Annotated in this window: 115 protein-coding genes, 3 tRNA genes and 1 pseudogene (2 of these 119 only partly in view); 61 read left to right on the top strand and 58 right to left on the bottom strand. The window is 65.8% G+C overall.

The window, feature by feature from the left end; all coding sequences use genetic code 11:
• The 3 genes in view from BST47_RS10210 to BST47_RS10200 are tightly spaced (each overlapping or abutting the next) and all read left to right on the top strand, a layout consistent with a single transcriptional unit that may run on beyond the window.
• On the top strand, positions 1-347 hold the 3' portion of the coding sequence (locus BST47_RS10210; protein ID WP_083125397.1) for an HAD-IA family hydrolase. It extends 307 nt beyond the left edge of the window; 347 of the gene's 654 nt are visible here — the last part of the coding sequence; its start codon lies beyond the left edge, outside the window; it ends in the stop codon at positions 345-347.
• Entirely contained in the window at positions 340-846 is a 507-nt protein-coding gene (locus BST47_RS10205) for a low molecular weight protein-tyrosine-phosphatase (RefSeq protein WP_083125396.1), read from the top strand. The genes BST47_RS10210 and BST47_RS10205 overlap by 8 nt, the downstream gene beginning before the upstream one ends.
• Entirely contained in the window at positions 846-1,673 is an 828-nt protein-coding gene (locus tag BST47_RS10200; protein WP_083125395.1) for an SURF1 family cytochrome oxidase biogenesis protein, read from the top strand. The genes BST47_RS10205 and BST47_RS10200 overlap by 1 nt, the downstream gene beginning before the upstream one ends.
• Here the strand turns inward: BST47_RS10200 and BST47_RS10195 are convergent.
• Positions 1,627-2,601, bottom strand: a complete 975-nt coding sequence (locus BST47_RS10195; protein ID WP_083125394.1) for a cobalamin biosynthesis protein — start codon at positions 2,599-2,601, stop codon at positions 1,627-1,629. The genes BST47_RS10200 and BST47_RS10195 overlap by 47 nt on opposite strands.
• 87 nt (positions 2,602-2,688) lie before the next feature.
• Here BST47_RS10195 and BST47_RS10190 point away from each other — a divergent pair, with 87 nt between their 5' ends.
• Positions 2,689-3,090: a VOC family protein gene (locus tag BST47_RS10190; RefSeq protein ID WP_083125540.1), complete on the top strand. Its 402-nt coding sequence runs from the start codon at positions 2,689-2,691 to the stop codon at positions 3,088-3,090.
• On the opposite strand, the gene BST47_RS10185 is transcribed toward BST47_RS10190, so the two are convergent.
• Positions 3,077-4,147 carry a DUF2855 family protein gene (locus BST47_RS10185; protein WP_083125393.1) on the bottom strand — a complete coding sequence of 357 codons (1,071 nt, stop codon included), beginning with the start codon at positions 4,145-4,147 and terminating at the stop codon, positions 3,077-3,079. The genes BST47_RS10190 and BST47_RS10185 overlap by 14 nt on opposite strands.
• Before the next feature lie 10 nt (positions 4,148-4,157).
• Positions 4,158-4,811, bottom strand: a complete 654-nt coding sequence (locus BST47_RS10180; RefSeq protein WP_234809644.1) for a nitroreductase family protein — start codon at positions 4,809-4,811, stop codon at positions 4,158-4,160.
• 800 nt (positions 4,812-5,611) lie between these two features.
• Between BST47_RS10180 and BST47_RS10175 the strand changes: the two genes are divergently transcribed.
• From BST47_RS10175 to BST47_RS31050, 3 genes are read left to right on the top strand one after another with little or no spacing between them, the layout of a single operon-like run.
• Positions 5,612-5,854, top strand: coding sequence for a hypothetical protein (locus BST47_RS10175; protein ID WP_083125392.1), 243 nt, complete (start codon positions 5,612-5,614; stop codon positions 5,852-5,854).
• Positions 5,844-6,098 carry a site-specific integrase gene (locus tag BST47_RS31055; protein WP_234809643.1) on the top strand — a complete coding sequence of 85 codons (255 nt, stop codon included), beginning with the start codon at positions 5,844-5,846 and terminating at the stop codon, positions 6,096-6,098. The genes BST47_RS10175 and BST47_RS31055 overlap by 11 nt, the downstream gene beginning before the upstream one ends.
• Positions 6,095-6,520, top strand: coding sequence for a tyrosine-type recombinase/integrase (locus tag BST47_RS31050; protein ID WP_420094026.1), 426 nt, complete (start codon positions 6,095-6,097; stop codon positions 6,518-6,520). The genes BST47_RS31055 and BST47_RS31050 overlap by 4 nt, the downstream gene beginning before the upstream one ends.
• Before the next feature lie 11 nt (positions 6,521-6,531).
• Here the strand turns inward: BST47_RS31050 and BST47_RS10165 are convergent, their stop codons facing one another.
• Positions 6,532-7,134 carry a TetR/AcrR family transcriptional regulator gene (locus BST47_RS10165; protein WP_083125391.1) on the bottom strand — a complete coding sequence of 201 codons (603 nt, stop codon included), beginning with the start codon at positions 7,132-7,134 and terminating at the stop codon, positions 6,532-6,534.
• Between the two features lie 64 nt (positions 7,135-7,198).
• On the opposite strand from BST47_RS10165, the gene BST47_RS10160 reads away from it, so the two are divergent.
• The 5 genes from BST47_RS10160 to BST47_RS10140 all read left to right on the top strand — a co-directional run bounded on the left by BST47_RS10160 (position 7,199) and on the right by BST47_RS10140 (position 13,539).
• Entirely contained in the window at positions 7,199-8,392 is a 1,194-nt protein-coding gene (locus BST47_RS10160) for a cytochrome P450 (protein WP_083125538.1), read from the top strand.
• 325 nt (positions 8,393-8,717) lie between these two features.
• A complete protein-coding gene (locus BST47_RS10155; protein WP_083125390.1) occupies positions 8,718-9,188 on the top strand; it encodes a PaaI family thioesterase in 471 nt (156 codons plus the stop codon).
• Positions 9,185-9,856, top strand: a complete 672-nt coding sequence (locus BST47_RS10150) for a TetR family transcriptional regulator (protein ID WP_234809641.1) — start codon at positions 9,185-9,187, stop codon at positions 9,854-9,856. Before BST47_RS10155 ends, BST47_RS10150 begins: the two co-directional genes overlap by 4 nt.
• 75 nt (positions 9,857-9,931) lie before the next feature.
• Positions 9,932-10,366, top strand: coding sequence for a DUF6188 family protein (locus BST47_RS10145; protein WP_083125388.1), 435 nt, complete (start codon positions 9,932-9,934; stop codon positions 10,364-10,366).
• A gap of 110 nt (positions 10,367-10,476) precedes the next feature.
• The gene (locus BST47_RS10140) at positions 10,477-13,539 is read left to right on the top strand and encodes an MMPL/RND family transporter (RefSeq protein WP_083125537.1); all 3,063 of its coding nucleotides are present in this window, start codon (positions 10,477-10,479) and stop codon (positions 13,537-13,539) included.
• Between the two features lie 91 nt (positions 13,540-13,630).
• Here BST47_RS10140 and BST47_RS10135 read toward each other — a convergent pair whose 3' ends face one another.
• Complete coding sequence (locus tag BST47_RS10135) at positions 13,631-14,314, bottom strand: TetR/AcrR family transcriptional regulator (protein ID WP_083125387.1); 684 nt, start codon at positions 14,312-14,314, stop codon at positions 13,631-13,633.
• 146 nt (positions 14,315-14,460) lie between these two features.
• On the opposite strand from BST47_RS10135, the gene BST47_RS10130 reads away from it, so the two are divergent.
• The gene (locus BST47_RS10130; RefSeq protein ID WP_234809640.1) at positions 14,461-16,017 is read left to right on the top strand and encodes an MFS transporter; all 1,557 of its coding nucleotides are present in this window, start codon (positions 14,461-14,463) and stop codon (positions 16,015-16,017) included.
• A 383-nt stretch (positions 16,018-16,400) separates the two neighbouring features.
• A complete protein-coding gene (locus BST47_RS10125; protein ID WP_107528917.1) occupies positions 16,401-17,069 on the top strand; it encodes a transglutaminase-like domain-containing protein in 669 nt (222 codons plus the stop codon).
• 322 nt (positions 17,070-17,391) lie between these two features.
• On the opposite strand, the gene BST47_RS10120 is transcribed toward BST47_RS10125, so the two are convergent.
• From BST47_RS10120 to BST47_RS10110, 3 genes are read right to left on the bottom strand one after another with little or no spacing between them, the layout of a single operon-like run.
• Complete coding sequence (locus BST47_RS10120; protein ID WP_083125385.1) at positions 17,392-18,291, bottom strand: alpha/beta fold hydrolase; 900 nt, start codon at positions 18,289-18,291, stop codon at positions 17,392-17,394.
• A gap of 52 nt (positions 18,292-18,343) precedes the next feature.
• Entirely contained in the window at positions 18,344-18,784 is a 441-nt protein-coding gene (locus BST47_RS10115) for a PaaI family thioesterase (RefSeq protein ID WP_083125384.1), read from the bottom strand.
• A 48-nt stretch (positions 18,785-18,832) separates the two neighbouring features.
• Positions 18,833-19,426: a TetR/AcrR family transcriptional regulator gene (locus BST47_RS10110; protein ID WP_207568585.1), complete on the bottom strand. Its 594-nt coding sequence runs from the start codon at positions 19,424-19,426 to the stop codon at positions 18,833-18,835.
• 182 nt (positions 19,427-19,608) lie between these two features.
• On the opposite strand from BST47_RS10110, the gene BST47_RS10105 reads away from it, so the two are divergent.
• Genes BST47_RS10105 through BST47_RS10095 form a run of 3 tightly spaced genes read left to right on the top strand, consistent with a single transcriptional unit; the run spans position 19,609 to position 22,795 of the window.
• Complete coding sequence (locus BST47_RS10105; protein ID WP_083125382.1) at positions 19,609-21,102, top strand: acetyl-CoA acetyltransferase; 1,494 nt, start codon at positions 19,609-19,611, stop codon at positions 21,100-21,102.
• Positions 21,099-22,196 carry a zinc-dependent alcohol dehydrogenase gene (locus BST47_RS10100; RefSeq protein WP_083125381.1) on the top strand — a complete coding sequence of 366 codons (1,098 nt, stop codon included), beginning with the start codon at positions 21,099-21,101 and terminating at the stop codon, positions 22,194-22,196. The genes BST47_RS10105 and BST47_RS10100 overlap by 4 nt, the downstream gene beginning before the upstream one ends.
• A gap of 47 nt (positions 22,197-22,243) precedes the next feature.
• A complete protein-coding gene (locus tag BST47_RS10095) occupies positions 22,244-22,795 on the top strand; it encodes a carboxymuconolactone decarboxylase family protein (RefSeq protein ID WP_107528927.1) in 552 nt (183 codons plus the stop codon).
• Between the two features lie 208 nt (positions 22,796-23,003).
• On the opposite strand, the gene BST47_RS10090 is transcribed toward BST47_RS10095, so the two are convergent.
• Together BST47_RS10090 and BST47_RS10085 are read right to left on the bottom strand one after the other, a co-directional pair.
• Positions 23,004-23,423: a hypothetical protein gene (locus BST47_RS10090; RefSeq protein WP_083125379.1), complete on the bottom strand. Its 420-nt coding sequence runs from the start codon at positions 23,421-23,423 to the stop codon at positions 23,004-23,006.
• A gap of 325 nt (positions 23,424-23,748) precedes the next feature.
• Positions 23,749-24,618, bottom strand: coding sequence for a metal-dependent hydrolase (locus BST47_RS10085; RefSeq protein WP_083125378.1), 870 nt, complete (start codon positions 24,616-24,618; stop codon positions 23,749-23,751).
• 101 nt (positions 24,619-24,719) lie between these two features.
• Here BST47_RS10085 and BST47_RS10080 point away from each other — a divergent pair, with 101 nt between their 5' ends.
• A complete protein-coding gene (locus BST47_RS10080; protein WP_083125536.1) occupies positions 24,720-25,355 on the top strand; it encodes a TetR/AcrR family transcriptional regulator in 636 nt (211 codons plus the stop codon).
• A gap of 98 nt (positions 25,356-25,453) precedes the next feature.
• Here BST47_RS10080 and BST47_RS10075 read toward each other — a convergent pair whose 3' ends face one another.
• The gene (locus BST47_RS10075) at positions 25,454-26,095 is read right to left on the bottom strand and encodes a TetR/AcrR family transcriptional regulator (protein WP_107528916.1); all 642 of its coding nucleotides are present in this window, start codon (positions 26,093-26,095) and stop codon (positions 25,454-25,456) included.
• Positions 26,096-26,229: 134 nt separating this feature from the next.
• Here BST47_RS10075 and BST47_RS10070 point away from each other — a divergent pair, with 134 nt between their 5' ends.
• From BST47_RS10070 to BST47_RS10050, 5 genes and pseudogenes are all read left to right on the top strand, one after another.
• Positions 26,230-27,066, top strand: coding sequence for an SDR family NAD(P)-dependent oxidoreductase (locus BST47_RS10070; RefSeq protein WP_083125377.1), 837 nt, complete (start codon positions 26,230-26,232; stop codon positions 27,064-27,066).
• Between the two features lie 44 nt (positions 27,067-27,110).
• On the top strand, positions 27,111-28,034 hold the full coding sequence (locus BST47_RS10065) for a reductase (protein WP_083125376.1): 924 nt from the start codon (positions 27,111-27,113) through the stop codon (positions 28,032-28,034).
• Positions 28,031-29,623 (top strand): flavin-containing monooxygenase, encoded by a 1,593-nt coding sequence (locus BST47_RS10060; RefSeq protein ID WP_083125375.1) that lies wholly within the window; start codon positions 28,031-28,033, stop codon positions 29,621-29,623. Before BST47_RS10065 ends, BST47_RS10060 begins: the two co-directional genes overlap by 4 nt.
• 18 nt (positions 29,624-29,641) lie before the next feature.
• A complete protein-coding gene (locus BST47_RS10055; protein WP_083125374.1) occupies positions 29,642-30,652 on the top strand; it encodes an alpha/beta hydrolase in 1,011 nt (336 codons plus the stop codon).
• Positions 30,653-30,765: 113 nt separating this feature from the next.
• A pseudogene (locus BST47_RS10050) lies at positions 30,766-31,071 on the top strand (acyl-CoA dehydrogenase family protein); the annotation flags it as partial.
• Between the two features lie 60 nt (positions 31,072-31,131).
• Here the strand turns inward: BST47_RS10050 and BST47_RS10045 are convergent.
• The 4 genes from BST47_RS10045 to BST47_RS10030 all read right to left on the bottom strand — a co-directional run bounded on the left by BST47_RS10045 (position 31,132) and on the right by BST47_RS10030 (position 32,815).
• A tRNA-Val gene (locus BST47_RS10045) sits at positions 31,132-31,203 on the bottom strand.
• A 45-nt stretch (positions 31,204-31,248) separates the two neighbouring features.
• Positions 31,249-31,713 carry a peroxiredoxin gene (locus BST47_RS10040; RefSeq protein ID WP_083125373.1) on the bottom strand — a complete coding sequence of 155 codons (465 nt, stop codon included), beginning with the start codon at positions 31,711-31,713 and terminating at the stop codon, positions 31,249-31,251.
• Positions 31,710-32,135, bottom strand: a complete 426-nt coding sequence (locus BST47_RS10035; RefSeq protein ID WP_083125372.1) for a DUF3052 domain-containing protein — start codon at positions 32,133-32,135, stop codon at positions 31,710-31,712. The genes BST47_RS10040 and BST47_RS10035 overlap by 4 nt, the downstream gene beginning before the upstream one ends.
• Positions 32,136-32,239: 104 nt before the next feature.
• The gene (locus BST47_RS10030; RefSeq protein ID WP_207568579.1) at positions 32,240-32,815 is read right to left on the bottom strand and encodes an Rv2240c family protein; all 576 of its coding nucleotides are present in this window, start codon (positions 32,813-32,815) and stop codon (positions 32,240-32,242) included.
• A gap of 199 nt (positions 32,816-33,014) precedes the next feature.
• Between BST47_RS10030 and aceE the strand changes: the two genes are divergently transcribed.
• From aceE to BST47_RS09995, 7 genes are all read left to right on the top strand, one after another.
• Positions 33,015-35,804, top strand: a complete 2,790-nt coding sequence (gene aceE, locus BST47_RS10025; protein ID WP_083125371.1) for a pyruvate dehydrogenase (acetyl-transferring), homodimeric type — start codon at positions 33,015-33,017, stop codon at positions 35,802-35,804.
• Positions 35,805-35,852: 48 nt separating this feature from the next.
• Complete coding sequence (locus BST47_RS10020) at positions 35,853-37,118, top strand: PucR family transcriptional regulator (RefSeq protein WP_083125370.1); 1,266 nt, start codon at positions 35,853-35,855, stop codon at positions 37,116-37,118.
• Positions 37,119-37,266: 148 nt separating this feature from the next.
• Entirely contained in the window at positions 37,267-38,175 is a 909-nt protein-coding gene (locus tag BST47_RS10015; RefSeq protein WP_083125369.1) for an ACP S-malonyltransferase, read from the top strand.
• An 83-nt stretch (positions 38,176-38,258) separates the two neighbouring features.
• Entirely contained in the window at positions 38,259-38,558 is a 300-nt protein-coding gene (acpM, locus tag BST47_RS10010; RefSeq protein WP_083125368.1) for a meromycolate extension acyl carrier protein AcpM, read from the top strand.
• A complete protein-coding gene (gene kasA, locus BST47_RS10005) occupies positions 38,555-39,805 on the top strand; it encodes a 3-oxoacyl-ACP synthase KasA (protein ID WP_083125367.1) in 1,251 nt (416 codons plus the stop codon). Before acpM ends, kasA begins: the two co-directional genes overlap by 4 nt.
• A gap of 27 nt (positions 39,806-39,832) precedes the next feature.
• Complete coding sequence (gene kasB, locus BST47_RS10000) at positions 39,833-41,086, top strand: 3-oxoacyl-ACP synthase KasB (protein ID WP_083125366.1); 1,254 nt, start codon at positions 39,833-39,835, stop codon at positions 41,084-41,086.
• 36 nt (positions 41,087-41,122) lie between these two features.
• Positions 41,123-42,544, top strand: a complete 1,422-nt coding sequence (locus BST47_RS09995; protein WP_083125365.1) for an acyl-CoA carboxylase subunit beta — start codon at positions 41,123-41,125, stop codon at positions 42,542-42,544.
• Positions 42,545-42,582: 38 nt separating this feature from the next.
• On the opposite strand, the gene BST47_RS09990 is transcribed toward BST47_RS09995, so the two are convergent.
• Entirely contained in the window at positions 42,583-44,148 is a 1,566-nt protein-coding gene (locus BST47_RS09990) for a glycerol-3-phosphate dehydrogenase/oxidase (protein ID WP_083125364.1), read from the bottom strand.
• Entirely contained in the window at positions 44,145-44,726 is a 582-nt protein-coding gene (locus BST47_RS09985) for a TetR/AcrR family transcriptional regulator (RefSeq protein ID WP_083125363.1), read from the bottom strand. The genes BST47_RS09990 and BST47_RS09985 overlap by 4 nt, the downstream gene beginning before the upstream one ends.
• 59 nt (positions 44,727-44,785) lie before the next feature.
• Between BST47_RS09985 and BST47_RS09980 the strand changes: the two genes are divergently transcribed.
• Positions 44,786-46,366 carry an FAD-binding oxidoreductase gene (locus BST47_RS09980; RefSeq protein WP_207568584.1) on the top strand — a complete coding sequence of 527 codons (1,581 nt, stop codon included), beginning with the start codon at positions 44,786-44,788 and terminating at the stop codon, positions 46,364-46,366.
• Between the two features lie 20 nt (positions 46,367-46,386).
• Entirely contained in the window at positions 46,387-47,265 is an 879-nt protein-coding gene (locus BST47_RS09975; RefSeq protein ID WP_234809653.1) for a diacylglycerol kinase, read from the top strand.
• 3 nt (positions 47,266-47,268) lie between these two features.
• On the opposite strand, the gene BST47_RS09970 is transcribed toward BST47_RS09975, so the two are convergent.
• The 6 genes from BST47_RS09970 to BST47_RS09945 form a co-directional block, all read right to left on the bottom strand.
• Complete coding sequence (locus BST47_RS09970) at positions 47,269-47,565, bottom strand: DUF732 domain-containing protein (RefSeq protein ID WP_083125360.1); 297 nt, start codon at positions 47,563-47,565, stop codon at positions 47,269-47,271.
• 112 nt (positions 47,566-47,677) lie between these two features.
• Positions 47,678-48,190 (bottom strand): DUF3145 domain-containing protein, encoded by a 513-nt coding sequence (locus BST47_RS09965; protein ID WP_083125533.1) that lies wholly within the window; start codon positions 48,188-48,190, stop codon positions 47,678-47,680.
• A gap of 116 nt (positions 48,191-48,306) precedes the next feature.
• A complete protein-coding gene (locus BST47_RS09960; RefSeq protein ID WP_083125359.1) occupies positions 48,307-49,131 on the bottom strand; it encodes a serine hydrolase domain-containing protein in 825 nt (274 codons plus the stop codon).
• Between the two features lie 9 nt (positions 49,132-49,140).
• Positions 49,141-50,043, bottom strand: a complete 903-nt coding sequence (locus BST47_RS09955) for a homocysteine S-methyltransferase family protein (RefSeq protein WP_234809639.1) — start codon at positions 50,041-50,043, stop codon at positions 49,141-49,143.
• A gap of 35 nt (positions 50,044-50,078) precedes the next feature.
• On the bottom strand, positions 50,079-51,158 hold the full coding sequence (locus BST47_RS09950) for a class I SAM-dependent methyltransferase (RefSeq protein ID WP_083125357.1): 1,080 nt from the start codon (positions 51,156-51,158) through the stop codon (positions 50,079-50,081).
• Between the two features lie 118 nt (positions 51,159-51,276).
• On the bottom strand, positions 51,277-52,890 hold the full coding sequence (locus tag BST47_RS09945; RefSeq protein ID WP_083125356.1) for a LuxR family transcriptional regulator: 1,614 nt from the start codon (positions 52,888-52,890) through the stop codon (positions 51,277-51,279).
• An 86-nt stretch (positions 52,891-52,976) separates the two neighbouring features.
• Here BST47_RS09945 and BST47_RS09940 point away from each other — a divergent pair, with 86 nt between their 5' ends.
• Together BST47_RS09940 and BST47_RS09935 are read left to right on the top strand one after the other, a co-directional pair.
• The gene (locus BST47_RS09940) at positions 52,977-54,062 is read left to right on the top strand and encodes an S-(hydroxymethyl)mycothiol dehydrogenase (protein WP_083125355.1); all 1,086 of its coding nucleotides are present in this window, start codon (positions 52,977-52,979) and stop codon (positions 54,060-54,062) included.
• Positions 54,059-54,685 (top strand): MBL fold metallo-hydrolase, encoded by a 627-nt coding sequence (locus tag BST47_RS09935; RefSeq protein ID WP_083125354.1) that lies wholly within the window; start codon positions 54,059-54,061, stop codon positions 54,683-54,685. The genes BST47_RS09940 and BST47_RS09935 overlap by 4 nt, the downstream gene beginning before the upstream one ends.
• Positions 54,686-54,701: 16 nt before the next feature.
• Here the strand turns inward: BST47_RS09935 and BST47_RS09930 are convergent, their stop codons facing one another.
• The gene (locus BST47_RS09930; protein ID WP_083125353.1) at positions 54,702-55,433 is read right to left on the bottom strand and encodes an SHOCT domain-containing protein; all 732 of its coding nucleotides are present in this window, start codon (positions 55,431-55,433) and stop codon (positions 54,702-54,704) included.
• Between the two features lie 36 nt (positions 55,434-55,469).
• Positions 55,470-56,141 (bottom strand): TetR/AcrR family transcriptional regulator, encoded by a 672-nt coding sequence (locus BST47_RS09925; RefSeq protein ID WP_234809638.1) that lies wholly within the window; start codon positions 56,139-56,141, stop codon positions 55,470-55,472.
• Between the two features lie 92 nt (positions 56,142-56,233).
• Between BST47_RS09925 and BST47_RS09920 the strand changes: the two genes are divergently transcribed.
• Complete coding sequence (locus tag BST47_RS09920) at positions 56,234-57,181, top strand: SDR family oxidoreductase (RefSeq protein WP_083125351.1); 948 nt, start codon at positions 56,234-56,236, stop codon at positions 57,179-57,181.
• A gap of 58 nt (positions 57,182-57,239) precedes the next feature.
• Entirely contained in the window at positions 57,240-58,328 is a 1,089-nt protein-coding gene (locus BST47_RS09915; RefSeq protein WP_083125350.1) for a class I SAM-dependent methyltransferase, read from the top strand.
• Between the two features lie 3 nt (positions 58,329-58,331).
• On the opposite strand, the gene BST47_RS09910 is transcribed toward BST47_RS09915, so the two are convergent.
• On the bottom strand, positions 58,332-59,294 hold the full coding sequence (locus BST47_RS09910; protein ID WP_083125349.1) for a GlxA family transcriptional regulator: 963 nt from the start codon (positions 59,292-59,294) through the stop codon (positions 58,332-58,334).
• Positions 59,295-59,385: 91 nt separating this feature from the next.
• Between BST47_RS09910 and BST47_RS09905 the strand changes: the two genes are divergently transcribed.
• Both BST47_RS09905 and BST47_RS09900 read left to right on the top strand, forming a co-directional pair.
• On the top strand, positions 59,386-60,015 hold the full coding sequence (locus BST47_RS09905) for a DJ-1/PfpI family protein (protein ID WP_083125348.1): 630 nt from the start codon (positions 59,386-59,388) through the stop codon (positions 60,013-60,015).
• Positions 60,012-60,311, top strand: coding sequence for a hypothetical protein (locus tag BST47_RS09900; RefSeq protein ID WP_083125532.1), 300 nt, complete (start codon positions 60,012-60,014; stop codon positions 60,309-60,311). Before BST47_RS09905 ends, BST47_RS09900 begins: the two co-directional genes overlap by 4 nt.
• On the opposite strand, the gene BST47_RS09895 is transcribed toward BST47_RS09900, so the two are convergent.
• The 3 genes from BST47_RS09895 to BST47_RS09885 all read right to left on the bottom strand — a co-directional run bounded on the left by BST47_RS09895 (position 60,308) and on the right by BST47_RS09885 (position 64,992).
• Positions 60,308-62,050, bottom strand: a complete 1,743-nt coding sequence (locus BST47_RS09895) for an acyl-CoA dehydrogenase family protein (RefSeq protein ID WP_083125347.1) — start codon at positions 62,048-62,050, stop codon at positions 60,308-60,310. The genes BST47_RS09900 and BST47_RS09895 overlap by 4 nt on opposite strands.
• 27 nt (positions 62,051-62,077) lie before the next feature.
• Positions 62,078-63,838, bottom strand: a complete 1,761-nt coding sequence (locus BST47_RS09890; RefSeq protein ID WP_083125346.1) for an Hsp70 family protein — start codon at positions 63,836-63,838, stop codon at positions 62,078-62,080.
• 65 nt (positions 63,839-63,903) lie between these two features.
• The gene (locus BST47_RS09885; RefSeq protein WP_083125345.1) at positions 63,904-64,992 is read right to left on the bottom strand and encodes an NAD(P)H-dependent amine dehydrogenase family protein; all 1,089 of its coding nucleotides are present in this window, start codon (positions 64,990-64,992) and stop codon (positions 63,904-63,906) included.
• 111 nt (positions 64,993-65,103) lie between these two features.
• Here BST47_RS09885 and BST47_RS09880 point away from each other — a divergent pair, with 111 nt between their 5' ends.
• Entirely contained in the window at positions 65,104-65,865 is a 762-nt protein-coding gene (locus BST47_RS09880) for a 3-oxoacyl-ACP reductase family protein (RefSeq protein WP_083125344.1), read from the top strand.
• Between the two features lie 2 nt (positions 65,866-65,867).
• Here BST47_RS09880 and BST47_RS09875 read toward each other — a convergent pair whose 3' ends face one another.
• A complete protein-coding gene (locus BST47_RS09875; protein ID WP_420094028.1) occupies positions 65,868-66,929 on the bottom strand; it encodes a glycoside hydrolase family 183 protein in 1,062 nt (353 codons plus the stop codon).
• Between the two features lie 73 nt (positions 66,930-67,002).
• Positions 67,003-67,539: a hypothetical protein gene (locus tag BST47_RS09870; RefSeq protein ID WP_083125343.1), complete on the bottom strand. Its 537-nt coding sequence runs from the start codon at positions 67,537-67,539 to the stop codon at positions 67,003-67,005.
• A gap of 138 nt (positions 67,540-67,677) precedes the next feature.
• On the opposite strand from BST47_RS09870, the gene BST47_RS09865 reads away from it, so the two are divergent.
• The 5 genes from BST47_RS09865 to BST47_RS09845 are packed head-to-tail and all read left to right on the top strand — an operon-like array spanning position 67,678 to position 73,410.
• Entirely contained in the window at positions 67,678-69,204 is a 1,527-nt protein-coding gene (locus tag BST47_RS09865; protein WP_083125530.1) for an ABC transporter substrate-binding protein, read from the top strand.
• Entirely contained in the window at positions 69,201-70,169 is a 969-nt protein-coding gene (locus BST47_RS09860; protein ID WP_083125342.1) for an ABC transporter permease, read from the top strand. Before BST47_RS09865 ends, BST47_RS09860 begins: the two co-directional genes overlap by 4 nt.
• Positions 70,166-71,041 carry an ABC transporter permease gene (locus tag BST47_RS09855; protein ID WP_083125341.1) on the top strand — a complete coding sequence of 292 codons (876 nt, stop codon included), beginning with the start codon at positions 70,166-70,168 and terminating at the stop codon, positions 71,039-71,041. The genes BST47_RS09860 and BST47_RS09855 overlap by 4 nt, the downstream gene beginning before the upstream one ends.
• The gene (locus BST47_RS09850; RefSeq protein WP_083125340.1) at positions 71,038-72,645 is read left to right on the top strand and encodes a dipeptide ABC transporter ATP-binding protein; all 1,608 of its coding nucleotides are present in this window, start codon (positions 71,038-71,040) and stop codon (positions 72,643-72,645) included. The genes BST47_RS09855 and BST47_RS09850 overlap by 4 nt, the downstream gene beginning before the upstream one ends.
• A gap of 24 nt (positions 72,646-72,669) precedes the next feature.
• Positions 72,670-73,410 carry an SDR family NAD(P)-dependent oxidoreductase gene (locus BST47_RS09845; protein ID WP_083125339.1) on the top strand — a complete coding sequence of 247 codons (741 nt, stop codon included), beginning with the start codon at positions 72,670-72,672 and terminating at the stop codon, positions 73,408-73,410.
• 29 nt (positions 73,411-73,439) lie between these two features.
• Here the strand turns inward: BST47_RS09845 and BST47_RS09840 are convergent, their stop codons facing one another.
• From BST47_RS09840 to BST47_RS09830, 3 genes are all read right to left on the bottom strand, one after another.
• The gene (locus tag BST47_RS09840) at positions 73,440-75,074 is read right to left on the bottom strand and encodes a hypothetical protein (protein WP_083125338.1); all 1,635 of its coding nucleotides are present in this window, start codon (positions 75,072-75,074) and stop codon (positions 73,440-73,442) included.
• Positions 75,075-75,260: 186 nt separating this feature from the next.
• On the bottom strand, positions 75,261-75,452 hold the full coding sequence (locus tag BST47_RS09835) for a hypothetical protein (RefSeq protein WP_083125337.1): 192 nt from the start codon (positions 75,450-75,452) through the stop codon (positions 75,261-75,263).
• Between the two features lie 136 nt (positions 75,453-75,588).
• Complete coding sequence (locus BST47_RS09830; protein ID WP_083125336.1) at positions 75,589-76,869, bottom strand: acyl-CoA dehydrogenase family protein; 1,281 nt, start codon at positions 76,867-76,869, stop codon at positions 75,589-75,591.
• Between the two features lie 183 nt (positions 76,870-77,052).
• Between BST47_RS09830 and BST47_RS30220 the strand changes: the two genes are divergently transcribed.
• On the top strand, positions 77,053-77,214 hold the full coding sequence (locus BST47_RS30220; RefSeq protein ID WP_165799764.1) for a hypothetical protein: 162 nt from the start codon (positions 77,053-77,055) through the stop codon (positions 77,212-77,214).
• Between the two features lie 23 nt (positions 77,215-77,237).
• Here the strand turns inward: BST47_RS30220 and BST47_RS09825 are convergent, their stop codons facing one another.
• Positions 77,238-77,411 (bottom strand): hypothetical protein, encoded by a 174-nt coding sequence (locus BST47_RS09825; protein WP_234809637.1) that lies wholly within the window; start codon positions 77,409-77,411, stop codon positions 77,238-77,240.
• Between the two features lie 211 nt (positions 77,412-77,622).
• Between BST47_RS09825 and BST47_RS09820 the strand changes: the two genes are divergently transcribed.
• The gene (locus BST47_RS09820; protein ID WP_083125529.1) at positions 77,623-78,573 is read left to right on the top strand and encodes a lytic transglycosylase domain-containing protein; all 951 of its coding nucleotides are present in this window, start codon (positions 77,623-77,625) and stop codon (positions 78,571-78,573) included.
• Positions 78,574-78,594: 21 nt separating this feature from the next.
• On the opposite strand, the gene BST47_RS09815 is transcribed toward BST47_RS09820, so the two are convergent.
• A complete protein-coding gene (locus BST47_RS09815) occupies positions 78,595-79,206 on the bottom strand; it encodes a TetR/AcrR family transcriptional regulator (RefSeq protein WP_207568578.1) in 612 nt (203 codons plus the stop codon).
• A gap of 180 nt (positions 79,207-79,386) precedes the next feature.
• On the opposite strand from BST47_RS09815, the gene BST47_RS09810 reads away from it, so the two are divergent.
• Complete coding sequence (locus BST47_RS09810) at positions 79,387-80,568, top strand: sulfotransferase family protein (protein ID WP_234809635.1); 1,182 nt, start codon at positions 79,387-79,389, stop codon at positions 80,566-80,568.
• Positions 80,549-81,709, top strand: coding sequence for a hypothetical protein (locus BST47_RS09805; protein WP_083125335.1), 1,161 nt, complete (start codon positions 80,549-80,551; stop codon positions 81,707-81,709). The genes BST47_RS09810 and BST47_RS09805 overlap by 20 nt, the downstream gene beginning before the upstream one ends.
• A 315-nt stretch (positions 81,710-82,024) precedes the next feature.
• On the opposite strand, the gene BST47_RS09800 is transcribed toward BST47_RS09805, so the two are convergent.
• Together BST47_RS09800 and BST47_RS09795 are read right to left on the bottom strand one after the other, a co-directional pair.
• Entirely contained in the window at positions 82,025-82,384 is a 360-nt protein-coding gene (locus BST47_RS09800) for an STAS domain-containing protein (protein ID WP_107528915.1), read from the bottom strand.
• Positions 82,385-82,478: 94 nt separating this feature from the next.
• On the bottom strand, positions 82,479-82,760 hold the full coding sequence (locus BST47_RS09795) for a GlsB/YeaQ/YmgE family stress response membrane protein (RefSeq protein WP_083125334.1): 282 nt from the start codon (positions 82,758-82,760) through the stop codon (positions 82,479-82,481).
• Between the two features lie 133 nt (positions 82,761-82,893).
• Between BST47_RS09795 and BST47_RS09790 the strand changes: the two genes are divergently transcribed.
• Together BST47_RS09790 and BST47_RS09785 are read left to right on the top strand one after the other, a co-directional pair.
• Entirely contained in the window at positions 82,894-83,562 is a 669-nt protein-coding gene (locus BST47_RS09790) for a LuxR C-terminal-related transcriptional regulator (protein ID WP_083125333.1), read from the top strand.
• Positions 83,563-83,731: 169 nt separating this feature from the next.
• Positions 83,732-83,947 (top strand): hypothetical protein, encoded by a 216-nt coding sequence (locus BST47_RS09785; protein WP_083125332.1) that lies wholly within the window; start codon positions 83,732-83,734, stop codon positions 83,945-83,947.
• On the opposite strand, the gene BST47_RS09780 is transcribed toward BST47_RS09785, so the two are convergent.
• Positions 83,895-84,404, bottom strand: a complete 510-nt coding sequence (locus tag BST47_RS09780) for a hypothetical protein (RefSeq protein WP_083125331.1) — start codon at positions 84,402-84,404, stop codon at positions 83,895-83,897. The genes BST47_RS09785 and BST47_RS09780 overlap by 53 nt on opposite strands.
• An 82-nt stretch (positions 84,405-84,486) precedes the next feature.
• The gene (locus BST47_RS09775; protein ID WP_083125330.1) at positions 84,487-85,107 is read right to left on the bottom strand and encodes an ABM domain-containing protein; all 621 of its coding nucleotides are present in this window, start codon (positions 85,105-85,107) and stop codon (positions 84,487-84,489) included.
• 399 nt (positions 85,108-85,506) lie between these two features.
• On the opposite strand from BST47_RS09775, the gene BST47_RS09770 reads away from it, so the two are divergent.
• Entirely contained in the window at positions 85,507-86,409 is a 903-nt protein-coding gene (locus BST47_RS09770) for a hypothetical protein (RefSeq protein WP_165799765.1), read from the top strand.
• A 261-nt stretch (positions 86,410-86,670) separates the two neighbouring features.
• Here BST47_RS09770 and BST47_RS09765 read toward each other — a convergent pair.
• The 6 genes from BST47_RS09765 to BST47_RS09740 form a co-directional block, all read right to left on the bottom strand.
• Positions 86,671-86,747, bottom strand: a tRNA-Ile gene (locus tag BST47_RS09765).
• Positions 86,748-86,777: 30 nt separating this feature from the next.
• On the bottom strand, positions 86,778-87,623 hold the full coding sequence (locus BST47_RS09760) for a carboxymuconolactone decarboxylase family protein (protein WP_083125328.1): 846 nt from the start codon (positions 87,621-87,623) through the stop codon (positions 86,778-86,780).
• Positions 87,624-87,630: 7 nt separating this feature from the next.
• Entirely contained in the window at positions 87,631-89,007 is a 1,377-nt protein-coding gene (locus tag BST47_RS09755) for a TldD/PmbA family protein (RefSeq protein ID WP_083125327.1), read from the bottom strand.
• Positions 89,008-89,010: 3 nt separating this feature from the next.
• Entirely contained in the window at positions 89,011-90,528 is a 1,518-nt protein-coding gene (locus tag BST47_RS09750) for a TldD/PmbA family protein (RefSeq protein WP_083125326.1), read from the bottom strand.
• 25 nt (positions 90,529-90,553) lie between these two features.
• On the bottom strand, positions 90,554-91,402 hold the full coding sequence (locus tag BST47_RS09745; RefSeq protein WP_083125325.1) for a CbiQ family ECF transporter T component: 849 nt from the start codon (positions 91,400-91,402) through the stop codon (positions 90,554-90,556).
• Positions 91,399-93,447 carry an ABC transporter ATP-binding protein gene (locus BST47_RS09740; protein WP_083125324.1) on the bottom strand — a complete coding sequence of 683 codons (2,049 nt, stop codon included), beginning with the start codon at positions 93,445-93,447 and terminating at the stop codon, positions 91,399-91,401. Before BST47_RS09740 ends, BST47_RS09745 begins: the two co-directional genes overlap by 4 nt.
• A 109-nt stretch (positions 93,448-93,556) precedes the next feature.
• Here BST47_RS09740 and BST47_RS09735 point away from each other — a divergent pair, with 109 nt between their 5' ends.
• Both BST47_RS09735 and BST47_RS09730 read left to right on the top strand, forming a co-directional pair.
• The gene (locus BST47_RS09735) at positions 93,557-93,994 is read left to right on the top strand and encodes a MarR family winged helix-turn-helix transcriptional regulator (protein ID WP_083125323.1); all 438 of its coding nucleotides are present in this window, start codon (positions 93,557-93,559) and stop codon (positions 93,992-93,994) included.
• Positions 93,995-94,068: 74 nt separating this feature from the next.
• A complete protein-coding gene (locus BST47_RS09730) occupies positions 94,069-95,274 on the top strand; it encodes an MFS transporter (RefSeq protein WP_083125322.1) in 1,206 nt (401 codons plus the stop codon).
• Positions 95,275-95,278: 4 nt separating this feature from the next.
• On the opposite strand, the gene BST47_RS09725 is transcribed toward BST47_RS09730, so the two are convergent.
• Entirely contained in the window at positions 95,279-96,388 is a 1,110-nt protein-coding gene (locus BST47_RS09725; protein ID WP_083125321.1) for an esterase-like activity of phytase family protein, read from the bottom strand.
• Positions 96,388-97,101, bottom strand: coding sequence for a VIT1/CCC1 transporter family protein (locus BST47_RS09720; RefSeq protein WP_083125320.1), 714 nt, complete (start codon positions 97,099-97,101; stop codon positions 96,388-96,390). Before BST47_RS09720 ends, BST47_RS09725 begins: the two co-directional genes overlap by 1 nt.
• 101 nt (positions 97,102-97,202) lie before the next feature.
• Here BST47_RS09720 and BST47_RS09715 point away from each other — a divergent pair, with 101 nt between their 5' ends.
• Together BST47_RS09715 and BST47_RS09710 are read left to right on the top strand one after the other, a co-directional pair.
• The gene (locus BST47_RS09715) at positions 97,203-99,125 is read left to right on the top strand and encodes an acyl-CoA dehydrogenase family protein (protein ID WP_083125319.1); all 1,923 of its coding nucleotides are present in this window, start codon (positions 97,203-97,205) and stop codon (positions 99,123-99,125) included.
• 131 nt (positions 99,126-99,256) lie between these two features.
• Entirely contained in the window at positions 99,257-100,096 is an 840-nt protein-coding gene (locus BST47_RS09710; RefSeq protein ID WP_083125318.1) for a hypothetical protein, read from the top strand.
• Between the two features lie 59 nt (positions 100,097-100,155).
• Here the strand turns inward: BST47_RS09710 and BST47_RS09705 are convergent, their stop codons facing one another.
• Both BST47_RS09705 and BST47_RS09700 read right to left on the bottom strand, forming a co-directional pair.
• Positions 100,156-100,329: a thiazole synthase gene (locus tag BST47_RS09705; protein ID WP_083125317.1), complete on the bottom strand. Its 174-nt coding sequence runs from the start codon at positions 100,327-100,329 to the stop codon at positions 100,156-100,158.
• 85 nt (positions 100,330-100,414) lie between these two features.
• Positions 100,415-100,487 (bottom strand) — tRNA-Asn (locus BST47_RS09700).
• Positions 100,488-100,638: 151 nt separating this feature from the next.
• Between BST47_RS09700 and BST47_RS09695 the strand changes: the two genes are divergently transcribed.
• The gene (locus BST47_RS09695; RefSeq protein ID WP_083125316.1) at positions 100,639-100,893 is read left to right on the top strand and encodes a hypothetical protein; all 255 of its coding nucleotides are present in this window, start codon (positions 100,639-100,641) and stop codon (positions 100,891-100,893) included.
• On the opposite strand, the gene BST47_RS09690 is transcribed toward BST47_RS09695, so the two are convergent.
• From BST47_RS09690 to BST47_RS09675, 4 genes are all read right to left on the bottom strand, one after another.
• Positions 100,894-101,208: a DUF7155 family protein gene (locus BST47_RS09690; protein WP_083125525.1), complete on the bottom strand. Its 315-nt coding sequence runs from the start codon at positions 101,206-101,208 to the stop codon at positions 100,894-100,896. It abuts the gene before it with no gap.
• A 66-nt stretch (positions 101,209-101,274) separates the two neighbouring features.
• Positions 101,275-103,209, bottom strand: coding sequence for a DNA primase (gene dnaG, locus BST47_RS09685; RefSeq protein ID WP_083125315.1), 1,935 nt, complete (start codon positions 103,207-103,209; stop codon positions 101,275-101,277).
• A 40-nt stretch (positions 103,210-103,249) separates the two neighbouring features.
• Positions 103,250-104,506, bottom strand: a complete 1,257-nt coding sequence (locus BST47_RS09680) for a deoxyguanosinetriphosphate triphosphohydrolase (protein ID WP_083125314.1) — start codon at positions 104,504-104,506, stop codon at positions 103,250-103,252.
• 41 nt (positions 104,507-104,547) lie between these two features.
• Positions 104,548-105,621 carry a carotenoid 1,2-hydratase family protein gene (locus BST47_RS09675; RefSeq protein WP_083125313.1) on the bottom strand — a complete coding sequence of 358 codons (1,074 nt, stop codon included), beginning with the start codon at positions 105,619-105,621 and terminating at the stop codon, positions 104,548-104,550.
• Between the two features lie 88 nt (positions 105,622-105,709).
• Here BST47_RS09675 and BST47_RS09670 point away from each other — a divergent pair, with 88 nt between their 5' ends.
• Positions 105,710-106,687 carry a GlxA family transcriptional regulator gene (locus tag BST47_RS09670; RefSeq protein WP_083125312.1) on the top strand — a complete coding sequence of 326 codons (978 nt, stop codon included), beginning with the start codon at positions 105,710-105,712 and terminating at the stop codon, positions 106,685-106,687.
• Between the two features lie 5 nt (positions 106,688-106,692).
• Positions 106,693-108,696, top strand: a complete 2,004-nt coding sequence (locus BST47_RS09665; RefSeq protein WP_083125311.1) for a TPM domain-containing protein — start codon at positions 106,693-106,695, stop codon at positions 108,694-108,696.
• Here the strand turns inward: BST47_RS09665 and BST47_RS09660 are convergent.
• Positions 108,693-110,147, bottom strand: a complete 1,455-nt coding sequence (locus BST47_RS09660) for a glycine--tRNA ligase (protein ID WP_234809634.1) — start codon at positions 110,145-110,147, stop codon at positions 108,693-108,695. The genes BST47_RS09665 and BST47_RS09660 overlap by 4 nt on opposite strands.
• 17 nt (positions 110,148-110,164) lie before the next feature.
• Here BST47_RS09660 and BST47_RS09655 point away from each other — a divergent pair, with 17 nt between their 5' ends.
• Together BST47_RS09655 and BST47_RS09650 are read left to right on the top strand one after the other, a co-directional pair.
• Complete coding sequence (locus BST47_RS09655; protein WP_083125309.1) at positions 110,165-110,533, top strand: ArsR/SmtB family transcription factor; 369 nt, start codon at positions 110,165-110,167, stop codon at positions 110,531-110,533.
• Positions 110,530-110,952: a Fur family transcriptional regulator gene (locus tag BST47_RS09650; RefSeq protein WP_083125308.1), complete on the top strand. Its 423-nt coding sequence runs from the start codon at positions 110,530-110,532 to the stop codon at positions 110,950-110,952. The genes BST47_RS09655 and BST47_RS09650 overlap by 4 nt, the downstream gene beginning before the upstream one ends.
• Here BST47_RS09650 and BST47_RS09645 read toward each other — a convergent pair.
• The 3 genes from BST47_RS09645 to recO are packed head-to-tail and all read right to left on the bottom strand — an operon-like array spanning position 110,944 to position 113,038.
• Entirely contained in the window at positions 110,944-111,366 is a 423-nt protein-coding gene (locus BST47_RS09645; RefSeq protein WP_083125307.1) for a hypothetical protein, read from the bottom strand. The two genes, BST47_RS09650 and BST47_RS09645, sit on opposite strands and share 9 nt — an antisense overlap.
• Entirely contained in the window at positions 111,367-112,248 is an 882-nt protein-coding gene (locus tag BST47_RS09640) for a decaprenyl diphosphate synthase (protein WP_083125306.1), read from the bottom strand.
• A complete protein-coding gene (recO, locus tag BST47_RS09635) occupies positions 112,196-113,038 on the bottom strand; it encodes a DNA repair protein RecO (protein ID WP_083125305.1) in 843 nt (280 codons plus the stop codon). Before recO ends, BST47_RS09640 begins: the two co-directional genes overlap by 53 nt.
• 63 nt (positions 113,039-113,101) lie before the next feature.
• On the opposite strand from recO, the gene BST47_RS09630 reads away from it, so the two are divergent.
• Positions 113,102-113,804 carry the 5' portion of an amidase gene (locus BST47_RS09630; RefSeq protein WP_083125304.1) on the top strand. The gene runs 788 nt beyond the window's last position, so only the first 703 of its 1,491 coding nucleotides appear in the window; it begins with the start codon at positions 113,102-113,104; its stop codon lies off the right edge, out of view.

Genomic DNA, 113,804 nt, shown 5'->3' with positions numbered 1-113,804 from the left:
GGCTGGCGGTGGCGACGTCCAAAGCCGAGCCGACGGCGGTCCGGATCCTCACCCACTTCGAGCTCGACGGGCATTTCGAGGTCATCGCGGGCGCCAGCGTCGACGGTTTGCGCGCCACCAAGTCCGAGGTCGTCAAACGCGCGTTGGCCCAGCTCGAGCCGCTGCCGGACCGCGTGCTGATGGTCGGCGACCGGTCGCACGACGTCGAGGGCGCCGCCGAGCACGGCATCGACACCGTGGTGGTCGCCTGGGGATACGGTCGCTCGGACTTCGAGGGCCCCGACGCCGTCGTCCCCCACGCACGGGTCACGACCGTGGACGAGCTCCGGACGGTGCTCGGTGTCTGAGTCAGCCGACGCGCCGCTGCACGTCACCTTCATCTGCTCGGGCAACATCTGTCGCTCGCCGATGGCGGAGAAGATGTTCGCCCACCAGCTCAGCGAGCGTGGTCTGGCGGGCGCGGTGCGGGTGACGAGTGCGGGTACCGGCGGCTGGCACGCGGGCGAGCCCGCGGACCGCCGGGCCAGTCACGTGCTTCGCGCGCACGGATACCCCTCGACGCACCGCGCTGCGCAGGTCGACGACGACCATCTGTCCGCCGACCTCGTCATCGCGCTGGGACGCAACCATCTGCGGATACTGACGGATCTGGGCGTCGATGCGGACAGAGTCCGGATGCTGCGCTCGTTCGATCCGAGGTCGGGGGCGCATGCGCTGGACGTCGAGGATCCCTATTACGGCGATCACGACGATTTCGAAGACGTCTTCTCCGTGATCGACGCGTCTCTGCCCGGCCTGCATCAGTGGGTGGACGAGCAGCTTTCCGCCCGTGGAATCGCGAGCTGATGAAGCGCTGGTCCTTCTTGTTCAAGCCGTCCTGGCTGGCGCTGGCGGTGGTGGTGGTCGCGTTCGCGTACCTGTGTTTCACCGTGTTGGCGCCGTGGCAGCTCGGCAAGAACTCCAAGACGTCGCGGGAGAACAACCAGATCTCACACTCCGTGACCGCCGATCCGGTGCCGGTGACAACGCTTTTACCGCAACAGGATTCGTCGGCACCCGACGACCAGTGGCGCCGGGTAACCGCGACCGGAAAGTATCTGCCCGACGCCCAGGTGCTGGCGCGGTTGCGGTCGATCGAGGGCGAGCCCGCCTTCGAGGTGCTGGTGCCCTTCGCGGTCGACGGCGGTCCGACCGTGCTCGTCAACCGCGGTTACGTTCGCCCGGAGGGCGGGTCCAAGGTCCCGCCGATTCCCGCGCCGCCGGCGGGGACGGTGACCGTCACCGCCCGGTTGCGGGACTCCGAAGGGCTCGTGCGGGACAGGGAGCCGTTCCGCCAGGACGGCGCACTGCAGGTGTATTCGATCAATGTCGGGCAGATCTCCACGCTCACCGGCGTGCCGCTGGCGGGGTCGTACCTGCAGCTGGTCGAGGACCAGCCCGGCGGGCTGGGCGTGCTCGGGTTGCCCAACCTCGACGCCGGTCCGTTCCTGTCGTACGGCATCCAATGGATTGCGTTCGGGATCATCGCGCCGATCGGCCTCGGCTACTTCGCGCGCGCCGAGATCCTGCAGCGTCGGCGGGACAAGGCGGCCAAGGAAGCCGCGGACGCCACGCCGGACGCACCGGTCACGACGGAGGCGAAGCTCGCCGACCGCTACGGCCGACGCCGCTGAGAAGCACCGCGAGGAGTGCGGTCGCGATCTGAACCGCGCGCGACAACCGAACGGCGCGGCTGAGGTCGGCGATCCGCGGTGGCGGGCCGTCGCCGAGTGTCGGCCGGATCTCGAGTTCGTGGGCGTACTGGGTCGGACCGCCCAGCCGCACACCAAGCGCACCGGCGAAGGCGGCTTCCACGACACCCGCGTTGGGACTGGGATGACGTGCCGCGTCGCTGCGCCACGCCCGCCACGCTCCGAGCGGTGACCCGCCGACCACGGGCGCGCACACCATGACCATGACGGCCGTGGCGCGGGCGGCGATGAAGTTGGCGGCGTCGTCGAAACGGGCTGCGGCCCAACCGAATCGGTTGTAGCGCGGTGTGCGGTGACCGATCATCGCGTCCAGCGTGTTGGCGCCGCGGTAGACCAGAATGGCGGGAACCCCGCCGATGGCCCCCCACAGGATCGGGGCCACCTGTGCGTCGGAGGTGTTCTCCGCGACCGATTCCAGCGCCGCGCGGGCAAGGCCGTCGGCGTCGAGGACTGACGGATCGCGTCCGCACAGCGACGGCAGGAGCGCCCGAGCGGCGTCGACGTCACCTGCGGCCAGGTGGGCGGCCATCTGATTGCCGGCCCGCGTGAGTGACGTCCCGCCCAGTGCCACGAAAGTCGCCGCGGCCAGTGACACGAAAGTCGCCGGCGCTCCCACACGCCCTGCCACGCGCTCGATCGCTACGCCTGCCGCGCCGAGGGCCCCGAGCAGAGCGGCGGTGTGGACGGCACCGGCGGGGCGGGTATCGGCATAGCTCAGCCGCTCGAAAGCCGCTGCGCCGCGGCCGAACAACGCCACCGGATGACCCCGTCGGGGGTCGCCGAACAGCAGGTCGGCCAGCCACCCCGCCGCGATCCCTGCGGCGCGGCCGCGGCCATGTGGCGCAAACACTCCCGCAGCGTCTCACAGGGTGGTTCGCGCACAATCGGCTGGCCGGAGGTCCATGATCACAACAGACACAACAGCGAGGAGTCCACGATGACGTTCCCGGCCCTTAACCATGTCGCGCTGACGGTGCGTGACCTCGAAGTCAGCGGCCCGTGGTACCGGGCCTTGCTCGAGGCCGAACCCGTCCTTGACGAGCACACCGATGCGGGTTTTCACCACCTGGTGTGGGCGTTCGAGAACGGCACCTTGTTCGGCATCCATCAGCACGATCAGCAAGCACCCGACGAACGATTCACCGAGTTCCGCGCCGGGCTGGACCACGTCGGCTTCGGATGTGCGGACCGCGGCGCGCTGGAACAGTGGGTGCAACGGCTCGACGCCCTGGGTGTCGAGCACAGCGGCATCGTCGACGAGAGCTACGGGTCAGGGCTGAGTTTCCGGGATCCCGACGGCATCGCGTTGGAGTTCTTCGCGCCGCCTAGCCCAGCGTGACGATGATCCCCGTCGCCGGGTCGACCTTTCCGTCGAGCAGGTCGAGGTAGGCCCGCTGGATCTCGTCCTCGGTCGAAATCCGCTCGACCCGGAGCCAGCTTGCGGCCCACTGCGCGAACGGCGCCCACGACTCGGCGACCCTGCGGTCGAGCTCGGCGGTCCCCCAGTCGTTGCCGCGCTTGGTGATCCGGTCCGGCGCGAAGAAGAACACCGGGCTTGGGCCCGCGAGTTCGCCTGCCCCCGATGCCATTTCCGTCCAGTGGGTGGCACCGACCGTCGAGCTGTGGGCCAGCCGATCCCCGTAGTGGGCGTGCACTTCGGTGCGCACCCCACCGTCGCCGGAGATGTCGACATAGACCGCGCGCTCACCGGGCAGCTCGGACACCGCGTCGTACAGACACACCGAGTCGTAGATGTTCAGCCCCTCAACGAACTCCCGGTTGCCCCGCGATGTCAGTCCCAGCACCTTGATGCCGTCGCGCTTGGCGAGCAGGTAGGCCGCGATCAGCGCCGTTTTCGACGACGCGCTGGAGATGACGATCGTGTCGGCGCCGAAGAAGTCCTCGTCGGCGAGGAAATCGTCGATGAGGAAGGACGTGAAGAACAGCGGGAAGAACAGGATGTGTTCGGTCTCGCGGTCGGCCGAGTAGACGGGATCGGTCACGATATTGCGATAACCCTGGTAGGCCGATGGAAGATCCGCCCGATGCGGTGCGGCGTCGAGGAAGCCTTTCTCGTTGACGCGCGACGGGACGACCACCAGGTGGCTGGCGCACGGCAGGTAGCCGTAGACCCGCATGCCCTCCGGCAGGCCGGAATTGCGGGACCTCTCCACGTGGGCGTAACCCCAGACGTTGAGCTTCCCCCACTCGGGATCGGACGCCGGGAAGAAGCCCCAGTAGTTCATGGCGTCACCGAATACGGCGTACGTGATGTTGTTGGCGGTCAGCCCGAACGATTCAATCCGAAGCAGCGCCTCGCCGTCGGCAGGCGACGGCGGGTCGCCGTTGACGATGCGGGTGTCGTGCAGGTCCTTGCGATTCAGCTCCAGGTCCACGCGGCCAGCCTTACATAAAGGCGCGATTCCCATACCGGTCGAGCGAAACCAGTTCTCCGACAGGACGACGCGTCGTGGGGCCGTACTTGCCGATCGGCCAGCCCATCGGGATCACCGCGCACGGGGTGACGTTCCACGGCAGGCCGAGGACGCGGCGGGCCAAGAACTTGCTCCACAGCGGAATGGTGATCAGCGCCGCGCCCAGGCCTGCGGCACGGGCCGCCAGCAGGAGGTTCTGCACGGCTGGATAGATGGAACCGTAGGCACTGGTCACCGCGACCGGCGGCCACGGCGGGACGACACCTTTGAGACACGCCACGATCACCACGGGGATCTCGTCGAAGTGTTCGGCCTGCCACCGCACGGCCTTCTCGTTGCGGAGCATCTTGTCGTCCATCCGGCCGCCGAGCGCGCGCTTGTAGAGAGCGCCGCCGAGCTTGATGGCCGTGCGGTTCAGGCGGCCGAGTTTCGCGACCACGTCACGGTCCTTGACGACGATGAACTCCCAGTTCTGCGCGTTGGAGCCCGTCGGCGCCTTCATGGTCAGTTCGAGGATGTGCAACAGCAGTGCGTCATCGACCGGGTCGGGTTTGATCCGACGGATCGCCCGCTGCGTGCGCATCGCCTCTTCGAGCGACATGGTCAAGGCTTCTTGTTGGGTCATGTCTTCGATCCCAACACGGCGAGCGCCCGGGGCACGAGGCAAGGGTGGGCGCGGACGGTATCGAACCGCCGACCGCTGGTGTGTAAAGCTGCCGCAAAGCGTCCGCATGGTCTCATTGCGTCTCGTAGATGGCGAGATGTCCAGGTCACGCGTCCCAGATGTGTCGCCGCGTTCACCGATTCACGTCTCGTTGTTGCGCGTCTTGGCACACTCTCGGCACACCGGGGGTCGGTTTCTGCGTGCTTCAAAGATCGACTGGTTGAGTTTCGCGATCGAAGCACTCGCCCGATTGCACGCTCTAGTTGCAATCCGGGCGGTGGCTCCTCGGGTAGCAGCCATGACCTGCGATTACACGATCCTCGTTACAGAATATTCGTTACAGGAATCCTGTTACAGGGATCCTGTAATCGCAGGTCAAGGGGTCTAGAGCCCATAAGGAACGTTCAACCGCGGAGCTGCAGGTAATGCGTGACCAGGTAGCACCAGCAGGTTCAGACTCATTCCGATGTCCGGAGAACCAGAACGGTCGACCGCCCGCCGCAAGAATCGAACCCGTGAATCTCTGGGTTTTGAGCCAGCCGGTTGCGTTCTTGCCGTTGCAGCCACGTCGCTAACGTGCTGGTCGGCCGCGATTCAGCGTCTCGCGTGTCGCGCCGTGTCGAGGCGTTCGCCCGTGTTGCGCACGGTTTCGTTCACAAATCCGTTCACATCGGTGACGCTGCCTTTGCGCTGCTTGGTCGGTCGCGGAACCTCGGCGACACCCAGCCGTGAGTGTCGTCCGCGCCGCCTAGGCTGCCGACGTGGCAGGTGAGCGACGACGTTACGACGTACGCGAGATATTGCAGCCGTCGGAGAACCTGGAGCGGACGGTGCTCACGGTGGTCGGCGGTTGGGAGCTGGTGCGGGCGCAGGTCAATTTCAACAGCTTCACCGATGCCGGGCCGGATACCGAGTGGGCCGGGTCGGACAAGCTGGCCAAGACTCTGCGCGAGATGGCCGTCAGCCCTCGACGACGCGATGAGGGAGGGACTGGTGGCCCGTAACGTCGCCCGTTTGGTCAAGCGCCCAGGGGTCGAGCATCACGAGATGGCTAGCTGGACGCCGGAACAGGCCGGCCAGTTCCGCGAGCATCTGCGCGACGAGCGGCTGATCGCCTGCTGGCTACTGACATTGGCAGGGCTGCGCCGGTCGGAAGTTCTCGGACTGCGGTGGTCCGATGTCGACTTCGATGCTGGCACCGTTCGGTCGCCCAGGGCCGCGTCGTGGTCGAGGGGCACGGCACGGTGACCGGCGAACCGAAGTCGAAGCGGTCCCGGCGGGCGTTGCCGATGCCCGCCGACGTTCTCGCCGCGCTTCGGGCCTTCAAGGTCCAGCAAGCGAGCGAGCGCCTGGCCCTCGGCGAGCGATACCCCGAAACCGGCTTCGTCGCCGTCAACGAGGACGGCTCCCCCATCCGGCCGGAGACCTACTCGGACGAATTCGCCCGGCTGGCGAAAGCCGCTGGCGTGCCGGCGATTCGGCTGCACGACGTCCGGCACACCGCTGCCACCATGCTCCTCGACGGCGGCACCACACCGTCGGCTACAGCCAAGTGGTTGGGTCACGACCCGGCGATCACTCTGCGGGTTTATGGGCATGTCTACGACGACGCGCTGGCGGCGGCGGGCGATGCGCTGCTCGGCCGGTCGAGGGCCAACGGAGACCGGTGACCTGGCAGTGGCTATGTCAGCTCTTGTCGCGGTTTCCGTGGTCGCAGGCCGGTAAACGCCACATCGTCGATGGCGCGCGCGACGAGGCCCTCGTCTAGCGCGTCGTCGGTAATGAGGTAGGTCAGGGCGCTGGTCGTAACGGCGCCGAACAGCGCGATGGCTGCAGCCCGGGCGTTGTCGACAGCAACCAGGGAACCGTCGGCGGCTCCCTCCCGAAGCAGGGTCTCGACGGGTTCGAGGTAGGCGATGCTGATCATGTCAGCGATGACGGGTATGCGGGCGGCGCGGCCCAGTTCGCCGATCAGGGCGCGGCAGGCGGCGGGGCGTTGGGCCATCACCCGTAGCTGCGCGCTGATGGCGCGGTGAAGGCGGTCGGCGCCCGTACCGTCACCGGTCGCGATCGTGGTCACCTCGTTGGCCACCTGCTGCAGGGCGTCTTCGAGCAAGAACGCGAGGATGTCCTCTTTGCCTGCGAAGTAGTAGTACAGGGTGGCTTTGGCAATTCCCGTGGCTGCGGCGACGTCTTCGATCTTGGTGTCGTTGAGACCGCGCTCGGCGAACAGTGCGGCTGCCGCGGGCAGCCGTTGGGCAATTTGAGCGGGAACCTCGCGCATTGACTCTCCTGTCAATTAGACTCTGAGTTTAAACCGACGTTCTGCAATGTGGCGGGAGTTCCATATGTCGACGGTGCAAATTCGCTATGACCCTTTCGATGCGGACATTCAGGACGATCCCTACCCCGCATACCGGTTGATGCGTAATGAGGTCCCGGTGTATCGGGCGGAGGCCTCCAACACGTGGGTCCTCAGTCGCCACGACGACGTCAGCGCGGCATTGTTGGATCATCACACCTATTCGTCAGTCAATGGTGTTTTTCCGACGCCGCCGGACGCGCCGTTCCTGGAATCATTCCTGCCGATGATGATCATGATGGATCCACCGCGCCACGATCAGCTAAGAGCCTTGGTCAGCAGGGCGTTCACCCCTCGGCGCGTTGCTGCCCTCGGCGAGGGTATCGAGCAGTTGGCCGAGCAGCTGGTCGAGAAACTCGATTTGTCCTGCGGGACGGTGGATTTCGTCGCTGAGTTCGCGGGCATTCTTCCGGCCATGGTCATTGCTGACCTGTTAGGTGTTCCGCGCGAGGACCGTACCCAGTTCCGGCAATGGTCGAGCACATTGATTCAGTCAAACCCGGCCCGTGGCGAGGTGGGGGAAGGCCTTGCTGCCGCAGCCGCGGTATATGCATACTTCGCCGACTTCCTGGCTGACCGTCGTCGGACGCCGCGTGAGGATTTGATGTCGGCTCTGGTCAGCGCCGAGGTGGACGGTGAGAAGCTCAGCGACGATGAACTTCTCGGGTTCTGCTTGCTCCTGCTGATCGCGGGCCACGAGACCACCACGAACCTGTTGGCCAACGCCACGGTGGTGCTTGCCGAGCATCCGCAGAGTCGTCATCGGCTGGCCGCCGACCCCGCACTGCTCGGTCAGGCGGTCGAGGAATTGTTGCGCTATGACTCACCGGTGCAGGGACTTTCGAGGGTGCTGACCACCGACGTGACGCTGCACGGCATCACTATGTCCGAGGGGGACTCGGTGCTTCTGTTGTTTGGCTCGGCCAACCGCGATGAACGGGTGTTTGCGCACCCGGACGTCTTCGATATCGATCGCAAACCCGAACACCAGGTGGGTTTTGGCCGGGGCGTCCATTTCTGCCTTGGTGCTGCGCTGGCGCGGATGGAGGCTCGAATCGCCTTGCACGCCTTCCTGTCGCGGGTGCCCGATTGGCAGGTCGATCTCGATTCGGCAATACGGCTGCGCTCGGGGCCCATCCGCGGCTATCTCTCGCTGCCGATCACCTCGTCGACGAACTAATCCCGGCGCACGAGCCTCAACCGACGGCGAGCGGAGTACCGCCGTCGCGGACCGAATGATTACGGGACTGGACCTACGTGGTTACGGGTTCGGTGTCCTTTGGCGCGCCATCGTCCGGCTGGCCGCTGCTTACTCACCGCGCCGCTTCCAACTTTCAGGCCAACGGTTCCCCACCCGCCCGCAGATGTGGTACCAACAGTATCGCAGCGAAACTGTTCGTACCGGAGGTTTTGGGGTGTCTGATCACTTGCCATATCGCGATGTTGCATCCGACCGTTCGCTTGCACCACCAGCGGAGCTGCTGCCCCCCCATACGCCGACATGCATGGGCTGCGGCCCGGACAATCCTCACGGCCTGCATCTGGTGGTGTACCGCTGCAGCGACGAGGTGTATGCCGATGTGATCTTCGACGACCGCCACATCGGGGCGCCGGGGTTGGCGCATGGCGGCGCGGTGGCCGCCGCGTGCGATGACCTCTTGGGCTTTACGTTGTGGATCGCCGGCACGCCTGCGGTGACGCGCAGCCTGACCGTCGAGTATCTGCTGCCGGTGCCGCTGCATCAACCTCACCGGATCGCCGCGCACATCACCGCGCGGGAGGGCCGCGCCCTACATGTCAGCGGGACGGGCACGAGCACTAATGGGGTCACCCGGTTCACCGCGAGCGCGGTGTTCGTCGTGGTGACCACCGACCACTTCGCGGCCCACGGTGATCTGGCCGCGTTTGATGGCCTGCTCGAGCAATTCGCGCGCAGCAGCGGACCCCACACAGACCCCCACGACCCGGCATCGTGACCGCACCCGACACCCGCATGCCCCCCAAGGTGCCACTGTCTCAGGTAGATTCACCGCCGGACCCGCCAAAGGCGACTGCAGCGCCACATTCGCGCGCGTCGACCCGTCGCCGGGAGGCGATTTTGGATGCGGCGCTGATCGTGGCCGCGGCGGGCGGCTATGAGGCCGTTCAGATGCGCACGGTGGCCCAGCGCGCCGGCATCGCCGTGGGCACGCTATATCGCTACTTCCCGTCCAAAACCCACCTACTGGTATCGGCACTGACCCGAGAATTCCAGCGCCTCGACGCCAGCTATGACTGGACCGCCAGCGCCGCCGCACCCCAGCAGCGACTGGACCGGCTCACCGCCTATCTGCACGAACGCTGGCAGAGCGACCCACTTCTCACCGAGGCCATGACCCGGGCCTTCGTTGTCGCCAATACCAGCGACGCCGCGGCGGTCAACAAGGCTGCCGCCGTGATCGAACGCCTGCTCGCCCGCACGCTGGGCGGCGGCAAGCCCGACCCATTAGACCAACGGGTCGCCGAAGTCATCGCCGACATCTGGCTGGCGAACCTGACTGCATTCATCGGCCAACGGGCCTCGGCGACTGAGACACGCGACCGTATCGAGCGGGCTACCAGGCGGGTTCTCGACAGCCTGAGCTCCATCAGCGCCGGCAGCTAACGCTACTGGTGGTATCGCAGCGCTACCTGCCGTACCATTTGGGGAACGACCCGATGACGTGTCGAAGGAGGCGCGATGTATAGCCAATGGATCGAAGACTGCGTTGTGCAGCGGATGTCTTTGCACGACGGGCTGGTGTTGGACCTCGATGACTACAACGAGCTGGTTATCTCCTGCCCACTGCGGCTCACGTTGCCCGCCACCGGTGACTTTCCTGCCGAGGAAGTGCTCATCGATCCCTACCGGGTCGCCGAGCATGAACGCCCGCTGCTGGACTTGGCGGGCGCGGTGTGCACGCACGCATGCTACGGCGACGACGGCGCGCTACACCTGGGCTTTTCCCGCGGGCACCGCATCGATGTCGACGCCGACGCACACGCCACCGCCTGGGAGCTCTACGGCAAACACCACGGCTACATGGCGTGCCTGCCGCGTGGCCGGGTCCGGGTGGTCCGCCACGACATCCCCGAAGACGACGACGCCGACGCCGATGTCGCCGCACGTCATTAGCGGTCGGAGACGCGCCCGAATCGCTTGCCCGCCCAGGCAGGGGTTGCGAACCACTATGGCACTGCTAGTAGCGTAGCGATACCGATAGTCTCGCTTCGGATGGAGGTGTGGTGACCGACAGCGATCCAGATGTTTCGGGCACCGCAACGACACTTCGGCCGCGAAACGGCCGTTCGACGGATCCGGCCCGCTCCAGTGAGTACAGCGCACGGCTGGCGGCGCTGGCTGGGTTCACGGTGCGACACAAGATGCTGGTGATCGGGGCGTGGCTCGGTGTTGCGGTGGTGCTGGCGCTGCTGTTTCCCCAGTTGGAGACTGTGGTGCGGCAGCAGTCGGTGGACCTGATCCCGCGTGATGTGGGCTCGTTTCAAACCGTGGACCGGATGAGCGCGGCCTTCGGCGAAGAGGGCTCCAAGACGGTGGTGTTCGTCGCGATGGAAGACCCCGCCGGACTGACGCCGTCGGCACGGGATCGCTACGAGCAGCTGGTGACGGGGCTGCGCGCCGACACCGACCACGTTCTGCTGGTTCAGGACCTGCTTGCCGACCCGGTCACCGAAGCCCAAGCTGTCAGCCAGGACCGAAAGGCCTGGTACCTACCGGTGGGGATCGCGGGAACGCTGGGTGATCCCACCGCCGCAGAGTCTGTCGAAGCCGTGCGTGACATCGCCGCTGAGGCGTTTCGCGACTCCAGCACGACGGTGCGCGTGACCGGTCCGCCGGCGACATTCCGCGACCAGATCGCCTCCGCCGAGCACGATCTGGTGTTCATCTCGATCGCCACCGCGGGTCTGATCGCGCTGATTCTGCTGATCGTGTACCGGTCGGTGGTCACCGCGCTGCTGCCGCTGCTGGTGATCGGGGTGAGCTTGGCAGTCGGGCGCGGTGTGCTGTCGGCTCTCGGCGAGCTGGGCATGCCCGTCTCGCAGTTCACCGTGGCGTTTATGACCGCGATCCTGCTGGGTGCGGGCACCGACTACACGGTGTTTCTGATCAGCCGTTACCACGAGCAGCGCCGCGCGCAGGTGCCGGCCGAGCAGGCCGTCATCCACGCCACCGCCAGCATCGGCCGGGTGATCCTGGCCTCGGCGGCCACAGTCGCATTCGCGTTCCTGGCGATGGTGTTCGCCCGGCTCAGCGTGTTCGCCGCGCTCGGCCCGGCATGCGCTGTCGCGGTTCTTTTCGGGTTCCTGGCCACCGTCACGCTGCTGCCGCCGGTGCTGGCGCTGGCCGCCAAACGCGGCATCGGTGAGCCCAAACCCGACCGCACCCGCCGCTACTGGAACAGCGTCGCTGTGGCCGTGGTCCGTCGGCCGGTTCCGCTACTGGCCATCAGCCTGGTCATCCTCATCGCGCTGTCGGCGGTCGCCGCGACGATCAAGATCAGCTACGACGACCGCAGGGGCCAGCCCGCCAGCACCGAAAGCAACCAGGGCTACCAGCTGCTGGACCGCCACTTCCGTAAAGACATTGTCATCACCGAATTCCTCCTGGTCGAAAACCCCACCGACATGCGCACCGGCAAAGGGCTGGCCGATCTCGACGAGATGGCCTCCCGTGTCTCCCAGATTCCGGGTGTCACCAAGGTGTCCGGTGTCACCCGCCCCACCGGCGAACGGCTCGACCAAGCCGAATTGGCTTGGCAGAACCAACAGATCGGCGACAAGATGGCCGGCGCCGTCGCCGACGGCAACGCCCGCAAAGCCGATCTGGCCAAACTCACCAACGGCGCCGACCAACTCGCCGCCGGGCTGGCCCAACTCGACACCACCCTGCGCACCGCGCTGACCCCGCTGAGCGGCATCTTGAGCCAAGCCCAAACCGCCGGGACGCAAATACAGCGGTTCCGGCCCCTGCTGCAACAACTTTCGGCCACCGCACCAGCGGTCGACCAGGCCATCCAATCCGGGCCGGGGCTGCGGCCCCTGGCCGACCGAGCCGCCAACGCCATCGCCATGCTGGATCCGCTCGTCGGCGCCCTCAACACCTCCCCGTGGTGCGCGACCACACCCCAATGCGCCCAGATCCGCGACCAGGTCCAGATCCTGGTGACTCTACGCAACGGCGGCTTTTTCACCCAGGTCGCCGACCTCGGCGACCGCTACAACCCCGCCACCAACGCCACCGTCGCCGGCACCCTCGCCAACGTCCAAACCGCCGTCGCCTCCATGAACAAGGCATTCGGAGCCCTCGGTGACCCCGCCGATCTGGCCGGCAACATCGGCCGCCTCCGGGACGGCATCAGCCAACTCGCCTCCGGCGCCCAAGCGCTGGCCACCGGGGTTCACACGCTCGCCGACAGCAACATCGAGATGCTGTCGGGCATGAGCCAGATCGCCACGCAACTGCAAAACTCGGCCCGCGCGAGTGCGGGCTCGGACTCCTCCAGCGGCTTCTACCTGCCCGCCAACACCTTCGAAAACCGCCAATTCGCCGATGTCGCTAAGCAATTCCTGTCCCCCGACGGCAAGACTGCCCGTTTCGCCATCGAATCTCACCACGACCCCTACAGCGGCGAGGCCACGAAGCTCACCCACACGATCACCGACGTCGCCAACGCCGCCCGCCCCAACACCTCACTGGCCCAAGCCACCGTGTCGGTTGCGGGATTTCCCGCCGTCAACTCCGACCTCCAACGCCTGCTGTGGACCGACTTCGCCCAACTGGTCATCGCCACTCTGGTCATCGTCGGCTTGATCCTGGTACTGCTGCTGCGCGCCCTGCTGGCACCGCTGTACCTGCTAGGCACGGTCGTGCTGAACTACCTGGCCTCACTGGGCATCGGCGTCCTGGTATTCCAATGGGGACTCGGCTACGAAATCGCCTGGCCCGTACCGCTTCTGGCGTTCATCATCCTCGTCGCCGTCGGCGCCGACTACAACATGCTGCTCGTCTCGCGGCTACGTGAGGAATCCGGCACCAACATCCGCGTCGGCGTGCTACGCACCGTGGCCAACACCGGCTCCGTCATAACCTCAGCCGGGCTCATCTTCGCCGCCAGCATGTTCGGCCTCGTGGTCGGCTCAATTGCCATCATGATCCAAGTTGGCTTCATCGTCGGCTGCGGACTTCTGCTGGACACCTTCCTGGTCCGCACCCTCACCGTCCCCGCCATCGCCACACTCCTGCGCGAAGCCAGCTGGTGGCCACAACGGGCTACCCGCCGCCCATGACACGTGAGTCGGCGTCGGTTGCCAACTGACACACTGCTAGCCCATGGTGATGAAGCGCTTCAGCCGAGTGCCGGTCAGGGTCGGCTAGTGGTCAGGACGTGCCGGCGGATGGATCGCCCATGGGTTGCGCGGCGACCCGCTTGGCCAGTAGAAAGTCATCGACCATTCGGATGCGGTCATCGGCGCTGATCGTTTTCATACCGGTGAGCTTGGCGAAAACGATGGGCCCGACCAGCTGGATGATGGCCATGGTGGTGTCGAGGTGACCGAGTTCGGCGCGGGCCTCGGCGCTTTGCAGCAGGTCGTCGAAGGGTTGGCGGTACTGGTCGATGACTCGGTGGCCCAGCGCAGCCCGCACGTTGCGCCGCTCGTCCTCAGGTTGGTCGGGGCCCATGGCCAGCCACGCCAGGGTGGTGAGTTGCAGTGGGGCCTCGTCGATAAGCGTGGCTTGCCGGTTCACCAGTTCGATGAGCCGCTCGCGCAGTGAACCGCTGGCCAGCGGTGTGGCGACCTGAGGCAGCAGCCGCTCGAACGCCGCGGCCAGCAAGTGGGTGGTACTACCGAAGTGCCGGTACAGCGTCGTCCGGGCAACCTTGGACATGCGGGTCACCGCGTCCACCGTGACCGCCTCCACCCCACCCGAGGTCAACAACGCGGTCGCCGCATCCAGCAGTCGGGCGCGTGACCGAATCCGGCGCGGATCGACGTCATCGACATCCTCACCCGCGTCATCGACAAACGGCGCCGACGGTCGCGGCGGATCAATCGCTGCCATACCGAACTGCATACTCCTGGACTCACGGTTTTGGGAACTACCCCACCGGGCAACCCTATGCTACAGCTAGTAGCACAGTGATACCGATAGTTTCGTTTCATGGGTGGTGGTGTGTCGTGGCCTTAACCGGCAAACAAACAGCCGATGTGAGGCTGCGGTTGTCGCCGGCGCAGTGGTGGACGCTGGTGGTGTCGTGCCTGTCGGTGGCGCTGGTCGTGGGCGCGATGGCGGCGTTGTATGCGTCGTTGCCGGAAATCGCAGCCGCTACCGGAGCCTCCCAGCAGCAGCTGACCTGGATCATCGACGGCTACACCCTGGCGTTGGCGTGCCTGGTGCTTCCCGCCGGGGCGGTGGGCGACCGGTATGGGCGTCGCGCCGTGCTGGTGATCGGGTTGGCGGTGTTTTCGGCGGGCTCGGCGGTGCCGATCGTGGTCGATGATCCGTTGTGGATCATCGCAGCCCGTGCGGTTGCCGGGGTGGGCGCGGCGTTCGTGATGCCGTCGACCTTGTCGCTGTTGACTGCTGGCTTCCCCGACAGCCAGCGTGGCCGGGCTGTCGGCGTGTGGGCCGGGGTGGCCGGATCAGGGGCGGTGCTGGGCATTTTGTGCTCCGGCCTGTTACTCAACTACTGGTCGTGGGTGTCGAGCTTCGCGGGAATGACCGCAGCCGGGGTCGTCTTGCTCGCGCTGGCACTGACAATCGCCGAATCGCAAGACCAGAGCCATACTGCGCTGGATCCATGGGGTTCGGCATGGGTAGCGATCGCGATCGGGTTGGCAGTGGTGGCGCTCATCGAGGGCCCGGCGCGCGGCTGGACGGATCCCGTAGTAGTCGGCGGATTCCTCGGCTCCGCCGTGGCGGCAGTGCTGTTCGTGGTGGTCGAGCTGCGTGTCGATCACCCGTTGCTGGATGTGCGGCTGTTCGGCGACCGCGGATTCGGCAGCGGCACCGTGTCGGTGGCGCTGCAGTTCCTGGTGACCTTCGGGGTCTTCATGCTGCTGGTGCAGTACCTGCAGTTGATTCTGGGATATGCGCCGTTGCCCTCGGCAATCGCACTGGTGCCGATGGGCGTGCCGCTGGTCATCATTTCGCTGTTCGCGCCGTGGCTGTCCGACCGCGTCGGCCTGCGCGTGGTTACCGCCGCCGGGCTGGTGGTGATCGGTGTCGGGCTGATCATTTCCAGTCGCCTCGATGTCAACAGCGACTACTGGCCTCTGTTGTATGCGCTGTTGGTCATGAGCACTGGGCTGGGGTTGTGCACCGCGCCGGCGACCGCGGCCATCGTCAAGGGCACACCGGTCGAAAAGCACGGTGTGGCCGCCGCCGTCAACGACGCCGCCCGCGAGGTGGGCGCCGCGGTCGGTATCGCCATCGCTGGGAGCATCCTGGCCGCCGGCTACGCCGACCGGGTCACGCCGGCGTTGACCGGTCTGCCCGAGCCGCTGCGTGGTCCATTCTCTGAATCCCTGGCCGCGGCGGCCGAAGCCGCCGACCGGGCCGGCCCGCAAGGCGCGCAGCTGGTCGAGGTCGCCCAGTCGGCCTTCGTGCACGGCTCCCAGCAAGCATCAATCGTGTTGGCCTGCATAACGTTTGCCGCGGCCGCCACCCTTGCCGTGTGGGCGCCTGGCCGCACACAACCCCGGGCCACGACGCCCGAAGACGAAGCACAAACCGTCCCATCTGGTAGCCGGAACTTGCGATGACTTCGCGGTTCGAAGTTGCGTGTCTTGGCACACTTTCGGCACAGCTGGGGGCTCTCAGGAGGCATGCCCACCGCTCGCAGCGGCCTCGAGACGCGCCCGACGCTGCGCACAGCACTGTGTGCGGCCACTCCCCGTAGCCGTGCAGCGCGTCTACCCCCGCCGCCCGTTAGCAAACCTCGTCGATGGCAGGTCTTTACGCCACGCCATGCGTTGAAGCCCCGCGACGAATGTCGGAACATCGCTGCGAAGCAGGAGCCTAGCCGCGGCCGATGCCGCCGCGACGATCCCAGAGGCCGAGATGCGTCTCGTCGAAGCCCTCGAAGCGGCCAGTCGATCGGTCAGCACCGCCCAGATCGACATCGAATCCCACTGAAAGGCATTTTGTGAGTGACACTTCGAGCGATTCCAGTTTCCTGGAGACGACGGATTTTCTGGATTGGCAGCACGACGATGTGCAGAGCTTCACCGAGAACGCGGTCGGTCACGTACGTAATCCTATGCAGCAGGCGAGGTTGATCTTCGCCGCGGTGCGAGACAGGATTTGGTATGACCCCTACAGCACAGACGACGACCCCGAGCATTATCGGGCGAGCTATGTAGCGACAGCGTCGAGGGCGTATTGCGTACCGAAGGCGGTGCTGCTGACCGCGGCAGCTCGCGCGGCAGGCATTCCCGCCCGGCTGGGATTCGCAGATGTGCGGAATCATCTGCAAACCCCCACGTTGCGTGCCCGGATGGGGGGCACCGACTTATTCGTTTACCACGGATACAGCGAACTACGACTCAACGACCGTTGGGTGAAGGCGACGCCGGCGTTCAACGCCGAACTCTGCGCGCGATTCGGTGTACCTCCGATCGGCTTCGACGGCCACAACGATGCGCTTCTTCATGCCCACGACGGTGAGGGAAGCAAACACATGGAGTATCTCAATGACCGCGGCTGGTACCACGACCTCCCCTTCACCGACATCGTCACCGAGTTGCATAACCGATACGGCTCGTTCATGCGCGACTGCGAGGCGGAGCCCGACGCCTTCGCCCAGGAGTTGTGAGTCGCTCTACACCGTATGTGCGATTTGGTCGGCGATGAGTTTCACGCGGCCGGGCTGTGGGAATCTGGGGATGTTGCCGCATCGAGTGCCGTGCTCGGCGTCTTGTGCTCTGTTCACTGCTGGAGGTGTGGACGTGGAAGTCGATCTTCGTCGGTCTGGCCGTTGCCGGTCTGGCGTTGTCGGTATCCTTCGATTGGCATCGATGCCTTCGTACCCGCGGATGTGCAACCCGCCCCGTGGAATGCGTTCACGGAAGTGGTTCCCGAGGCCTTGACACCTGATGTAGCCCGGTCCCGGCCATCGCGAATCCCTGAAACGACGCTCAATCCGCCGAATTGTGCAGCGTGCGGTCGAGAAATTCGGCGACTGCCGCGGTGAAGGCGTCGTTGTCGTCGCCCGCAACCATGTGGCCCGTGCCGGAAACGTCGACCGCCTCTGCGTGGGGTACGACTTCGAGGAACTCCTCGACCGACTGCTGCGATGTCACGTCAGAGTGGAGGCCGCGGATCAGAAGCGTTGGTGCTCGCATGCGGCGGGCCCCTTCGATGAGCAATTCGCTTACGGCGCCGAACTGCTCGGCGCCGTTTGCGGCGTCGCCCTGCAGGAACTCGAAGTTGGATGTGATGAAGGCTGGGTCCCATCGCCAGATCCACCGACCGTCATCGCGCTGCTGCAACACTTTGCGGAGTCCGTCCAAGTTCTTGGGCCGAGCGCGATGGCGGTTGTACTCGGCGATGACGTCCGCGGCGGCGTCGAGCGTTTTGAATCCGTCGGGATGGGCAGCCATGAAAGACACGACGCGGCGTGCTCCGTGAAACTCCATTCGCGGAGTGATGTCGACCAGGACGACGGCGCCCCACAGATCGGCGGGCGTCACCAAATGCGTTCCCAACACGGTCATGCCGCCCAAGGATGCGCCGACGACAGCCGGCGGGCGGTCATCGCTGACATGTCTGCGAACGGCTAGCAGGTCGGATGCGAGTCGGTCGAGATCGTATCGACCATCAGGGTCCCAATCGCTGTCGCCGTGACCACGCGCGTCATAGGCGACGACGGTATACCCGCGCGCGTGTAAGCGGCGCGCCGTGGTCGCCCAGGCGTGGCGGTTTTGCCCACCACCGTGCAGCAGTATGACAACTGCGCGGGCGGTTTTGTGTCGGTAGATATCGGCTGCAAGGGCGGTTCCGTCTTCGGTGCGGACTCGCTCGAAGGTAGAGGTCATTTGGTGTGGCCTCGACGGTCACGTCGGACGGCACTCTCGTTTCCCGCGCTGATCACGAGGTGCCTGCCCTCTGGCCGACGACGGTCACTGTTCCCTGCGCGGCGCATACCACGCGCCTGGCGTTGGTGATGTCGATCCTGGCGACACCGCTGCGCTTACCCAGCGCAATGATCTCGGTGACGGCAACGCATACACCGCTGGACACGGGCTGCAGGAAGTTCAGTTTGAATTCGGTTGTGGCGACCCATGATCCAGGAGGGATCACCGGATAGAACACCACGCCCAAGCAGTGGTCGACCATCGCTGACAGGCATCCGCCGTGCAGATTGCCGAAGGGAGTCAACAAGTCGGCCCGGGCATCCATTTCCACAATCAGCCGCCCGGGGGCGAACTCGGTGTGGCGGAAATCCAGGTACTTGGACAGCCCTCCAGAGGTTCCCGCCGCGTTCTGGAACTCCTCGGCAATTTCCTGGTTGAAGTGCGGGAAGTCCATGGTCAGCGCCTCGTTTCGTTCACCGGTACCGATGCCATGGTTGAGACACTACTCCGCAGTTGTCGCATCGACGCAACGCTGGCTGTTGGCCAGCAGAGGTGGAAGCAGGAATCGGCGCAAAAACGCATCGAGGCCTTCGGGGCTGCGGTGCCGGGGGCCGCGAACCGACAGCAAGCTGAGAATGGTGCGCAGGATCCATTCGGCGGCGTCATCGACCGACACACCGGCTTCGAGTTGATCCCAGCGGGCGGCGAACACGGGTCGCAGGAACTCGGCGACGAGTTCGAACAGCGCCACCGATGTTCCCTTGGCCAGTCCTACGCCGGCGAGTTCATCGTCGCTGCCGAACAGTATTCCGATTATGGGTTCGCGGCGGGCCGCGCGCACCGTCACTGCGACGAAATCCAATATTGCAGAGCCCAAGTCGGTGTGCGCCGAGATCCGCCCGCTGATGCGGTGCAGGTAGCGTTCCGCTGCGCGCACGATGACACCGGATAGGACGGATTCGCGACTCGCGAAGTAGCGATAGACCGTGGCGCGGGATACGCCCGCCTGCCTGGCGATGTCCTCCATCGTGGTGCCTGACAGCCCCTTGCTCTGCAGGCACGTTTCGGCGGCATCGAGTAGGCGGTCGCGGGCCATATCGCGGCTTCGTGCAGGAGTCGCGTCGCCCCATCGCAACGATTTTTTCGTCACGGGTGCAAGTATGCCGTGCCAAACCGACTCGCTGTGCCGAACACGGGCGGTTGTCCCATGGAAGCCAGATGTGACAATATCGCAGTCATGTCGCATCGAAGGCGCCGACGATGAGCTCGGCTTGACCGTTGGCCATCCCACCACGTACTCCGGTTGTCGTCGGGGTCGGTGAGTTAACGCACCGTGGCGAAGGCATCGTCGATTCCATCGATTTGGCTTGCGAGGCCGCGCGCCGAGCACTGCAGGATGCGGGGGTCAAGCTTGGGCATCGGATCGATACGGTGGCGACGCCGGGAATCTTGATGATTCCGCGCGACAATCCCGCGTCGAGGATTGCCGAAGCGGCCGGGCTCACGCCGAACCGTCGCATCAGTTGTCCGGTCGGCGGTAATACGCCTCAGTACCTCGTCGAGGTGCTGGGCGGCGGGATTTGGCGCGGTGTCAGCGACGCGGTGCTGATCGTCGGAGCGGAAAGCGGCGCCTCGGCCCGCAAAGTCACATCCGGTGATGCGCTGTTGGAGCCGGATCCCGTTGCAGCACGGGACGAGTCACTTGGTGACACACGCCCCGGACTGAGCGAAGCCGAGATGCGCGCCGGGTTACGGTGGCCGCACCAGGTGTACCCGATCTTCGAATCCGCGATCGCGGCTCGATTCGGCCGCACATTCGACGAGCAGCGCCGCTGGCTGGGAAACCTGATGGCTCCGTTCACGCTGGAAGCGTCCCGACATCCCTCGCAGGCCTGGTTTCCCCGTGCCCGCAGCGCAGACGAGATCAGCACGGTCTCCCCGACTAACCGCATGGTGTGCGAGCCGTATCCGAAGCTACTCAACAGCATCATCGCCGTGGATATGGCTGCCGCGTTCGTCATCATGGCCGCCGAAGTCGCCGCGGACCTCGGCGTCCCCCGGGATCGCTGGGTCTTCCCGTGGTCGTCGGCCACCTGCAACGACGTGTACTTCCCGGTTCAGCGGCCCGATCTGGGTCGTTCCGCCGGAATAAGGGCCGCCGGCAAGGCCGTGTTGGCTGCCAGTGGACTTCACATCGACGACATCAGATGGTTTGATTTCTACTCCTGCTTTCCTTCCGCGGTCGAGGCGGCGATCGACGCCTTGGATCTCGACCCGGCGGATACCCGCGGGTTCACGGTGACCGGCGGATTGCCCTACCACGGCGGGCCGGGAAACAACTATGTCAGCCATTCGATTGTCGAGATGGTGCGACGCTGCAGAAGCGAACCGGACGCCGTGGGGCTCGTGTCCGGACTGGGCTGGTACATCACAAAGCACTCGCTGGGTTTGTGGTCGTCGACCCCACCGCCAACCGGATGGCAGACGCCCGACATGACCCAGGCGCAGTCTGCGATTGACGGCACCTCCCTCGCGGTCGCTTCACCCGCCGACGCATCCGGTAAGGCGACCATAGATGGCTACACCGTCGTGCACGACCGTGAGCAAGGCCCCTCCTGGGTGCCCATTTTCGCGCGCTTGACCGACGGCCGACGCGTCGCGGCGCGCAGCGACGACGCCGAGGTGGCGGTGGCTATGTCACAAGAGATGTGCGCCGGACACCAAGTCGCCGTGCGGCAGGCGGACGGACACGTCGAGTTCGAACTGTCGTGAACGCCGACGCGCTCGTGTTGACCAATCCGCGCACCCTCGAACTGCGCCATCCTCCGCTCCCGCGCGTCGACGACGAGTCGGGTCTCCTCCGGATCGAGGCGTGCGGGCTCTGCGGAACCGACCACGAACAGTTCAGCGGACACCTGCCGGCGAGCTTCGCCTTCATCCCCGGACACGAAATCGTCGGCATCATCGATGAAGTCGGTGACGCCGCACGGGCGCGTTGGGGCGTGTCGGCGGGTCAGCGAGTCGCCGTCGAGGTGTTCCGATCGTGCCGGCAGTGCCAGAATTGCCGCCGCGGTGTGTATCGCAGATGCTCGCGCAACGGACTGGCCACCATGTTCGGCTTCATCGACGTGAACATCGCGCCCAGCCTGTGGGGAGGCTACGCAACGCATCTGCATCTCCCCTTCGATTCCATGCTGTTGCCGGTCCCGGCCGGACTCGACCCAGTCGTGGCGACGTTGTTCAACCCGCTTGGCGCAGGGATCAAATGGGCTGCCCTGCTGCCCGAGACCGGGCCCGAGGACATCGTCGCGGTCCTCGGACCGGGCATCCGCGGGATCTGTGCGGCCGTAGCAGCCAAGGAGGCCGGAGCGGCGTTTGTCGCGATGACCGGTCTCGGCCCTCGCGATCGACCTCGGCTAGCCGCGGCCCGCAAGTTCGGCGTGGACCTGACCATCGACGTTACCCAAGACGACCCGGCACAGGCCCTGCAACAGGCGACCGGCCGGCTCGCAGACGTCGTCGTCGACGTCACCGCGAAGGCGCCAGCCGCGTTCGCGGACGCCGTCGCACTTGCGCAGTCCGGCGGACGCGTGGTGGTCGCCGGCACCCGCGGCGGCGGAGGAGCGCCCGGCTTCGAGCCAGACCTACTCGTCTTCAAGGAATTACGCATTTTCGGCTCGTTAGGTGTCGATTACCCCGCCTACCAGAGCGCCCTCACGTTATTGGTCTCGGGGCGTTGGCCTTTCGGTGAATTGTCGCGCGAGATTACCGGTTTCGCGGGCCTGCCGCAGCTGCTCGACGTCCTGGCCGGCGCTGAGCAGGAGCGGATTCCCGCGCTGCACAACGTCTTTGTACCGATCGCCTGACAGCGCCGCCGGAAGGATACACCGTGAGCAACCGAAACCGGGTTGAGATGCTCGACCTGATAGATGCCCGCGAGCGCGCCGCTCAATGCGGAATCCCGGTCGCCATGGCCGAGCTGTCGGTTTTCAGAATCGCGCTTCATCAGCCCGGTGTGGCCGTCGCATTGCACGGACTGCTGGAGGCATTGCTGTGGAACGGCGCGCTGGATGAGCGTTTGAGGGAGCTGATCATCATGCGGATCGGCTGGGTCACCGGGTCGGTCTATGAATGGACGCAGCACTGGAGGATCGCCCGCTTGCTCGATGTGACCGAACGCGACCTGCTCGCGGTGCGAGACTGGCGAAACACCAGCCACTTCGGCGAAGCCGAGCGAGCGGTACTCGCGGCGACGGACGAGACACTGCAGGACGGCACAATCTCGGATCAAACATGGGCTGCGTGTCACCGTGCGTTGCACGGGGACCCGGCCATCCTCGTCGAGCTCGTCGCCGCGATCGGCAATTGGCGGTTGTTCTCAGCGCTGCTGCGGTCCTTGCAAGTGCCGCTCGAAGACGGCATCGAGGCATGGCCCCCTGACGGAGTTCGACCCTCCGTGGACTGAACCCCGTTTAGTTGAACGGTGGTTGGCTCTCTAAGTCGCCCAAGCAGGTTTCGCTGGTTTCATGACGTCAATGTGCCAGTTGTGAAGGCACCGCAGCTCACCGCGAGCGAGGCCATGCCGAACTTTGTCGAGCGATGGTGAATTGAGGTGTGCCTACCGCGCCGATGCAATCCCGCGAGCCTACATCTCTGCCATCAGCAGCCAGAGGTCAATACGCTGACGATGTCGAACGGTCGGGCCCCGGGGTCTGCAGCCGGCGGTTCCACCATCGAGGATTTCGTCGGGCCTCAATACGGAGCCCGCGGCACTCCATCCGCTGCAGTCGAAGGCCGTTCTCCAGCAATCCGGCCTCAGCACTGAGTGCCGAGATGTACAGGATGCCGTTGTAGGGCAACAGGATTGTAGCCCGCAGTCCCTCGCACTCGGTCGAGTGCGGGACACCAAGTGTCCAGCGCTTCGGCCAGTAGATGAAGTGAGCCAACACGGCCGTCAGGAACAGACCGTTGACAACACCGAAGCCAGCCTCGTGACGCTTATCGGCACGTCGCGCCATGCGAAGAACTACTGCGGTGCTCGTGCCCCAACCCATCGCTGCCGGCACGGGACCGATCACCGACGCGAACGGCATCGCGACTCCCGAAAGGAGTTCTTAGAAGACATGCGCGCCCAGTGACACGGCACCCACTCGTGTCCAGGTTCGCCTGGAAGACCGCCGTGTCAACGGCCGCTGCCGGGAAGGCCCGAGGTGCGCTTCCAACCGCATCGGGAAATGCGTTACCGCGTTGATGTGGCCGAGGCGCATGGCAATTCGTCACGTAGAACCCAGAGTACTCGAACTAATACCGACGCTGGCCATCCCATCTCCTACGAACGGACTTTACCTGCGTCATTGCGAAGTCCGATAACTTGGTAACCGCTTCAGGCCGACTTGACCGCAACAGGCTCTGGTCGAGTTAGACGTTACTTCGGAGTCGTTCGGCACCGTCGGCGTCAAAGAGTTCCCTGGTCCAGCGTTCGAGGATTTCTGCGCTGTCCCAGTCATCGGGATGGAATCCGGCGAGGGTGTAGGAACGGAAGCGCTCAATAGCCGCCGGGCTGAACAGCGGGTTATGACGGAAGGCTCGAAGGCTGCGCAGCAACCGCACCGGGTTGTAGGCGGCACGGTCACCGGCCAGCGAGCGGGTGGTCTGGATGAACAACTCGCTGAACAAGAGAAGGCTGGCGATCCGCATTCCCCAGACCCTGGTGCGTTCGCTTCCACCGACGGTCTGGAAGACATCGAAAGCGACGGCCTTGTGCTCGCATTCTTCCAGTGCGTGCCAGAGCAGAATCGGCCGCACTTCGGTGTCGCCGATCAGTTCTTGAGCTTCGTCGCTGGTGAGAATGATTTCGGCGAACGTCGCCGTGTAGTGCTCCAGGGCGGCCGTCACGGCCAGGCGCATCTTCGGAGAAAATCGCTTCTCAAGCCGGTCAACCAACTTCTTGACGTGCCGATCGATCGCATCGGTCGGATAGCCCATCGCTTGCAGCCGATCGTTGAGCAGCCGATGCTGGTGCCGGTGGGTCGCCTCCTGTGCGATGAATCCCTTGACCGCCTCCTTCAAGTCAGCGTCGCTGATGTGGTCCCGGTACTCGCGGACTGACCGGATAAAGAAGTCTTCGCCTTCGGGGAACGTGGCCGACAAGGTAGAGACGAAGTGACTCATCACCAAGTCGCCATCGACGAAGTGCTGCCTAGTGGTCCCTGCAGGCATGTCGAATCGGACTCGGCGGGGCTTCGGGACGACCCGCGTGGTGGGTCGTGTGGGCGACTCGTCGCTCATGTTGTTCTCCTGTCTCCTGGCAACCCGATAATCTGACTTTACGCCTTGTCAGAATTCGATGGCAAGCTATGCAGGTGGGATCGGCGCGGGTGTATAGCGGGATGTCCGCCGAGGAGCGCCACCGGAACAGGCGCACACGTCTCATCGAGGCCGCGATGGAGTTGATCGGCACGCACGGCGTGGCCGCCGCCACTGTGACTGCCGTCTGCGCCGAGTCAGGTGTCACGTCACGCTACTTCTATCAGCATTTCTCCGGCAGAGACGCGCTCCTGCGTGCTGTCTACCAGCAGCTCTATGCCACCTTCCAGGAGGTGATAGTCGATGCGATTCCCGATGCCGGCGCCCCACCCGAGGTGCTGGCGTACGCTCCGATCCGCGGGCTGGTCGGCATGATCGACAACGATCCTCGGCTGGGTCGGATCTTGTTCGTGGAATCTGCAACCGAGCCGCTGCTCCGGGAGCTACGCAGCGAACTGATGGCCGGTTTCACTGACCTCGTATTGCGTGAGGCCAGACTTCACCTCGACATCGCCGACTCTGCAGTGGGCGTTGCCCATTTGGCTTCAACCTTAGGCGTGGGGGGATTGTTCGAAGTCTTGCGCCGCTGGCTCGACGGAGAACTGGAGTTCACCACCGATGAACTCGTTCAGCACTGCGCGGGTTTCCTGGGCAGCCTCGCCAGTTACGTGCTGCTGCAGAACAGGGACGACTCGGCCACAACCGAAGCCCAATCTTAGAGGCAGCTTTTTGCCGATCGGGGCCCCGCTTCGCGATCTTGAGGTGGTGCGCCCCGTTATCACATCCGGAATCAGCACGGTAACGCCGCTGTACATCATCAGAGGCCAGCGTCGTCGACCAGATATCGTTCGGCCAGGGTTTCGGCAAGCCGGCTGGTGTGTTCGACGATCTCCTCCTGGTTGACGTCAAGTAGACCCGCGTGCCAGGCAGTGATCAACTCAACGAAGCCGCCGACAGCAACCAAGGTGTCCATCCGAAGGGCGGTTTCATCCGCATCCGGTCTCAGGTGAGGTTCACTGGCTGCGATCACCAGGTGTGTCGCCTCCTGCAGTGCGACAGCGCGCCGATCCTGAAGCGGGGAACTGCCCACATGTTGAGCCAGTAAGATCTTCGCCCTACCCGGATCCTCTGCGATCCGGTCGACCACCGCGGCGATGGTCACGCGAATGGTCTCCATCGGCGGCTGCCCGATGCGTTCTGCCAGGGTCGCGGAAACCTCACCGAGCATCTCGTTGCGCACCCCGTCCCATGCGGCAACCAGTAACTCGTCGCGGGTCTTGAAGTCTTCGTAAAAGTAGCGGTCGTTCAGGCCGGTTTTGGCGCACACTCCTCTCATTGTGACTGCGGCCCAACCGCTTTCACTCCAGATTTCGGTCGCGGCACCAATCAGGCGCTGGCGGCGCTCCGCCCGGCGTTCAGCACCGGTACGCCCGCCCCATCTCTTCACCCGCGTCCGCACTTCTCCATCTTGACAAACCAGGGTAGGTCGTATGAATCTGGTGGCATGCGCCCACAATGGTGGCTTATGCCACCAATTGCTTTCGCGGGACTCCAGCGATGGACGATCAGAACGCTCGGACTTCGAGTCCTCCGATGAGGCTCCCGCTGTTCGGCAGTCCCGTCCGCCGCAGCCATCGTGCCGACGCAGTCGTCACCGGCGCAGGCAGTGGTATTGGCCGCGCTTTTGCCGTTGAGCTCGCGCGCCGGGGCGGGCGCGTGGTGTGTGCCGATATCGATGGTGTTCGTGCCAAGGAGACCGCGGATCTGATATCCGAGCTTGGTGGCCTTGCCCGTGGTGTCGTTTGCGACGTCTCGGACGAAAGCCAGGTTCGCGAACTCGCCGAGTCGGCGGAGAACTGGTTCGGCGGCGCTGCGGGACTGGTCATCAACAATGCGGGCATCGGCGTCGGAGGCAACATGATCGGTGCAACGTCCACGAGCGATTGGTGTGCGACGTTGTCGGTCAATCTATGGGGAGCCATCCACGGCTGCGAAGTCTTCGTGCCGCGGCTTCGCGAACGTGGATTTGGAGGGCTCATCAACGTCGCGTCGGCGGCAAGCTTCGGCTCGGCCCCGCGCATGGCGGCCTACAACGTGAGCAAAGCGGGCGTGCTGGCGTTGTCGGAAACGTTGGCAGCCGAGCTGAGCGGAACCGGCGTCACCGTGACGGTCCTGTGCCCCACCTTCGTCAAGACGAACATCGTCGACAATCCGCGCATCGAGGAATCGGCGGCCGCGCTCGCCGCGAACCTGATGACGTGGACCGGCGTGTCGCCGGAGTATGTGGCACGAACCACCCTGGATGCACACGACCGCGGCCAGCTGTACGTCCTGCCGCAAATCGACGCCAAAGTCCTCTGGCGGGTGAAGAGACTCGTGCCGGCGACTTTCACGCGCGCAATGGGACTCGCCCAGCGGGTAGGGCTTTGATACCCACGAACAACCAAGACGAGTGGTCAACGGAAGGTGAGGACATGGCTTTCGAATACAGCGACATGCTGCAGACGATCAAAGACCGCCAGTGGGCGCTGGCCGACATCGACTGGGACGCACCCGGTGCCGAGTTAATCACCGACGAGCAACGGCCCAGCCTGAAACAGTTCATGGCCGACGTGGTGTGGATCGAGCATGTCGGTGCCCGCGCTTTCGCGGCGATGGCCCCCAAAGCGCCCTTCGAGGCGCTGGGAGAGATATACCGGTATTTCCACGCCGAGGAGCAGCGGCACGCCAACGCAGAACTGGCGCTGATGCATCGCTGGGGGATGCTCGAAGAGGGCGAGAAGCCCGTGCCGAACAAGAACATCCGGCTGGTCATCGAATGGCTCGATCGATACGCCGAAGCGCTCCCGCTGACGGTGATCGGAGCCGCCATACCGGCCTTGGAAACCGCTCTGGATGGGGCGCTGCTCAAGTTTCTGCTGGACGAGGTGGCAGACCCCGTATGCGGTCAAGTGTTCGCCAAAGTCAATAGCGACGAATCGCGCCACCTTGCGGTGGGCTTTCAGGTGCTGAACGACTTGGGGGCCAGTCCGATGAGGGTGCACGCGATTCAGACCGCTGCATCTCTCGTGGACCCACGAATTCTCACCGGTGCGTTGCTCTACGTTCCGCTGCTGACGCGAATGCTGATGAACTTGAACGCCTGGGGCCTGTCCGAGGACAAGCTGTACAACGCGGTCATCCGCTACTCGAACGTCGGCGATCGCAGTGAACACACCCGCCGTGTTCCCGGCTATCACATCCTCAAGGCGCACATGTCTGCCACGATCAACCACGCCCAACCGCTGCAGTTCATCTCGCAACGACTCGGCACGGTAATCGACTACTTCCCCACTCAAGTGCTCGGTAAGACGCCGTCATGGACTGATGAGCTGACCTACGAACCGGTGGCCAAGTGAGCGACACGACCACTGTTCTGATCGTCGGAGCCGGATTCGCCGGACTTGGCACGGCGATTCAACTGCTCAAGCGGGGCATCGAGGATTTCGTAATCTTGGAGCGTGCCGCCGAGGTGGGGGGGACTTGGCGCGACAACACCTATCCCGGTGCCGCCTGCGACATTCCCTCACTGCTGTATTCGTATTCCTTCGAACAATATCCGAACTGGTCGCGTTCCTATTCGGGGAGCAGCGAAATTCTGGACTACATCAAAGGCATGGTCGACAAGCACGGCCTGTCGCGGTTCATTCGTTTCCACGTCAACGTGACGGGACTGGCGTTCGACGAAGACAGCGGGACATGGCTGGCTCAGACCGACGGTGGGCCGAGCTACCGGGCGCGCACGGTGGTATTGGCGAGTGGACCACTCGCCAATGCCAATTTCCCCGACATCCGAGGACTGGATAGCTACCTCGGCCATAAGATTCACAGCGCACGTTGGGATCACGACTACGACATGAGCGACAAACGTGTCGCGGTCATCGGTACCGGAGCCAGCGCGGTGCAGATCATTCCGGAATTGGTCAAGACCGCGCGTTCGGTGAAAGTATTCCAGCGCACCCCCGGTTGGGTGCTTCCCCGCCCCGATTTTCCCCACCCGAATGTCGCTAAGGCGGCTTTCGGTCGGCTTGCGATTCTGCAGAGTGCCGCTCGGGAGGCGTGGTTCTGGGCGCACGAAGTCACGGCCGTCGGCATGGTGTGGGATACCCCGGCCACGACCATCATCTCGTGGTTGGCGAAGGCGAATCTACGTCGCCAGGTCAGGGATCCGTGGATGCGGCGACAACTGACGCCAGACTTCCGGCCGGGCTGTAAACGCATGCTGATGACCAGCGACTACTACCCGGCTCTGCAACGCGACAATTGCAAACTCGTCTCGTGGCCGATCGCGACCATCTCGCCCAACGGCATCCGCACCGCGGATGGCATCGAGCACGAGGTCGACTGCATCGTGTTCGCCACCGGTTTCGACGTCTGCAAGGCCGGGACACCCTTTCCGATCTCGGGTCTGAACGGTCGAAAGCTGGCGGACGAATGGTCTGAAGGCGCCTACGCTTACAAGAGCGTCAGCGTCTCGGGGTACCCCAATCTTTTCTTCACCTTTGGGCCGAATTCGGGTCCGGGGCACAATTCTGCGTTGGTGTACATGGAAGCCGAAATCCGTTACATCGTCGATGCCATCGGCGTGATCATCGACCGTGGTTTGCAGACCTTCGACGTCAAAGGGGACCGACAGAACCGCTACCACGGCCAACTCCAGCGCCGGCTTGCAGGCACCACGTGGAACTCCGGCTGTAAGAGCTGGTACCTCACCGGGGACGGCTACAACGGGACCATGTATCCGGGCTTCGCCAGCCAGTTCGTCAGGCAACTGGCGCGCGTGCAGACCGACGACTATGTGATGACACCGAACACCTCCCGACTTGCGAGCCCCGCGAAAAGCAGTGCTGCCCATGACTTTTATGCGCCTGCGGCGACCACGCGCACGGCTAGGCGCCGTGACAAGGCAGCATCGGGTACGGCATCGACAACGCAGATGCCTAGGTAATCCGAAGCACGCGAGTTCATGCTCCCAAGAGAGGGCGGGTACACAGCGTTGAAATCGGACCCCCATGGCAAGCCGAGCTTCGCGAGCATTCTCGTTGCCCTCGCAGCACGCAGTCTGTTTCGTCCACTGACCCAGGTGCTACCACCGAATCAAGCCGGCCTGTCGATCATGGACGCAGTATTGCGGGCCGCCCTCGTCGGATCCGGACCGCGGCGCGGAGTGCAAGTCGCGCGGGTCGATCAGCCGTTCGACGGAAATTGGGTGCGGGGCGACTGGATCCTCGGTCCCGGCGTGGACAAGGATTGTCCGCCCATTCTTTACATCCACGGTGGTGCGTTCGCGATGTGCTCGCCAAGGACCCACCGCGGGCTCCTGGGCGAGCTAAGCGCCGCATCGGGTCGCCCGGTGTTTGCGGTCCAGTACCGGCTGGCGCCGCGACATCCCTATCCGGCCGCTGCCGACGATGCGCTCAACGCCTACAGGTGGTTGACCTGTGATCGCCCCGGCGGGCCGCGAGGCGGCTCGGTGGCGGTGGCGGGCGACTCTGGCGGCGGCCAACTGGCCGTGGCTACCGCACTGGGCGCGCACACACATGGGTTACCTGCGCCCGACGCGATGTTGCTGATGTCGCCGGTGCTGGATTTGACGTGCCAACTCGCTCTCGCACGCGATCTGCGGCGCCGCGACCCGTTCGCGTCGGCCTTGTCGGCCGCGCGCAGCCTCGGGCTCTATGTGGGTTGTGCCGATCCCACGGATCCGCGCATCAGTGTGCTCGACGCGGATCTCCGTGATATGCCGCCGACGCTGATCCAGGTCGGCGGGCGGGAGATGTTGCTCGATGACGCACGACGGTTCGCTGACCGCATGCAATTGTTCGAGTCATCCGTGAAGTTACAGGTATGGCGCGGCCAAATCCACGTATTTCAGGCCATGTTTCGGGTCTTGCCGGAGGCGCGAGCGGCCCTTCGTTCGGCGGGGGTTTTCCTGTCGGGTTCCGGAACAAGGTGCTACCAAATGTCAGAAGAGTGACCTTTATCGAGATCGATCTGAAGGGTCTGCCAACCGCGGCGCACGCGATATGCAGTCGCGCAGCCCGCCAGAAGTGACGAGTCGAGGAATCGTCGCCAGACGAGGAGTTGAACATATTCGGATTTCAGAACACGAAATTCAAGCTCGCCGAAGTCGCTACCGGAGCCCGCATCGCACGAGTGTTCCTCGACCACTGCATCGGCCTACACCTCGAGGGACGATTGGACGTCCAGACCGTCGCAATGGCCAAGTGGTGGACCACCGAACGCGCCATGCACGTTCTTGACGATTGTCTGCAGCTGCACGGAGGTTACGGATACAAGCAGGAGTACCCCATCTCGCGCCTCTGGGTGGACCAGCGAGTGCAGATGATCTACGCCGGTTGCCGCGAGCCCGCCCGGATTCGGTTGGCACATTCTTGGCACAGCGGGGGTCGCCGGTCGGGATGGATAACCCCGTTTGAACTGGGCGAACATCGGTGGGCGCGGACGGTATCGAACCGCCGACCGCTGGTGTGTAAAACCAGAGCTCTACCACTGAGCTACGCGCCCTCGTCAGGGCAAATTACACGCCGACGAGGTCAGACACGAAATCCGTCAATCCGACCGAAGCGCCGCCAAGGCATCCGTCCACGCCGCCTGATCGCGCGGCTCCCCCGGCTGCTTCATCTCCGCGAACCGGACGATGCCGGCGCGATCCACGACGAAGGTCCCCCGATTGGCGAAGCCGGCGTCGTGGTTGAACACGCCATAGGCCTGCGCCACCGCGCCATGCGGCCAGAAGTCCGACAGGACCGGAAACAGGAAGCCGCTTTCGGTCGCCCAGACCTTGTGAGTCGGCGGCGGGCCGACCGAAATGGCCAACGTCGCGGTGTCGTCGTTCTCGTAATTCCCCAGATGGTCACGGATCTCGTCGAGCTCGCCCTGACAGATCCCCGTGAACGCCAACGGGAAGAACACCAGCAATACATCTTTGGCTCCGCGGAAGTCGCTCAGGGTGACCGGCTGGCCGTTCTGGTCCTTGAGCGTGAAGTCCGGCGCCTCGGTTCCGACGTCGATCAATGCCTACCTGCCGCCTTTGACTTCGGCTGCACCAACCGGCTGGCGATCCAGCCACCGAGGTTGGCCGATGAAGTCTGCATCAGCCCGGCCGTCGGCGCCGACTCGGCGATCTCAGCCGGCTGCACGTGTCCGGGCTTACCCGTCTTGGGGGTGACGACCCAGATGACGCCGTCGTCGGCCAGGGGGGTGATGGCGTCCATCAGACGATCGACGAGGTCGCCGTCGTCATCGCGCCACCACAGCAGCACCACGTCGATCACTTCGTCGGCGTCTTCGTCGAGCAGCTCACCACCGCACGCGTCCTCGATGTCGGCCCGGATGTCGTCGTCGACGTCCTCGTCCCAGCCCAACTCCTGCACAACCTGATCTTTTTGGATGCCCAGTCTTTGGGCGTAGTTCGAGGCGTCCTCCGCCGCGACCACCGTCGGTCCTCCTTCAGCCAGCTGGCGCGATGTGCGTCCGGCCCTATCGTCGCACGCCGGGGTCCACTAGCGACTCACCGGAGGCCAGGTTGTGCCGAACTAAATCAATATGCCGCATCACAGCGGTTCAGCGCGGTGGTCTTCGCATCGTTGAGCTTGGTGATCGCGGCATTGAATTCTTCGGGGCCGTAATTGCCCTCAATCGCCACTGCCACGCCCCTTGCGGCGTCGACCCAGGTGTTCATCGAGTCCTTCAGGTCCGGCGGCAGCGGATCGGACACGCTCCGGGCGACCAGGTCGGCGCTGTGATTGAGAGCGTCGATCGCCGGGCGCGCCTTCGCGTCGGCGTCGGCGGTGCTCTGGTTGAAGGCGTCGACGTAGGCGTTCACCGCGGCGATCGCGTCCACACTGCTGGTGCTCAGCGACTCACACGACGTATGCACCGCCTCCTGGGTGAGCGATGCCTGCCGCTCGGACTCGCGGGCACTTGAGCTGGCGGCGGACTCCGCGATCGACGCCGACACCGATGCCCGATACACGGGTGCATCCGCGGTATCGACCGACGCGGTGCCCTGGGTGACACTGCTACAGCCCACGACGATCATCGCCGCGGAAGCGGCACTGCCGACCGCGAGAGCGGCGATCCGCAGGCGTCTCGGAAACAGCCAACCGGTCACCACGGTCTGCAGAGGTTACCGGGTCCGATTCGCGACCGCGGGTTCATTCCAGTCCCGTACCCCCACCGGTGCATCTCGTGCAGGATTGGAGAAGGATGGAGAGACCGAGCACACAAGGGTGCAAAGTGACCACAGGTGAGAGGTGCGGAAAACATCCGCGCCGACCACCGCAGCACGTATACCGCCTAACAAGGAGCGGAAGTTGACCACCGAGTTCGCGCGCCAGGACCTGGCCCAAAACTCCAGCAGTGCAGCCGAACCCGACCGCGTTCGGGTGATCCGTGAAGGTGTCGCGTCGTATCTGCCCGACATCGACACCGAAGAGACCGGCGAGTGGCTGGAGTCGTTCGACAAGCTGCTCGAGCGGTCCGGGCCCGCCCGCGCCCGCTACCTGATGCTGCGGTTGCTGGAGCGCGCGGGCGAACAGCGGGTGGCCATCCCTGCGCTGACGTCCACCGACTACGTCAACACCATCCCGACCGAACTGGAGCCGTGGTTCCCCGGCGACGAGGACGTCGAACGCCGCTACCGGGCCTGGATCCGCTGGAACGCCGCGATCATGGTGCACCGTGCGCAGCGACCGGGAGTCGGTGTCGGAGGGCACATCTCGACATACGCATCCTCCGCGGCGCTCTACGAGGTCGGGTTCAACCACTTCTTCCGCGGCAAGGCACACCCCGGCGGCGGCGACCAGATCTTCATCCAGGGCCACGCCTCGCCGGGTATCTACGCGCGCGCGTTCCTCGAGGGCCGGCTGACCGCCGATGACCTCGACGGCTTCCGACAGGAGCACAGCCACCCCGGCGGCGGGCTGCCGTCGTACCCACATCCGCGCCTGATGCCGGACTTCTGGGAATTCCCGACGGTGTCGATGGGCCTTGGCCCGATGAACGCGATCTACCAGGCCCGCTTCAACCACTACCTGGACGACCGCGGCATCAAGGACACCTCCGACCAGCACGTGTGGGCGTTCCTCGGCGACGGCGAGATGGACGAGCCCGAATCCCGCGGCCTGATCCAGGTCGCGGCCAACGAGGGTCTCGACAACCTGACATTCGTCATCAACTGCAACCTGCAGCGCCTCGACGGCCCGGTGCGCGGCAACGGCAAGATCATCCAGGAGCTGGAGTCGTTCTTCCGCGGCGCCGGCTGGAACGTCATCAAGGTCGTGTGGGGCCGAGAATGGGACACCCTGCTGCACGCCGACCGCGACGGCGCGCTGGTGAACCTGATGAACACGACGCCCGACGGTGACTACCAGACCTATAAGGCCAACGACGGCGCCTACGTTCGCGACCACTTCTTCGGCCGCGACCCGCGCACCAAGCAGCTCGTCGAGAAGATGTCGGACGCCGAGATCTGGAACCTCAAGCGCGGCGGCCACGATTACCGCAAGGTGTACGCCGCCTACCGCGCAGCGATGGATCACAAGGGCCAGCCGACCGTCATCCTGGCCAAGACCATCAAGGGTTACTCGCTGGGCGCGCACTTCCAGGGCCGCAACGCCACGCACCAAATGAAGAAGCTCGCACTGGCCGACCTCAAGTATTTCCGTGATGCACAACGCATTCCGGTCAGCGACGAACAGCTTGAAGAGAATCCCTACCTCCCGCCGTACTACCACCCCGGCCCGGAGGCGCCCGAGATCCGCTACATGCTGGAGCGGCGACGGGCATTGGGCGGCTTCCTGCCCGAGCGACGCACCCACGCCAAGGTGCTGCCCCTTCCTCCGCGCGACACCTACAAGGCGCTGAAGAAGGGCTCGGGTAACCAGGAGGTCGCCACCACCATGGCGACAGTGCGGACGTTCAAGGAACTGTTGCGCGACAAGGAGATCGGGAAGCGCATCGTTCCGATCATCCCCGACGAGGCACGCACGTTCGGCATGGACTCGTGGTTCCCGAGCCTGAAGATCTACAACCGCAACGGCCAGCTGTACACGGCCGTGGACGCCGAATTGATGTTGGCGTACAAGGAAAGTGAGATCGGCCAGATCCTGCACGAGGGCATCAACGAGGCAGGTTCGACGGCGTCGTTCACCGCGGTGGGCACCTCGTATGCCACCCACAACGAGCCGATGATCCCCCTGTACATCTTCTACTCGATGTTCGGCTTCCAGCGCACCGGCGACAGCTTATGGGCTGCGGCCGACCAGATGGCGCGCGGTTTCGTGCTCGGCGCCACCGCGGGGCGCACCACCCTCGTCGGCGAGGGCCTGCAGCACGCCGACGGGCATTCTTTGCTGCTCGCCGCCACCAATCCGGCCGTGGTGGCCTACGACCCGGCGTTCGCCTACGAAATCGCCTACATCGTGGAGAGCGGCCTCGCGCGGATGTACGGCGAGGACCCGGAGAACGTGTACTTCTACATCACGATCTACAACGAGCCGTATGTACAGCCGGCCGAGCCGGAAGGGGTCGACGTCGACGCGCTGCTGCGCGGCATCTACCGCTATCGGCCCGCGCCGGAGAAGAGGTCACACGCCGCTCAGATCCTGGCGTCCGGTGTCGCGATGCCCGAAGCGTTGCGCGCTGCGCAGTTGTTGAGCGACGAATGGGACGTCGCCGCCGATGTGTGGTCGGTGACGAGTTGGAACGAGCTCAATCGCGACGGCGTGGCGATCGAGAAGCAGCGGCTGCGCCACCCCGACCGGGAAGCCGGCACGCCGTTCGTCACGACGGCCCTGGCCGACGCGGTCGGACCGGTCATCGCGGTGTCGGACTGGATGCGCGCGGTTCCCGAGCAGATCCGGCCGTGGGTGCCCGGCACCTACGTCACGCTGGGCACCGACGGCTTCGGCTTCTCCGACACCCGGCCTGCGGCTCGGCGCTACTACAACACCGATGCCGAGTCGATTGCGGTCGCGGTGCTCGAGGGGCTGGCGCGCGACGGCAACATCGATCAGTCGGTCGCCGTCGATGCGGCGAACAAGTACCAGATCGACGATGTCCTGGCCGCGCCCGAACAGACATCGGATCCCGGCGTCGCCTGACCGCCCTTCTTGGAGGATTCCTCCAGAAGCATGGCGTAGTCTTTATAGATGCCCGACAATCGGTACGTTCCGCCGAAGTCCACGGTCGAGGTGCTCGAAACAGTGCCGGACGTGGTGCTGCGGCGGCTGAAGCAGTACTCGGGCCGACTGGCCACCGAGGCAGTGCGCGCCCTCGAGCAACGGCTGCCGTTCTTCGCCGATCTCGAGGCCTCGCAGCGGGCCAGCGTGCAGTTGGTCGTGCAGGCCGCGGTGGTCAACTTCGTCGAGTGGATGCGAAATCCGCAGAGCAATGTCGGCTACACCGCCGAGGCGTTCGAGGTCGTCCCACAGGATCTCCGTCGCAAGATCGCGCTCCGGCAGTCGGTCGAGATGGTTCGCGTCACCATGGAGTACTGCGAGGAGGTGGTGCCGCTCTTGGCCCGCTCCGACGAACAGTTGACCGCGCTGACGGCCGGAATTCTGCGCTACAGCCGGGATCTCGCGTTCGCCGCCGCCACCGTCTACGCCGACCAGGCCGAAGCGCGCGGCGCGTGGGACACCCGGATGGAGGCCAATGTCATCGACGCGGTCGTACGCGGCGACACCGGACCGGAGTTGCAGTCGCAGGCCGCGGCATTGAAATGGGACGCGACCGCCCCGGCCACCGTGATCGTCGGTCTGCCACATCCGGACCGGAACGACTTCGTCGGGGACGACGTGCACGATGTCGCCGGCCGCCACGGCCGCGCCGCGCTGTCCGACGTGCACGGCACCTGGCTGGTCGCGATCGTGTCGGGCGGACTGTCCGCGACCGACCGCTTTCTCACCGACCTGATGAAGGTCTTCGCCGACGGCCCCGTGGTGATCGGCCCGACCGCCACCACATTGGCAGCCGCGCATCGCAGCGCCACCGAGGCGATCGCCGGTATGAACGCCGTCGCCGGCTGGACCGGCGCACCGCGACCGGTCGCGGCCCGCGAGCTACTGCCCGAACGAGCACTGCTGGGCGACATCTCCGCGGTCGCCGCGCTGGAAGCTGAGGTCATGCGGCCCTTGGCAGACGCGGGTCCGGCGCTGGCCGAGACCCTCGACGCTTATCTGGACTCGGGCGGCGCCATCGAGGCGTGCGCGCGCAAATTGTTCGTTCATCCAAATACCGTGCGCTACCGGCTCAAACGGATCGCGGACTTCACGGGTCGCGATCCGACGGTCCCGCGGGACGCCTATGTCCTGCGGGTCGCGTCCAGCCTCGGCCGACTGAGTCGGCAAACGCACGTAGCCAGCACGCGAAACGCCGCCGCTAGCCAGGTGACAGAGGTCACTTCGTCGGCCTAGGTCAAGATCACGGGTGCTAATAAGGTCGCGGACCGGTATCGATAGCGTCGCATCACATGCGCTTTTGTGGAGTACCTACAAAAACCTAAGACGAGGTTCATAATCTCTTACACCGCGCAAATGCGGTTTCACAGTGTTCTCTTAGAGAGTGCTTGCGTTGCTTGCGCCCGGACAGGGCTCTCAAACTCCCGGCATGCTCGCCCCGTGGCTCGAGCTGTCGGGTGCCGCTGACCGCGTCGCAGCGTGGTCGGCGATCGTCGGCTTGGACCTCGCGACGCTGGGAACCACCGCCACCGCTGAGGAAATCACCGATACCGCCGTCACGCAGCCACTGGTCGTGGCGGCCACCCTGCTCGCCCACGAGGAACTGACCCGGCGCGGTCTCCTGGACGGCAAGCAGACCGTGGTCGCAGGCCACTCGGTCGGTGAGATCGCGGCATACGCGATCGCAGGCGTGATCTCCGCGGACGACGCAGTCAAGCTGGCCGCGACCCGCGGCGCCGAAATGGCCAAGGCCTGTGCACTGGAGCCCACCGGGATGGCTGCGGTGCTCGGCGGTGACGAGGCCGAGGTGCTGGCCCGTCTTGAGGCGCTCGATCTGGTGCCCGCCAACCGTAACGCGGCCGGTCAGATCGTGGCCGCGGGCAGCATCGCGGCCCTGGACAAGCTCGCCGAGGATCCGCCGGAGAAGGCGCGGGTGCGCAAGCTCGCGACCGCAGGCGCGTTCCACACGCACTTCATGTCGACCGCCGCCGAGGGGTACGCGGCCGCCGCCGAGGGTGTAACAACGTCCGAGCCGACAACGACGCTCTTGTCGAACGCCGATGGTCAAGCAGTTGCCTCGGCAGCGGACGCGATGGCCAAGTTGGTCGGTCAAATGACCAAGCCGGTGCGTTGGGATCTATGCACCGAGACCATGCGTCAACAGAATGTGACGGCGCTCGTCGAGTTCCCGCCTGCCGGGGCCCTGACGGGGATTGCCAAACGCGAACTTCGGGGGGTACCGACGCACGCCGTCAAGTCCCCCGCTGACCTGGACGGGCTCGCCGAGCTCTGAAAGGGAATGCTTTCCGGTCCGTCGGAAGCAACAACCACATACCAACACCAGTTGGCAGTAACAACCAATTAGAAGGAGCCACCGTGGCAACCACCCAGGACGAAATCATCGCCGGCATCGCCGAGATCATCGAAGAGGTCACCGGTATCGAGCCCTCCGAGGTCACCCCGGAGAAGTCCTTCGTCGACGACCTGGACATCGACTCGCTGTCGATGGTTGAGATCGCCGTTCAGACCGAGGACAAGTACGGCGTGAAGATCCCCGACGAGGACCTCGCGGGCCTGCGCACCGTCGGTGACGTCGTTGCCTACATCCAGAAGCTCGAGGAAGAGAACCCTGAGGCTGCTGCCGCCATCCGCGCACAGATGTCGGACAACAAGTGACCAAACCTTCCACTGCAAACGGCGGTTTCCCCAGTGTTGTGGTCACCGCCGTCACTGCGACGACGTCCATCGCACCGGACATCGAGAGCACGTGGAAGGGCTTGCTGGCCGGAGAAAGCGGCATCCACGTACTCGAGGACGACTTCGTCACCAAGTGGGACCTGCCCGTGCGTATCGGCGGGCACCTCAAGGAGCCCCTCGACCCACTGATGACGCGGTTGGAATTGCGCCGCATGTCGTATGTCCAGCGCATGGCCAAGTACCTGGGCAACCAGCTGTGGGAAACCGCCGGTAGCCCGGAGGTCGACCCCGATCGTTTCTCGGTCGTCATCGGCACAGGGCTCGGTGGCGGCGAGAAGATCGTCGAGACCTATGACGCGATGAACGAGGGCGGCCCCCGCAAGGTGTCGCCGCTCGCCGTTCAGATGATCATGCCCAACGGTGCCGCTGCGGTGGTCGGGCTTGAACTCGGCGCGCGCGCCGGCGTCATCACCCCCGTCTCGGCCTGTTCGTCGGGCTCGGAAGGCATCGCGCACGCATGGCGCCAGATCGTCATGGGCGACGCCGACATCGCCGTCTGCGGCGGTGTCGAGGGTGGCATCGAGGCGCTGCCCATCGCGGCGTTCTCGATGATGCGCGCCATGTCGACGAACAACGACAACCCCGAAGGGGCGTCGCGGCCGTTCGACAAGAACCGCGACGGATTCGTCTTCGGTGAGGCCGGGGCACTCATGGTCATCGAGACCGAGGAGCACGCCAAGGCTCGCGGCGCCAAGCCGCTGGCCCGCTTGCTCGGTGCGGGTATTTCGTCGGACGCGTATCACATGGTGGCACCGGATCCGAACGGTGAGCGAGCCGGACACGCGATGAAGCGTGCGATGCAGCAGGCTGGGTTGTCTCCCAAGGACATCCAGCACGTCAACGCCCACGCCACGGCCACGCCGATCGGCGATACCGCCGAGGCCAACGCGATCCGGGTGGCCGGCGTCGAGCACGCAGCAGTGTATGCGCCGAAGTCAGCGCTCGGGCACTCCATCGGAGCGGTCGGGGCCCTGGAGTCGATCTTGACGGTGCTCACGCTGCGCGATGGCGTGATCCCACCGACACTGAATTACGAGACCCCAGACCCCGAGATCGATCTCGATGTCGTCGCGGGCGAGCCACGATATGGCGACTACCAGTACGCCATCAACAACTCGTTCGGCTTCGGTGGACACAATGTCGCCCTGGCGTTTGGGCGTTACTGAGTTACGGAAGGAACTCCCAGAGCAGTAATGGCAGCGTTGGCTACGGGGAATGGCTTCCCCAACGTAGTCGTCACCGGCTTTGCGATGACGACCGCTTTGGCGACCGATGCGGACACCACCTGGCAACGGCTGCTGGACGGGCAGAGTGGCATTCGGCTGCTCGACGATCCGTTCGTCGAGCAGTACAACCTGCCGGTCCGTATCGGCGGACATCTGCTGGAGGACTTCGAAGAGGAATTGACGCGGGTCGAACTGCGGCGGCTGTCGTACCTGCAGCGGATGTCCACGGTGCTGAGCAGACGGGCGTGGGACCACGCCGGGTCACCGGACGTCGATCCGCGGCGCCTGATGGTGTCGATCGGCACCGGCATGGGCTCGACCGAGGAGTTGCTCTACGCCTACGAAGCGCTGCGCTCGAAGGGCCTTCGGGCGGTGTCACCGCTTGCCGTCCAGATGTACATGCCCAACGCGGCCGCCGCCGCAGTCGGGCTTGAGCGCAAGGCCAAGGCCGGGGTCAGCACGCCGATCTCGGCCTGCGCCTCGGGTTCTGAAGGCATTGCGCAGGCGTGGCGACAGATCGTGCTCGGCGAAGCCGACGTGGCGATCTGTGGTGGCGTCGAAACCAAGATCGAAGCGGTGCCGATTGCCGGCTTCGCACAGATGCGCATCGTGTTGTCCACCACCAATGACGATCCGGCGGGAGCTTGTCGCCCATTTGACAGGGACCGCAACGGTTTCGTCTTCGGCGAAGGTGCCGGGTTGATGGTGATCGAGACCGAGGAACACGCCAGGGCTCGCGGTGCCACCATCCACGCACGGCTGATGGGCGCCAGTATCACGTCTGACGGGTTCCACATTGTCGCGCCCGACCCCAACGGTGAGCAGGCAGGTCACGCGATGACGCGGGCCATCCAGCTTGCGGGCCTGTCCCCCACGGACATCGACCACATCAATGCGCACGCCACCGGCACCTCGGTGGGCGACGTGGCCGAAGGAAAGGCCATCGACAATGCCTTGGGCGCTCACAAGGCTGCGGTCTACGCCCCGAAGGGGGCGCTGGGCCACTCGGTCGGCGCAGTCGGCGCCGTCGAATCCATCCTCACCGTGTTGGCGTTGAAGAACGGGGTCATCCCGCCGACGCTCAACCTGAAGAACCTGGATCCGGAGATCGACCTCGATGTCGTTGCCGGCTCGCCGCGACCCGGCAACTATCAATACGCGATCAACAATTCGTTCGGATTCGGTGGGCACAACGTCGCGCTCGCGTTCGGCAAGTACTGACGTCCCGCCGACAACCTCGGCGCTACAGGAGGATTGATGACCATCATGGCCCCAGAGGCCGTAGGCGAATCGCTCGACCCACGCGATCCGCTGTTGCGCCTGAGTACGTTTTTCGACGACAACACCGTCGAGTTGCTGCACGAGCGGGACCGCTCCGGCGTGCTGGCCGCGGCCGGAACCGTCAACGGCGTGCGCACGATCGCGTTCTGCACCGACGGCACCGTCATGGGCGGCGCCATGGGTGTGGAGGGTTGTGCGCACATCGTCAACGCGTACGACACCGCCATCGAGGAACAGAGCCCGATTGTCGGCATCTGGCACTCGGGCGGCGCACGATTGGCCGAAGGCGTAAAAGCGCTGCACGCAGTCGGTTTGGTCTTTGAGGCCATGATCCGCGCCTCCGGGTACGTGCCGCAGATCTCGGTGGTGGTCGGCTTCGCTGCGGGCGGCGCCGCGTACGGACCGGCACTGACTGACGTCATCGTGATGGCGCCGGACAGCAAGGTTTTCGTCACCGGTCCCGATGTGGTCCGCAGCGTCACCGGTGAGGACGTCGACATGGTGTCGCTCGGCGGCCCCGATGCCCACCACAAGAAGTCCGGCGTGTGCCACATCGTCGCCAACGACGAGGTCGACGCTTACGAGCGTGGCCGTCGTCTGGTCGGATTGTTCTGCCAGCAGGGCCATTTCGACCGCACCAAGGCCGAGGCGGGCGACAGCGACCTGCACGCGCTGCTGCCGGAGTCCGCGCGCCGAGCCTATGACGTGCATCCGCTCGTCGAGGCCCTGCTGGACGAGGGTGTGCCGTTCGAAGAGTTCCAGGGCAAGTGGGCGCCGTCCATTGTCGTGGGCCTGGGCCGGTTGGCCGGGCGCACCGTCGGTGTGATCGCCAACAATCCGCTGCGTCTCGGTGGCTGCCTGAACTCCGAAAGTGCCGAGAAGTCAGCACGTTTCGTGCGCCTATGCGACGCCTTCGGCATCCCGCTCGTCGTGATCGTCGACGTGCCCGGCTACCTGCCCGGTGTGGACCAGGAGTGGGGTGGCGTCGTGCGTCGTGGCGCGAAGCTGCTGCACGCGTTCGGCGAGTCCTCGGTTCCGCGTGTCACGCTGGTCACCCGCAAGATCTACGGCGGTGCCTACATTGCGATGAACTCGCGGTCGCTGAACGCCACCAAGGTGTTCGCGTGGCCTGACGCCGAGGTCGCCGTGATGGGCGCCAAGGCCGCGGTCGGCATCCTGCACAAGAAGAAGCTGGCCGCAGCGTCGGATGACGAGCGCGAGGCATTGCACGAGGAGCTGGCCGCCGAGCATGAGCGGATCGCCGGTGGCGTGGATTCGGCCATCGAGATCGGCGTGGTCGACGAGAAGATCGATCCGTCGCACACTCGCAGCAGGCTGACGCAGGCGCTGGCCGAGGCGCCCGCGCGCCGCGGTCGCCATAAGAACATCCCGCTGTAATTGGTGAATTCGGCGCGCATACGCACCGCGGTGGTTCATCAGCGCGCCGAATTCACGAATTCCTCGGCCACCTCGACGACCCTGACGCGGTCCGCGGCGACCAAACCGATGCGAGTGCGACGGTCCACGATGTCGTCGGCGGTCAGCGCGCCCTCATGCGTCACGGCGTATTCGAATTCCGCGCGAATGACGTCGATCCCGTCGGCGACCGGCTCCGTGGGTCGTTCGCAGCTCGCGGCGGCGATCACATTCGGCGCTTCCGCACCGTAGCGCGCGACCAACGAGCCGGGCAGTTCAGCCGGCGAACGCAGTGTCGCAACGGGATTCGATGGTGCACCCACCAGGGGTAGGTTTCGGGTGCGGCAATCGGAGGCCGTCAGCCTCCGCGCAGCGACCGCCCGATCCAGCACGTCTTCTGCCATGTACCGGTATTCGGTCAGTTTGCCACCGATGACACTGAGCACACCGGACGGCGATTCGACGATCCGGTGCTCGCGCGATACGTCGGCCGTCCGCGCTTGGCCCTTCTTCGTGCTCCTCTCGTCCGCGCCTAGGTCGATCAACGGCCGCAGCCCGGCATACGCGCCGATCACATCGCCGGCGCTGAGCGCGACATCCAATGCGGTGTTGACCGTGTCCAACAGGAACTTCGTCTCCTCGGCCGTGGGCTCCGGCACGTCGGGTATCGGACCGGGCGCATCTTCGTCGGTGAGCCCCAGGTACACGCGACCCAGCTGTTCGGGCATCGCGAATACGAAGCGGTTGATCTCGCCGGGTATCGGGATCGTCAGGGCGGCAACCGGATTCCCGAACGTCTCGGCATCGAACACGAGATGCGTTCCGCGACTGGGACGCACGCGAACCGAGGGGTCCACCTCCCCCGCCCATACACCGGTGGCGTTGATGACCGCGCGGGCCGACACCTGAAACGACTCCCCGGAACGCTGATCGGTCAACGTCACCGAGGTACCTGTCGCATCGGCTGCCGCGACGCGCGTGAGGATCGTGGCGCCGTGCTGGGCGGCCGTGCGGGCCACCGCGGTGACCAGGCGTGCGTCATCGATCAGCTGCCCGTCGTACGCGAGCAGGGCGCCGTCGAGGCCGGCGCGACGCACCGTCGGCGCGAGTTCGACGGCCCGGCTCGGGTCGATCCTCCGCGACCGCGGCAGCGTCGACGACGGTGTGCCCGCGAGCTTGCGCAGCCCGTCGCCGGCCACGAATCCGAACCGCACGAGTGCACGCGACGCAGTGTTCATCGACGGCAGCAGCGGGACCAACTGCGGCATGGCCTTGACGAGGTGAGGGGCGTTGCGCGTCATCAGGATTCCGCGTTCGACCGCACTGCGTCGCGCGATGCCGACATTGCCGGTCGCCAGATACCGCAGACCGCCGTGGACCAGCTTGCTGCTCCACCGGCTGGTGCCGAACGCCAGGTCGTGCTTCTCGACCAGTGCGACGCTCAGCCCGCGCGTCGCGGCGTCCAGCGCGATGCCGACACCGGTGATACCGCCGCCGATCACGACGACGTCGATCGTGCCGCCGTCGGCCAGCGCCGCGAGTTCGGACGTGCGGCGGGCCTCGTTGAGTGCCGTTGAGGTGGTCACGGTTTCAGGTATCCGTTCAGTGAGTGGGCAAGCTCGGTGGCGAGGGCGTCGGCATCGAGGATCGGCGCGACGATCTGGCCGGACTGGATCGCCGACTGGGTGATCAGCAGGCACATCGCTCCGAGTTGACGGGGATCGCCGGGACGCACGCTGCCCTCTTCCTGCGCGAGCTTGATATCGGCGGCGACGGCGTCGAGCAGGACCTGCTGGCTGGTGCCCAAGCGCTCAGCGATGTAGATCATCGCCAGATCGGGGGCGCTGCGCAGCACCGACATGACCACGTCGTCGCGACGCAGCAGTTCGGCAACCGTCACGATGCGCTCGACCAGTGGTCGGCGGCCGACCTGTCGGCTCGGCACGGCGTCGAGCACGCCGATGACCCGCGACGTCAGCAGCGCCGCCAGCACCGACCGCGTGTCGGGCCAGCGCCGATAGACCGTGGGCCTGCTGACACCGGCGCGGCGAGCGATTTCGGCCAGCGTCACTCGGTCCACCCCGAAGGCCAGCACGCACTCGGCCGCCGCAGTGAGGATGCGGTCTCCGATCGTCTGCGGCGAATCGTTACTGATTGACAGCATGTGTAATACTGTAACGCATGATGCGTCCGGATGACCAACAGACCGCACTGCTGCCCCCGATGAAGTGGAACGCCTGGGGTGATCCTGCTGCGGCCAAACCGCTGTCCGACGGGATAAAAACCCTGCTGAAGCAGGCGCTCGGCGTCGACGGTGCCGCTACGCCTGATCTCGAGGCCGAGGACGTCACCCTTCGCCCGTCCGCCCTGTCCGACGCCGACCGTGACGGGCTCACCGCCATCGTGGGCGCCGACTACTGCCGTGTCGACGACCGCGGCCGACTCCTTCGGGCCGGCGGCAAGTCCACCCTGGACCTCTTGCGACGCAAGGACTCCGGTGTGCAGGACGCACCCGACGCCGTGCTACTGCCCCAGCGTGACGACGAGATCGCCGCGATCCTGCGGTACTGCTCCGAGCACGGGATCGCGATCGTCCCGTTCGGCGGTGGAACGAGTGTGGTCGGCGGCCTCGACCCGATCCGCGGCAACTTCAGCGCGGTCATCTCGCTGGATCTGCGCCGCCTGACCGAACTGCATTCGCTCGACGAGGTCTCCGGCGAAGCCGAACTCGGCGCCGGGCTGACCGGGCCCGAGGCCGAACGCCTGCTCGGCGAACGCGGCTTCTCCCTCGGCCACTTTCCGCAGAGTTTCCAGTACGCGACCATCGGCGGATTCGCCGCCACCCGGTCGTCGGGCCAGGACTCGGCGGGTTACGGCCGCTTCAACGATATGGTGCGTGGGCTGCGCACGGTGACCCCGGCGGGCGTGCTCGACCTCGGCCGTGCCCCCGAGTCGGCCGCCGGTCCTGACCTGCGCCAGTTGATGATCGGTTCGGAGGGCGTGTTCGGGATCATCACCCGCGTGCGGGTGAAGGTGCACCCGGTGCCCGCGGCGACGACCTACGAGGCGTGGTCGTTCCCGGACTTCGCGACCGGAGCCGACGCGCTGCGCGCCGTCGTGCAGACCGGTGCCGGGCCGACCGTCATCCGATTGTCCGACGAGGCCGAGACCGGGGTGAACCTGGCCACCACCGAGAGCATCGGCGAACAGCAGATCACCGGCGGCTGCCTGGCGATCACCGCTTTCGAGGGCACCGCAGCCCACGTCGAGAGTCGCCATGCCGAAACACGCGCAGTGTTGCAGGCCGCCGGCGGCACGTCGCTGGGCGAAGGTCCGGCCCGCGCCTGGGAACACGGCCGGTTCAACGCGCCCTACCTTCGCGACTCGTTGCTATCGGCCGGCGCCTTGTGCGAGACGCTGGAGACCGCGACCAATTGGTCGAACGTGCCCGCGCTCAAGGCGGCGGTCACCGAAGCACTGACGAAATCTCTCGGCGAATCGGGTACACCGGCACTGGTGCTGTGCCACATTTCGCATGTGTATCCGACGGGAGCCTCGTTGTACTTCACTGTCGTCGCCGGGCAGCGCGGCAATCCGATCGAGCAGTGGCACAAGGCGAAAACGGCGGCGTCGGAGGCGATGATGCGCACCGGCGCCACCATCACCCACCACCACGCCGTCGGTGCCGATCACCGTCCGTGGATGCGCGACGAGGTCGGCGACCTCGGCGTCACGGTGCTGAAGGCCGTCAAGGCCACGCTGGACCCGGCGGGAATCCTCAACCCCGGCAAGCTGATTCCGTGACAGAGCTCGGCCGCGTCACGATGCTGACGAATCCGGCATCGGGGCACGGCAGTGCCCCGCACGCCGCCGAACGCGCCGTCACGCGGTTGCACAAGCGCGGCATCGACGTCGTCGCCATCGCGGGCACCGACGCCGAGCACGCGAGACGACTCGTCGAGGGTGCACTCGAACGCGGGATGGATGCGCTGGTCGTCGTCGGCGGTGACGGCATCGTGTCGCTTGCGCTGCAGGTGCTTGCGCAGACCGACATCCCGCTGGCCATCATCCCGTCGGGCACCGGCAACGACCATGCCCGTGAATTCGGCATTCCGGCAAAGGATCCCGAGGCCGCGGCCGACGTCATCGTCGACGGTGTCGCCAAGACCGTCGACCTGGGTCGCATCACGAGCATCGACGGCGCCCAGAAGTGGTTCGGCACTGTGATGGCCGCCGGCTTCGACTCGCTGGTGACCGACAGGACCAACCGGATGAAGTGGCCGCACGGCCGCATGCGCTACAACGTCGCGATGGTCGCCGAGTTGTCCAAATTGCGGCTGCTGCCGTTCAGCCTGACGTTCGACGGGCGCGAACTGGACACCGAATTGACGCTGGCCGCCTTCGGCAACACCAAGAGCTACGGCGGAGGCATGCTGATCTGCCCGAAGGCCGACCCCACCGACGGACTGCTGGACGTCACGATGGTGTCATCGGCGTCGCGCACGAAGCTGATCCGCTTGTTCCCCACCGTATTCAAGGGCACGCACATCGACCTCGACGAGGTCCGCACCGAGCGTGCCCGCACCATCACCGTCGACTCGCCGGGCATCAACGCCTACGCCGATGGCGAGTACGCCTGTCCGCTTCCCGTCGAGGTGTCGGCGGTGCCGGGCGCGCTGAAGATCCTGACGCCGGCCCCGTAGCGACTACCGCAGCGGACAGTAGACCGCGAGGCTGATCCCGACGAACTGGTTCGCCTGACCCGGGTCCAGGCCGAACTCGCTGGAGATCCGCGATGCGATCAGATCGCGGGCCAGGCCGCTGGTAGAGGAATCGCAGGCCAGGTTGCCCGCCGTGATGACAGCGGGTCCCGATATCGGCAACCCGAGCCCGTCGAGGGCGCCGAACAGCGCGTCGGTCGCCGGTGATGCCGATGCGGTTGCAGCGGCGAGCAGTGCGCCGGCGGCGAAGGTCGCTGCGGTGAGTACGCGGATCGTGAACATTGTCGCCTCCTGGGGAGATGACGACAGTCTCAGCGATCTCGAAGTCGAAGGTGCAACTACTGCGAAATTTGCCGGTGAATTTTCGCGGCGCGTCAACGCCGCGCACACGCGGTTAGCCGACTCCCCGGGTCAGCCAGCTGACCTCGGCGGCGTCGCCGCCGTCACGATAGGGCTCGAGCGCCTCGTCCCACGCGGTGCCGAGCACCGAATCGAGTTCGGCCGCCAGCATGTCGGCCCCCGATTGCATCAACGTCCGCAGCCGCATCTCGCCGACCATCACGTCGCCGTTGGCGCTCATCGCGCCGCTCCACATGCCCAGTTGCGGGGTGTGGCACCAGCGATGACCGTCGACGCCGGCGCTGGGGTCCTCGGTGACTTCAAAGCGCAACACCGACCAGGACCGCAGCGCGCTCGCCAGGGCCGCCCCGGTGCCCACCGGCCCGATCCAGTTGGTGACGGCGCGCAACTGCCCGGGCATCGCGGGCTGGGGCGTCCACTTCAGGTTTGCTCTCGCCGAGAGAGTCGACGACAGCGCCCACTCGACATGAGGGGCTACCGCCGCGGGAGAAGCATGGATGTACACCACGCCAGTCGCCGCGTCGGCGAATTGGTTCGCTGCACGCATTTGCTGCTCCTTCGGCTCCACGAGGGACGTCTTCCCCAAGCGACCTGGCGGTTCCGAATTATCTGCAAATGTGTGTGTCGTGCGTGTCTATTGTGCCCTGTGAGGCGCCTGTTGCGCTAGTCTGCGCCGAATTCTCTCAGGATGGCATCAGATAGCGCGGGCCAGCGCGGATAGGCCCAGTCGCCGAAATCGCGGTCCGTGAGCACCACGAGCGCCAGGTCAGCCTGCGGGTCCACCCATAAGAACGTCCCTGACTGGCCGAAATGCCCGTAAGTGGCGCCCGAGTTCGCCGAACCTGTCCAGTGCGGCGACTTGTCGTCCCTGATCTCGAAGCCCAGACCCCAGTCGTTGGGACGCTGCGTCCCGAAACCGGGCAGCACCCCCGACACTCCGGGAAACTGCACCTGGGTGGCCTCGGTGTGCATCTGTTCGGACACGGTTGAGGGGCGCAGCAGGTCGCCGGCGAAGGCGACGAGGTCAGCGACGGTCGAGGTGGCTCCGAATCCGGCCGCCTCGGCACCGCCCGCCAGCGTCGTGTCCGACAGGCCGAGCGGCTCGCATACCGCCTCGGTCAGGTACTGCCCGAACTCGATGCCCGCCGCCCGTTGGATCGTCTCGGCGAGCACCCCGAATCCGTAGTTCGAGTACACCCGGCGTTTGCCGGGCTCGGCCATCAGATCCGCCGAGTGCATCGAGAACCCGGACGTGTGGGCCAGCAGGTGGCGCACCGTGGAGCCCGGTGGACCGGCTTCGGTGTCGAGGTCGACGGCGCCCTCCTCGACCGCGATCTGCGCGGCCCGGGCCACCAGCGTCTTGGTCACCGACGCCAACTTGAAGCGCTGCCGGACGTCGCCGTGCTGAGCCAGGATTCCGGATGGTCCGACCACCGCGGCTGCGGCGGTCGGGACCGGCCACTCTTCGATCGCATCAAGCGCTGCCACATCAGCAGCCTATTGGGCGCTCCACGCCTCGCAGATGGCCGCCACATGGCGCGCGTCGGTGCCGCAGCAGCCGCCGAGCACCGTCACCGCGGGTAAGCGATCCCGCAGGGCGGCGTGCCGCGCCCCGAGGTCGTCGGGGTCGCCCTCGTCGAGCTCGGTGGACTCGTCGAGTTCAGCGTGACTCTTCGACGACGCGTTCGAGCGCAGACCGACGAGCCGCGACCGCCACGCCCCGTCGCGGCCAAGCGCATCCGCGAAATGCGTCGGATGCGCACAGTTGACCATGAAATACGCTGCACCGCTGTCTGTTTCGGCATCAACCTGCTCGATCGCCTCGTGCAACGGCTGACCCGTCGGCAGCCGGCCATCGGTCTCGACGGTGAACGAGACCGCCGCGGGAATGCCCGCCGCGGCAGCGGCCCGCACCACACCGATTCCCTCTGCGGCGTTGGTCATCGTGATCGCGGTGACCTGGTCGGCGGTCGTATCGGCGAACGTCGCGATCTGGACCGCGTGATACCGCTCGGCATCCTCGGCCGTCATCGCGTCGCGCGGGTCATAGCCGTCGCCGCGCGGGCCCACGCAGCCGCTCACCACCGCGGTGAGACCCTCGGCCGTCGCGGCCGCACGGACCTCCTCGGCGAGTTCCACCGCCGAACGGTTCACCGCGTCGAGCCGCTCGGGCGAGTACCCGAGCTGTGCAGCCCAGTCGGGATTGGCGCGCCACGTTGGTGTTTCGACGACGAAGCCGGCGCCATGCCTGCGCGCGATCGCCAGGTACCCGTCGTAGTAGCGCCGCAGCCGGTCCCGGGTGTCCGGACTGTCGAGCAAGGGGAACGCCGCGAAGGCAGGCAGGTCGATGCCGTCATGGAAGACGAGTTCGGTCTCGAGTCCACCGTCGGTCACGAACATGCCGCCACCCAGCTGAGGAAGACTCCCGCGCCGGCTCATGATTTGCGCGCGATGTAGTAGTAGTTGAACGCGTCGGACTCGATCTCGCGGACCGTGACGTCGCCGAAGCCGGCATCGGCGAGCATCGACGTCGCCAGTTGCCGGCCCCAACAGGTGCCCAAGCCATCTCCGCCCAGACCCAGCGAAACGCTCATGCAGTGCATCGTCGACACCGTGTAGAGGTACGTCGCCAACGGCACGCCGACATTGTCCTCCAACTGAGTCGACGCCTTGATGTCGACCATCAACAACACGCCGCCCGGCCGCAGTGCGGAATAGATGTTCTGGAGCACCCGCGCGGGGTGGGCCTGGTCGTGAATCGCGTCGAAAACGGTGATGACGTCATAGGTTTCGCTCATATCGAGCGCGGCCACATCCATGGCGGAGAACGTCGCGTTGGGAAGGCTCAGCCGTTGGGCTTCGGCCCGGCCGACAGCGAGGCCTTCGTCGGAGAAGTCGATCCCCGTGAAGCGACTTGCCGGAAACGCCTGTGCCATGACATTGATCGCGTGGCCACTGCCACAGCCGATGTCGGCCACGTCGGCGCCGGCGCGCAGCCGCTCGGGCAGGCCGTCGACCATCGGCAGGATGACCTCGACGAGTGCGGCGTCGAACACCTCACCACTCTCCTCGGCCATCAGCTTGTGGAAGCGGGGGTAGTCGCCGTACGACAAACCACCGCCGTTGTGGAAGCAATCGACGACCTTCTGTTCCACCTCGCCGAGCATGGGTATGAACTGCGCGACGCGGGCCAGATTGTCCGGACCCGCCGCCCGCGTCAGCACCGCCGCGCGGTGCCGCGGGAGGGTGTAGGTCTGCGTGGCCGGGTTGAATTCGACGACGCGGCCGGACACCACCCCACCCAGCCATTCCCGCACATAGCGTTCGTTGAGCCCGGCGGCGTCGGCGATCTGCGCGCTGGTGGCCGGTGGTAGTTCGGCCAGCGTGTCGAACAGTTTGGTCTGGTGCCCGATCGACAGCAGGATCGCCAGGCTGGCGCTGTCGATGGCACCGGCGATACGGCCGGCAAATTCTTCTGTGGTGTCGGTGAATTGCTGTTCTTCGATGGCGGTCATCGTGCTCCTTGAGAGGTAGTCGAGTGGTCACGTGAAGTAAACGCCTGGCGCGCACCGCCCGCATCGGCCAAACCATGCATTTCTTCGGCCACCCGTGTGGTGCATCCGATGCAGTCACTCATTGCAGGATGTCGTTGTCGTATGCCCACGCCACCGCGGCCGTGCGCGAGGAGACGTCGAGTTTGGCGTAGATGTTGGCCAGATGACGGCCGACCGTCTTCTCACTGATGCAGATCTGCTCGGCGACCTGTTTGTTGGTCGCGCCCCCGGCGATTCGTTGCAGGATCTCGATTTCGCGTTTGGTCAGACCCCGGGGTGTGCTGGTGACGCAGATCTGGGCCGACTCGACTCCCAGCTGGGCGTAGATGTTCTCGGCGGTCGCCGAGTCCGCGGCGGCCAGCTGCTCGTCGCCGAGGCCCTTGTGCGCGACGGCCATCCACTCGTAAATCTGCGCGGTTTCGTACCGAGATTGCTGAGTTCGATACTCGCGCAGCGCCGCTTCGAGCAAGCGCAGTGCGCTCGCGTGCTGCCCCTGCTGTGTCAACAGCGCGCCGCGGGCATGTGCCGCCCACGCCCGGAACCCGGGGGTGGCAAACACTTCGGCGCCGGATTCGAGTTCGGCGCAGTATCTTTCGCCTTCGTCGAGGCTGCCACGTGCCAGCGCGACTTCGACCGACGCGCGCAACAGTCGCATGCGGCCCGGCCGGTCGGCTCCGGCAAGCGCCAGCCGCAAATCGGTCCACGCGGTTTCGCGGTCACCCACCCGGCAACGCAGCAACGCCTCACCGGGTTGCGGCTCCACGCCAAGGGCCCGGGCGCGCGCAAAGGCCGCGAACGCACCATCGGCATCGCCGCGCAGCCGCCGCACCTCCCCCAGTTGGAAGTAACCCTCACCGGCGGCCCAGGTGTTGACCTCCTCCAGCGCCCGGCTGGCATCGACAAGCCTGTCCTCGAGCTGCCGGTAGTCCTCGGTGGCAGCCGACAGCTGCAACCGATGCACATCGCAGACCCCGCCGTAGTTCGACGACGCCGCAAAGTCGTTGCACCAGCGCTCCATTGATTGGGTCCATGCCCTCATCCGCGGCAGGTCGGCTAGCCGATGACATTGGTTGAGGACGACGCAGTAGATGTCGCCCGCCCAATCGATGGGCACCTGGTCGGCAAGGATCGGCAGCATTGCCTCGTCGATCAGTCCGTACGCGTCGGCCACTCGGGCCTCGCTGATCGCGGTCAGCGCCTCGGCGACCCGGCACAGTGCGTTGAGCGCGGGCATGTCGAGCCGCTGAGAGACTTCTCGTAGCTTCTGCACCCGCGCGGCGAGCGCGTCGGCGTCGCCCATCACCACGAGCGCCTCGAGATATGCCAGGTAGCCGTCGGTGGGCCCCTCGGGGGCGCCGACGAGCAGTCGGCGTGCCCGGTTCATCCAGCCCTGCGCGATGACGAAGTCCCCGCGGGTGAACCACGCCAGGCCGAGTTCGACGGCTTTCATCGCCGCCGACGGCGGGTCGGTGCGCGACAACTGTCCGAAGACACGTTCGGCGATGCGCAGGGACTCCTTGCCGCGGCCCAGCTGCCAGGCCGCCGTGGCCATCGCGTCGAGGTCGTCGGTAGCCAGTGGCGTGTCCTCGCCTGCCCGCGAGAATGCCGAGTAGGAGGCATGCCAGTCTCGGCGGACGTGCGCGGTGCGCGCCGTCAGCAGCAGGTCGCCGTGAGTGCCTACGCCGTTATCCATGTCAGTGAAGTACAACGGTATATCCGGTAGGAGAAGTTCAAATGCCCCTTCGGGCATGAATTAATTGAGGACGTTATGTTGTCCCCATGACTCAGACGGTGCGGGGCGTGATTTCGCGTGAGAAGGGTGAGCCGGTCGAGGTGGTAGAGGTGGTCATCCCCGATCCGGGTGCCGGTGAGGTGGTGGTCGACATCATCGCTTGCGGGGTGTGCCACACCGATCTGACGTATCGCGAGGGCGGGATCAACGACGAGTTCCCCTTCCTGCTGGGTCATGAGGCGGCAGGCACGGTGGAGTCGGTCGGCGCGGGTGTGACGAATGTCCAGGCCGGCGACTTCGTGATCCTGAACTGGCGTGCGGTGTGTGGACAGTGCCGGGCGTGCAAGCGCGGTCGCCCACATTTGTGCTTTGACACATTCAACGCCGAGCAGCCGATGACACTGACCGACGGCACCCCGTTGACGCCCGCGCTGGGCATCGGCGCCTTCGCCGACAAGACGTTGGTGCACGAGGGCCAGTGCACGAAGGTAGATCCGGCCGCCGATCCCGCGGTCGCAGGCCTGTTGGGGTGCGGGGTGATGGCCGGTATCGGCGCGGCGATCAACACCGGCGCGGTCAACCGTGACGACACCGTGGCCGTTATCGGCTGCGGCGGTGTCGGTGATGCCGCGATCGCCGGGGCCGCCCTGGTCGGGGCGCGGCGGATCATCGCGGTGGACACCGACAACAAGAAGCTGGACTGGGCGCGCGGGTTCGGGGCCACGCACACCATCAACGCCAAGGAGCTCGACCCGGTGGCGACGATTCAGGATTTGACCGACGGCTTCGGCGCGGACGTGGTGATCGACGCGGTCGGTCGGCCCGAAACGTGGAAGCAGGCGTTCTATGCCCGCGATCTGGCCGGAACCGTTGTGCTCGTTGGTGTTCCGACACCGGACATGACGTTGGAGATGCCGCTGATCGACTTCTTCTCCCGCGGCGGTTCACTGAAGTCGTCGTGGTATGGCGACTGCCTGCCCGAGCGTGACTTCCCCACGCTGATAAGCCTCTACCTGCAGGGCAGGCTGCCGTTGGAGAAGTTCGTCTCCGAACGCATCGGCTTAGAAGATATCGAGTCGGCATTCCATCGCATGCACGCCGGCGAGGTTTTGCGCTCGGTGGTGATCCTGTGAGCGACAACATCTCCCGCGTCGTCACCCACGGCACCTTCGAACTCGACGGCGGATCCTGGGAAGTCGACAACAACATCTGGCTCGTCGGCGACGACAACGACGTCATCGTCTTCGACGCCGCCCACGACGCCGGCCCGATCGTGATGGCCGTCGGCGGCCGCAACGTGGTGGCAGTCGTGTGCACCCACGGGCACAACGACCACGTCACCGTCGCCCCTGAGCTGTCGGATGCGCTCGACGCGCCGGTGCTTCTGCATCCGGCCGACGACGTGCTGTGGCGAATGACTCACCCCGAGAGGGATTTCCGCACCGTCAGCGACGGCGAGACGCTCGCTGTCGGCGGCATCGAGCTGCACGCGCTGCACACTCCGGGACACTCGCCGGGCTCGGTCTGTTGGCATGCGCCCGCGTTGAACGCGGTCTTCAGCGGCGACACCCTGTTCCAGGGCGGCCCGGGGGCCACCGGACGGTCGTACTCGGACTTCCCCACGATCCTCTCGTCGATCTCGGGCCGCCTCGGCAAGCTGCCCGACGACACCGTCGTCTACACCGGACACGGCGACACCACCACCATCGGTGACGAGCTGGTGAATTACGACGACTGGGTCAAGCGCGGCAGCTGAGTAATCCCCGCGGCGATCAGTCCCCGTTGAGGATGCGGCGCTTCTCGGCCGCGTACTCGTCTTCGGTCAGCGCCCCGGAATCCCTCAGCGCAGCCAAATGCCGGATCTGTTCCAGCCGCACACCCTGATCGGTGGGCGTACTGGCCGCGGGGGGTGACCCGGCGCTCCACGTGGGCGTATCGGCCGACAGCTCATGGTGTTGCAGAAGTCGCGCCTTCTTGGCCGCACGCGACGACCACAGCAACGAGACGACGAGCACCAGCAGACCGAGGCCGAAGAGACCGCCGAACACGAACAGCAGCCAGCCGCGGGAGTCGTCATGTCCGAATGCCAGCCTCGGCGCGATGTAACCGTCGACGGATCCCTCTGCCTCGACCTCGTAGGTACCTGCTTGCGGAATGTGCACTGTCCAGATTCGCACTCGTACGTCGCTGTTGACCGAGGTTGTCCCGCCGACGTTTTCGGTGACCGTCGGTTCCGGGCGTCCCTCGGTCGGGGTAATACCGAAACTCAGGTCGGGGATCGGAAATCCGCTCGTCGGCCTGCCTGTCGTCACCGTATGGAAACTGACGGTCATCTCGCCCGCGGGGAGCTCCAGGGTGGTCGACCCGGGGATCGGCAATTCCCCGTAGGCGTCGTACTCATCGAGGACGAAGGTGTTCAGTACGAGCGTCGCGACGAAGCCCACAACCGACACGACCAACGTGAGAACAGAAACCACGATCGCGATCCGCGGCGCGCGCTTCATGGCCGAAAGTGTGTCACGACTTCGGCCGTATGTCTGTCACGCCTCCGTCTGTGCCGCCGCGCCGATCAGCCATGTCTGCAGACCCAATCGCAGTCCATCGCTGAATCGCTGACCTGGATCGGGAAGTCCGATCTCTGCGATGGCGGCGCGCACTGGTTCGGTGGGCACCGAGAACGGATACGCCCCCGCCGTCAACATCAGCGATCCCTCGGCGAAGAACGCGGTGAACTCTTCAGGTAGCCAGGGCAGATGGCGGTGGACGAGGGCCGCCAACGCCGCGATCCGCCCCATCGCGCGCGCCTTGAAGTCACGGGCGAAGTGATGCGAGATGTTGCGTTCCAGCACCGAGGCCATCGACCCGAGAAGCTCGCCGAGCAGCGGGCGCGCCATCACCGAGTCCGCGACGACGGTCGCAACCCGGATCTCGTTGGCGTAGCCCGATTTTCTGGTACGTGGTCGCCCCAGCCGATCCTCGATGTCACCGAGCCACATCGTGAATTCCTCGTCGAGCACCTCGAGGAAGATCGCCTCGCGGCTGTCGAAATATCTCAGTACGTTCGACTTGGCCAGTCCGACCCGATCCGAGAGTTCCCGCAAGCTGATGTCGCCGACGGTCTTCTCGGCAAGCATGTCGCGCGCGACGTTCATGATCGCCATCCGCCGGGCCGCCATCTGCTCCGGTCGGCGAGCGCGCTGAAAGGACGTCACAAAACGACAACGTTATCAGACCATCGGGCTCTTGTTATCAGACCGATGGTCCGTTACTGTTCGGTTATTCATCCGACGCAGAGGAGAAACTCATGGTCCGTGTGCGCACAGTGACGGTCCCCGATCAGTCCGGAAAGCTCGCGGTCGTCACCGGCGCCAACTCCGGGCTGGGGCTTGGCATCGCGACCCGGCTGGCCGCCGCGGGCGCCGACGTCGTCATGGCGATCCGCAACCGCGCCAAGGGCGAGGCCGCGATCGAGCAGATCCGCGCGACGGTCCCCGACGCCAAGCTGTCCATCAAGGCGCTCGACCTGTCCTCGCTAGCCAGCGTCAAGGCGCTGGGCGACGAACTGAACGCCGAGGGGCGACCGATCGACCTCCTGATCAACAACGCAGGCATCATGCAGCCACCGCAGCGGGAAACCACCGCCGACGGATTCGAATTGCAGTTCGGCTGTAACCATTTGGGCCACTTCGCGCTCACCGGGCATCTGCTGCCGCTGCTGCGGGCCGCCGAGAACCCGCGGGTGCACTCGTTGAGCAGCTCCGCAGCGCGCTTCGGCGGCATCCGGTTCGACGATCTGCAGTGGGAGAAGCGATACAACGCCACCCAGGCGTACGCGCAGTCCAAGTCCGCGAACCTGATGTTCGCGATCGAGTTGGACCGCAGGAGTCGCCACGGCGGGTGGAACATCATGTCCAACGCGTCGCATCCCGGCTTGTGCAAGACCAACCTCCAGCTGAGCGGCCCCTCCCACGGTCAGGCCAACCCGACGCTGCTGGAACGCTTCTACCGCGTCAGCCGGTCGGCGATGCCGTTCATGTGGCAGGAGATCGACGAGGGAATTCTGCCCAGCTTGTACGGCGCGACCGCCCCCGAGGCGCAGGGTGGCGCGTTCTACGGACCGCGGGGCATCCTCGAACTCGCCGGCGGCGGCGTCACCGACGCCAAGATCCTTCCCCGCGCCAGTGACGAGGCCGACGGACGCAGATTGTGGGAGATCTCGGAGCGACTGACTTCGGTGACCTATCCCGCGTAAGGGGACTACGGTCGTGGGTACGCCAGCTACCCGCTGCCAACACGTCCCGGAGGTCGCGATGCCTGAGTCAAGCATCGTCGTGCGGCCTGAACCGATGGAAAGCGGTACCTACACGGCCAGTTCCCGACTGCAGGCCGCCGGGCTGCCTGCGGCGATGGCGATATTCGAGAAGGCGGCCGACGCGGTACCGCTGCCCAAGCAACCAGGGCCGATCGTCGTCGCCGACTACGGCGCAGCCAACGGCCACAACTCTCTTCTGCCCATGTGTGCGGCTATCGCTGTGCTGCGCAAGCGAACCCGACACGACCATTCGATCCTGGTCGTCCACACCGACCTGCCGGACAACGACTTCACGGCATTGTTCAAGACGCTCAGCGACGACCCGGACAGTTACCTGCGAAAAGATGCGGCGACATTCGCCTCAGCCGTGGGTCGCTCCTTTTACGCGCAGATCCTCCCGTCCAACAGCGTCAACCTGGGCTGGAGTTCGTGGGCGATCCAATGGCTCAGCCGCGTGCCCGCGCCGGTCCCCGACCACATCCACGTCGCCTACAGCAGCGACGAGCGCGTCAAAGCCGAGTATGCGCGTCAGGCCGCGCACGACTGGCACGAGTTCGTCGCGTTCCGTGGCCGAGAGTTGGCGCCTGGTGGACGGATAGTGGTGATGACGCCGGGTATCGATGAGTCCGGTGACTTCGGGTACCACCCCCTCCTCGACAGCATGTACGACGCGGTGGCCGAACTCACCGCGGCCGGAATGATCACCGAGGACGAGAAACAGCGGATGGTCCTGCCGATCGCCGGACGCAGCGCTGCCGACTTCCGCGCGTGCTTTGCGCCTTCCGGACGGTTCGAGAATCTCGAGATCGAGCAACTCGACCTTTTCGACGCCGAAGACCGTTTCTTCAAGCAGTACCAAATCGACAAGGACGCCAAGGCTTTCGGTGCTCAGTGGGGGGCGTTCTGCCGTGCCGCGGCGTTCCCGACGTTCGCGACCGCGCTCGAAGGAGGCCACGCCGACCCACGCAAGACGGAGTTCTTCGATCGGCTCGAGGCCGGGGTGGTCAGTCGGCTGGCGGCGTCGCCGGAGCAGACGCAGATTCCGATGGCGCATGTGGTGCTGGTCAAGCGGCAATCCAAGACGTAGCCGTCAGCTTGCCATCCGCTCACGAAAGGTGTTGCGGTAGTTCACGGGTGCTACTCCAGTCAGCCGCCGGAACTGCTCGCGAAAATTGGCCGGGGAGGTGAAGCCGACCTCACGGCCGATCCTTTCGACACCGTATGCGGTGCTCTCGAGCAGCTGTTGAGCATGGCGGACCCGCACTCCCGTCAGCCATTGCATCGGCGTCTGACCCGTCTCGGACTGGAATCGCCGGTTCAAGGTTCGCACGCTCACCGCGGCGCGGGCCGCGATATCGTGCAACGTCACGTCGCGGTGTGCTTCCTGTTCGATCCACGCGAGCACGTCGTCGAGTTCGGTGCGCTCGGCAATGTGCTTGACAGCGGCTTGATTTCGGACGATGAACTGCGCCTGTCCCCCGCTGCGATGCAGGGGTGCCACGGCGAGTCGGGCCGCGTCGGCCGCCACCGTGGCTCCGTAGTCGCGAGCGATCATGTGCAGGCACAGGTCCAAACCGGCCGATGCGCCCGCCGATGTCAGCACCTGGCCCTCGTCGACGTAGAGGACATCGGGATCGAGGTCGACGGCGGGAAAGCGCGCGCGAAAGTACTCGGTGGCGATCCAATGGGTCGTCGCGCGCTTACCGTCCAGCAATCCGGTGGTGGCCAGCGTGATGGCACCTGAGCAGATCGACGCGATCCGCACGCCGCGGGCATGGGCGGCGGTCAGAGCCGACAAGACCTCCTGGGAAGTATCGACGGTGGGATCGTTACGTCCGGGGACGACGATCGTGTCGGCATCGGCCAGCGCTTCGAGGCCGTGGTCGGTGGCGATGCGGAGCGGCCCGGCGGTGACCTCCGGTTGCGATCCGCACACCACGACGCGGTATCCCGGTGCGCCAGAGGGCAACTGGACCCGACCGAAAGCTTCGACCGCGGTTGCCAGATCGAACGCGATGGTGTCTGGCAGCGCCAGCACAGCGACGACGTGCATACCGGGACCATAACAGGACATGGCAATATCTTGGCGATATGTGGCGATCTGGCCACTGGTGACCCGGCCGTGATGGGCCGACGATCAGGGTGTGTACGCACAGATCGTGTTGTTCGACGGGTTCGATCCGCTCGACGCCACCGCACCTTTCGAAGTGCTCGCCGCCGGCAGTGAGTTCGCCGGAGGCGAACTCCAGGTCGAGCTCGTGTCGGCCGAGGGGCCCAGGGAGGTGCTCAGCGGGACCCTGGGAATGGTCCTGCACGCCACCGCGCAGCTCGACCCGTCGAAGCCCGGTTTCATCGTCGTGCCCGGCGCGTCCGGGCCGATCGACGGCGATCCCGACGACGTCGACACCATCCCCGTCCTGCTCGCACGGTTCGCGGAATCGGCAGCCATTCCACTGCTGCGCAAGGCGATGGAGAGTCCAGACGTCACTGTGGCCACGGTGTGCGGAGGCTCGCTCGCGCTGGCGATGGGTGGGCTGCTGGAGGGCCGCAACGCGGTCACCCACCACCTCGGCATGGACCTGCTCGAGGCTACCGGCGTGACCACGGTGAACGCCCGGGTCGTCGACGATGGCGACCTGGTGACGTCCGGAGCCGTCACCTCCGGTTTGGACCTCGCACTCCATCTGCTCGACCGCACCTACGGACCGACGGTCGCCCTCGCGGTCGAGGACTTGTTCGCCTACGAACGACGAGGGACGGTGTGGACAGCATGAGCATTGCCGGCGACTGGGACGTCACGATCAAGACACCGATCGGCTCGCTCGCCGTGCGCTACACCTTCACCGAACAGGACGGCGCCCTCACCGGTTCCGCGACCGGCAAGGACGAGACGGTTGCGCTGCAGGGCATCGTGGTTGACGGACAACGGGTCACGTGGAGTCAGTCGGTGCGCAAGCCGATGCGGCTGAACCTCGACTTCGACGTCACCGTCGACGGCGACCGACTCGTCGGCCATTCTCGCGCGGGTCGCCTACCGCGGTCCGCGGTGACGGGTGAGCGCCGCCGTTAGGGCGCCATCTCGTAGGCGCCGTCGTAGGCCTTGACCCGTTCCCAGACCCGATGGAACCGCTCCGCATCGGGAACGGGCTTGCGGATCGCGCTCAGCGCCCAGTCCTGCTGGGCCGTCGTCGCGGTCGGCTTACCGTGCAGCGCAACGGCATACATATTGAAGTCGCGGACCTGGAAGTCGAAGATCTGGTCGAGCATGTCGGCATCCAGACCGGTCAGCGCGGCCTGCTCCAGGATCAGCTGCCCGTACACGATCAACGAAAACAGATGCCCGACGTTGAGCAGGAAGTCGAGATCCTGCTGCTGGTCGGCGTCGGGCGCGGCGGTCAGGAGGAACTCCCGGAATGCCTTGGCCTGGTCGTAGAACACCGCGACGTTCGCAATGCCGGCATGTTCCTCGTACACCGGAGTCCAATCGGCGAACTGCACCTTGCCGGCGCCCCGCGTCGGCCCCTGGTTCCAGAAGAATGTGTCGTCCGCAGCGTCGTTGCGCATCGGGATCGCCGGATATTCCTTGGGATTCAGCATGTAGTTCGGCATGAACTTGAGCACCAGGCCGACGTTCACGTGCACGGTGCCCTCCAGCCGCGGCAGGGTGCCGATGAACTGCGCGACCTCGCGGAACATCGTGTTCTTCTCGTATCCCTTCGCGGCGATCACGTCGTGCAATGCCCGCAGCACGGTTTCGCCCTCCATGGTGACCTTCGCCTTGGTCATGGGGTTGAACAGCAGATAGCGCCGGTCGTCGAGGCTCGCGGACCGGAAGTAGTCGACGGAGCGCTGGCTGAACAGCTTCATCGCGATCAGGCGGGAGTACGCGTCGACGAAGTTGGTTCGCACGTGGGTGAATTCGGTGACGGGGTTGCCGTACAGGATGCGGTTCTGCGCGTGGGTGATCGCCTCGTAGAAGGCATGCTCGGTCATGCCGATCGAGCACGAGCACAGGTTGAACTTGCCGATGTTGACCGTATTCAGTGCCGCGGCAAAGGCTTCCACGCCGGTGTGCAGAATGTCCTCTTCTCGCACCGGATAGTTGTCCAACCGGAAGGTGCTGACGTAGATCTGCATGTGCACGACGTTGTCGATCAGGTGGTAGTCGTCGTGCTGACTGTCGGCGACGAACCACATGTACGCGTCCTGGCCCCCGACGTCGCCGCGCCGTCCGAAGACCGACACCATGCTGGCGACGTTGCCGTTGCCGATGTAGTACTTCTCCCCTGTCGCCCGGTACAGGATGCCGTTGGCGCGGTCCTCCTCGCTTGCCGGCGTCAGCACCATGTCGGTGTTGTAGACGTCGGCGCCGCGGGAGCGTTCGGACAACCCGAAGGCCATCACCTCGCCGGCGTCGAGGTCGTCGGCTGCCCTCAGCTTGGCGTCCTTGTTCTCGCTCTGCCAGATGGGTCCCAGGCCGAGGATGGTGACCTGTTCGGTGTACCAGTACGTCAAGCCGTAGAACCCGAGGATCTCCGAGAGGGCGGCGTTGCGCGCGGCATCCCAGCGCTTGTCCGAGTTGCCGGCGGCGAATTCCGATGGGGTCAGGAACGTCGCGAACAGCTTCTCGCGCTTGACGAAGTCGACGAAGTCGGCAGGCCATTGCGCGGCCAGATCGTCATCGAGGAGGCGCTTCTTGCCCTGACCTTCGAACCAGTCGATGGTTGCACGCAACAGCCTGCGTGTTTCGGCATCGAACTGCGGTGGGTCGTAGGTATTGGGGTCGAAAAGCAGGCCATCGGTCGTCATGGCGTCAGCCTAGGACCGCCGCCGACGCTAAGGCGCCGGTTGCGGCGGTTGGATCGGGTTCGGGACGAACGGTAGACCGGGAATCGTCTCGTAGGGCAGCGTCGGGACGGTCGGCGGCGGCGGTGGTGTGCTTGCCGGCGGCTGAGTCGTCGTGGGCGGCGGCGCTTCGCTGGTGGGCGGAGGAGGCGGCGGCGGCGTCTCCGGGGGCGGCGGAGTGGTCGGGGACGGTTCGGTCGGGGACGCGGTCACGGTCTCGGTCACCGGCGGCGGTGGCGCCTCCTGCGTGGCGGTCTCGGGCGGCGGGGCCTGCGTCTCCGGAGGTGGAGGCGCCTCCGCGCTCGTGGCCGGAGGCTGCGAGGGGGCCGTGGTCGACGCCGTCTCCGGCGGGGTTTCGCCGCCGCGCATCACGAAGATGAGGGCCGTGGCCAATGCGACCAGCACCACGAGCACGCCTGCCCCCAGCGCCACCTCGGGCCGGCGGTACCAGGGCAGCGCCTTCGCGGAGCGCTCGTCGTCATGCGGGTCGGGCTGGAACTGGATCTGCGGTCGGACGTCGTCGGGGTCGGCAGGCGAGTCGTACTCGTAGTGACCGGTCGGCGCCACGTCGGGAACGTCGTTGGCGTCGGACCATGCCAGTGCCCCGAACGTGCCCGACGGAGCCATCTCGTCGGCCGCCGGAACCACTTCGGGCGCCATTTGCGTGGCGGGCGCCGCCGCAGCGGCGGCCGCGGCCATGGCTGTCTGGTCGTCGTCGACGGTTCCGCGCGCGGCCGTCAGGCCGCCGCCGATGGCCGCGGTCAGCTCGGGTTGACCGTTGGTGATTATCGGTACCCGGAAGCGGTCGGACAACGTGGTTGTGATGATCGGGATTCGCGCTCCTCCGCCGACGGTGGCAACCGCGGCCAGCTCGCGAACGCCGTTGCGCTCCAACGCTTCCTGCAGCACACCCGCGAAGTCGGTGACCGGATGACGGATCGCGTCGTCGAGTTCGTTGCGCGTCAGCCGCACCTCGCCACGGTGTCCGGGGACGTCAGCCATCAGCGAGGTGACGCTGGCGGTGGACAGCCGCTCCTTGGCGTTGCGGCACTCGGCCCGCAGGCGCGTGAGCGAACCGATCGCCGACGTACCCGACAGGTCGATGTTTCCCGCCGCCGACAGATCGTTGATCACGTGGGTGAGCAAGGCCTGGTCGACGAGATCGCCGGAGAGATCGGTGTGGCGAACGGTGGGAGCCAGCGGCGCGTAGCCCGCGTCGGCGTCGAGGAGCGTGACGCTCGTCCCGGTGCCGCCGAAGTCGCACAGCGCGATGACGCCGCGCGTCGGCACGCCCGGGTCGTCCTGCAGCGCTCGCACTGCGGCGGCGGCGTCGGACACCAGCGGTGCGGGGTTGGGCTGGCCGAGTTCCGGCACGGCGGCCAGCGCGTTGCGCAGGCTTTCGACGGCCGCCGGACGCCAGTGTGCGGGATAGGTGACCGCGACCGGGTCGACCGGTGGCCGGCCGCCCGTCAAGGTGAGCAGCAGAGCGCGCAGCGCGTCGGCGAGGACGCCGTCGGCGAGGTGGGTGGAACCGTCTGCCGCGACGATGCCTACCGGGTCACCGACACGGTCGACGAAGTCGGTGAGGATCAACCCGCGTTCGTTGAGGTTCGGGTTCTCGCTGGGCACCCCGACCTCGGGCGGCCGGTGCTCAAAGCGCGTCAGGACCGAGGTGCGCGACAGCGCCGCCCGGCCCACCACCACGGCGGCCAAGCGGGTGGCCCCTACCGAGAGCCCTAGCCCGTCAGACATGTCTTCCCGTCTCGATCAGATTGTTGTCCGGAGATGTCCATCTGATCAGACGGCGAAAACGTTACTCAGCGGATGGTCCCGAACCCTGGAATCAATGGGAGATCGAGCGCGGTGACCCAGCCGGGGGACAGGTCGTTGACCGCGGGCACCGCGTTGAGCGCGCGCATACCGGTGGCGAGGCAGCCGGCGGCCGCGGCGTCGCGCCCGGAGCCGTCGGTGAACCTGAATGCGGTCTCCTGGAAGATGCTCGGCGTGCCCTCGATATCGACGCGGTAGACGTTGTTCTGGTTGCCGGTCGGCCAGTCGGGTGCGGCGTCATCGCCGATCCGGTTGACGTGTTCGAGCTGTATGCGGGTCTCGCCCTGGTAGAGGCCGTTTATCGTGAACCGCACCGCCGCGACGTTCCCCGCGGGGATGACGCCCTTGGCGGACTTGCGTTCGTTGGGGGTCACCCACTTGTCGTAGGTCGTGGTGATCTCGTCGAGCATGATGCCCGCCGCGTGCGCGATCATGGGAACTGTTCCACCCCAGGCGAAGACGAGGATGTCCGGGGTTTCGAGCATGGCCTTCTTCTCCGGGGGCCTGCCGATTCCCATCTCACGCTCGTAGTCGCCGGTGTAGTTGGTGTAGTCGAGCAGTTCGGAAGCACGGACCGAACGGACCTCCGAGCACAGCCCCATCAGCGTCATGGGGAACAGGTCGTTGGCGAAGCCGGGATCGATGCCGGTGGTGAAACAGGACGCCTCGCCGAGTTCACAGGCCTCGGTGATGGGTTCGATCCAGTTGGGCGGGTTGAGGTGCATGGTCGGCCACACCCACGGGGTCATCGCTGTCGAGCAGACGTCGATCCCTGCCCGTAGGAACCGGGTGATGAGATTGATGTTCTCCTCGGCGTGCGCGGCGGTGGGGCCGTAGTGCACCAGGGCGTCGGGGTTGAGCGCGATCAGCGCGTCGATGTCGTCGGTGGCGGTGATTCCCAGCGTCGTGCCGAGACCGCAGACCTCTCCGACGTCGCGGCCGACTTTGTCGGGGTTGCTCACGCCGACGCCGACCAACTCGAACAACGGGTGCTTGACGATCTCGGCGATCACCATCTGGCCGACGAAGCCAGTGCCGTAGATGACGATCCGCTTCTTCTGAGAGTCCACAGTCACGCGTCAACCGCACCTTTCAATCGGCCCCCGTCATTACCCTAGCCGTGGGTTGATCGGCGTCGCGAGAATGAGGCCGGGAATGTTTACCGCTTCTGCGGCATTATCCACGCCATGACAACAGCAAGCGGAAACGTCAAGCCACTCGTGGGACGCCGGGCACTGGTCACCGGCGCGTCACGGGGAATCGGGGCCGAGATCGTGCGTCGGCTCACTGCCGACGGCGCCGCGGTCGCATTCACCTACGGCGCTTCGGCGGCCGAAGCCGAGAAGCTCGCCGCCGACGTCGCTGCCGACGGTGCGACGGTCGTGGCCATCCAGGCCGACGCCGCCGACCCCGAACAGGTGACCCGTTCGGTCGAGGAAACCGTCGCCGCACTCGGTGGCCTCGACATCCTGGTCAACAACGCGGGCATCGCGTTCCTCGGCGACGCGGCGACATTCCCGCTCGAGCAGTTCGACAAGCTGGTTGCGGTCAACATTCGCGGCGTGTTCGTCGCGATCCAGGCCGCACTCACGCATCTCGGCGAGGGCGGTCGCATCATCAACATCGGCAGCATCAACGCCGACAGAGTTCCCGGCCCCGGTCTTTCTGTGTACGCGATGACGAAGGCAGCCGTCGCGGGCCTGACCCGCGGCCTGGCACGTGACCTGGGCCCGCGCGGGATCACCGTCAACAACGTCCAGCCCGGTCCCATCGACACCGACATGAACCCCGCCGAAGGCGAATTCGCCGAAATGGCAAAGAAAGTCATGGCCGGTGGGCGCTACGGTCAGCCCAGTGACATCGCCGGCGTCGTCGCCTATCTGGCGGGTCCCGACACCGGATACATCACCGGCGCGCACTGGAACGTCGACGGCGGGTTCACCGTCTAGGGCTACATGTTGACGGGGTCCGAAGGATCCGGCGTCTTCGTCGTATCCCGCAGCCCTGCCTTGAACTGCATCGCGCGGTACGGCCACCCGTCGGCGGTGTTCCACTGCGAGACCACCAGTCCCACACCGCCTTCGATGTCAAGTCGAGATCCGGGCAGCACGTAACCGCCATACAGCTGCGCGACCTGATTCTTCACATGGTCCTCGCCATGCCAAGCCGAGCCGAGCACCGGCGTCTGCAACGGGGTCGTATGCAGCTTGGCCACCGGCGATTCCACGACCCGGTAGCCGAGTGCATACTTCGATGCGAGAAACCCGCCGACAATCCACTTGCCCCGTGCCACCCGGCGGAACGTCAGCTCTCCCCACTTCTCACCGACCGGGGTGATCGGCGTGGCCACCTCACCCCACCTCCAATGTCCCCCTGCCAAACCCCAACTCGCGTAGCGCGTTCGGTCACCGATGTTCGAGGGCCGCACGCGCATCAGGATGATGCCCTTGTCACGCTGAAAACCCGTGGCCACCACGTAAACCCAGCCGGCGTCGGGGTCGAAGTCCCACGACCAGCACTGCGCATGGCCGCCGTGGCGCGCGGCCGGGAACTTCGCCCGGCGCCCCATGTGCGCCCACGAGACACCGCTGTCGTCGGAACGCCAGATCTCCGTCCATGCGACGTTGCCGAAGCCGCGGTTGACGATGGCGTGCAGATAGATCGAGTTGTCGACACGAAGCAGATCGGAGGGGATCACGGTGCTGACGCCCCCGCGGGTCCACCCGGTGGACGCGTCGTCGTGGAGGTAGGGCCACAGCTGTCGGGCGTAGTCGGGGTCGGCTCCGCCGGCCCGCTCGTACACGATTTCGTGGTCGGCGTCGCCAGTGCCGATCAGCACGACGGGTGAGCGCCAGTCCCCCTCACCGACCTTGCGACCCGAGAAGGTGTCGCCGAACACGGACACCAGCTTTCCGTTCGGCGCGACGACCGATGCCCCGAGATCGGTGCATGTGACGCCCCAGCGCTCGGTCAGGCCGGGACCGGTCAGGTCGACGACCTTCCCGTTGAGCAGCGGAACTGCTGCGCGCGTGCGTGGGCCGAGACCGCGACCCGCCTGCCGGCCGATCGAGGAGTCGCCAGGCAACTCAGAAACAGCGGCGCAAGCCGCCCGGCTCACACTGCAGCGGGTACTGGGTGACGGGGATCGACAGCGGCCGGTTGAACTTCAGAGTCAACGGCGCAACGACCATCGCGGGAGAGTCGCCGCACTCATCGCCGTGCAGCACCTTCATCTCGCCGGTCAACGAATACCCGTCGAATCGGAAGATCACCTGTTGCGGTGCTGTGCTGCCGTCGGGGCAGGTGCGCTCGGCGTCGTTGTAGACGAATTGCCACATTCCGTCGACCATGCGCGCATCACGGCCGGCCAGGTTGGACGGCCCCACCTTCAACGAGCACGCGACCGGCAACAGCAGCGGATCACGCAGGTCACCCACCGTCGGCACGCAGATCGGCCAGATCTCCCAAGTGCTTTGCGCCTGCCCGTCGATGTTGACGTCATAAACGCCTTCCGGAGTGCCCGGCGCCCTGGCGGCCGGGCCCTGCGCCTGAGCCGGTGCAACGACCCCGAGGGCGGTGGCAATCCCGAGGAGGGCCATGACAAGCCCCTTGACGAACCTCACGATGGCACCCCTTCACGCGGCAACAGACCTTGAATCCCGTGCAGTATTCCAGTGCGCAGGCTGGTCCGTCACCCCTTTCACCACGCCCGGCGTTTCAAGCCCCGCGCCGAGCGGGTAGATGCGTTCGGGGTGATGGCGATGAGACGAGTGGCGGTGTTGGTCGCTGTCGTCACCCTTTTGTTCGGCCTGACCGCGTGCTCGACCGGCCAGCGGGTGGACCTCGGGGGTGCGTCGTCAGGAAATCTCATCGCCGCTATCGCGGGCGAACCCGATCAGCTCGACCCCCACAAGACCAGCGCATACTTCTCGTTCGAGGTGCTCGAAAACGTCTTCGACACGCTGGTCGAACCGGACGCCAACCTCGAGATGCGACCGGCACTGGCCGAGTCGTGGATCGTCAGCCCCGACCAGCTCGTCTGGACGTTCCGCCTGCGGCCGGGTGTCACCTTTCACGACGGGAGCCCGTTCACCGCGGACGACGTCGTGTACTCGTACCGCCGCATCATCGACGAGCAGCTGACCAACGTCGACAAGTTCAGCGCCGTCACCGATGTCAGCGCCCCCGACGCCGAGACCGTTGTGATCCGTCTCAAGCAACCGACCCCCAACCTGTTGACGAACATCGGCGGCTTCAAGGGCATGGCGATCGTGCAACGTGCCAATGTCGAGAGCGGCCAGATCGCCACACATCCGATCGGCACGGGCCCGTTCTCGTTCAGCGGTCAGAAGAGCGGCGATTCCATCACCCTCAATGCCAACCCGTCGTTCTGGGGTGGCCCGCCGAGCGTTTCTGGGGTGACGTACCGCTTCATCTCCGAGCCGACGACGGCGCTGTCGGCGCTGCAGGCCGGCGAGGTCGACTGGACCGACTCGATCCCGCCCCAGCGGGTGACGCAGCTGCGCGACGATGACTCGGTGAACCTGGCAGTCACGCCAAGCAACGACTACTGGTATCTCGCGCTCAACGAGGCGCGCAAGCCCTGGAACGACGTGCGGGTCCGTCAGGCCGTCGCCTATGGCATCGACCGGGACGCGATCGTGACCGCCACCAGCTACGGCACCGCTGCGGCGAACCAGCTCGCGATCCCCGAGGGCAATCCCTGGTACACCGAATACCACCGCTACGGCTACGACATCGAGAAGGCCAAGGGTCTGTTGCAGGAAGCCGGGGTGACCGACACAGACCTCGACATGCTGGTCACCAGCGAATACCCGGAGACGGTGACGGCCGCGCAGGTCATCGCGGACAACCTTGCGCCACTTGGCATCACGGTGAGCATCCGCACCGTCGACTTCGCCACCTGGCTGGACGAGCAGAACAACGGCAACTTCGACATGCTCATGATGGGCTGGCTCGGCAATATCGATCCCGACGACTTCTACTACGCACAGCACCACACCGGCGGCACCAGCAATGCGCAGAAGTTCTCCGATCCGGAGGTCGACCGACTGCTCGACGCCGGACGGGTCGAGACGAATCGCGAAGCGCGCGGCGATGTTTACGCCCGCGCGGCGAGGAAGATCGCCGACGAGGTCAGCTACATCTACCTCTACAACCCGTCCGTGATTCAGGCGTGGAGCACCGACGTCTTCGGCTTCGAGTCACGGCGCGACGGCGCAGTCCGGTTCCGCCACGTCGAACTCGATCGAGGCCAGACACAGTGAACCGCTTCGTGACTCATCCGATCGTGCGTTTCCTGGTGCGCCGACTCGCCTACTCGGCGGTCGTCCTGCTCGGCGTGCTGATCATCGTCTTCGCGTTGGTGCACCTCGTGCCGGGAGACCCGGTACGCATCGCGTTGGGCACGCGCTACAGCCCGCAGGCGTACGAGGCCTTACGGTCGGCGAGCGGTCTCGACAAGCCCATCGTCGAACAATTCTTCAGCTACGTCGGTTCGGCGCTGACCGGAGACCTCGGCGTGAGCTTCCGCAACGGTGATCCGGTGACAGTGATCCTGTTGGAGCGATTACCCGCGACGGTATCGCTGGCCGTGGTCGGCATCGTCATCGCGCTGCTGATCGCACTGCCGGCGGGCATCTGGTCGGCGCTGCACGAGGGTCGCGTCAGCGACGCGATCATCCGGGTCGCCAGCCAGTTCGGGGTGTCGGTGCCGGACTTCTGGATGGGCATCCTGCTGATCGCGCTGTTCGCGACGACGCTCGGCTGGCTCCCGACGTCGGGATACCAACCGCTGCTGGACAATCCGGGTGGCTGGCTGCGCCACATCGTGCTGCCCGCGCTGACGGTGGGGCTCGTCGCGGGCGCGATCATGACCCGGTATGTGCGCTCGGCGGTGCTGGAGGTCGCGTCGATGGGATACGTCCGCACCGCGCGGTCGAAGGGTCTGTCGCCGCGGGTCGTGACGTTTCGGCACACCGTGCGCAACGCGCTCATCCCGGTGCTGACGATCACCGGCATCCAGCTCGCGACCATCCTCGGCGGCGTCATCGTCGTCGAGGTGGTGTTTGCGTGGCCCGGCCTCGGCCGCCTCGTGTACAACTCGGTGGCGACTCGCGACTATCCCGTGATTCAAGGCGCGGTGCTGCTCATCGCCGCGCTGTTCCTGCTCATCAACCTGATCGTCGACGCGCTGTACGCCGTCGTCGACCCGAGGATCCGGCTGTCATGACCGCCGACACCGATACGCGGGTGTCCTCGTGGCGCCTGCTGCTGGGCAACCCCGTCACCGTCGTCAGCGGAGCGATCCTCATCGTCATCGCCGTCGTGGCTCTCACCGCGGATTGGATTGCGCCCTTTGGCGTCAACGACGTCAACGTGCCAGACGCGCTCCAGGGTCCCAGCGGCGCGCACTGGTTCGGCACCGACGAACTGGGCCGCGACATGTTCTCCCGCGTGCTCGTCGCGACGCAGGCATCGCTACGGGTTGCGGTGATCAGCGTGGCTTTCGCTGTCGTCGTCGGCGTGACGATCGGCGTCGTGTCCGGGTACCGCGGCGGCTGGCTGGACACGATCTTCATGCGCGTCGTCGACGTCATGTTCGCGTTCCCCGTTTTGCTGCTGGCGCTCGCGGTGGTCGCGATTCTGGGCCCCGGTATGACGACCACGATCCTCGCGATCGGCATCGTCTACACGCCGATCTTCGCCCGGGTCTCGCGCGCCAGCACGCTGAGTGTTCGTGTCGAACCGTATGTTTCGGTGTCCCGCAGCATCGGCACCGGCCACCTCTACATTCTCGGCAGGCACATCGTGCCCAACATCGCCGGCCCGCTGGTGGTGCAGACGTCGCTGTCGCTGGCCTTCGCGATCCTGTCGGAGGCGGCACTCTCGTTCTTGGGTCTCGGAATTCAGCCGCCGCAGCCGTCGCTGGGTCGGATGATCTTCGACTCGCAGGGGTTCGTCACCATGGCGTGGTGGATGGCGGTGTTTCCCGGCGCCGCGATCTTCGTGACGGTGCTCGCGTTCAACCTGATGGGCGATGGTCTGCGTGACGTCCTCGATCCCAAGCAGCGCACCATGATCGAGGCACGGAGACAGCAGTGAGCGGCCCGACCCTGAGCGTGCGCGACCTACGGGTGCGCATCGGCAAACGCGAGATCGTGCACGGCATCTCCTTTGACGTGGCGCCCGAGCAGACGCTGGGCATCGTCGGCGAGTCCGGATCGGGCAAGACGATGTCGGTGCTCGCGGCGACCGGACTGCTGGACGCCCCTGGCGCATCGGTGTCCGGTACGAGCACTTTGACCGGGGACGTCCAACTCGTCGGCGCATCTGATCGGCTGTTGCGCAGCGTGCACGGCGGCCGCATCGGCTTCGTCTTCCAGGATCCGGGTACGTCGCTCAATCCCCTGCTCACCCTCGAACGACAAATCACCGAATCCCTTGAGACACATCGTCGTATGACGCGCAGGCAGGCCCGCGACCGAGCCATCGAACTGCTGGAGGCGGTCGGACTGCCCGACCCCGACACGCGTCTGCACGCCTATCCGCATCAGCTGTCCGGCGGACAGAAGCAGCGCGTGATGGTCGCCATCGCCATGGCGTGCGACCCAGAACTGTTGGTCGCCGACGAACCGACCACCGCGCTGGACGTCACGACGCAGGCGCAGATCGTCGACCTGGTGCGGGATCTGCAGCGCGACTTCGGCACCGCCGTGGTGTGGATCAGCCACGACCTCGGCGTGATCGGCCAGATCGCGGACGAGGTCACCGTACTGCAGGACGGCCACGCCGTGGAGCAGGCACCCGTCCTGGAGGTATTCGATCTCCCCCAGCATCCGTACACGCGCGAACTGTTGCAGGCCCGCCCCGTCGTCGGCGCCGACGGTCCCCCACCGCCTGCCGACGACGTCGACACGTTGCTCGACGTCGACGACCTCGATGTGCGTTTCGAGGTGCGCACGCCGGTCGGAGCGTCGGTGGTCCATGCGGTGAAGGGGCTGTCGTTCGCGATCCGCCGCGGCACGACCCTCGGCCTCGTCGGTGAATCGGGTTCGGGTAAATCGACGGTGGCCGCCACGCTCACCGGCCTTATCAAACCCGATGCGGGCACAGCGAAACTGGGCGACGCCGACATCTTCGGTGTGCGGGGCTCCGCTGAGAAGGCACTGCGCAGGCGGATCAGTCTGGTGTTCCAGGATCCGTTCTCGACATTGAATCCCCGCACCCGGGTCGGCACGGCCATCGAGGAACCACTGCGGGTGCACCGCGTGGTGAAGGGCAAGAGGGCGCGCCGGGCACGTGTCGACGAGCTACTCGAACTCGTCGGGCTGCCAACGTCGTTCGCGTCCCGGTATCCGCACGAACTGTCCGGCGGTGAACGCCAGCGGGTCAGCATTGCGCGGGCTTTGGCCGGCGAACCCGAGCTGCTCGTCCTCGACGAAGCGACTGCGTCGCTGGATGTTTCGGTGCAGGCGCGGGTACTGGATCTGCTTGCTCAGCTGCAACTGGACTTGGGATTGACGTACCTGTTCATCGCCCACGACCTCGCCGTCGTACAGCAGATCAGCCACGACGTCCTGGTGATGCGGGGCGGTGAGGCCGTCGAGTATCGTTCCGCCGCCGAGCTGTTCAGCGCGCCCGAACACGACTACACCCGAAAACTACTTGCCGCGGTGCCTCCGGAACGACCCCGGGCCCGGACCTGACCCGGCTATGCCTAAGGTGTCGCCATGACTCAGCTCAGCGACAAGGTCGCATTGATCACCGGCGTCTCGTCAGGACTGGGTGCCGTCGTGGCGCAGGTATTCGCGGAGCGGGGGGCGAAAGTCTTCGGCATCGCGCGCCGGGCCGACGAGATGGCGACGGTGTTCGAGACGGTGCCCGGCGGCAAGTATGCGTCGGTCGACATCTCGTCGCCGGACGCCTGCCGGGATGCCGTGGCGCAGACAGTCGAGAAGTTCGGCCGGCTCGACGTGCTCGTGAATGTCGCGGGCTTCCATCAGATGCGGCACACGACGACGATGACCGACGAGGAGTGGAACCTCGATCTGGCGGTGAACCTGAACGGGCCGTTCTACCTCTGCCGCGCCGCTCTTCCCCATCTGTTGGAGACCGGCGGCAACATCGTCAACGTCACGTCCATCGCCGGCGTGGAGGGCGAGGTCTACTCCGCCGGCTACTGCGCGGCCAAGCACGGACTGGTCGGGCTGACCCGTGCGCTGGCCGTCGAGTACACCAAATCGAACATCCGGGTCAACGCGCTCTGCCCGGGCGGCATGCCGACCCCGCAGGCGACGGAGTTCACCGCCCCCGAGAACGCCGACTGGGATCTGATCATGCGCATCGCGTCCCCGCGCGGTTTCATGGAACCTTCCGACGTCGCGAAGGCGATCGCGTTCCTCGCCAGCGACGACGCCGCCGCCATCCACGGTGCGGTGTACCGGATCGACAACGGAAAAGGCGCCGGCTGAACCGGCGCCCTTTCGCAGTCGAACTCGGATCAGATGCCCTGGTTCCTTCGGCGGCCGAGGAACCATGCCAACCCGATCGCACCGAAGCCCAGCGTCCCGATGACACCGGCCGACACCATCAGGAAGATGTCGCGACCGGACAGGCCTTCCGTCGACGTGTCGTCGGACGCCAGTCGCAGGCGGTAGTCACCCGGCAGCGGACCCTCAGCGGGCGCCTCGAGACCGGGGAACTGTTGGGTGCGGTGCACCTCGAATTGCCGTTCACCGGTTGGTGACTGGTTCCAGACACCCCACGCGGGAGTGACGCCGTCGAGCAGCACCTTGCGCTCACCGAACTGCGGGTCGTCGCCCACATCGACGATGCGGTTGACCCGGAACGGCTCATACCGTGCGTTCGAGTAGTTCACGAACACCGGCACATTGTCGTAGCGCATCACCGGCGGCGGGGGCGGTGGCGGAGGCATCCCGACACCCGGGTAATAGCCACCGCCGAAGAAGCTACCGACCGCGATGTTGGACACGGCTTGTGCGACGTTGGCGGCCGCGATGACCGGGGCCAGCAGCGCGGCGGTGAAGCTGTAGGCCGCGTACTGGGCGGCCTCGAAGACCATCCTGCCCAGCGGCGGGACGATCATGATCCGCGGCGTCATCTCGTACATGTAGACGATGCGCACCGGATCCCGGTACGGGTTGAGGATGATCGGCCGGTAGTACTCGTCGTACTGCACCCAGTCCGGGCGCCACTGACGCACCGGGCTGATCAGCTCGACCGGCGGATCGACGGCGAAGTTCGTCGTCGCGCTGGTGTTCACCTCGAGGCCGGGGAGCTTCAGGCTCGTCGAGATCTCGCTCGAGAACGATGCGAGCTCCTGCTCCTGCGCCGGGGCGGGGATTTTCTCGTCGACGGGCGCGGCCTTGCTGGCGAGCTGGACATCCTCCTCGGGGGCCTCGAGCGTCTGCGGCTCGATGGTCTCGATCTCCTTGGCGGTCTGCTCAATGGAGACCGTCGGGGTCTCGGACTCGTCGCTACTCGCCTCGGACGCAGTCGTCTCGGCCGACTCGCTCGCCGAGGTCTCGCTGGGCGAGGTCGCTCCGCTGGTCTCTGTGCTCGACTCCGCTGCCTCCGACGACGGAGTGGAGGTCGACGCGGACGACTCCGCCGCCTCGCTCGGGCTGGTGGCGGTGGTCGCCGCGGTCGAGGACTCGGGCGACTCGGCCGCGGTGGTGACCTCTGCCGACGTCTCGGGTGTCGCGGTGCCCGGGGCAGGCGTGATGGGAGCCTGCGAGGCCGTCGTCACGTCAGCCTCGCTCGGCTCGGCCGGCGCGACAGTGGTCACCGGAGGCACTGTGGTCACCGGGGCCTGCGGCTCGGGCGTCGACTCGACCTCGGCGGGCGCCTGCGTCTGCGGTGCCTGAGTCTGAGGTGCCTGCGGCACCACTGGCGCCGGCGCCTCGGCGGGGGCCTGCGGGGCCTCTTCGACGGGCTCGGGCGCCGCAACCTCAGGCTCGGGAGCGACCACGGTGGTGGTCACTCCGCTGTCGTCACCGGGCTGGGCGATCGCTGGGGCCATTCCCCCGGTCAGTGCGGTCAGTGAAATAACGACGCCAGTCGCCAGAACAGCGACGACGCCTCGCTTCGAGCAAAATTCGAGGGGTGCACCCACGTTTATCGACTCCTTCAATTCCCCCGACGAGTTGCCTGGACCAGGAGCGGTCGCTGCGCTGATCTCAGAAGGTTCATCGCTAGTCCGACTCAGGTGTTACACACGGACCTCGAGCGTGCGGTTTCATCCGCGAAACGCCGCGTCACCCGTGTCGATCCGCACAGTCGCCGACCTCGGCGCACAACCCTACGGACGGCGGCGGCGCGCGGCGAAGACGGCCAGGGCGACGCCGATGATCGCGATGATCGGCCCGAGTACCGACCAGGTGGTGGTGTTGGTCATCGGGCTGTCGCTGACGATGACGCCGAAGCCCTGCAAGGTGAACACGATCCCGAAGAATGCGACGAGCAAGCCCAGCACGATGATGGCGATCCGCATGACTTCACCCTACGGTTCCCGATGATCTATCGATGGCTCGTGCGTAAGGCGGCGCATGCCGGCATCGTGCAGGGCGAGCCGTGGTCCACTCGGCTGGCGAGCTGCTCGTCGCCTCGCTGGGGCGAGAGAGACGCGGCTAGCGGCGGCGCCCCAAGTACTTCGCGTAGGCCTCGGCCGCGGCGGCCAACTCGGGACGCGCGTCGAGCAGGGGCTGCATCTTCTTGCGTGCCTCTTCGCGCTTGTAGGGCAGGAACTCGGTCGGGAAGTTGCCTTCGTGCCGGGTGTAGCCGCCCAGCACGCGGCGCGCGACGGTCGCCTTGTGCACCTCGTCGACACCGTCGGCGATGCCCATCGTGGGTGCGGCCGCATACATGGCCTGGATCGGGGTGAGGTCGGTGGTGCCCAGCGATCCGAGGATGTGCAGCGCGTTGAACGACACCTCGCGCAGCACCTTGGCCATCGTGAACTTGACGGCGGCGATCTCGGTGCGCGCCTCCTGGGTAGAGGTGTTGTCGATCTTCCACGCCGTCTCCAGGACGAAGAGGCGCAGCATCTTGATCATCGCGTAGGACTCGGCGATCTTCTCCTGCACCATCTGGTGGTCGGAGATGAGCTTGCCGTGCGACTCGCGCGACAGCGCCCGCTCGCACATCATGTCGAAGGCGAGGTTGCACTGTGCGATGGTGCGCATGGCGTGGTGGATACGGCCGCCGCCAAGACGCCTCTGCGCCAACGTCTTTGCGCCGTCTTCGGGACCGAGAAGATGATCCAGCGGCACCCGGACATCGCGGTAGACGATGTGGTTGTGGTTGCGCGGCTCGGGCATGATCTCCACACCCGGCGCATCACGGGGAACGACGAACATGCCGTTGGTGCACATCACGAAGAGGATGTCGGCCACCCGGCCAGCTGAGGTGAACCACTTCTCGCCGTTGATGACCCATTCGTCGCCGTAACGGACGGCGGTTGTTTTGAAGAGGTTGGGGTCGCTGCCACCCTGCGGTTCGGTCATCGAGTAGGCCGAGAAGATGTCCTGATTGAGCAGCGGTTTGAGCCACCGCTCCTTCTGCTCGTCGGTGCCGTAGGCGGCGAGCATCTCCATGTTCCCGGTGTCCGGCGCCGAGGCACCGAACATGTGTGGGGCTCCGGCGTAGCGACCGATAACCTCGTTGAGCAAACCGAGCTTCAGCTGGCCGAAGCCTGGGCCGCCGAGCTCCTCATCGAGGAAGATCGCCCACAGGCCCTGATCCTTGACCTCCTGTTGCAGTTCGCGCACATAGGCTTTTATCGCGGGATCAGGCAGACGCACGGCGTGCGGGAAGATGTGGTCGAGCGGCTCGACCTTCTCCTCGCAGAAATCCTTGACCCAGTCGAGTTTGCGCTGAAACTCCGGTTCGGTGCTGAAATCCCAGGCCATTCAAATCCCCTCGACATCTGTCCCGTGCCGCCGACATCAGTAACTGCCCACCAGACGCTACGCCGCACCGACCGGGCCTATCGACGGCGCACACGTGTGCCGGCAAGGCCGGAGGTTTGAAATTAACGGATCGGGCAAATCACATGTGCGTTAGTTCCAACGCAATACATACAAGAGAAGAGCGTGACCATGATCATCCTCGGCATCATCCTGTTGTTGATCGGCTATTTCACCAGCCTGTCGATCCTTTACACCATCGGCGCAATCCTCGTGGTGGTTGGTGTCGTCCTGTGGATCCTCGGTGCAGTGGGTCGCCCGGTCGGCGGCCGAAAAGTCTGGTTCTAGCGCAGGAGGCATAGGGGCGGCGCTTATCGATATCCGCGCCGCAGGAGATGTTTGGCGCCGGCATTCGTCGCGGCCGGCGTCGCCATATCGAAGTCGAACGCATTGGCCAGTCGGGCGGTGATTCCAAATACCAGACCGACGGCCAATGCGTCTTCGATCTGTGCCCGGGTGACGCCGGCGTCGAGCACATCACGCATATCGTCTACATCGATCGCCAGGCGCCCAACGCCGCCATGGCGTTGGCGAATTCTTCGGTCTCGACGAGACAGCAGCACATACTTCACCGCTGACTCCCCTCGTTGTCGGGATGTACTTCATTCCTACAACCAAGACGATCGGCGGCACCGCCGATACGACATCCACGCAGCCGACACGGTCGACATCGATTACTGACAGACTCGGGCGGTGATCGGACAACAGCTACTACGGACGTTGCTCAGCCTTGCGGCCGCGGTGTGCGTACTCGCCGGCTGCACGCAGAGCGCTCCACCGGAGCCGTCACCTGCACCGTCGTCCGCACCCACCACCGTCCCCGTGCAGACGATGGACCAGCCGACGTCGCCGGGTCCGCCGGCGGCGCCCGCCGGAGCGCAACCGAAGATCGCGTCCGATCCGGCGCAGCTGGCCGACGACCTGGTGGCCGACGAACGAACGCTGCGTAACCCGTCGACGCCGGAACCGGCGCTGACGTCGGCCGCCCGCCGTCAGCAGGCCGCCTATCGGGCGATCGGACGCAACCCCGACTGGGATCCGATCATCCGTCCTCGGATTCCTCCGGAGCTCATCGCGACGTATGACCGCAACGTCGACGCTCGGCGTCAGCTGTATCCGATGACCGAGGTGAACGACACCGTTCCGGCGTGGCGGATCGTCGCACCGGCTCCGGCGGACGCGTTGATGGCCCACTATCGCGAAGCCGAGGCGGCCACCGGCGTCCCCTGGAACTACCTGGCTTCGATACATCTCATCGAGACCCGCTTCGGCAGCATCGAAGGCACCAGCACCGCCGGCGCACAGGGCCCTATGCAGTTCCTGCCCTCCACGTTCGAGGCCTACGGCGACGGCGGCGACATCCACTCACTTCGGGACAGCATCATGGCGGCGGGCCGCTACCTGGCCGCCAACAACTTCGCCGGCAATCCCGACAACGCGATCTTCCGGTACAACAACTCGGATCGATACGTGCGTGCTGTCCATGACTACGCCGAGGTCTTGGCGGCCGACCCCGCCGCGTTCACCGGCTACTACCGATGGGATGTCTACTACCGCACGACCGCCGGTGACGTCCTGCTGCCGATCGGCTACGTCTCGACGACGCCGATCCCGGTCCAGGCCTACCTGGCCGACCATCCGCAGTAGCGGGCCGACCGGGCGGCACTGTCAACGCGCCAGCCCTCCGACGATCAGGGCCGAGGTCTGCGCAATCCAGGCGTCGTCGATGTCCCGTTCGTTGGCCAGCGCCATCAAGACGGTCCCACCGATCATGTCGACGAGCACGCGTGCGTCGACCCCCGGCGCGGCACGCCCTTCGGACGCCGCCTCGTCGAGGAAACGTTGCAACCGCAGATAGGTGCTGTCCTGTTGCTTGCCGAGCAGTCGCGCCGATAGTCCTGGCTCAGAAGGCAACTCGGCCATGAGACCCGACCAGGCGGTATGTACCGCGGGCGCGTTGAACAATGCGACCGCCGCTCGGACCAACGTGCTCACGGCATCGTCGATACCACCGGTCAGGGGCAACTCGGCGCTCGGCGGGGTCGGAAACACGGCCTCGTAGACGAGTTCGATCTTCGTCGGCCACCGGCGGTAGACCGCGGGCGGTGTCGCACCGGCGCGGGCCGCCACCAAGGGGATGGTCAATCGCGTGTAGCCGATCTCCTCCAACAGTTCGACTGTGGCGCGCAGCACCGCGTCGTCGATCCGTGTGTCGCGCGGCCGGCCTTTGGTGCGCGACTCGCCGGGTTCATCCTGGTTGGACCGATTGATTGACCGCATTACGTTCAGATCGTAATGTTAATCCGGCTACAAGACAAAGGGCATCCTCGAGCGTCGTGCAACGACGCCTACGCCGCAGAGGAGTGATCCACCATCGCCATCGACGCACCGCCGAGACCCCTGCCAATGCGGGCGTTGAATCTGGTTTATCGCACCGCTCGTCGGATCGGCGTGCGCCCGATGACGCTGAGCAAGCCCGCCCTCATGGCGAAAGCAAGCCGACAAGCCAACGGCCTGACCGACTTTGGCGATCCTCGGTTCGAGGAAGGACTCGACCGCCTCATCGACGCCCTCGAGACCGAGGACCGGTTGAACGGGGTCGGTCGGTTGATCGCGAGCTCGCACATCTCCAACCTGCTCCGCCAGCGACTGCTGCTCACCGAACATCTGCGTACTCACCCCGAGATTCGCGGCGAGAAGATCGAGAAGCCGATCTTCCTCGTGGGTGCGCCGCGGACCGGCACGACGATCACCCATCACCTACTGAGCCAGGACGATCGCTTCCGCTATCCCCTCACCTGGGAGTGCGACGAACTGCACCCGCCGCTGAATCCCGCGACGATGCAGAGCGATCCGCGAATCAAGCGCAGTCAGAAGCTGATCGACCGGAGCCTTTCGCTGGCACCCGATCTCGATGCCGCACACCCGATGGGCGCCTGGGAGGCCCAAGAGTGCGCACTACTGCACGCCTACGCCTTCCACAGCGAGACCTTCCACGTGATGTTCAACTGTCAGACCTACGACCGGTGGCTGACCGAGCAGGACCGGACGTGGGTCTACGAGGAGCAACGGCTCCTGCTGCAGTACATGCAGAGCGGCGGGCTGCGTCCCGCGCAGAGCTGGCTGTTGAAGACGCCGCCGCATATGGACAACATCGACAAGATCCTCAAGGTGTTTCCCGACGCCCGGCTGGTCACGACCTACCGCGAGCCGACGGAGGTTGTCGCGTCGAGTTGCAAGCTCACTGGCACGGTCTTCGCGATGGCCGCCGACGACATCGATTGGCACGACCACGGTCGATACATGCGCTGGCGCACCGGCAAGATGCTCAAGCGCAACGTCGAGTTGCGTGAGCAATTCGCGGAGAAGTCGGACCAGTTCATCGATTTCCCGATGGACCGGATGGTGCGTGAGCCGATGACCTGCGTCGCGGAGATATACGCGCACTTCGGTATCGAGCTCACCGAGCCGACCCGTCAGAAGATGGTCCGGTTCATGGAGAAGCGCGGTCGGGGCGCCCGTAAGCCCAACGTCTACGACGCCGCCGACTACGGCCTGGACACCGACGAGCTGTGGCCGGAGCTGCAGTACTACCGGAACTTCTACGGAATCGAGGACACCCGTGACCGACCAGAGCAGTAGCGCGATCCGCTTGGCCTGGGGGCGATTCCGGGATCTGCATGACGACCTACTGGACCTTGCGCTCGCGCAGGGTGATCTCGACGAGGGCGCGGCGGCTGCGTTGCTTCCGCACATGATCGGCCACATTCAGTACATGGGTCTTCAGTTGCGCAGCGATCCGGCGCGTCCGATGTTGATCAACGCACAGTACTCACCGTGGAACTGGGGTCATTCCAACCCGGACACGCTCTACCTGTCGGCGCGCATCGACGACGACCACGACTACCGGGTGTACGGAAAACTCGGCACTGTCGCCCAGACGACGTTCGGGGTCTACGCGGGCAAGGACGATCAGGCCCAAGCGGTCAAGGCGTTGGCCGACGACTTGGTCGTCAAGTCGGACGGCTCGTTCGAGATCTACTTCAGTCGACAGAAGATGGGCGACAGCAATTGGTTCGAGCTTCCCGTCGATGCGGATTCGTTCTGCTGCTATCAGACGTTCGGAGATTGGGACGCTCAGGAGAAGGGCACGATCGGCATCGAATGCGTGAACCCAGGTACGCCGGCAGCTCCGGCGTCGGTTGAGGAGTCGCTTTCCGCATTCGAGGCGCATCTCGCGGCGTCTCGGGACCTGTTCACGATGTGGGTCAAGGACATTCCTGCCCGGGTCTTCGGCGCACTGCCGAAGAATTTCGTCATTCCGCCGATGCAGCCACCGTCGGCGATGGCCGGTGCGTGGTTCGTCCCCATCGCCTGGGAACTGCACGACGACGAGGTTGCAGTCATCGACTACGAGGTGCCGCCCGGCGCTCCCTACGTGGGTATCTGCCTCACCAACGTGTGGAGCGAGATGATCGACATCGAGACGCGTCAGACCAGTCTGAACCTGGGTCAGTCCCTGGTCGATGAGGGACGAGTACGAATCCTGCTGTCTACCCACGACTTCGGCGTACGGAATTGGCTGGACGCGCGGGGCTATCGAAGCGGCGTCGTGACATGGCGGGCAAGCACACCCGAGCAACCCACAGCTCCCACTCTGAAGGTGATCAACGTCGGTGAAATCGACGACTACTTCGATGTTTCGCGGCGCGTCACCGAGGACGAACGCGCGGCGGCGATGGAGGCGCGCCTACGGCACTTCGCGGCGCGAAACACCCCGTGAACGCCGTGGCAATGCGCAGACTACGGCCATGAGTGTCGCTGACTTCAGACCTTGTCGAAATCCGATGAAAACGGGGCGCCACCCCCTGTGGTTTTGGCCAGCTAGACGCTAGCCTTGAAGGCAGCACGGGATGGGGCAGGTTGCGTCCAATGGACTTCGAGTCGGTCCGCTGTCCCCTGTTAGACGGCCGCTGGTGCAACTGTGGTGTTAAACAGCCAGCACCAGGCTGGCCGCCGTCGAATCGCTGTGTGCACAGACGCAGCAGTCGGGTTTGGATCGGGCGCGCTCCTGCCGCCCCACGTACGACCGCCACCCTTAGCTCGGTGCGAATTCATCCAACGCTTCGTCGAGGGTGCGGTACACGTCGACGATGGTGTCGATCCCGATCATTTTGAGCGGCCGACCGGTGGAAGGACCATCCGCAACGACGCCGAATCGCGCTGACGGTGCGATCTCTCGGTGCGCGGTGATCAGCACGGTCATTCCCGCTGAGGCCAGAAAGTCGACCCGCGACAGATCTACGATCAGCGCCGCCGGCTTTTTTCGGGCAACGGCCTCGATCGCGTCGGCCAGTTTGGGCGCAGTAGCCAGGTCCAGGTCTCCCCATACCGCCACTACGACACCATTCCCGACCCAGTGCTCTGCGACGCCGAAGTCGATCGTCGGTGGATTCACGCTTACCCTCTCCAAGCACGAGCAAAGGAATCGGTGACAACAGAGACCGGCCCCGGAGTGCTTCGAAGCCGATCTCTGTTGTGCATGAACCGATTTAGCGGCTACGAACCGAGCTGCGTCGTCCGACGCTGATCCAGATCAGCAAGACAACGACGGCGCCGATGACGGAGCCGAGGATTCCCGAGGGCTGGAGGAAGCCCTCTGCGCCGTCCTTACCGAAGAGCAGGTAACCGAGGAATCCGCCGACGAAGGAACCGACGACACCGAGGACAATGGTCATCACGACCGATATGTTCTGCCTGCCGGGGACCAGCAGGCGCGCCAGAGCGCCGGCAAGGAGTCCAATGACGAGGATGCTCAGGATGAGTCCGATCATGGCGATGAGCCTTTCTATTGAGCGCTGACTGCGCGCTTGGACCGGTCGGTCGAGCTGGGTGCTCGACGCTGCCACCAATGCAACACCCTTAAGGGGGGTGCTAATACACCCCTAAGTAGGTAATCTCAGGCCGATGGCATCGCCGCCGAACACTCCGATCACCGTCGCTCTCGTCGACGACTACGACGTCGTACTGATGGGCGTGGCCAACATGTTCGACCGATACCGCGACCGGGTGGTCGTCGCCGAGATCGACTCCAACATGGGTCTGGAAGACGCGGTGGACATCGTCCTGTACGACTCCTTCGCCCAACCTGAATCCGATCACGAGCAGATCGCACATCTCGTTGCCAACCCGAGGGCACGCCGAGTCGTGGTCTACACGTGGAACTTTCACCCTGAACTCATCGAAAGCGCTCGACAACACGGCGCCGACGGCTACCTCTCCAAGACGCTGCCCGCGCGAGAATTGGTCGCGGCGCTAGAGGCGGTGCACGCCGGAGAGACGGTCATCAGCGACGTCCCGCCGCGGCCCCGTAGCGCAGTCGGGCTTGATTGGCCAGGTCGTGGCGAGGGGCTCAGCGACCGGGAATCAGAGATTCTGGCACTCATCACCCAGGGCAAGAGCAATGCCGATGTCGCGACGTTGACGTATCTGAGTCCCAACACCATCAAGTCCTACATTCGCACGATTTACCGCAAGATCGGCGTGTCCAGCCGCACGCAGGCCGTCCTATGGGGTGTCAATCACGGCTTCACACCTGACCACAACCGCATCGAACATTGGAAGGGCGGCCCGTAGGCTCGATCCTCGCGGCCTACTAGTCGACGCTTTCGTCGCGTTTAGAAACCTCCAAGATCACCGAACAACACTGCTCGTAACGGTTCCCGCATTGAAGAGCCACCCAAAAGTACGAGCAGCGGCGTCACGGTAATTCGAACGCCGCTCACCGAGGCGAGAGGACATCGTCATGAATGGTTACTGGAAGTCCGTCGAGGTCGCGGTGCCGGTCAACATGCATCCCGTGCACATCAACAATTTCATCACCGCCGAGATTCACATCCTTGCCCGCCGGGCCGGAGAGGCCGTTGCCAACGTGCGGATCGGTGCTCCCCGCGAGCCCCGAGGCGACTTCATCGCGTGGTCTGCGTCCTACCTGCCCACGCCGCAGGTGATTGCTGCCTGAGATCCACCCGCAGCGCTAGGTGCTCGTCAAGTATCCGGCGCAGCGCGGCGTCCATGGGATGCGCGGATGCGAGGTCGCGGCCGAACCGGCTGTCCACCACGACTATCGCGCCCTCCCGCGGTTCGGCCGTGTCGACCTGATCGACGAACGGATCGAACAACACGCGCGGCGTGGCCAGGTAATACAGCGCCCGTCGCGACTCATTCAACCCAGCGGCATAGATCAGTCCATGTTGGGTGATCACAAAGAGTTCCGAGGTGATCCTGGCGTTCGCGGTCTCGGCCGTGCCCCACGCCATTGCGGCGCGCCGGCTCTGTACCAATCGATCCGGGACATCATCAGTCAGCGTGAATAACCTTTCGACGAGTGCTCCGCCGTTTCGCGGATATTCATCGATGGCGGGCCTGAAGTACCGCTGGAAGATCTCGCCGAAAAAGTCGGACAGTTGCTCGCTCATGGCGGCTCCCTGGGTTCAGACGTACACCTTCATTGTGCCGGGTCTCCTTCCCGAGCGACGGGAGATATGCAGCAGTCGGTCGTCAGGCCATCTCGGGAACGTGCAGGTGGGCGATCGCCAACTCGAAGTTGCACTCGTCGAGGATCTCTGCAGAGGCTTCCCGGGTGCTTGCGGACCTCAGTTCCTCGATCTTGGCCATATTGTGCTGCAGCGCGTCGGAGCTGTCGTAGGCCACCGAAGACACTCCGCGTCCCGTCGCACGGTCGACCAACAGGCTTGCGCTGCAAAGACCTTCGTGTTCGTCCAGTGCGGGCAACACACCCATCTTGAAGATGTCGATGCCCCGCTCGATCTGGTCGGGCTCCACCTTGACCCAGGTGGCACGGACGCAGGCACCCTCGCGGGACTGATGATCACGGTGTAGGACCGCGATTTCCCATTCGGCGACGTCCGGTTCGCCGCCGAAAGCCTCCGCGGCGCGTTGACGAATTTCCCGTACCGCCCCGTCGCTGGCGCGCATCGCCTCTTCGGTCTCCCAGGCGGTGGTGGCGATGCAGCGGCCCGATGCCCGGTCGACCAAGAGGGAAAGACCGACATAGCCGTCGATGCCCTGCAACTCGGGCATCACGTTGTCGCGGACATTGGCGATGCCGGCGTCGATGGAATCCGTGTTTGATTGAAGGGTGGTCGTGCGTGCGTACATAATCTGCCTCCTCGTGATGACGGGGCAGCGTCTCGACGGCGCTGCCGTCGGGATTCATCGTCCTCCGCTGGGCAGGATGCGGCAAGGTGCAATCGGACCAGATAGCCTCGCGAGGGTTTCGAGTTCTGTGCCGCTGCTACGTCGGGGAGAGGGCGGGGCGAAGCGCCGCCCGCAGACGCCGACATTGCTGCAGACAAACGCGGGTATTGCCATCCTGCCGCCTTGGCCTCCGTCACAATAGGGAGGCCAACATCGCCGCGAAGGGATGCAATCGTGGGGTCTTCCGCCAGTTCGGCCACTGGTAGGCCGGATCTCACCGAGCGGTACCCAGCATTCGCGACGATCATCGCGTTCCCGCTGGCGATCGTCGGCTTCTTCGGGATGGTCAAGAACCCAGCAATGTTCATGCCGCTGCTGGTTCTGGCGGCCGTTCTTCTGGTTGCCGTTGAGTTTGTTGCGGACAAGCGACGAACTCGTAAGCGCCGTACGCGGGTCGATGGTCGCCGTCCGAAGCCGCGTGGCAACCGTCGATGGCAGACCAAGCCGAATCTGGCGCATCGAGAGTTGGCAGCGCGTGCGCGGGCAGAAGCCGCCGAAGCCAAAGCCATAGCCACGGAAACGCGCACACGGGCCGAAGCCACCCAAGCCCGAGCCCTCGCCGCCGAAGCCGAAGCGGTGGCCGCCGAAGCCGAAGCGCTGGCGGCTGAGGCACGCGCGCGGGCTACGGCCACCGAAGCCCAGGCCCTGGCTGCCGAGACCGAAGCATTGGTTGCCGAAGCTCATGCCCAAGCAGAAGCCGCCGAAGCCCAAGCCCGCGCCACCGAGGCCGTTGCTCACTCGCAGGCGCGGAAAGAAGCCGCCGAAACCGAGGCCCGCGCTGCGGAGGCGAGAAAGCAAGCAGCCGCCGCTGAAGCCAACGCCCGCGCGGCCGAGGTCTGGGCACAAGCCGAAGCCGCCGAAGCCAAGGCCCGCGCTGCGGAGGCGAGAAAGCAAGCAGCCGCCGCTGAAGCTAAAGCCCGCGCCGTCGAGGCCTGGGCACAAGCCGAGGCCGCCGAAGCCAAAGCGCGCGCCGCCGAAGTGGAATCCTATTTGCAGGCGCAAACAGAAGCCGCCGAGACCGAGGCCCGGGCCGCCGAGGCGAGAAGGCAAGCCGAGGCTGCCGAAGCCGAAGCCCGTGCCGCCGAAGTGTGGGCGGCGTCAGAAGCCGCCGAGGCCCGTGCCCGAGCCGCCGAGGCGCGTACCCGTGCATCGCAACTACGGCTTGACGCAGAAGCCAACAAACGCTTTCCCGGGTTGAATTGATCATTACATGGTTATGGTGGGGCGGCTCGACTCGACGTACGAGCAATGGATTCGTCGTTCGCAGTACACAAGTTCTGCGAAGATCGCTGATTCCGGTTTCAATTGCGCTGCAGGATAATTCAGTGGCTTGGTGCGCTCGGCTCCCGTCGATCTTGGGAGTGTCAAGGATCAACCGAAGTAGGTGTAAAGCATCAGCCGAAACACTGTCAGCCATCAACCGACATAGAAACGTCAAACATCAGCCGACGTCATACACGCACATGGTGGGGCGGGCGGGGCTCGAACCCGCGACCAATGGATTATGAGTCCACGGCTCTAACCAACTGAGCTACCGCCCCCAGCTAACGCGGCACCTATATTCGCATGCGCTAAACCGCAGAGACCGTCTGCCCGTCGGCATCGACGGAGAACAGTTCGGTGCCGTCCGTCACGAGCGGGGCATCTACCCCCAGCGACACCATGATCTTGTTGGCGGCGTTGCGCATGATGTCCAGTGTCAATTCGAACGCCTGATCCTCCGAGAAGTGCCGGCGAACCTCCGCGGCGAGGTCAGGGCTGATCTGCGACGGTGACCAGATCATGGCGTCGACGAACTGCAACGCCGCCTTGTGCGCATCGGTCAACTTCTCCGACGATTCATACTGCTCGATGTCGCTGTAGAGATCCTCGGATCCGCCGGCGCCCAGCGCGTTGGTCTCCCGGCGCGACTTGCACAGTCGGCAGTTGTGCTGCGTCGCACCCCGCAGCCGCACGACCTCCGTCGTCACCGGATCCAGCCCCCGCAGCCGTGCCACCGCGGGCAGGAACCCGTTGAGCAGCGCGTCGGTCGGATCGGACTCGTGGTCCCACTCGACGGTGCCGCCGTTGCCGTGTCTGCGCAGCCCCAGCGCCTCGAACGCCGCCCACACCCTCGGGACGAAATCGGCGACGAAGATCATCACCACGGTTCGAAACACGTTGTCGCCCAGGGCCGCCGCCAGCTGCTTGCGCTGGTTGTCACCGATGCCCGTCACGTCGACGGCGAACTGCTCGGTGAACGCGCACACAATCGGCTCGTGCTCGGCCGCCCCGTCGACCAGATCGACCTCCATCGGCAGCGGATGCAAACCCAACGCCCTGCCGCACGTCAGCCGCATCAGGGTGTCGAGACGCCCTTCCCCCGACGACATCGCCACCAGACCGCCGATCCGCTCGGCCAGATTCCCGTCACTCACCCAAGAATTATTGCGCCTGGCTCACCGAGGACATGTGGAAGTCGGGGATCCGCAGCGACGGCATCGTCACCCGCGTCACCCAATCGCCCCATTCCCTGGGCAGCGTACGGTCCGTGGCGCCGGCCTCGGTGGCCCGCCGCAGCAGGTCCAGCGGGCTCTCGTTGAACCGGAAATTGTTGACGGCGGCCGTCACCTCACCGTCTTCCACGAGGTACACACCGTCGCGGGTCAGGCCCGTCAGCAGCAGCACAGCCGGGTCGACCTCGCGGATGTACCACAGCGTCGTCAGCAGCAGGCCACGCTCGGTGCTCGCGATCATGTCCGCCAGGCTGGCGGTGCCGCCGGTCATCAGCAGGTTGTCCGCCGGCACCGCGACCGGCGCGCCGAACTCCGCGGCCGACGCTCGCGGATACGCCAGCGTGCTGATCGTGCCGTCGCGGATCCAGTCCACGCGCCCGATGTCCATCCCGTTGTCGAACACCGACGCGCGCTCCGACGACGCCGACGCGGTGACGAACGGCGTGCACGCCAGCCCGTCGGCGAACGGATCGGAGTACAGCGTCAGCGGAAGATCGGTGAGCCTCTCCCCCACCCGCGTCCCACCACCGGGAGCCGACAGTGCCGTCCGGCCCTCCTCGGCGCCGCGGCCGTCCATCGTCCACCACAGGTAGATCATCAGGTCCGCCACCGTCGACGGCGGCATTATCGTCTCGTACCGCCCGGCCGGCAGTTCGACGCTGCGGTGCGCCCAGCTCAGCCGCGTGGACAGCCGTTCGAGCATCGAATCCGTTGGCACATCATCGAAGTCGGGGGTGCTGAAGCCCACCCACGCGCTGGCGTCGTCACGCTTGCCGTTGATCTCCACCGAGCCAGTCGGCTGGGTATGACGTCGCCGCAGCCCGGTCGAGGTGGCCAGGAACATCGTCTCGACCTCGTGCCGGGCGAACCCGTACAGCTGATCCGCCCCACTGAATCCCCGCGCCGCGAGGCTGCCCGCCACGCCGAGGAAGGCCTCCACGCTCGTGCCCGCCACCGGATCGTCCCAATCATCGGATGCATCGCCTGCGGGCAACGGTGGCGCGCTATCTGGCGCCTCGAGCGCCGAGAGCGCCGCCTCCTGCGATGCTGCCACCAGACCGGCAATCGACGACGGGTCCACGTCACTGGACCGCACCGACCCGACCCGCGCCGTCTTCCCTCGGCGCACAATCGATATCACCGCGGTGCTGCGGTTCACCGATTCACCGTTGGTGGTCATCGAATTACCCGCCCACCGCAATGAGGCGTCTGAGCGGTCGGTCACCAAGACGATCGTCTCGTCGGCCTTACCCAGTCGGCCGGCCTCGGCCAGCGCACGCTCGACCACCTGCTGTGCTCCGATCACCGACTACCGTCCCGACTCGTCGCGCGTATTGAGGACGTTCACCCCGCGAAACAGCGCCGACGGGCATCCGTGACTGACCGCCGCCACCTGGCCGGGCTGTGCCTTGCCGCAGTTGAATGCGCCGCCGAGGCGCCACGTCGACGGCCCGCCGACGGCTTCCATCGATCCCCAGAAGTCCGTCGTCGTCGCCTGGTACGCGACGTCGCGCAGCTGACCGTCGAGGCGGCCGTCGCGAATCCGGAAGAATCGCTGCCCGGTGAACTGAAAGTTGTAGCGCTGCATGTCGATCGACCACGACTTGTCACCGACGATGTAGATGCCGTCCTGCACGCGGGCGATGAGATCGTCGGTGCTCAGCTCGTCGGTACCGGGCTGCAGCGACACATTGGCCATCCGCTGAATGGGCACGTGATGCGGCGAGTCGGCATACGAGCAACCGTTCGAGCGCGCGACGCCGAGCCGGGGCGCGAACACCCGATCCAGTTGATAGCCGACGAAGATGCCGTCGCGCACCAGATCCCAGCTCTGCGCGGCCACCCCGTCGTCGTCGTAACCGACACTGGCCAAACCGTATTCGACGGTGCGATCGGCGGTGACATTCATCACCGGCGATCCGTAGCGCATGGTGCCCAGCTTGTCTGGGGTGGCGAAGGACGTGCCGGCGTACGCGGACTCGTAGCCGATCGCGCGGTCGTATTCGGTGGCGTGCCCGATGGACTCGTGGATCGTCAGCCACAGATTGGTCGGGTCGATCACCAGATCCGTCGGCCCCGCCGAAACGCTGGGCGCTTTTGCCTTTTCGGCCAGCAGGGACGGTAGCTGCGCCAGCTCGTCGGTCCAGTTCCACACGTCATCGCCCGCGACCACCTCCCAGCCCCGCGCCATCGGCGGCACCAGTGTGCGCATCGTCTCGAACGACCCTGCCGCCGCGTCCACCGTGACGGCGTCCAGCGTCGGCATCAGCCGCACCCGCTGCTGGGTGATCGACGAGCCGAACGTATCGGCGTAGAAGGTCTGCTCCTTCATGGCATGAAGCCCTGCCGACACGTGATCCACACCGTCGGCGGCCATCAGCCGGCCGGAGTACTCGCCGAGCACCGCGATCTTGTCCGCCGTGGAGACGGCGAACGGGTCGATGCGGTAGTCGGACACCCAGCTGACATCCGAGTACACCGGCTCGGGCGCCAGTTCGACGCGCTCGGCGTTCAACGGCTTCAGCGTCGCCGCGACGTGGACGGCCCTGCGCGCGGTCTCGGCGGCCGTACCGGGATGCAGCTCGGCGTGCGAGGCGAAGCCCCACGTGCCGTCGACGATCACCCGCACTGCCAGCCCGATCTCGCGGTTGACCACGGCCGCCTCCAGCTCACCGTCGCGCAGCTGGATGTGGTCCGTCGTGATCGCGTGTATGCGCAGGTCGGCGTAGCTGGCTCCGGCGGCCTTCGCCGCTGATAACGCCGCATCGGCCAGCTCATGGCGCGGCAGCTCGAGGAAGTCGGAGTCGACTTGGCGTTGCGCTGTCACGCCACCACCGTAATAGCGGCCGGTCTCACCTCGTGACGGCGCTGGTGCCCAGAATCGTCAACTCCAGCGTGAGCGCCGTCGCGCACACCAGACCGACGATCAGGAACGCCCACCAGTCGATCGCCTTCGGACCCGACGGCGACGCCGAGATCTGCCCGACGCCGCCGCGGGCGGTGATCGCGTCGCCCATCTCGTCAGCCCGTCGCAGTGCGACGGTGACTGCCGCCGCGAGCAGGTCGACGAGCTCGAGCATCGCGGCACGGAAGCGCCCTCGCCTGGTGGCCGCCCGCTCTTTGGGTCGCAGCCTGCGCGCCGCATAGAGGACGCGGAACTCGTCGATCAGCATCGGAAATGCGCGCAGCGCCAACGCCAACGCCACCGCCCACTCATCGACCGGTATACGCAGCGCCTTGAGCGGCCGGCCCAATTTGGCTACGGCGGGGGCGATTTCGGCGACATTGGTCGTCCACGACACCATGGCGCCCAGTCCGAGCAGAACGATCGACAGCGCCGTGATCCGCAGGAAGTTGAACAGCCCGCCCAGCCCGACCTCGACCGAACCGACATCGATCACGGGGCTGCCACCGGCGAAAGTCGCAGTGAGACCGCCGAAGAACAACAGAATCCAGAGCCAGCCCGGGATGGACGGAAGCACGCCGCGGGGTATCCGCGCGATCCGCGCGGCGAGGAGCACCAGCACGGCGACCGCGGCGATAGGAACCCACCCCGGATAGAAGGTCATCAGGATTCCGATGGCCGCCACCATGAGCAGTTTCGTTCCGGCCCACAGCCGATGGATGGCGCTGTTACCCGGTACGGGGCGCAGCAGCACCACCGGCCTGCGTTGCCGCTTGTTCTCGGTCGGTGCGGTCACGATCTGTCTCCCGCCACCGTCGGTGTCGCCGCCAGCACCCCGTTGTGCAGATGCAGAGTGCGTGGGCACACGTCCTCGAGACCCGAGAAGTCGTGGGAGATGATGACGATGGTCAGCCCGAAATTGCGTCGAAGGTCACCCAGGAGCCGCAGCAGCCCACGCTGACTCGCCGCATCCAGCCCGGCGAGCGGCTCGTCGAGGATGAGTGCACGGGGCTGGCGCGCCAGCAGCCCGGCCAGCACCACGCGGCGCATCTGACCGCCGCTCAGTTGGTCGATGCGCCGCTTCGCCAGCGCCTTGTCCAGGCCGACGGTGGCCAGCGCCTCGCTCACCCGCTTGCGGTCACGCGGCGAGAACCCGGCCGCGGATGCGATCTCGAGATCCACCCGGCCGCGCATCAGCTGCAGGCGGGCCGCTTGGAACGAGATAGCAACGGCGCCAACCTGATCGGACACCGGCGCACCGTCGAGCAGGCAACGGCCGCCGGTCGGGACGGTGAGCCCCGCCATGATCCATGCCAACGTCGACTTCCCGGATCCGTTGAGTCCGTGGATAAGCAATCCGTCGCCCTCGTTGACGGTGAAGGTGATGTCGCGCAGCGCCATTGCGGCCCACGGCGTTCCGCTGCCGTATTCGTGATTGACCCCACGGAGTTCGAGCACCGGCTTGTCGGCGTGGTGGTGGCCGGTGACGGTGGCCGCCGGCGCGGACGCGGTTTCCACCATGTCGGTGTTGTCCGCGGCGCCACCGTTGCCGGTCAGATTGACGGCGCGATCGGCGGCATCCGCCTCATCGTTGTAGTGGGTGATGTGCACCAGCGACATGTCGTGGTGCTTCGTCAGCCCGGACAGCACCGACATCAGCGCGCCCCGACCCTCCTGGTCGACCATGCTGGTCACCTCGTCGGCGATCAGCAGCGACGGTTCCCGAGCCAGCGCCCCCGCGACCGCGAGTCGCTGCAGCTCACCGCCCGACAGACCGCCCGTATCGCGCTCGGCGAGCCCGTCCAGCCCGACCTCGCCGAGCAGCTTGGGGATGTCCGTAGTCGTCCCCGGCGGCAGGCCCCACACCACGTCGTCGGCGACCCGGGTACCGAGCACCTGACTTTCGGGGTGCTGCATGATCACCGCCGTACCGCCGAGCCGGCCGAGCCCGACCCCGCCGGGCCGGTCGATGGTGCCCGACGTCGGTTCGCGGCCGGCCAGCAGCAGCATCAACGTCGTCTTGCCCGAACCGTTCGCGCCGGTGATCGCGAGGTGCTCACCGGGCTCGACGTTCAGCGAAACCGGACCGAGCGCGTCGTGGTCGGCGTTCGGATAACGGAAGCGGACGTCATGCAATTGCGTCGGCACGGGAGCGATGGTTCCGGTATCGGTCGAGGATTCGAGCTTGTGCACGTCGGGAATGGCGACCAGTCGCGACATCACCCGCGACAGCGCCCACCACCCGATGAGCGTGACGAAGACGACCGACCACACCGACGATGCGAAGAACAGCAGCGGCCAGTAGTCCAGCGCGGTGGCGAAATCGCGCTTGAGCTGCTCGGCCAAACCCTCCATTTCGGGGATGCGCGCGATGATCGCGGCCAATCCGTCGATGTTGGCAGTGACCGATTCGAAGATCAGGTGGCGCAGCCGTACCAGAATTGTGAGCGCCGTCACCACCACCACGCCGGAGATCGCGCCAGCGACCAGTGAACAGAGAAAGACGGTTATCGTCCCGCGGCCGCGGCGCTTGACAACGCCGGCGAGTCCTCCGATGTAGGCGCAGTTGACGACGGTCATGAATCCGCCCATGCCGGCGATCAGGAACGCGATTATCGCACCCGCCACGGTCGCGGTGAGTAGTACGCGCAGTCGATAACGGTAGGCCAGCAGGCCCATCGGGACGGTGCCGAGCAACGACAGGCCGGCAGCGAATGGCACGACCACGGCGATGATCGCGGTCGCCGCGGACAGCGCCGCGATCACCGACGCCTGAGCCAGTTCACCCGGGCTCAGCGCGCCGGAGCGGCGACTCACGCCCGAATCCCCGATCACGGCCATTGCACGATTCTGCCAGGCGGTTTCTAAGAACGGTCGTTGCCTTGCTGCGACCAGCAATCGGTCTGCCGTCCGTTTGAACTGCATAGCAAGACTATGTAATAGTCTAGTCATGACTCAGACCCTCGGCGCCGACCTGCTGCATGTGGTCGCCCGGATCAACCGACTGGCCACGCAGCGCGCCCGACTACCCCTGCCCTTCGCTCAGGCGCGGCTGCTGTCGACGATCGAAGACCAGGGGCCGACCCGGATATCGGATCTCGCGGTGCTGGATCACTGCTCGCAGCCGACGATGACGACCCAGGTGCGCAGGCTTGAAGACGCGGGTTATGTGTCACGAACCGTCGACCCCGACGATGCGCGGGCCGTGCTGGTCCAGATCACGTCCAAGGGAGTCGAGACGTTGAGGCAGGTGCGCGTGGACCGCGAGGCCGCCATCGAGCCGTACCTGGAGCGCCTGGACGCGTCGGATCGGCAGGCGCTCAGCGAGGCAGTCCGTGTGTTGCGCGGATTGCTTGCGGACGCGGCCTCCCCCACCGCCGCCAAATAGTGGTGATTTCGGTGTGCTGAGTCGCGCTGAGCGCAACCAAGTACACCTCGATACGAAAAGGAGCATTCGCCCATATGTGGCGTCAACCCAAAGCTGTTTGGGCCGTTGCCTTCGCGTCCGTGGTCGCGTTCATGGGTATCGGTCTGGTCGACCCGATTCTCAAGCCGATCGCCGACAACCTGAACGCGTCGCCGTCGCAGGTGTCGTTGTTGTTCACCAGCTATATGGCCGTGATGGGCGTCGCGATGCTCATCACCGGCGTCGTGGCGAGCCGCATCGGCCCCAAACGCACTCTGCTGCTTGGACTCGTGGTGATCATCGCGGGCGCCGGCCTTTCCGGCATGTCGGAAACCGTGACCGAAATCGTCGGCTGGCGGGCACTTTGGGGCCTTGGTAACGCGCTGTTCATCGCGACGGCGTTGGCGACGATCGTCAACTCCGCGCGCGGCTCCGTGGCGCAGGCGGTCATCCTGTACGAGGCGGCGCTGGGGGTCGGCATCGCGGTCGGCCCGCTGGTCGGCGGGGTGCTCGGGTCGATGTCGTGGCGCGGACCGTTCTTCGGGGTGTCGGCGTTGATGGCGTTTGCCGTCGTCGTCACGGCAGTCCTGCTGCCGTCGACACCCCCCGCCGAACGTGCGACGACGTTGGCCGACCCGTTCCGTGCGCTGCGCCACCGCGGACTGCTCGGCGTCGCAATCACCGCGCTGCTGTACAACTTCGGCTTCTTCACGCTGCTGGCCTTCACACCGTTTCCGCTCGACATGAGCGCCCACGAGATCGGTCTGATCTTCTTCGGTTGGGGTGTGGCGCTGGCGTTCACGTCGGTGGTCGTCGCGCCGCGGCTGCAGCGCCGCTTCGGGACCGTGCCGACGCTGCTCGTGAATCTCTTGGCCATGACCGCGACTCTCGCGGCGATGGCCGTCGCCACCGAGAACAAGACCGTGCTGGCGACGTGTGTGGTGGTGGCGGGATTGTTCATCGGTATCAACAACACGTTGATCACCGAGACCGTGATGAAGGCTGCGCCGGTCGAAAGAGGCGTCGCCTCAGCGGCTTACAGCTTCGTGCGGTTCTCCGGTGCCGCATTGGCGCCGTGGCTCGCCGGCGTGCTCGGTGAACGGGTCAACGTCCACGCCCCGTACTGGGTCGGCGCGGCGGCGGTGCTGCTGGCAGCGGGTGTCCTGGCGATCAGCCGATCCCATCTGACGGGTATCGACGCCGAGGAGGAACTCGACGAGGTCAGCGAGGCGACCGCGATCACCGTCGGCAGCGACACCTGACCCTTCACTCCATCGCGAACGCGTAGAACTGCGTCATCTGGTCGTCCGAGAAATTGTCGTCGGCGACGAGCACGAGGACCTGCTTGCCGTCCGACAGCTTGGGACCCAACGTGATTCCCTCGACATTGTCCAAATTCTGCACCTGGGGAATCGTCGACAGATCGGCCACCAGACTCTTGGTCATCGCGGTCGGCGGCGCATCCACGAGTGAGGGCCTGTCCAGGATGTTGTCGGCGCCGGAGGTGCTGGCCCGATAGATGCGCGCGACGTTGTGGGTGCCGTGCGAGCGTTCGATCACCAGGAAGTTGTCGTCGTCGAGCGCAACGAGATCCGAGAGCCCGTTCGCGTCGCCGTTCGGCGCGGTGATCGGGTCCAGCGGGTAGGCGTACTGCGCGGTGGCGGCGCCCGTCGACGCGTCGAATCGGGTGACACGGGTGAGGGCACCGGCGTCGGCGCTCGGCGGGACGCCGTCGTTGAAACCCGGGTCTTCCATTCCCGCGACGAGGAAGTTGCCACTCGGCGTCAACGTGAGACCTTCGAGGCCCGCGTTCCTCCGGGGTCCCATCTCTTGCTTGGACATCGATAGCCCGGGAGGCAGTGCGAACTGGCTGCGGAACGCGCCGTCGAGTCCTGCAACACGGACCCAAGGATCCAACAGCAGCGGCCGGTTCGGATCCTTGACGATCCGCTCGCCCTCGCTGGACCAGTACAGCTGTTGGCGGCGCTCGTCGAACGCGATGCCCTCGGGGTCGGGCGGGATCACCGGAGGCGTGGCGTCGGGCGACAGCGGCGGAAATGGTGCGCCGGACCGGTCCAGCAACGAGGTGGTATCGAGCCACTCGATACCAGTCAATCTGTTGTCGCTCAATGTGATTCCGACGGTGTAGAACCTTGCCGGGTTCTTCGCCGAGCGGTCGTCGCTGATGATGTAATACACCTGGCGGCCGGGGTCGTAGGTAATCGCCGAGAGTCCCCCGACCGTCGTGTCATCGAAGACGTAGCTGGTCGGGAAGTTGATCTGCCCGAGGTACTCCAAGCCGGTCGACGACACAGATGCGGTACTGCAGGCGGAAAGTGACAAGGCGGCGGCCAACAGGCTGCACCGCAGTCGCATCACGCGATGACTGTACCGACGAGGCTTCCCACGGCGTAGGTGGCGGCGATCGCGACAGCGCCGAATGCGAGTTGCCGCAACGATCCAAACCACAGCGGCCTCTTGGTGAAGCTGGCCGCGAGTCCGCCCGCGACGAGCAGCCCGAGACCGCCACACAGGAGCCCCGGCCACAACGATTCGACTCCGAGCAGGTACGGGATCAGCGGAATGATCGCACCGATCGCGAACATCACGAACGACGAGCCGGCGGCCACCCACGGCGACGGCTTCTCGCGCGGATCGACGCCGAGTTCCTGCACGAGATGGAAGTTCAGGGCGACGTTCTCGTCGCGGTGGACCTCCTCGGCAGCCTTGCTCGCGGTATCGCGGGTCATCCCCATGCCCATCAGCATCGCCACCAACTCGGCCTTTTCGGCCTGCGGGTGCTTTTCAAACGCCCGTCGCTCGACGAGGACCTCGGACTCGATCTGCTCGTTGGCCGTCGCCACCGAGGTGTACTCGCCCAGCGCCATCGAGAACGCGCCTGCCAACAGCCCGGCCACGCCGCTGATCACGACGGTGTGCGCGCTGGCCGCTGCGGCGACACCCGCGATGAGGGCGGTGTTGCTGACAAGGCCGTCCATCGCCCCGAACGTCGCCGCGCGCAGCCAGCCCCCGGTCACATCGGCGTGCCGGTGTGATGACATGTGCGGAACGCCGGTCGGTGCGGACATGAGGTCGATTTAACGCCACCGGTTTCGGCTGGTCTAGCAAGGTTTGCCTAGGTTTTCCACATCACAGTTTCGACGGGCCTTCAAAAGGCTACGGTCGAGTTATGACCACCACTGCGGAACATCTACGCAACGCCCTCGACGGCCGCTGGCGGGATGTGAAGAACCAGATGCGCGAGGAACTCTCCAGCGAGGTCTTCAAACCGCACTACACACCGAACACCGTCATCGCCCGCACGAAGGTGGGTGAGCAATTGAAGATCATGGCCGCACAGGGCGCGGCAGAAGACGGGTTCAAGAAGGAGCACGGCGGCAACGGCGATGTCGGCGCGGCGGTGACCCAGATCGAGATGCTCGCCATGTCCGACCTGTCGCTGATGGTCAAGGCCGGGGTGCAGTGGGGTCTCTTCGGCGGTGCCGTCGAGAATCTCGGCACCGAACGTCACCACGAGGCGTACGTACAGCGGATCATCGACCTGGATCTCCTGGGTTGCTTCGCGATGACCGAGACCGGTCACGGCAGCGACGTGCAGGCCCTGGAGACCACCGCGACCTACGATCCCGCCACGCAAGAGTTCGTGATCGACTCCCCCACGCGCACGTCGCGCAAGGACTACATCGGCGGCGCCGCCGAAACGGCCCGTGTCGCTGCGGTTTTCGCACAGCTGATCACTCCCGACGGCGAGGGGCACGGGGTGCACTGCTTCGTGGTGCCGATCCGTGACGACCAGGGCAACGATCTGCCCGGCGTGACGACCAGTGACTGCCATTACAAGGGCGGCCTGCCCGGTGTGGACAACGGACGCATCCAGTTCGACCACGTCCGCATCCCGCGCGAGAACCTGCTCAACAAGTACGCCGATGTCGCCGAGGACGGGACGTATTCTTCGCCGATCGAAAACCCCGGCCGGCGGTTCTTCACGATGCTCGGCACACTGATCCGCGGTCGCGTCACCGTCGGTGGGAGTGCGGGTGCGGCCGCACGCGTCGCACTGGACATCGCGACCCGATATGCGTTGGAACGCAGGCAGTTCGAGGCACCCGGCGCGGACAGCGAGGTGTTGATCATGGACTACCTGGTGCATCAGCGCCGGCTGTTCCCGTTGATCGCGAAGTCCTATGCACTTCAGTTCGCACAGAACGAGCTCGTCGCCAAGTGTCACGAGCTGCAGACGGCTGACGACCCCGACGCAGAGGAACAGCGCGAGCTCGAGTCGCGGGCGGCGGGATTGAAGGCCGCCAACACCTGGCACGCCACGCGCGCGATCCAGGAGGCACGTGAAGCCTGCGGCGGCGCAGGTTATCTAGCTGAGAACCGGCTGATCGCGCTGAAGGCCGACACCGACGTGTTCACCACCTTCGAGGGTGACAACCACGTGCTGACCCAGCTCGTCGCCAAAGAACTGCTGACCGCCTACGCCGACGACATCAAGGGTATGAGCCCGGTCGAATGGGTGCGGTTCGCGGCCAACTTCGCCGGCGAGCGGGTGCTCAAACGCACTGCGGCCGAAACGATCATGCAGACCATCCTCGACACCCGGCAGGACAACGAAGAAGAGGGCAGCCTGTTCAACCGCGGGACACAGGTCAAGATGTTCGAGGACCGCGAGGAGTACATCCTCGCGACGGTGGCCCGACGCCTGCAGGGCAAGTCCAAGGAGATGAGCGCCTTCGACGCGTTCAACTCGGTGCAGGACCACGTGTTGCACGCCGCGCGGGCGCACATCGACCGCATCATCCTCGAGGCGTTTGTGGCGGGTGTCGACTCGTGCGAGGACGACGAGGCGCGCGAAATCCTGAACATGGTGTGCGACCTGTACGCGCTGTCGGTGATCGAAGAGGACAGGGCCTGGTTCATGGAACACCGCTTCCTGTCGACCGAGCGCGCCAAAGGGGTCACTCGCGGCGTCAACGAGCGGTGCCGCAACCTGCGGCCCTACGCGGAGTTATTGGTCGACGGCTTTGGCATACCGGAGCAGCTTCGCTACGCCGAGATGCTGCATCCGGAGAACATCATCGACTCATAGGCAACATCCGCCCCACCTGTTGGTGCTGCGCGTCACAAATCCGGCGAATTCTGAGATGCTGCTTGGCAGACGCTGACAGAATTCAGCATCGCTGGTCCGAGCGGACCTGCCAGGCACCAGGGAGGTAATTGATGTTCTCGTTCCGCCCGTCCAGGTTTGGTCTTTCGGTTGCTGTGGTGGCCGCCGCAACCGCGGTCGTCGGTGCCCTCGCGCCGCCGGCCCAGGCCTTCCAGATCCAGAACCACGAGCGCGTCACCCGCGATGCGCTACAGCCCCTCGGGGTTGATCAGACTGCGATCGCCCAAATTCTGGTCGGCCCGCCGCCGGGCGCCGGTGCGGTCGGTAGCGACGCGTTCTTCGCCGACGAGTTTCGCCACATCGACGGCGCCAACAATCCCGTCGAGATCTGCAACATGACGCAGGAGGCGTGGAATTTCTTCACCCCGGTCATCCTGGCCGGTGCCCGGCCCGCGGGCCTCGGTGGCAGTGACCTGGTCGACGGTCCAGGCGCCCGCGCCGCGTTCGGCGGGCTGGCGCACGCGGTGCAGGACTTCTACTCCCACTCCAATTGGGTCGAAGACAACATCGCGATCAACCAGCCGGACCGGATGCCACCCCCGCTGATGCCCACCTGCGACCCCGCGGCCTTCCCGCCGGGCCTGCACACCGGCTACTTCGACGTCTTGGCCGACCACGACGACCTGCTGGGTGGCTGCCCTCCCGGCGGACCGCCGCCGGGTGTCGTCGAGTGCCACTCCACGTTGAACAAGGACGCCTGGAACAGCCCGCGCGGCATGATCCAGGTCCCGGGCAGCAACCCGCCGATCAATAACTTCGATCTCGCGGCGCGATTGGCCACCACTGCGACCGTCGATCTGTACAACCAGATTCGCGAGCTGGTGTCCGCCAATGCCGGACCCTGCGTCGCTGACAACCTGTTCCAGGCCGATCGTCGTCAAGCCTGCTGGTAAGTCAACTGCATCGCGTGTACTGGGGCTTCGCGGCGCGAGGCCTCAGTACGCGTAGGTAATCAACTGGCCAGCTCCACGGTGGCATGACCCACCGGGATGTGCTCCCATGCGTCGAGGTCGGGTTCGAAGGCGTCAACAAAAGCCTGGGCGATCTGCGTGGCGTATGCGAAATGCGCGATGGCTGCGGCCATCGCCGTTCCGAGGATCCAGGGTGAGGTGCGTCGTATCAACATGCGCTAAAGGTTCGGACGCGCGCCTTGGAGAGTTCTTGGAAAAATGGGCGATACCCCGACGGCACCATTCGTTCGATAGATCTTGCTCCCCCGGCTGGACTCGAACCAGCAACCCTTCGGTTAACAGCCGAATGCTCTGCCAGTTGAGCTACAGGGGACGGCTCACCCGCGACGTGTTCATCAGCGCGGGCCGAGGCATGACTCTAGCGCACCTCCCACTCGCATCGCCAATGCGCCTCCGCCCCACGCGCACCCAGGGATGTGAGGCAGGATGGACGTGGAAAAGCACTTTCGTCCGGGAGGGGTCTTGTGATCCGGTATGTCGCCGTATTGGCTGTCGGCTACGTGTTGGGTACGAAGGCGGGCCGACGCCGGTATGAACAGATCGCCGGGACATACAGGGCGGTCACCGAGAGCCCGGCCGCCAAAGCGGTGATCGACGCGGGACGTCGCAAGATCGCGGACCGGGTGTCACCGGACCCACAGTTGGTGACGTTGACAGAGATCGACCACGGAACGACCGTGATCGGACCGGAGGCCGTGCCGAAGGGCCGGCAGCGCTAGTTAAGGCGCGTACGGCTCGGTGATGGTGCGGCCCGGGATCAGGGGGCCCGTGGAGAAGCCCGCGCCGCCGTTCGATCCGTTGCCGCCTTCGAACCCGAATTCCGGGGTACCGATGTTCACTCCGTTGCCGTTGGAGTAACCCAGGCACTTGCCGTCTTCCGCGTTACCGAACCACGCCAGACAGCCGGGAGGCAGTGCCACAGTCTCCGTCGCATCGCTCGTCAGCGTGGATGCTGCGAAGGGCGCCGCGACGGCGGCGACCGCAAACGCGCCTACGGCAATGAGCCGACGTGCCTGGTTCTTGGTCGATGTCACGAATGACCCTTTCTTCACCGTTCCCCGACGGTTGATCGCGCGCCTACCCTATCGCGTTACGCGGTGTCACGCAGTGAGGTCGTCGCCGCTGGCCTGTTCGAGCAGGCTGCGGCGATAGGCCTCCATGGCGACCAGGTCCCCGAACAGAGCGTGATACTCGTCGCCCTGCTCAACCGGGGACATGCGCTGCAGCTTGGATTTGACCTCGGCGATCTGCCGTCCGACCCACACTTCCTGCAGCCTCGCCATTACCCCGGCGATGTAGCGCCGCATCTTCTCGTCGTCGTCGACGTTGATGGCTTCCACGCCGAGCTCGTTGACCAGGCCCGCGGCGGCCTCGGACCCCGCATGTCCGCGCACCGCATCTATCCACTGGCCGCCGGACTGCCCCGCGGCCACACCCCCTGCGGCGTCGATCGCCTTCCGGACCGCGGCATAGCCGGGGTGGGTGAAACTCTCGACGGTCAGTGAGTCGAACACCGGACCGGCCAGCGCCGGGTGTTGCAACGCCGACTTGAGCGCCTCCCGCTGCGGCCACAGCGTGGGATCGGCCGGATCAGGGCGCTCCGCCTTTGGCGCAGCAGGACGCGCCTGTGGTGCGCCGTGTTCTGCCGCAGACGCGCGGCGCCGACCACCGCGCTCCGGCATACCGCGCTTCTGCGCTTCCTCGCGCACCCTGCCGATCACCTGCGCGACGTCGGCCCAGCCGACCCAGCCCGCCACGCGGCGCGCGTACTCGTCGCGCAGCATGCTGTCCTTGATGCCTGCGACCATCGGGACGCATTGCCGCAAGGCGTTCACCCGGCCTTCGGCGCTGTCGAGGTCATGGTCGGCAAGTGCGGTGCGAATGGCGAACTCGAACAGCGGCGTGCGTCGCGCCACCAGATCCCGCAACGCCCCGTCGCCGAAATGGAGCCGGATGTCACACGGATCCATCCCGGCCAATTTCTCCTCTGCGGCCACCGCGACGAACGACTGCCCGGCGAGATTCTGTTCACCCTCGAACGCCTTGACCGCCGCAGCGCGTCCTGCGGCGTCACCGTCGAACACGTAGATCAGCTCACCGCGAAAGAAGTTGTCATCCATCATGAGTCGCCGCAGCATCGCCAAGTGCTCGTCACCGAAGGCGGTGCCACAGGAGGCGACGGCCGTCGTCACCCCGGCCAGGTGCATCGCCATCACGTCGGTGTAGCCCTCGACCACGACCGCCTGGTGTCCCTTGGCGATGTCGCGTTTGGCCAGATCGAGGCCGAACAACACCGACGACTTCTTGTACAGCACGGTCTCCGGGGTGTTGACGTACTTCGCTTCCATCTGGTCGTCGTCGAAGATGCGCCGCGCACCGAAGCCGATCACTTCCCCACCGCTCGCGCGGATCGGCCACAGCAGGCGACGGTGGAAGCGATCCATCGGGCCGCGTCGGCCCTCGCGAGACAGGCCCGCAGCCTCCAGCTCCTTGAACTCAAAACCCTTGCGCATCAAGTGTTTTGTCAGCGTCTCCCACCCCGACGGGGCGAAACCGCAGCCGAACCTCGCCGCGGCGTCGGCGTCGAAGTTGCGCTCGATCAGGTACTCGCGCGCCGGTGCGGCCTCGTCGGATTTCAGCGCCTCGGCGTAGAACTCCTGGGCGGCGGCGTTGGCCGCCAGCAGCCGGCTGCGGCTGCCGCGGTCGCGCTGCACGTTGGTCGTCGAGCCGCCGGTGTAGGTGACGGTGTAGCCCACGCGGTCGGCCAGCAGTTCGACGGCCTCGACGAAGCTGACGTGCTCGATCTTCTGGACGAAGGCGTAGACGTCGCCGCCCTCGCCGCAGCCGAAGCAGTGGAAGTGCCCGTGATTGGGCCGCACATGAAACGACGGAGACTTCTCGTCGTGGAACGGGCAGAGGCCCTTCAGCGAGTCCGCACCCGCCCGGCGCAACTGCACGTAGTCGCCGACGACCTCCTCGATGCGTACGCGTTCACGGATGGCCGCGATGTCTCGATCGGGGATGCGGCCGGCCACCGGGCCAGTCTAGAGCGCGCGGCGTCGCGTGCGATCACGCTTAGGCCGGTTCCAAACGCTCCAATCGCCCCTCTGTGAATGAAGCGACCTGGTCGATGACGACCCTCATCCGGGCGCCGTCGGACTCGGCGGCGTTGTACGCCGGGACGAAGATCGGATCGAGCGTGGCGGGTGCGCCGGACAGCGTCCACTCCACGACGCGGTGCACGCGTTCGCGCTGTTGTGCCTGGAGTTCGAGGTGCCGCGGATCGGACATGATGAACTGCAGCGCCAAGATCTTGAGCACCGCCACCTCGGCCCTGACCAGCCCCGGGACCCGAAGCTCGGCCTGGTACCGCACCAGCGGCCCCGTTCCGGCCACCTCCCTGGTCGCCGCGATGGCCGCGGACGCGAATCGTCCGACCAGTTCACTGGTCAGTCGCTTGAGCGCGACCGACGCGGCCAATGTGCCGTCGTACTTGCCGACGGCCGCGACAACGGGCAGATTCGACAGCCGGCCTGCGGCGGCCACCAGATCGTCGGAGCGCAGTCCGGCCCCCATCCCGCTCGATTCGCCGAGGCGCCCCAGCACGGTGGCCGCGTCGTCGTCGGCCAGCACCCGCATGTCGATCCGGCCCGAGACGACACCGTCCTCGACGTCGTGCACCGAGTAGGCCACGTCGTCGGCCCAGTCCATGACCTGCGCCTCCAGGCATGGCTTTTCCTCCGGCGCACCCGACCGCAGCCAGTCCGCGGCGGCCGCGTCGTCCTCGTAGAACCCGAACTTGCGCCGCTGACCGCCGCGGCGCCACGGATACTTCGTCACCGCATCCAGCCCCGCGCGGGTGAGGTTCAATCCGGCGCTGTGCCACTGCGGGCCAAGGACTTTGGGCTCCAGCCGGGTCAGGATACGGAAGTTCTGCGCGTTCGCCTCGAAGCCGCCGCACTCCGCGGCGATCTCGTCGAGGGCGCGTTCGCCGTTGTGACCGTACGGGGGATGGCCGATGTCGTGGGCCAGCCCGGCCATGTCGACGAGGTCGGGGTCGCAGCCCAGACCGATGGCCATACCGCGGCCGATCTGCGCGACCTCCAACGAGTGCGTCAACCGGGTGCGCGGAGTCTCCCCTTGGCGCGGCCCCACCACCTGGGTCTTGTCGGCCAGCCTGCGCAGCGCGGCGCAATGCAGCACCCGGGCGCGGTCGCGCGCGAAATCGGTGCGGTGCTCGGTGTCGGTGCCCGGCAAGGCGGCAGCTTTCGGCGGTTCGACCACCAGTCGCGCGCGGTCGAACTCGTCGTAGGGATCCTGATTCGCTGCCACCGCCGCACAGTCTGCCAGTACCGCTCACAATGGCGTGTGCGTCAGGCTTGGTGCCCGATGAGCGACTGCGCAGCGGGCGTGTCTCGCGCGGCGCGGGCACCGAAGTAAAGCAGTTCCCAAAGGCTTTGGGCCGTGGCCGTGGCCACCTCGCCTCCGCAGCGGTGCTCGACGGTGACATCACCGGTGAAGCGCAGGTAAGCCCCCGGCTCTCCCAGGTCGAGCGTGAACGCGTCGCGGCGGTGCTCGAACGTCACCCGGAATGCGGCATCGCCATCTCGCACTCCGTATTCGAGGCGTCTCGCCACGGGCACAGCCGTTTCGGCGTGCTCCACGACGTCAGTGCCGCTGAAGGTCACCCGGTCCGCGCCGACGGCCGAGGCCAGGATCTCGCCGTCTTTGGCGACCATGACCGCGGGAAGTCGAACGTTGTCGTACTTGTCATGGCTCACGAAGTTGAGCGTGACCACGGTGTAATCGCCGACGCGGGCGCGGCCCCAGTACCAGTGGTCGAGCACCTTGCGCGGGGCAATGTTGCCCCAGTTGTGGTCGTGGTAGCCGGTGCCGAATCGCTGTTGCGCACGGCCGCCCATCATGATTACCGCCTCCACGGCACCCCGGGCAACCACAGGCAGCCACGCGATGTAGTGCTCCTCCTTTTCGCCGAAGAAGGCGTGCCCGGTCTCCGGCCGCCATGGCGGCACCTCGGCGCGCAACGTGAAATCGGCTACCACATCGTCGATTTCGACGTGGATCGTATATCCGTGTGCATCGCGGCGGAAGGTGTTGGGCCCTATGACGACGTCGCAGTGGGACTCCGATGCCGCAAACCGCGACGGTTCCGCGAGGTGGGTCCGGTCGACCCGGACGCCGGCGGAGTCGGTGATGGTCAGCAGAACGAACGGCGTCAGCGGGGCCTTCGGCGAGACGTACGGGGGCTTGGTGTGGAACTCCACGGTGATCGTCGACCCGTCGTCCAGATGTGCGTCGAAGTACCACCATTCGAAAGTGCCGTCGGCCGCCGCGGTCCGTAGGCCGTCCTCCCATTCCTGGATCATCCCGCGCTTGAGGCCGAGCCGGTCGTAGTGGCGTGGGAGCGTGCCGATCAGTGCGGTCATCTCAGTACTCCATTTCTCGGGAATTCATGACGCTGACGCTAGGCACCCGGATGAGTGCGTTTGCGACAGGACGCATAGCATTTGCGACATGCATGTCGGGGTCATCGCCATTCCGTCATGTTGGGACTCTGGCCTTGTGACGCTCCTCGACGTGCTGCGCGGCGCCAACACGGCCATCCCGCAGGTGGATCGCGACATCCCCGAAATTCAGGTGTCCACGGTCGGTGTGACCGACGAGCCAATTCGAACCGCGGGCGGCCTGCTGGCGCCGATCGACATCGGCGCCGATGACGACCGACTGCATTCGCTGGATCTTCTGGTCGTGCCTGCGCTTGCGGTCAACACTCCCAACGGCATCGTCGATGCTCTACTCCGTGAGGACGTGCTCGCGATCCGTCGCACGGCCCGGGATTGGGCGCTGGACGGCCGCCTGCTGGCTGCGGCGTGCACTGGCACATTCGTCCTCGCCGACGCCGGCATTCTCGACTCGAAACTGGCCACCACGAGTTGGTGGCTCGTCGACGAGTTCCGCCGCCGCTTCCCTCGCGTGACACTGGACATGTCGCGCATGGTCGTCGCGGACGGCACCGTCACCACCGCCGGGGCCGCATTCGCCCATATCGATCTCGCTATGCACATCGTGGCATCGGTGAGTCCACAACTGGCGGACGCGACCGCGGCCTTCCTGCTTTTCGATCAACGGCCGGCACGAAGCGTCAACGCCGCCCACACCTACCTCGAAACGGCGGACCAACTGGTCATCGATTTCGAGGCATGGATCCGCGCCAACCTCGACCGCGATATCAGCGTCCCCGCGGCGGCATACGCCATCGGAACGACACGGCGCACCCTGGAACGGCGCGTCCGGGATCAGCTCGGTCTCACTCCCTACAGACTGATCCAGCGGCTGCGGGTCGAGCGGGCCAACCATCTGAGGCAGACCACCTCGCTGCACCTCGACCAGATCGCCGCGATGGTCGGCTATCGCAACGCCGCGGCCCTCCGCACCCCGATGAAGGCATTGAGGCATGGTGGCTTCGACACTCCGGAAAAATCACTAGATTGACGACCATGCGCATCGCCCGCTTGCTCAGCGTCGTGCTCGCGACGATCGTCGCCAGTGCCCTTCTTGCGCCGTCGGCGTCCGCTGAGCCCCCGTTCCGCCTCCCGGGTTATGTCACCGATCGAGCGGGCGTCCTCGACAACTCCGGCTTGGCACAGGTGACGTCGGCGGTCGACGAGTTGTACGCCAGTCGCAAGACCCGCTTGTGGGTCGTCTACGTCGAGTCGTTCTCCGGCCAGTCAGCGGAAGCCTGGGCGCGTAACACGATGCGGGCCAGCGACCTCGGCGATTTCGACGCGCTGCTAGCGGTGGCCACAGCCGATCGTGCGTACGCCTTCCTTGTGCCCGACAGCGCCACCGAGCTGAGCTCCAGCCGGGTGGAAAGCGTGCGGCGCAACGATATCGAGCCCGCCCTGCGCCAAGACGACTGGACTGGGGCGGCGGTGGGGGCGGCCGACGGGCTCGCTCAGTCTTCGGGCTCGAGCGCGCGTGTCAGCTGGCTCGGGTTGGTGGTGGCGCTGGGGGTGATCGCACTTGCGGTCGTGCTGTTGATGCTTTGGCAGCGACGACGACGGCGTAAGCGTCGCGAAGCCGAGTTCGCCGCGGCACGCCGGATCGATCCCACCGATCCGTACGCACTGTCGGCGGTGTCGCTCGATGCCCTCGACGACCTGTCACGCGCAATGGTGGTCGAGGTCGACAACGCCGTGCGCACCAGCGAGCACGAACTCGAACTGGCCGTCGAGGAGTTCGGCACGGACCGGACCGAGCCGTTCACGCGTGCGGTCGGCAACGCGAAAACGACTCTCGCCCAAGCGTTCAACGTCCGTCAGATCCTCGACGACGCCATCCCGGAGACGCCGGCGCAGCGTCGCGACTTGCTGACTCGTGTCGTGGTCGCCGCCGCCAAGGCCGATCGTGAGTTGGACGCGCAGCAAGGCGCCTTCGCCGATCTGCGGAACCTGGTGATCAACGCGCCATCCCGGCTCGACGCGATGACCCAACAGGTGGTCGACATCACCGCCCGGCTCGACTCGTCTGGGCAGAAGCTCGCGCAACTGCACAGCGAGTTCGACGCGACGGCGCTGAGCTCGGTGGCCGGCAACGTCGACGCGGCCAAGGAACTGCTGACCTTCGCCGACGAAAACATCAGCCGCGGGCGTGATCTTGCACTCCGGCCGGTGGCAGGGCGACAGACCGAACTCGTCGAATGCGTCCGCGCGGCCGAGTCTGCCTTGGCCCAGGCGCGCGGGCTGCTGGACGCGGTGGACAGCGCTGCCAGCGATATCCGTCGAGCGGTCGCCACGCTGCCCTCGGCGATCGAAGACATTCAGAACGGCATCAAGCAGGCCGGCGCCCTGCTAAAGCAGGGCAACGCGCCGCAGGCAGCACAACTGGCCGAGGCCCGCGACGCGGCGGCGGCCGCAGTGGCCACCGCCCAGCGCTCGAAATCTGTTGACCCGCTCGGTTCTTTCACCGAACTGACCAAAGCCGACGCGGATCTTGACCGGCTGCTGGCGGCAGTCGAGCAGGATCGGGAGGCAGCCGAGCGACTCAATCGGGCGTTGGAAGAGGCGCTGTTCACCGCGCGGTCGCGGATCAGATCGGTGTCGGATTTCATCGATACTCGCCGTGGCATCGTCGGTCCGGAGGCTCGTACCCGACTGGCCGAGGCCGTCCGGCACATCGGCGCCGCCGAGCAGAAGCGGTCGACCGATCCAGCCGAAGCCATCGCGCACGCCAACGGCGCCGCGATGCTGGCGTCACAGGCCCAGACCCTGGCCACCGCCGATCTGCAGAACGCGCAACGCTCGTATATGGGTCCGGGTGGTCCGTTCGGCGGTCGCGGTGGCGGTGGGGGCAATATCGGCGCGATGATCGGTGGCATTCTGATCGGCAACATCCTCAGCGGAGGGATGCGCGGCGGCTTCGGCGGCGGCGGCTTCGGCACCGGTTCGTTCGGCGGCTCCGGCGGCGGAGGCGGGATGTTCGGCGGCGGCGGCCGCTTCTAGGCGCCCTTGAGCCGGACAGCGAGGTAATCGCTGACGGCATCGAGTGCCACGCGCTCCTGTGTCATGGCGTCGCGTTCGCGGATCGTCACGGCCTGGTCCTCGAGTGTGTCGAAGTCGACCGTCACGCAGAACGGTGTGCCGATCTCGTCCTGGCGGCGGTAGCGCCGCCCGATGGCGCCCGCATCGTCGAACTCGACGTTCCAGGACTTGCGAAGCTCGGCGGCAAGATCACGCGCCTTCGGCGACAGCTGCTCGTTGCGCGACAGCGGCAGCACCGCGGCCTTGACCGGAGCCAACCGCGGATCGAGCCGGAGCACGGTGCGCTTGTCCACACCGCCCTTGGCGTTGGGCGCCTCGTCCTCGTGATACGCGTCGACCAGGAACGCCATCAGCGACCGCGTCAGGCCGGCTGCGGGTTCGATGACGTAGGGCACGTACCTGGTCTCGGTAGCCTGGTCGTAGAACGACAGGTCGACGCCGGAATGCTTTGAGTGCGTTGACAAGTCGAAGTTGGTCCGGTTCGCCACACCTTCGAGCTCACCCCACGGGTTGCCCTGGAAGCCGAACTTGTACTCGATGTCGACGGTTCGGTCACTGTAGTGCGACAGCTTCTCCTTCGGATGCTCGTAGAGCCGCAGGTTGTCGCGGTCGATGCCGAGATCGACGTACCACTGCAGCCGCGTGTCGATCCAGTACTGGTGCCATTCGGGGGCGCTGTCTGGTTCGACGAAGAACTCCATCTCCATCTGTTCGAACTCGCGGGTGCGAAAGATGAAGTTGCCCGGCGTGATCTCGTTACGGAAGCTCTTGCCGATCTGCCCGATACCGAACGGCGGCTTCTTACGCGCGGTGGTGACGACGTTCGCGAAGTTGACGAAGATGCCCTGCGCCGTCTCCGGACGCAGATAGTGCAGGCCCTCCTCGGTCTCGATCGGGCCGAGGTAGGTCTTGAGCATCATGTTGAAGTCGCGCGGCTCGGTCCATTGCCCCTTCGTGCCGCAGTCCGGACACACGATCTCGCTCATCGACACCGTGTCGGGGTCGACTGTGACACCGTCCTTCTTCGCCTGCTTCTCGGCGTACGCCTCCTGCATGTGGTCCTGACGGTGGCGCTTGTGGCAGTTCAGACACTCGACCAACGGGTCGTTGAACACCTCGACGTGCCCCGAGGCCACCCACACCTCACGGGGCAGGATGATCGCGCTGTCCAGGCCGACGACGTCGTCGCGACCGGTGACGACCGAACGCCACCACTGGCGCTTGATGTTCTCCTTGAGTTCCACCCCGAGTGGGCCGTAGTCCCACGCCGACTTGGTGCCTCCGTAGATCTCGCCGGACTGGAAGACGAGTCCACGACGCTTGGCGAGGTTGGCGACGGTGTCGATGATGGAAGCCACGGGATAACACCCTAGCGAGAAGCTCGCACCCGGTTGACATGCGGAAGTCTGCATGTATTCTGGGCGCCATAATGAAAATGGTTTCCACTTTCGCCGAAGATCCCGTCGAGAACGGTCATGATCACAGTGGCGAGCCGTTTCCCGAGTTGCCGCCGCGCGATGTGCTCGACACGTCCGGCGACCTGTTGCGGGCGTTGGCCGCCCCGGTGCGCATTGCGATCGTGCTGCAACTGCGCGAATCGGCGCGCTGTGTCCACGAACTCGTCGACGCGCTGGCGGTGCCCCAACCGTTGGTCAGCCAGCATCTGCGGATCCTCAAATCCGCCGGGGTGGTGGCGGGCTCGCGATCGGGACGAGAGGTGATGTACCGCCTGGTCGATCACCACCTGGCTGACATCGTCGTTGCAGCCGTGACGCACGCTGCGGAGGGCCACGGGTGACGGGGCCCGCGGCGGCCGCTACCGGAGTCCGCTCCACCCGGCAGCGCGCCGCGATCGCGGCACTACTGGACAGGCTCGACGAATTTCGATCCGCCCAGGAGTTACACGACGAATTGCGCAGGCGCGGTGAGGGTATCGGGCTCACCACCGTCTACCGCACCCTGCAGCAGATGGCCGCGGCAGGCGTCGTCGACGCGCTGCGCACCGACACCGGCGAGGCGGTGTACCGGCGCTGCTCCGACGGCCATCATCACCACCTGGTGTGCCGGGCGTGCGGTTCGACCGTCGAGGTACAGGGCGATCAGGTCGAGACGTGGGCGACCGAGGTCGCCCGCAGGCACGGATTCTCTGACATCAGTCACACGATCGAGATCTTCGGGCTGTGCGGGGCGTGCACGAGCGCCAAGCCGTCAGGTTAGGGCGCGCCGCACGTCAGAACCGGTGGCCAACACCATCAGGATCAGCGTGCGCAAGGCATCGTCGGTGAGACCAGCTGCGGGAAAGTTGTAGCGCAGCAACACATCCGCGACCTTCTTGGAATTGCGTTTGGCCCCGGCCGCCACCTCTTTGTGGCCGCTCTTGGCCGCAAGGGACACGGTGCCGAGAAGCGTGTGGTGAGCATGATCGGCCACCGCCGCCCGCAGTTTGGCGTCCAGTGGCAGGTCCCACGCCAAGATCTGCGTCAGCGACACCAATTCGAGGCCTTCGGCGATATCCACCACCCGGAGCGACGCGATCGTGCCGTCATGGTGCAGCGTGATAGCGCCGTCATCTTCCCGATTCAGCACCAGGACTTCGCCGAGAACCGTTGCCAGTCGATCCTGCAGCGTCATCTAGGCCCTACCGAATCTACGGTTGCGGTTCACATACTCCTCGCACGCCTCCCACAGGTCGCGGCGGTCGTAGTCGGGCCACAACTTGTCCTGAAAGACGTACTCGGCGTAGGCCGCCTGCCACAGCAGAAAGTTACTTGCCCGCTGCTCCCCCGACGTCCGGATGAACAGGTCGACGTCGGGGATGTCGGAGCGGTGCAGATGCTTGGCGAACGCCGCCTCGCTGATCCGACTCGGGTTGATCTTGCCGTCCACCGCCTGCTGCGCAAGCTCGCGGGCCGCTTCGACTATCTCTGTGCGGCCACCGTAGTTCACGCAGTAGTTGATGGTGATGACGTCGTTGTCGACAGTCATCTGCTCGGCGATGTCGAACTCCTTGATGACGCTGCGCCACATGCGCGGCCGCGAACCGACCCAGCGCATCCGCACACCCATGTCGTTGAGATTCTCGCGGCGACGACGGACCACCTCGCGGTTGAACCCCATCAGGAAGCGCACCTCTTCGCTGCTGCGCTTCCAATTCTCGGTAGAGAACGCGTACACGGTCAGGTGCTTGATGCCGATTTCGATTGCTCCGCAGGTGATGTCGATGAGCACCGCTTCGCCCATCTTGTGCCCCTCGGTGCGGTGCAGCCCGCGCTGGGTGGCCCACCGTCCGTTGCCGTCCATCACCACCGCGACGTGATTGGGTACCTGACCGGCCGGGATCTCTGGGGCTACCGCCTTGGACGTGTGCTGTGGCGGCCGCGCGAACTTGCCGTTGGTGCGGGGCGGCAGTTCGGGGAAAACGACCGGCCACGTCGACTTGTCGGGAAATGTCGGATAGTCGTCAGGCGCCGGGGGCAGCTGTGGGTACCTCTCCTTGCCCCTCTTGGTAGCCATGCGCCATATCCTGCCCGACCAGCGGAACCCGTAGGTCGGCGACTGTCTGATCAACCCGGTACATCCGTTCGACCAGCGGCAACGTCCGCAGCTGCCGCTCCAGATGCCACTGCAGGTGCGCGGCGACCAGGCCGCTGGCCTGGCTACGATGCGACGACGTCGACGTCTGCGCGTGCTCCCAGTCCCCGTCGTACAGCGCGGCCATCAGGTCCATCACCGCCTGCGGGGGTGTCGCCGACCCCGACGGCCTGCAATGGACGCACACGCTGCCCCCGGCCCCGACGTGGAACGCTCGGTGCGGCCCCGGCGCCGCGCAGCGGGCGCATTCAGTCAGCGCAGGAGCCCAACCGGCGATTCCCATGGCGCGCAACAGGTAAGCGTCCAGTACGAGTTCCCTGGGCCTACTGCCGTCGGCCACCGCCCGCAGCGCGCCCACGGTCAGCCGGTGCAGTGCGGGCATCGGGGCCCGCTCCTCACCTGCCAGGCGCTCGGCTGTCTCGAGGACCGCGCACGCACAGGTGTAGCGGCCGTAATCGCTGACGATGTCGGTGGCGAACGCATCGATGGCCTGGACCTGGGTGACGATGTCGAGATTCCGGCCGGGATGCAGCTGAACGTCGATGTGCGCGAACGGCTCCAGCCTGGCCCCGAACTTGCTGCGGGTGCGCCGCACCCCCTTGGCCACCGCGCGCACCAACCCGTGGTCACGGGTGAGCAGGGTGACGATCCGGTCGGCCTCACCGAGCTTGTGCTGACGCAGCACCACCGCTCGATCCCGGTACAGCCGCATCACAACAGTCTTGCATTGCGATCGGACAAGTTCGGTGTACGCAGCGCCGGTACTTTATAGGTGATGGTCGAGCCCACCCGTTTTCCCACGCTCACTCAGCAGCTTTTTCAGCTGGCGAGTGGTTCCGTCACGTCCGACGACCTCGTGCGCCGTTCACTGGACGCGATCACCGCCAGCCAGCCCACGCTCAACGCGTTCCGGGTGGTGCTGACCGAACAAGCGCTGGCGGACGCCGCCGAGGCGGACCGCAAACGCGCAGCGGGCCAGGATCTTTCAAAACATCCGCTCCTGGGCATACCCATCGCCGTCAAAGACGACGTCGACGTCAGGGGTGTGCCCACTCGATTCGGCGCGGCGGGCGACATCGAGCCCGCACGCGAGGACTCCGAAGTCGTACGACGGCTCAAGGCCGCGGGCGCGGTGATCGTCGGCAAGACCAACACCTGCGAGCTGGGCCAGTGGCCGTTCACCAGCGGACCGGCCTTCGGGCACACTCGCAATCCGTGGTCGCGCGAGCACACACCGGGCGGATCATCGGGCGGCAGCGCCGCCGCCGTGGCCGCGGGCCTGGTGGCCGCGGCCATCGGATCCGACGGGGCCGGCAGCGTCCGCATTCCCGCGGCGTGGACTCACCTCGTCGGCATCAAACCCCAGCGCGGCAGGATCTCCACCTGGCCGTTGCCTGAAGCGTTCAACGGCATCACCGTCAACGGTGTGCTCGCCCGGACGGTCACCGACGCGGCGATCGTGCTCGACGCGGCGTCGG

Source organism: Mycolicibacterium tusciae, assembly GCF_002086795.1.
Lineage (GTDB): Bacteria > Actinomycetota > Actinomycetes > Mycobacteriales > Mycobacteriaceae > Mycobacterium > Mycobacterium tusciae.
This window is presented reverse-complemented; position numbering and strand designations above follow the sequence as displayed.

Excerpts from the sequence above, each read along its gene's own strand:
- BST47_RS09955 (WP_234809639.1), bottom strand. The coding sequence starts at position 50,043 with ATGTTCGTGACCGACGGTGGACTCGAGACCGAACTCGTCTTCCATGAC.
- BST47_RS09710 (WP_083125318.1), top strand. The coding sequence starts at position 99,257 with ATGTTCTCGTTCCGCCCGTCCAGGTTTGGTCTTTCGGTTGCTGTGGTG.
- BST47_RS09895 (WP_083125347.1), bottom strand. The coding sequence starts at position 62,050 with ATGACGACCGATGGCCTGCTTTTCGACCCCAATACCTACGACCCACCG.
- BST47_RS09845 (WP_083125339.1), top strand. The coding sequence starts at position 72,670 with ATGACTCAGCTCAGCGACAAGGTCGCATTGATCACCGGCGTCTCGTCA.
- BST47_RS09645 (WP_083125307.1), bottom strand. The coding sequence starts at position 111,366 with ATGACGCTGCAGGATCGACTGGCAACGGTTCTCGGCGAAGTCCTGGTG.
- BST47_RS09835 (WP_083125337.1), bottom strand. The coding sequence starts at position 75,452 with ATGCGGATCGCCATCATCGTGCTGGGCTTGCTCGTCGCATTCTTCGGG.
- BST47_RS10090 (WP_083125379.1), bottom strand. The coding sequence starts at position 23,423 with ATGCCGTTCGCGTCGGTGATCGGTCCCGTGCCGGCAGCGATGGGTTGG.
- BST47_RS10065 (WP_083125376.1), top strand. The coding sequence starts at position 27,111 with ATGGCTTTCGAATACAGCGACATGCTGCAGACGATCAAAGACCGCCAG.
- BST47_RS09740 (WP_083125324.1), bottom strand. The coding sequence starts at position 93,447 with ATGGCCGTGATCGGGGATTCGGGCGTGAGTCGCCGCTCCGGCGCGCTG.
- BST47_RS09830 (WP_083125336.1), bottom strand. The coding sequence starts at position 76,869 with ATGGCCTGGGATTTCAGCACCGAACCGGAGTTTCAGCGCAAACTCGAC.
- BST47_RS09705 (WP_083125317.1), bottom strand. The coding sequence starts at position 100,329 with ATGTTGATACGACGCACCTCACCCTGGATCCTCGGAACGGCGATGGCC.
- BST47_RS09655 (WP_083125309.1), top strand. The coding sequence starts at position 110,165 with ATGAAAATGGTTTCCACTTTCGCCGAAGATCCCGTCGAGAACGGTCAT.
- BST47_RS09670 (WP_083125312.1), top strand. The coding sequence starts at position 105,710 with ATGCATGTCGGGGTCATCGCCATTCCGTCATGTTGGGACTCTGGCCTT.
- BST47_RS09780 (WP_083125331.1), bottom strand. The coding sequence starts at position 84,404 with ATGAGCGAGCAACTGTCCGACTTTTTCGGCGAGATCTTCCAGCGGTAC.
- BST47_RS09975 (WP_234809653.1), top strand. The coding sequence starts at position 46,387 with ATGCTGACGAATCCGGCATCGGGGCACGGCAGTGCCCCGCACGCCGCC.
- BST47_RS10190 (WP_083125540.1), top strand. The coding sequence starts at position 2,689 with ATGACGTTCCCGGCCCTTAACCATGTCGCGCTGACGGTGCGTGACCTC.
- BST47_RS10020 (WP_083125370.1), top strand. The coding sequence starts at position 35,853 with ATGCCCGACAATCGGTACGTTCCGCCGAAGTCCACGGTCGAGGTGCTC.
- recO (WP_083125305.1), bottom strand. The coding sequence starts at position 113,038 with ATGCGGCTGTACCGGGATCGAGCGGTGGTGCTGCGTCAGCACAAGCTC.
- BST47_RS10080 (WP_083125536.1), top strand. The coding sequence starts at position 24,720 with ATGTCCGCCGAGGAGCGCCACCGGAACAGGCGCACACGTCTCATCGAG.
- BST47_RS09910 (WP_083125349.1), bottom strand. The coding sequence starts at position 59,294 with ATGCACGTCGTCGCTGTGCTGGCGCTGCCAGACACCATCGCGTTCGAT.
- BST47_RS09730 (WP_083125322.1), top strand. The coding sequence starts at position 94,069 with ATGTGGCGTCAACCCAAAGCTGTTTGGGCCGTTGCCTTCGCGTCCGTG.
- BST47_RS10115 (WP_083125384.1), bottom strand. The coding sequence starts at position 18,784 with ATGGACTTCCCGCACTTCAACCAGGAAATTGCCGAGGAGTTCCAGAAC.
- BST47_RS09865 (WP_083125530.1), top strand. The coding sequence starts at position 67,678 with ATGAGACGAGTGGCGGTGTTGGTCGCTGTCGTCACCCTTTTGTTCGGC.
- BST47_RS09640 (WP_083125306.1), bottom strand. The coding sequence starts at position 112,248 with ATGGCTACCAAGAGGGGCAAGGAGAGGTACCCACAGCTGCCCCCGGCG.
- BST47_RS09995 (WP_083125365.1), top strand. The coding sequence starts at position 41,123 with ATGACCATCATGGCCCCAGAGGCCGTAGGCGAATCGCTCGACCCACGC.
- BST47_RS09940 (WP_083125355.1), top strand. The coding sequence starts at position 52,977 with ATGACTCAGACGGTGCGGGGCGTGATTTCGCGTGAGAAGGGTGAGCCG.
- BST47_RS10200 (WP_083125395.1), top strand. The coding sequence starts at position 846 with ATGAAGCGCTGGTCCTTCTTGTTCAAGCCGTCCTGGCTGGCGCTGGCG.
- BST47_RS10165 (WP_083125391.1), bottom strand. The coding sequence starts at position 7,134 with ATGCGCGAGGTTCCCGCTCAAATTGCCCAACGGCTGCCCGCGGCAGCC.
- BST47_RS09785 (WP_083125332.1), top strand. The coding sequence starts at position 83,732 with ATGAATGGTTACTGGAAGTCCGTCGAGGTCGCGGTGCCGGTCAACATG.
- BST47_RS09660 (WP_234809634.1), bottom strand. The coding sequence starts at position 110,147 with ATGCAGACTTCCGCATGTCAACCGGGTGCGAGCTTCTCGCTAGGGTGT.
- BST47_RS09965 (WP_083125533.1), bottom strand. The coding sequence starts at position 48,190 with ATGCGTGCAGCGAACCAATTCGCCGACGCGGCGACTGGCGTGGTGTAC.
- BST47_RS09810 (WP_234809635.1), top strand. The coding sequence starts at position 79,387 with ATGACGCTGAGCAAGCCCGCCCTCATGGCGAAAGCAAGCCGACAAGCC.
- BST47_RS09675 (WP_083125313.1), bottom strand. The coding sequence starts at position 105,621 with ATGACCGCACTGATCGGCACGCTCCCACGCCACTACGACCGGCTCGGC.
- BST47_RS10160 (WP_083125538.1), top strand. The coding sequence starts at position 7,199 with ATGTCGACGGTGCAAATTCGCTATGACCCTTTCGATGCGGACATTCAG.
- BST47_RS10085 (WP_083125378.1), bottom strand. The coding sequence starts at position 24,618 with ATGAGCGACGAGTCGCCCACACGACCCACCACGCGGGTCGTCCCGAAG.
- BST47_RS09920 (WP_083125351.1), top strand. The coding sequence starts at position 56,234 with ATGGTCCGTGTGCGCACAGTGACGGTCCCCGATCAGTCCGGAAAGCTC.
- BST47_RS10135 (WP_083125387.1), bottom strand. The coding sequence starts at position 14,314 with ATGGCAGCGATTGATCCGCCGCGACCGTCGGCGCCGTTTGTCGATGAC.
- BST47_RS10155 (WP_083125390.1), top strand. The coding sequence starts at position 8,718 with ATGGGCTGCGGCCCGGACAATCCTCACGGCCTGCATCTGGTGGTGTAC.
- BST47_RS09715 (WP_083125319.1), top strand. The coding sequence starts at position 97,203 with ATGACCACCACTGCGGAACATCTACGCAACGCCCTCGACGGCCGCTGG.
- BST47_RS09945 (WP_083125356.1), bottom strand. The coding sequence starts at position 52,890 with ATGGATAACGGCGTAGGCACTCACGGCGACCTGCTGCTGACGGCGCGC.
- BST47_RS09795 (WP_083125334.1), bottom strand. The coding sequence starts at position 82,760 with ATGATCGGACTCATCCTGAGCATCCTCGTCATTGGACTCCTTGCCGGC.
- BST47_RS09720 (WP_083125320.1), bottom strand. The coding sequence starts at position 97,101 with ATGTCCGCACCGACCGGCGTTCCGCACATGTCATCACACCGGCACGCC.
- BST47_RS10095 (WP_107528927.1), top strand. The coding sequence starts at position 22,244 with ATGCTCGACCTGATAGATGCCCGCGAGCGCGCCGCTCAATGCGGAATC.
- BST47_RS10180 (WP_234809644.1), bottom strand. The coding sequence starts at position 4,811 with ATGACCCAACAAGAAGCCTTGACCATGTCGCTCGAAGAGGCGATGCGC.
- BST47_RS09855 (WP_083125341.1), top strand. The coding sequence starts at position 70,166 with ATGACCGCCGACACCGATACGCGGGTGTCCTCGTGGCGCCTGCTGCTG.
- BST47_RS09970 (WP_083125360.1), bottom strand. The coding sequence starts at position 47,565 with ATGTTCACGATCCGCGTACTCACCGCAGCGACCTTCGCCGCCGGCGCA.
- BST47_RS09725 (WP_083125321.1), bottom strand. The coding sequence starts at position 96,388 with ATGCGACTGCGGTGCAGCCTGTTGGCCGCCGCCTTGTCACTTTCCGCC.
- BST47_RS10120 (WP_083125385.1), bottom strand. The coding sequence starts at position 18,291 with ATGACCTCTACCTTCGAGCGAGTCCGCACCGAAGACGGAACCGCCCTT.
- BST47_RS09880 (WP_083125344.1), top strand. The coding sequence starts at position 65,104 with ATGACAACAGCAAGCGGAAACGTCAAGCCACTCGTGGGACGCCGGGCA.
- BST47_RS10070 (WP_083125377.1), top strand. The coding sequence starts at position 26,230 with ATGAGGCTCCCGCTGTTCGGCAGTCCCGTCCGCCGCAGCCATCGTGCC.
- BST47_RS10055 (WP_083125374.1), top strand. The coding sequence starts at position 29,642 with ATGCTCCCAAGAGAGGGCGGGTACACAGCGTTGAAATCGGACCCCCAT.
- BST47_RS09930 (WP_083125353.1), bottom strand. The coding sequence starts at position 55,433 with ATGAAGCGCGCGCCGCGGATCGCGATCGTGGTTTCTGTTCTCACGTTG.
- BST47_RS09980 (WP_207568584.1), top strand. The coding sequence starts at position 44,786 with ATGAAGTGGAACGCCTGGGGTGATCCTGCTGCGGCCAAACCGCTGTCC.
- BST47_RS09665 (WP_083125311.1), top strand. The coding sequence starts at position 106,693 with ATGCGCATCGCCCGCTTGCTCAGCGTCGTGCTCGCGACGATCGTCGCC.
- BST47_RS09985 (WP_083125363.1), bottom strand. The coding sequence starts at position 44,726 with ATGCTGTCAATCAGTAACGATTCGCCGCAGACGATCGGAGACCGCATC.
- BST47_RS09775 (WP_083125330.1), bottom strand. The coding sequence starts at position 85,107 with ATGTACGCACGCACGACCACCCTTCAATCAAACACGGATTCCATCGAC.
- BST47_RS09815 (WP_207568578.1), bottom strand. The coding sequence starts at position 79,206 with ATGCGGTCAATCAATCGGTCCAACCAGGATGAACCCGGCGAGTCGCGC.
- BST47_RS09900 (WP_083125532.1), top strand. The coding sequence starts at position 60,012 with ATGAGCATTGCCGGCGACTGGGACGTCACGATCAAGACACCGATCGGC.
- BST47_RS09915 (WP_083125350.1), top strand. The coding sequence starts at position 57,240 with ATGCCTGAGTCAAGCATCGTCGTGCGGCCTGAACCGATGGAAAGCGGT.
- BST47_RS09770 (WP_165799765.1), top strand. The coding sequence starts at position 85,507 with ATGTTCATGCCGCTGCTGGTTCTGGCGGCCGTTCTTCTGGTTGCCGTT.
- BST47_RS09890 (WP_083125346.1), bottom strand. The coding sequence starts at position 63,838 with ATGTCTGACGGGCTAGGGCTCTCGGTAGGGGCCACCCGCTTGGCCGCC.
- kasB (WP_083125366.1), top strand. The coding sequence starts at position 39,833 with ATGGCAGCGTTGGCTACGGGGAATGGCTTCCCCAACGTAGTCGTCACC.
- BST47_RS10145 (WP_083125388.1), top strand. The coding sequence starts at position 9,932 with ATGTATAGCCAATGGATCGAAGACTGCGTTGTGCAGCGGATGTCTTTG.
- BST47_RS09790 (WP_083125333.1), top strand. The coding sequence starts at position 82,894 with ATGGCATCGCCGCCGAACACTCCGATCACCGTCGCTCTCGTCGACGAC.
- BST47_RS09825 (WP_234809637.1), bottom strand. The coding sequence starts at position 77,411 with ATGCGTGATGTGCTCGACGCCGGCGTCACCCGGGCACAGATCGAAGAC.
- BST47_RS10110 (WP_207568585.1), bottom strand. The coding sequence starts at position 19,426 with ATGGCCCGCGACCGCCTACTCGATGCCGCCGAAACGTGCCTGCAGAGC.
- BST47_RS09735 (WP_083125323.1), top strand. The coding sequence starts at position 93,557 with ATGACTCAGACCCTCGGCGCCGACCTGCTGCATGTGGTCGCCCGGATC.
- BST47_RS09950 (WP_083125357.1), bottom strand. The coding sequence starts at position 51,158 with ATGACCGCCATCGAAGAACAGCAATTCACCGACACCACAGAAGAATTT.